Source organism: Rhizobium sp. 3T7, from assembly GCF_020166565.1.
In the GTDB taxonomy this organism is placed as follows: Bacteria; Pseudomonadota; Alphaproteobacteria; order Rhizobiales; family Rhizobiaceae; genus Rhizobium.
In genome coordinates, this window is record NZ_JAIQXS010000002.1 from 166981 (window position 1) to 281015 (window position 114035).

The following is a 114035-nucleotide window of genomic DNA, read 5'->3' on the forward strand; positions in this document are numbered from 1 at the left end:
AATTCGTGGCACGTGACGCTTGATGATTAAGCTCGTTCTGACAGGCGTCTGGGTTTGCGCGATCACGCTGGCATCGGTTTATTTCTCCGTGCACATGGCAACGGCTCCTGCGCCGGCTCCCGATGATTCCAAGCAAAGCCAGCTCGAGCTTGTAAAGGGCGAGACGATCACCGTGCCGATCATTGCCGACGGCGCCGTCACCGGCTACTTCCTCGGCAAGGTGTCTTTCATGATGAACAAGGATACGGTGAAGAACCTCACCTTGCCTCTGACGGAAATGACGACCGACGAGCTCTTCACGCTGCTCGTCGGCAACAAGATGGTCGACATCTCCAACATGAAGTCCTTCGATCCGAATGCCTTTCGCGAGATGATCAAGAAGGATATCAACCAGCATCTCGGCGGAGAGTATATCGATCAGGTGATGCTGGAGCAGCTCGACTACCTCTCGAAGGAAGAAGTCAAGGCGAATGCCTCCGGGCAGCAGAAGAAAACGGTCAAGCCCGTCAATGTCGTAGCCCCGGCACCCGTGTCGGACCCGGCTGCCACGGAGTAAGACGGCTATCGCCCTGAAGCGGCACCACTGGCGCCGTTTTGCGTTTATCTCAGGGCTGCCGATAGTTAACAATTCCTTCGTTTGAGGCTAGGAATTCAAGCGATTTTCCTAAGGGATAGTTGAAATCGTGCTGCTACAAGTCGCGGCGATGGGCTGACTGTGCACAGCATTCCGGTTTTCGGAATTTTTCATGCGCTCCCAGGCGAACGCTGTCGGTCGATGCTGAATCGTCTGGTGCGGCGATGTGATCTGTTCCGGGATACATGCAGCATGAAACACTATCGTCAGGAAGCCGGCATGAGCCTGATCGCGAATTTCGCGGTCCTGTCGTCGCGTCGCGCGATCTTCGATCTGCCGGTCTCCGATCTCGGCTGGGATGACGCGCTGGTGTTCATCAATGAACTCCTGTCGATGCCGGTCGGGCAGACATTTATCTCATTCGTCAATGCGCGTAATTTGCTGATGACGTTGCGCGATAGCGACTACCGCGCCATTCTCGCACAGAATCTGTTGCTCCCTGTTGGCCCCGGTCTCGATATTGCATCGAAAGTGGCGCACGGGTCGCCGTTCCCCGCCAGCCTGAAGGCCGCCGATTTCGTGCCGGCGCTGCTGACATTCATGGAGGTGCCGCGGCGTATCGGCCTGATCGGCAGCACGCCCGAGGCGGTCAGGACGACAGCTGCGACGTTCCGGCGGCACGCGCCGTGGCACGAGTTCATCATCATTTCCGACCGTTTTTCCGAGACGGCAGACAAATCGGCGATCGTCAAAGACATCGATCGGCAATGGCTCGATTTGTTGATCGTCGCAGCGGGCACGGCATCTAAGGAGAAATGGATCCATAAGAACATCCGGGCGGATCATGCTCGGCTTGTGCTTGCTGTTGGCGACCTGTTCGATGTCGTGGCGGGCACGGTTCACCACGTGCCAAAATTTCCGCGGATGATCGGGCTCGACCGCGGCCATTGCGGGATACAAGAGTCGACACGCCGGGGTTTGCGGTACGCCCTCGATTCCGCAGCCTTCCTCTACTACGTGCTCCAATACGGCGTAACGCGCCGCCGGCGGCTACTGCGTCGATCAACGTAATTGCGTCAGTTAACCATTTCTTTGCTATGAACATTTAGGGTTGCTTAACCATCCGCAGTCGCGGTCGGCTCGACCGTTCCGTTCATACGCATGAGATGTGGCGATGTACGACAGCAATCCGAGAAGCCAAGCCATCCTCCGGCCCCCGACGGCACGGCGCAACAATATCGCGATGCCATCCGAAGCCGCGTTGATGCCGGCGGCGGAAGCAAAACTGCTCGGCGTGATCGAACGCGCGCTTGAGCAGCAGCGAGCCAGCCGCGCTACTGGACCTGAAGCGCCGCCGCTTGTCAGTCGCATCGAGACAATCCTGGGCAAGAGGCTTGAGGCTGCAAACGATATCGAGGCCGCCATTGTCGAGACGCCGCCGATTACGCCTGCACCCGTCGCACGGCCCACAGAAGCGGCCGCAAACCTGAATCAGGTTGCATCTGCTACCCCCCAAAGAGCGCCGAAAACAGGGCGCTTTAATCGTCTCGCAACGATTGGTCTCATCTGTGCGCTGGGTGGAGCGAGCGGTAGTCTGATCCCTGCAGAGCCGGTGCGCTATAGCGCGGAAGGAACGCTCGCCATCCAAGGCGTCGGCCAAGGTCGCGCTGTAGCCACGAAAGCGGCCGAAAAGACGCTTTCGGCGTCTCACACGATCGCCGCAACCGTTGCGGCATTGAAACTCGACCGCGATCCGGAGTTTTCCGGTGGTTCCTCCGATGCATTTGCCGTCGCTGCTGACCTGCTATCGACCGATGGCACAGCGGCCGACCCTGTTTCGCGCGCAGAGGCATCGCTCGTTTCCGCGATCCGCACCGCGACCGATCCCCACGCCGGCACGATCGATTTCAAGGTAACCACGGGCAGCGCGGAGAAATCCGCGCGCATTGCGGGCTACCTCGCGTCCGTCCTGACGAGTCCAGAAGCCGCAACTGGGGTTGCCGAAGACGGATCGTTGAAAAAGGCGGACGATGCGGCGCAGCTCGAGCTTGCCTCCTTCACGCAGAAGAGCGGCGAAGGCAACGTCAAGGTTGCCACTGATCTGCAGGAGCAGATCGAAAGCATTGATGGAGAACTGAAGGCAGTCGAGCAGCGCATCGTTGCTGCCCAGGAGCAGGCCCGCCGGCTGAAGACGGCGAAGGTCGGCGATGTCCTTGCCGGCACACTTGATACTGACCTCATGTTGCCGACACTCATCGACCACCGTGACCGATATGTGGCCGCACACCTGTCGCTTTCGCAGCTGTCGGCCAATTTCGGCCCACGCCATCCGCGGCTGCAGGCGCAGCAGGCCGAGGTCGACGGTTTGAAGGATGCGATTGGCGACGACCTCGGTCGGCTGGTGCGCGAAGCCAATGACAAGATGAAGTCAGCCACCGTCGACAAACGGCAGCTGCGCGATCACCGCAACGCGCTGATCGCGCAGAGCAAGGACACGGGTGTCGATTTCGCGAAGCTGACCGAGTTGCGTGACAAGGCAAGTGCGGCGCGCTTGCGCCTGGAGGACGCGATCACCACAGGAGCCGTTGCGCCGGGTACTGGCAGTGTGCAGTTGCAGAAGCCAGTACAGACAGTCGCCATGCCGGCTGGTCAGCGTTGGCTGTCGCCACTGCTCGGCGCTCTTGCTGGGCTCGCATTCGGCCTGGCTGTTGTCTCTGCCAAAGCGCGCTCCACGCTTGCTGCGTCCGCAAGGAAGGAGCCATCGCTACGCACCCCCGCGCCGGAGCCAAATGTCGGCACGCCATCGACGGCCACCCCCGCCAAAGGGCCGCAGGAGGTGGACATCGTCCGTGCCGAGCTCGCCGCAATGCGCGACAGGCTGCGTACCCGGTCGGCAGCATCCTGACCTTGCTGCGACACGATTGTTCTTGCATTTGCCATTTTAGGCAGGATAGGGCGTGGACAGGCAAATCGCGCTGAGCGCCACCGGCTACAATGGGCTAAAAGCAAGGGCAGGAGACAGTCTTGACGACAGTGATTGATGGCAAACAGGTCGCCGCTTCGGTAATCGAAACGGTGAAGGCAGCGACATCGGCGCTGGACAAGCAGAGTGGCGTCAAGACGGGCCTTGCCGTCGTGATTGTCGGGGATGACCCGGCCAGCCATGCCTATGTCAACTCCAAGAGCAAGATGGCGAAGGAATGCGGATTCAAATCCGTCCAGCACACGTTGCCGGTTGAGACCACGCAGTCGGAGTTGGCAGCGCTCGTCGCTACGCTGAACCACGACCCCTCGATCCACGGGATCCTTGTGCAACTGCCGTTGCCGAAGCATCTGAAATCCGAACCGATCATCCAATCGATCCTGCCGGAAAAGGATGTCGATGGTCTGCACGTCGTCAACGCCGGCAAGCTTGCGACTGGCGATCTCGAAACCGGCCTCGTGTCCTGCACGCCCGCCGGTGCGATGGTTTTCGTCCGCCGCACGCATGGCGAAGATCTCTCCGGCCTGAATGCTGTGGTGATCGGCCGCTCCAATCTGTTCGGCAAGCCGATGGCGCAACTGCTGCTGAATGCCAATGCCACGGTGACGATCGCTCACTCACGTACCAAGGACCTGCCGTCGGTCTGCCGTAACGCCGATATTCTGGTCGCCGCTGTCGGTCGCCCGGAGATGGTCAAGAGCGATTGGGTGAAGCCCGGCGCCACCGTGATTGACGTCGGCATCAACCGCGTTCCGGCCCCCGAAAAGGGTGAAGGCAAGACCCGCCTTGTCGGCGATGTCGCCTTTGACGAGGCGTCGAGGGTCGCCGATGTCATCACGCCGGTTCCGGGTGGGGTGGGTCCGATGACCATTGCGATGCTGATGGCCAATACTGTGATCGCCGCCCATCGCGCCGCCGGTCAGACGCCGCCCAAATTCTGATCCTGCCTCGGGGCGGGGCCTGTCGAAGCGCGGACGATCAGTTCGGTTTTCCAGAGCTCCTGTTCCGGGAAGGGGCCGTCCTGCTTGACCGTCCCGATGAGCCGCTGGGCGATGCGTACACCCGCGGCGCGCAGCGACGACCGCGTCGTCGTCAGCGGCACGGAAAAGTTCTCGGGCTTCAGATGCGGCAAAACGTCGTCATGCGCGATCAGTGAAATGTCCTCCCCGAGCTTCAGCCCGGCCTGATTGACGGCGCGGATGGCGCCGAGCGCCAGCACCGTACTGGAACAGAGGATCGCCGTCGGTCGCTCCGGCATCTGTAGAAATCGTTCCATGGCGGACTGGCCAAGCTCGTCCGTCATCGACGTATGGCTCATGCAGTCTTCCGGAAGCGACAGCCCTCGCTCGGCAAGGGCCGCGACCAGCCCGTTCTTGCGGCGGATTGCAAAGTCGAGATGTCCAGGCCCGTTGAGGAGGGCAAAGCGCGTATGGCCGAGCTGAAGCAGCAATCTTGCGGCATCATAGAAAGCCGCCTCGTTGTCGATGTCGAGGTAGGGATAGTCGGGCTCGGAGCCGATGGAGCGGCCGTGCACGAGGAATGGCATGGAGAGCGACTTCAGCATTGGCAGCCGCGGATCGTGGCCGCGCATATAGGCCACGAACAGCGCATCGACATTGCCGCTGATCGCCAGCCGCCGCAGTGCCCCGACCTCGTCGTTTGGATCGGCCGGCATGATCACGAAATGAAAGTCGTGGCGCACGGCCTCCTCGCCGAGCCCGGTTAGGAACTCGCCGAAATGCACATCGGAATAGTGATCGGGAGCCGTCGGCATCACCAGCCCGATCGAGCCTGCCTTGCCGGTCGCCAGCCGTTGCGCCGCCTTGTTCGGGCGGTAGCCTGTCTCCTTCACGGCTTGCAGGACCCGCTCGCGCGTCGCCTCATTGACTTCGGGATAGCCGTTCAATGCACGGCTCACCGTCGTCTGCGACAGGCCAAGCAATTCCGATAGCTGTTTCAGATTCACGTGCTATTCTTCCTCCGCTTGCACTGGTCGCCACCTCCCTATGGCATCCAAAGCGCTTTTAATTATGTAGCAGTTGTGCTGCTTGACTCAAGAAAAATCGCTCCATATTCCCAAGGTATGGCGTCGAAACCCTGATGTAAAAGGCCGCATCTTTTGCGCTTTTTGCGAAATTGCTTGACTCTTTTCCGGCGAAAGTGACATGAGTGCTTTTGTCAAAGCGCTTTGGAACGGCGTCAAAATGGTTTCAAAAGTGCGGTTGGGATTGTGATGGGAGGTTGATCACATGAGAAAGACGTTTCTGATGGGCGTCGCCGCGGCGGCGCTGCTTGCTGCCGGTGCTGCGTCTGCTGCCGATCTGAAGTTTGCTCCAGGGCAGGATTCGAAATTCAACTGGAAGAGTTACGACGATTTCAAGGCTGCTCACGCCGATCTCAAGGGCGAGCAGATGACGATCTTCGGGCCCTGGCGCGGCGAAGACGAAGCCTTCTTCCGCAGCATTCTGGCCTACTTCACCGAAGCAACCGGCGTAGACGCCAAGTACTCGTCTTCGGAAAATTACGAACAGCAGATCGTCATCGACACACAGGCCGGTTCGCCGCCGAATATCGCGGTCCTGCCGCAGCCGGGCCTTCTGGCCGATCTCGCCAGCAAGGGCTACTTGACGCCGCTCGGCGATGAGAATTCCCAGTGGATCAAGGACAACTACGGCGCCGGCGATAGCTGGGTCGGCTACGGCACCTACAAGGGCAAGGACGGCAAGGAAGCCTTCTATGCGTTCCCTTACAAGGCCGACGTGAAGTCGCTCGTCTGGTACGTGCCTGAGAATTTCAAGGAAGCGGGCTACAAGGTCCCGACGACTATGGAAGAACTGCACGCCCTGACGGATCAGATCGTCAAGGATGGCGGCGTTCCGTGGTGCATCGGTCTTGGTTCCGGTGGCGCAACTGGCTGGCCGGCAACGGACTGGATCGAAGACATCATGCTGCGTCAGCAGAAGCCTGACGTCTACGACAAGTGGACCACCAACGAAGTCAAGTTCACCGATCCTGCCGTCGTTGCTGCGATCGAGGAGTTCGGCTCGTTCGCCAAGAACGAGAAGTATGTAAGCGGTGGCGTTGCAGCAGTCGCCGCGACCGACTTCCGGGATAGCCCGAAGGGTCTCTTCGGCGTGCCGCCGAAGTGCTATCTGCACCATCAGGCGTCGTTCATCCCGTCGTTCTTCCCGGAGGGCACGAAACTCGGTCAGGATGCCGACTTCTTCTATATGCCGACTTACGCGGCGCATGCCGACCTCGGCAAGCCAGTTCTGGGCGCTGGCACGCTTGTTACCGTCACCAAGGACTCCAAGGCGGCTCGTGCCTTCATCGAGTTCCTGAAGACTCCGATCGCGCACGAAGTCTGGATGGCACAGTCCAGCTTCCTGACGCCGTACAAGGGCGTCAACACGGCAGCCTATGCCAACGACCAGATGAAGAGGGAAGGCGAGATCCTGACGACCGCGACGACCTTCCGCTTCGACGGCTCCGACCTGATGCCTGGCAAGATCGGCGCGGGCGCGTTCTGGACCGGCATGGTCGATTTCGTCGGTGGCAAGTCCGCGGAAGACACCGGCAAGGAAATCCAGAGCGCCTGGGATGGCATCAAGTAACATCGCCTGAGCCCCATGCCGTCGGCAACGGCGGCATGGCTGAAATGCATGGCCGGATACTGGGAGTGTCCGGCCACCGTCACCTGTCGCGCTGAAAGCGACGGGGACGTGACGACGATCGACGCGCAAACCCGTCAGGATAGACAGGGTAGCAGGGGGAGGGACGAATGCTGTCGCAGATAGTTTCCGCTTTGGGGGTCGTGGTCGCGGCGGTCTTCGCCTGCTCGGCCTATTTCTATTTCTCGAACAAGATTCTGGATTGGTCGCTACCGGTGAAGGATGGCGACATCCACTCGGCAGCGCGCAACCTGAACCGGCGGGCAATGATCCGGCCGTGGCTGTTCATCGGGCCAGCCCTTTTCCTTCTTATCGTCTACCTCGTTTATCCCGTGGTCGCCACGCTGATCCTTTCCTTCTATGATCGCTCCGGCGAGCAGTTCGTCGGCTTCGCGAACTATCGGTGGGCTTTCACGGACCGCGAATTCCGCCAATCGATCTTCAACAACATCCTGTGGCTGGCCGTCGTGCCGGCGGCCTGCACCTTCTTCGGCCTCGTCATCGCCGTGATGACCGACCGCATCTGGTGGGGCAACATCGCCAAGAGCATCGTCTTCATGCCGATGGCTATCTCCTTCGTCGGCGCCTCGGTAATCTGGAAATTCATCTACGAGTACCGCGGCGGCAACGATGTTCAGATCGGGCTCCTCAACGCCATCGTCCAATTGTTCGGCGGCACGCCACAGGTGTGGATCTCGGTGCCCTTCTGGAACAACTTCTTCCTGATGGTCATCCTCATCTGGATTCAGACGGGCTTTGCCATGGTGATCCTGTCTGCGGCGCTGCGCGGTATCCCTGAAGAAACCATCGAGGCTGCCGTCATCGATGGCGCCAATGGCTGGCAGATCTTCTGGCGCATCATGGTGCCGCAGGTCTGGGGCACGATCGCCGTCGTCTGGACCACGATCACCATCCTCGTCCTTAAGGTGTTCGACATCGTGCTGACCATGACCAACGGCCAGTGGAATTCGATGGTGCTCGCCAACCTGATGTTCAACTGGCTCTTCCGGGGAGGCGGCGATTCCGGCCGAAGCGCGGTCATCGCGCTGATCATCATGCTGGCCGTGACGCCGATCATGGTCTGGAACGTCCGCCGTGCCAATCGCGAGCTGGGAGGCCACTGAGATGACGCTATCAGGAAGTTTCTTCAAGATCGGCCCGGCCCGCCTCTTTGTTCACTTCGCGGTGCTCGTCATCGTCATTATCTGGCTGATACCGACGCTCGGCATTTTCGTCAGTGCCCTGCGAGACAAGGATCAACTCGTTTCTTCCGGCTGGTGGACGGCCTTCGCCGGCTCGTCCCGAACCGTGGCGGCCCGCCTTGGGCAGCCGGACCAGCAGAAGCAGGACGGCGCGGTTTACGTCATTTCAGGCAATGTTCTCGAGGGACTGCCGGGCCGCTCCATCAGGGCGTTCGGCACGCGTGTCCAGCAACCGGCCGCCTACAAGGCCGGCGAGACGGCCGACTTGGGTGACGGCCTTTCGCTCACCGTCAACGACGACGGAAGCTATCGTTACACGAAGCCCGCCGCCTTTGGCCCGGATGACGGCGGCCGGCGCGTCTACATTTCAGTCGCCACGCCGCCTGAATTCACGTTGCAGAACTATCGGAACGTTCTCACCAGTGAGGGGATCGGCCAGTCCTTCATCAACTCGCTGACGGTTACCATCCCGGCGACGATCATCCCGATCCTCATTGCGGCTTTTGCAGCCTATGCGCTGAGCTGGATGGAATTCCCGGGCCGTGCGTTGCTGATCGCGCTTGTCGTCGGCCTCATCGTCGTGCCGCTGCAGATGTCGCTCATTCCGCTTCTGCGGCTTTATAACGGCATTGGTTCGCTGCTCGACGCTCCGTCGAAGACCTATCCCGGTATCTGGTTTGCGCACACCGCCTTTGGCATGCCGCTCGCCATTTATCTGCTGCGGGCCTATATCGCCGGTCTCCCGAAGGAGATCATCGAATCCGCCCGCGTCGATGGCGCGAGCGATTTTGAAATCTTTACCCGCATCGTACTGCCTCTATCCTTTCCCGCGCTCGCGTCCTTCGCGATCTTCCAGTTCCTGTGGGTGTGGAACGACCTGCTCGTCGCCATGGTCTTCCTCGGCACCGACAGGGACCACCTCGTGCTGACCGGCGCCTTGAACGCGCTGCTCGGCTCGCGGGGGGGCAACTGGGAGATCCTGACGGCCTCGGCCTTCGTCACCATTGTCGTACCGCTGCTCGTGTTCTTTGGCTTGCAGCGCTATCTGGTGCGTGGCCTGCTCGCGGGCTCGGTCAAGGGCGGTTAGGCAACCCAAGACTATCCAACAGGAAACATGAGCATGGCATCCCAATCCATTTTGACGGTCGACAAGGACTGGTGGCGTGGCGCGGTGATCTATCAGATCTATCCGCGCTCCTACCAGGACTCCAATGGCGACGGCATCGGCGACCTGAAGGGCATCACCGCCCGCCTGCCGCATGTCGCCGCCCTCGGCGCTGACGCGATCTGGATCTCGCCCTTCTTCACCTCGCCGATGCGCGATTTCGGCTATGACGTTTCCGACTACGAGAACGTCGATCCGATCTTCGGCACGCTGGTGGATTTCGACACGCTGATATCCGAGGCTCATCGCCTCGGCATTCGCGTGATGATCGATCTCGTCATCTCGCACAGCTCCGACCAGCATCCGTGGTTCGTCGAGAGCCGCACCAGCAAGACCAACGCCAAGGCGGATTGGTATGTTTGGGCCGATGCCAAGCCGGATGGCACGCCACCGAACAACTGGCTGTCGATCTTCGGCGGGTCCGCATGGGCGTGGGATCCGACGCGCATGCAGTATTACATGCACAACTTCCTTACCTCGCAGCCGGATATGAACCTGCACAATCCCGAGGTTCAGGACCGGCTGCTGGATGTCGTCCGTTTCTGGTTGAAGCGCGGTGTCGATGGCTTCCGTCTCGATACGATCAACTTCTACTTCCACGACAAGGAACTGCGTGACAATCCGGCGCTGCCTCCCGAGCGCCGCAACGCTTCAACCGCTCCGGCGGTCAATCCCTATAACTTCCAGGAACACGTCTACGACAAGAACCGTCCCGAGAACCTGGAGTTCCTGAAGCGGTTCCGCGCCGTGCTCGAGGAGTTTCCGGCGATTGCCGCGGTCGGCGAAGTCGGCGACAGCCAGCGCGGTCTTGAGATTGTCGGAGAATACACTTCCGGCAACGACAAGATGCACATGTGCTATGCCTTCGAGTTCCTGGCACCCGATACGCTCTCGCCGGAACGTGTCGAGGAAGTGATGGAGGATTTCGCGGCGGCTGCGCCGGATGGCTGGGCCTGCTGGGCATTCTCCAACCACGATGTCATGCGCCATGTCAGCCGCTGGGGATCGCTCGTTGCCGATCACGATGCCTTTGCCAAGCAGTACGCATCGCTCTTGATGACGTTGCGCGGCTCCGTTTGCCTCTATCAGGGAGAAGAGCTTGGATTGACAGAGGCAGATCTCGCCTACCAGGACCTGCAGGACCCGTATGGCATCCAGTTCTGGCCGGAATTCAAGGGCCGTGACGGTTGCCGCACGCCGATGGTCTGGGATAGCCAGGTCGCCCAGGGCGGCTTCTCGACCGTCAAGCCGTGGCTGCCGGTTCCGGTCGAGCACATCCTGCGGGCCGTCAGCGTCCAGCAGGGCGACGAGACCTCCGTGCTCGAGCACTATCGCCGCTTCCTTGCCTTCCGCAAGCAGCACCCGGCGTTCGCCAAGGGCGAGATCGAGTTCATCGAGCCGCAGGACGACGTGCTGATCTTCGTGCGCGAGTATGGCAACGAAAAACTGCTCTGCGTCTTCAACATGAGCGCTGCCGAAAGCGCCGTCGTTTTGCCTGCCGGAAACTGGCAGGCGTTGACGGGCCACGGCTTCGTCAGCAATAACTACGGTGAGAAGATCGATATTCCGGCGTGGGGAGCGTACTTCGCTCGTCTCGCCTGACGATTTGAGGAGGAGGAATTAATGACTGGACTGACGCTCAAGGATATTCGCAAATCCTACGGTTCCGTGGACGTTCTCCACGGCATCGATCTGGAGATCAAGGAGGGCGAGTTCGTTGTGTTCGTCGGTCCTTCGGGCTGCGGAAAATCCACCCTGTTGCGCATGATTGCCGGCCTGGAGAACATCACCGGCGGTGACATGTATATCGACGGCCAACTGGTCAACGACGTTCCGCCCTCCAAGCGCGGTATCGCCATGGTGTTCCAGTCCTATGCGCTTTATCCGCATATGACGGTCTACGACAACATGGCGTTCGGCATGAAGATCGCCGGCGAAAGCAAGCAGGAGATCGATCGCCGCGTTCGTGCCGCCGCCGAAAGCCTGCAGCTCACCCTGTACCTCGATCGCCTGCCGAAGGCGCTCTCCGGTGGTCAGCGTCAGCGTGTCGCCATCGGCCGCGCCATCTGCCGCAACCCCAAGGTCTTCCTCTTCGATGAGCCGCTGTCGAACCTCGACGCAGCGCTTCGTGTCGCAACCCGCATCGAGATCGCCCGGCTGAGCGAGCAGATGGCCGGCACGACGATGATCTACGTCACCCACGACCAGGTGGAAGCGATGACGCTTGCCGACCGCATCGTCGTCCTCTCCGCCGGCAATATCGAGCAGGTAGGGGCGCCGCTGGAACTCTACGAGCGTCCGGCAAACCTCTTCGTTGCCAAGTTCATCGGTTCTCCGGCCATGAACGTCATCCCGTCGACCATCACCCAGGCTGGCAATACGACCACGGTGACGCTGACAGGCGGCAAGTCCGTGACACTAGACATTCCCACAGCGGCCGCCGAGAAGGGCAAGACCGCAAGCTTCGGCGTTCGTCCCGAAGATTTGCGTATCGCCGGTGCCGGCGATGACTACCTCTTCGAGGGCGAAGTTTCGATTGTCGAGGCGCTCGGCGAAGTGACGCTTCTCTACATCGAGGGCCTCGTTCCCGGCGAACCGATCATCGTCAAGCTGCCCGGCATCTATGACGTCAGGAAGGGTCAGAAGATGCATTTTTCCGCCGATCGGACGAAGCTGCATCTGTTCGATGCCGATGGCCGGACCTACCGTAAATAGCATCCGATCCATTTTTGGGCCGTTCCGAAAAACGGCCCAAATCGGAACTCTTCTCACCTTCTGTTAAACATTCGATTGGTAAGATTTCCCCGTTGCATATCGAGGGGAATACGGCGGTGGCTGCATCCAATCCAATGCCTTCCGGGCACTTTCTGAACAAAGAAGAATCCTTCATGTACGACCGTGAGGTGCGTTTCAAGATGGAGGATACGATGAACGCCGCACGCATCGAATATACCGAGAAGGGCGTCATGCACATGGCGTCCCGGCGATGCGATATCATTCGTATTTCGAAGAGCACCGCGGTCCTCGCGCTCCTCACCCAATACGCCCTTCCGAAGCAGTTCTATCTCGATATCCCGGATGCCCGCATCACCAAGGTCGGCTGCATGCTGATGCGGGTGAACGCCAACAACACGATCGAAGTCCGGTTCCTTCGGATGTTGAATGACAAGGAGCTCAACAAGATCTTTGTCTACAGCACACACCCGGCGCACCGAGATCGCGTGCTCGACATTCGCGCCTGATTTCTCGAAGCATTGAAAGACATAGCCCAGCAACCGTCCAACTTTGTGGGGTCAGTTCAGAAACGCGGGCTTTGCTGCTTTTCAGCGCAATGCCGCTCAGTGGAACAGCACGCTTGCACCGCGATCCGAAGGGCCAACGGCGCGGCGGAAGGGTGCAAACAGGTCCCTGCCCATGCCGAATTCGTTCTCGGACAGATCGGCGACAACAGACTCACGTTCAGCCAGATCGGCAGCGTCGACCAGCACCTCCAGGGTGCCCGCGATCGCATCGAGGCGGATAATATCGCCGTCCTTGATCCGCGCGATCGGACCGCCGTCGACAGCTTCCGGCGTGACGTGGATTGCTGCCGGCACCTTGCCTGAGGCGCCCGACATGCGGCCGTCCGTCAGAAGCGCGACGCGGAAGCCGCGGTCCTGCAGCACGCCGAGCGGCGGCGTCAGCTTGTGCAGTTCCGGCATACCGTTCGCCTTCGGTCCCTGGAAACGGACAACGGCGATGAAGTCCTTGTTGAGTTTCCCGTCCTTGAACGCGTCCTGAAGTTCCTGCTGGCTGTGGAAGACGACGGCCGGCGCTTCGATGACGTGCCTGTCCTGCTTGACCGCAGAGATCTTGATAACGGCCTTGCCGAGATTGCCGCGCAGCATCTTCAGGCCGCCATTGGCCTGGAAAGGCGTCTCGATATTGGCAAGCACCTTCGGGTCGACGCTTTTTTCCGGCGCCGGTTCGCGCACGATCGTGCCGTCGTCGCCGAGGCGGGGATCGATGGTGTAGGCCTGCAGGCCCCGGCCGAAGACGGTGCGCACGTCGTCATGCAGCATGCCGTGCTTAAGCAGTTCCTTGATGAGGAAGCCCATGCCGCCGGCCGCGTGGAAGTGGTTCACGTCAGCAAGCCCATTCGGATAGACGCGCGCCAGCAGCGGCACCACTTCGGAAAGCTCGGCGATATCCTGCCAGGTCAACTGGATGCCTGCTGCTCGCGCCATGGCGACAAGGTGCAGGGTATGGTTCGTCGAGCCGCCGGTCGCATGCAGACCGACGACGCCGTTGACGACGGAGCGTTCATCGATCATCTCGCCGGCGGGCGTGAACTCGTTGCCCTGTGCGGTGATCGCCAGCGCCCGCTTGGCCGCCTCACGCGTGAAGGCTTCGCGCAGCGGCGTGCCCGGATTGATGAAGGAGGACCCGGGCATGTGGAAGCCCATGATCTCCATCAGCATCTGGTTTGAGTTCGCCGTGCCGTAGAATGTGCAGGTGCCCGGACCGTGGTAGGACTTCGATTCCGCTTCCAGGAGTTCGGCGCGGCCGACCTTACCTTCTGCATAGAGCTGTCGCACGCGGGACTTTTCGTCGTTCGGAAGACCCGTCGTCATCGGCCCGGCCGGCACGAAGATTGCCGGTAGGTGACCGAAGGAGAGGGCGGCAATGACGAGGCCCGGCACGATCTTGTCGCAGACACCGAGGAAAAGCGCGGCATCGAACATGTTGTGTGAGAGGCCAACACCGGCCGCCATGGCGATCAGGTCACGGGAAAACAGCGAGAGCTCCATGCCCGGCTGGCCCTGCGTGACGCCATCGCACATGGCTGGGACGCCACCCGCCACCTGGGCGATGCCACCGGCCTCCGCTGCTGCCTCGCGAATGATCGCCGGATAGTGCTCAAAGGGCTGATGCGCGGAGAGCATATCATTGTAGGAGGTGATGATGCCGAGATTGGGCACGCGGTCGCCCGCAAGTGCCTCCTTCTCCGCGGGGGAACAGACCGCGAAGCCGTGCGCGAGGTTGGCGCAACCGAGAACCGAGCGGCTTACACCTTTGGAAGCGGCGTTTCGCAGGCGCTCCAGGTAGAGTCCGCGCGTCGGCTTCGATCGTTCGACGATGCGGGCGGTGATCGCAGATATGCGTGCATTAGCGGACATGGGAGGTATCCTGCCTTGGTTGCTCTTCAATTTTCGTTCGCGGCTTGCCCGAAGGCCTATGGAGCCCAGTAGACTTCGACCGGGCTCGTTGCCCGCCGCAGAATGGCGCGGATCGGCATCTCTGCCTCGTCGCCGGCGCTCTCGGCCTTCGTCAGGACGTCCTTCTTGCTCTCGCCTTCGATGTGAAGCACGAGCAGCTTTGCATCCTGAAGGCTGGAGAAGGTGAAGGTGAGCCGCGGCTCGCCCGCGCCGTCCGCCTCCATGGTAATGATACCACGCGGCGTCTTGGCGTCGAGCGCGACCTTCAGATTGCTGCCATCTGGGAAGAACGAGGCCGTGTGGCCGTCGCCGCCCATTCCGAGGATCGCCACGTCGAAGGGATTGCTGATCGAAGCGGTCGCCGTCGTTGCGAGCTTCGCCGCGTCCTCGACCGACGCCGCCACCTGATAAAGCGGCAGGAAGCGCGCGGCCTTCGCCTTGTTCTGCAGGAGGTTCTCGGCCACCAGCAGATGGTTCGAGCGCGGATTGTCCGCAGGCACGAAACGTTCGTCGACCAACGTGATGATCACTTTGGTCCAGTCGAGATCACGCGCCGAAAGCTCTTGGAAAAAGAGCTTCGGTGTCGAGCCGCCGGAAACGGCGAACGTCGCCGCTCCGCGTGCGCCGATTGCGGCGGAAAGCGACGCAGCGACTTTGTCCGCTAGGTTGCGAGCCAGTTCTGCGCCGTTGGCGAAAGCATGCATCGTCGCTGCCATCGTCTTTGATCCTACAGGTTGTCGTGCCAGGTGCGGCCGTCACGCTCGATGAGCGCGATCGATTGGCTTGGACCCCAGGTGCCGGCGGTATAGCCCTGAACCTTCTGTCCGGTCGTCTCCCAACCCTTGAGGATCGGATCCACCCACTGCCATGCGGCTTCCACTTCGTCGCGGCGCATGAACAGCGTCTGGTTGGAACGGATGACGTCCATCAGCAGGCGCTCGTAGGCATCCGGGTTACGCACCGAGAAGGACTCGGCGAAGCTCATGTCGAGCGAGACGTTGCGCAGACGCATGCCGCCTGGACCTGGATCCTTGATCATCAGAGACTGCTTGACACCTTCGTCAGGCTGCAGGCGAATGATGAGCTGGTTCTGGTTTATACGGCCGGCGGACTGGTCGAAGACCGAGTGCGGGATCGGCTTGAAGGTGATGACGATCTCTGACATGCGACCGGCAAGACGCTTGCCGGTGCGGATATAGAAGGGAACGCCGGCCCAGCGCCAATTGCCGATCTCGGCCTTGATGGCAACGAAGGTTTCGGTGTTCGAAACTCCGCCTTCGAGCTCTTCCAGGTAGCCCTTGACTGGACCACTGCCGGAAGCGCCCGCGCGATACTGGCCGCGAACGGTGCTGGTCTCGACGTTCGATGCGTTGATCGGCTTCAATGCCCGCAGCACCTTCAGCTTTTCGTCGCGGACGGCTTCGGAGTCCATCGAAGAAGGAACTTCCATCGCGACCAGGCAGACGAGCTGCATGATGTGGTTCTGCACCATGTCGCGCAGAGCGCCGGCGGTATCGTAGTAGCCCGCGCGACCTTCGAGGCCGACCGACTCGGCAACCGTGATCTGTACGTGGTCGATGTGATTGGCATTCCACAGCGGCTCATAGAGCGCGTTGGCAAAGCGCAGCGCCATCAGGTTCTGCACCGTTTCCTTACCGAGATAGTGGTCGATACGGAAGATCTGTTCTTCCTTGAAGACCTTGCCGATCGTGTCGTTCAGCTGCAGGGCGGAAGCGAGATCGCGGCCGATCGGCTTCTCGACAACGATGCGCGTCGACTTGGTGATCAGCTTGTGGTCGTGGATCTTCTGCGAGATGTCGCCGAAAATACCAGGCGCAACGGCGAGGTAGAAGGCGCGTACGCGATCCTTGCCCTCGTCCAGAAGCTTCTTCAGTTGATCCCAGCCGGCGTCCGAACGCGCATCGACAGGCACGTAGCACAGGCGCTGCAGGAATTTCGCGACCTCGGTCTCGTCGTACTCACCCTTCTTGAGATGCTCCTTCAGGGCGTCCTGGGCAAACTTGCGATATTCCTCGTTCGTAAGCGGGCTGCGCGAGGCGCCAATGATACGGGTCGGCTCAGTGAATTGGCCTTCGATCTGACGATGGTAAAGGGCCGGAAGCAACTTGCGTTCTGCAAGGTCGCCGCTGCCGCCGAAAACGACATAATCAAAGGGTTCAACGGGGATGATTTGGCTGCTCATGAGGATGTCTCTCAATCAGACGAGTTATTGGCTCTTTAATCTAATCGATTTAAAAAAGCCAGTGTGCGATGCAATGAATCTCTCGGAAAGAGGTTTTAGTTCGAATTGCCGCGCGATGAAATCCGCAATCTGACTAAAACTTGTCGCGCAACGCAAACCAGGAAAGCGCCAGAAAGAGCAGCGGCGCCCGCATGGTGGCGCCCCCTGGAAAGGCCGGAACATCGAGCGACCTGAAAAGATCGAGATCCGCCGATTTTCCCAGAACCGTTTCCGCGTAGAGCCTTCCACAATAGTTTGCGAGCATGACGCCATGTCCGGAATAGCCGCCAATCGAGGTCACGCCAGGCATGACCTCGCGCACGAAGGGCTGCCGCGGCATGGTGATGCCGACCGAACCGCCCCAGGCATGGGTGATCTCGATATCCCGAAGCGTCGGGTAGATCTCCGCGATCTGCCGGCGGATGTGCTGCGTAATGTCGCGCGGATTGTCGGCCGTATAGGCTTCTCGACCGCCGAAGAGCAGCCGTCCGTCCTTGGACTTGCGGAAGTAGCGCACGACGAAGCGTGAGTCGGCCACGGCTTCGCCGCCAGAAAGTACCTCCGGGTAGCGGTCGAGCGGAGCGGTGGCGCCGATGAAGGAGCGAATGGGCATCACGTGGCTTGCCGTCACCGGCTCGAGATTGCCGATGTAGCCGTCGCAGGCAATCAACGCCTTGTCGGCGGTGATCGTACCTCTCGGCGTCTCTATCGTCACCTTGCGGCTACCCTGACGAATCGCCGTCGCCTTCGTCATCTCGAAAACTTGCGCGCCGGTATTGGCCGCAACACGGGCCAGACCGATCAGCAGCTTCAGTGGGTGGATATGACCCGTGCCGGTATCGCGAACGCCGCAATAGTAGCGCGTCGAGCCAAGCCGCTGCTGGGTCTCGGCTTTGTCCATGAAGCGCACATGCGGATAGTTGTAGCGTATAGCCGCGATCTCGGCATTTTCGTAGTAGGCCGGCCTGTAGCTCTCCTTGTGCGCTACGTTCATCTGCCCCGGCATGTAGTCCATGTCGATCTGATGGTCGGTGGCAAAATCCATGAGATGCCGCTTGGCGGCCTCGGCGAGATCGAACAGGGCGCGCGAGCGCTCGTAACCGATTTTTTCCTCAAGCTCTTCCGGCCACCAGCGCTGTCCGGTGCCGAGCTGGCCGCCATTGCGCCCGGAGGCGCCGTCGCCAAACCGGCACGCCTCGATGAGAACCACCGAGACGCCTGACTTGGCAAGATTGTAGGCAGCCTGCAGCCCTGTGTAACCGCCGCCGACGATCGCGACGTCACAAGTCGTCGAGCCGTCGAGTGCGGGATAGGTCGGCCGTTCGCCGACCGCTGCCTGATACCACGAAATGCCGGGCGCAATGGGGCTTTGCCATCTCTCCTGCGATGTCATGACCAAGCCCTCCCTACACGTTCAGCAGAAGGAATTCGCGTTCCCAGGGGCTGATCACCTGCATGAAGGTTTCGAATTCTCCGCGCTTCACACCGGCGTAGATACCGAGGAACTCCTTGCCGAATACTTCCTCGAAGGCTTCCTCGTCTTCCATCAGTGCGACGGCCTCCAGAAGACCGCGCGGCAGATCGATCGAACCCTCGTTTGCCGTGTCCTCTGTCGGCGCGGTCGGCTCGATGCCCTTCATGATGCCGAGCAGGCCGGAGGCCAGTGAGGCGGCGAGCGCGAGGTAGGGATTGGCGTCCGAACTCGGCAGGCGGTTTTCCACGCGCCTTGCCTGCGGATCGGACACCGGCACACGGAACGCCGTCGTGCGGTTGTCGTAACCCCAGGCATTGTTGACGGGCGCCGACATGTCGGGCGTCAGCCGGCGGTAGGAGTTCACATAGGGCGCCAGCATCACCATGGAACTCGGCACGTATTTCTGCAGGCCGCCGATGAAATGGAAGAATTCAGGTGAGGCGGAACCGTCCGGGTTCGAGAAGATATTCTTGCCTGTCTCCTCGTTGACCACGGACTGGTGGATGTGCATGGCCGAACCCGGTTGGCCCTGCATCGGCTTGGCCATGAAGGTCGCGTAGATGCCGTGCTTCATCGCCGCTTCGCGGATCGTGCGCTTGAACAGGAACACCTGGTCGGCAAGCTCGATTGGATTGCCGTGGCGCAGGTTGATCTCCAGCTGCGCCGGGCCCTCCTCGTGGATCAGCGTGTCGATCTCGAGGCCCTGCTTTTCCGAGAAATGATAGATGTCGTCGATCAGTTCGTCGAACTCGTTGATACCGGCGATCGAATAGCCCTGACCGCCGAGGATCGAGCGACCGGAGCGGCCCTTCGGCGGATGCAGCGGATAGTCGGGGTCGTCGTTCTTGGCAACCAGGTAGAATTCGATCTCCGGCGCGACGATCGGCTTCCAGCCCCGGTCGCCATAAAGCTTCAGTACGCGTTTCAGGACGTTGCGCGGCGTATAGGGAACCTCTTCGCCGTCTACGCTGACGATGTCGCAGATCACTTGCGCCGTCGGGTCGGTTTCCCAAGGGACCACGGAGAGCGTGGAAAGGTCGGGAACCAGCTTCAGGTCGCTGTCCCGGGGCTCATAGCGGAAGCTCTCGGTCTCATCCGGATATTCACCGGAGATGGTGTGACGGTAGATCGCCGAGGGCAGGGCAAGCGAGGTGTTTGACGTGAATTTGGAGCTCGGCATCATCTTGCCGCGCGGCACGCCGGCAAGGTCCGGCGTGATGCATTCGATGTCTTCGATACCACGCGCCCGCAAGAACTGCGCTGCTTCCTTCCAGTTTGCCACGCCGCGCTGGTGTCCGGGGTCCGGGGGTGTTTTCTTCGAGGCGGGTACGTTTCTGGCAGGCTTCAGCGTCGTCTTTTTTGGGGACATGACACACCGGTTTGCGTTGATCGTGACGGCATCATAGCTGGAGTTTGGCGATTGGCGAGGGGGAGGCACGTTGACTTTCGCCTCTTGATGGAAAAAGAAGACGCCTTTCGACAAGGGAAGTGGTTTTGCAGCGAAACAGCGATGTGATCGTCATCGGCGCGGGCGCCGCCGGCATGATGTGCGCCATTCGCGCCGCCCAGCGCGGTCGCTCGGTCATCGTCCTGGACCATGCGAAGACGCCGGGCGAAAAGATCCGCATCTCCGGCGGCGGCCGCTGCAATTTCACCAATATAAATACTGGCCCGAAAAGCTTCCTCTCTGCCAATCCGCATTTTTGCAAGTCGGCCCTCGCGCGGTTCACGCCTTCCGATTTCATCGCCATGGTCGATCGCCACCGGATCGCCTGGCACGAGAAGACGCTTGGCCAGTTGTTCTGCGACGACAGCGCCAAGGACATTATCCGCATGCTGCTCGACGAGATGCAGACCGCCGGCGCGGCGTTGCATCTGCGTACCGAGATCGGGGATGTCGAAAAGAGCGGCGAAGGCTTCCGCATCTCGACGTCGCAGGGCGCATACGAATGCCGCTCGCTGGTCCTCGCGACCGGCGGCAAGTCGATTCCGAAGATGGGGGCGACCGGCTTTGCCTATCGCGTCGCCGAGCAGTTCGGCCTTCCCCTGGTCGAGACGCGGCCCGGCCTTGTGCCGTTGACCCTGGATCAGGCCACGCTCGAAAGCCTTTCCGAACTCTCGGGCATATCAGCCTCGGTCGAAATCCGCCACGGCAAGACCGCCTTCCGCGAAGCCCTGCTCTTCACGCATCGCGGCCTCAGCGGTCCGGCGATCCTGCAGATCTCCTCCTATTGGCGCGAGGGCGACGACATCACCGTCGACATCGAACCGAATGTCGATCTGCACGAGCATCTGAAGACTGCGAAAAGGGCAAATGGCCGGCAGTCGGCGCAGACGGCGCTGGCCGAGATTTTGCCGAGGCGGCTGGCGCAATACCTGACCGAGCGGGAAGGCATCGCGGGTCACATAGCCGATCTCTCCGACAAGGTTTTGCTGCGTCTGGTCGACGCCGTGCAGAACTGGAAGATCAAGCCGTCGGGCTCGGAGGGCTATCGGACCGCCGAAGTGACGCTCGGCGGCATCGATACGGCCGCGCTTGATTCCCGCACCATGGCGGCGAAAAGCGTCCCAGGCCTCTTCTTCATCGGCGAATGCGTCGACATGACCGGCTGGCTCGGTGGCTATAATTTCCAGTGGGCATGGGCTTCCGGCTTCGTTGCCGGTGAATCTTTGTAGGCACGAAACAACCCGCTCGATTCAAGAGTTCTTAAGGAGGGTGCGCCATCCTGCCTCAATGACAGTTGGGAAAGCGCTTCCTAAATAGAGCTTTACCAGCAAGTCGTTTTGTTGGATTGTTATGCCAGAGATGAAGTGAGGTTCTGCAGATGAACAAGAACACTCGACGCGCACGCGCCATTGCAATCGCTCAAGCCAAGCCCGACAACAAGCTCGTCGCCGTACGCTATTTCGTCATCTCTGCCAGTGCACTGGCCGCCGTGGCCGCTCTCCTCCTCGCACGTTGGCTCTGACATCCGCGATCTTTAGACACCTGGCATGGGGCGCATTTGCGCGCCGGCCGTCTCGCGGATGAATTGATTTGAACGCGGCTATGCCGAGTTTTCGCTTATCCGAAAATTAAGACATCCTCTGCAACACTCGCTCAATATTTTTTGGGCGCTTTCCGTTTCGACGTGAAGCGAGCTGGCAATGACTGCCGCCCAGGCCTCGTGTCCGGGATTCCAATTGTTCCAATAGAGCAGCTCGATGCACTCGGTCGGCGCCCCGCCAGGCGGCCGGCGGGAGGAGTGGTGTATGGAAGGCCGGAACCGCCATGTTGATTGACAAGATTCTTTCCCGTTTCAGGATCAAGACCAAGGTCCTGATCTTTGTATTACCTTTTGTTGTAAGCATTTCTGCCGTCGGCCTGACCGGTCTTTATGCCTCTGGTTTGCTGCAGGGGCGTATGGAAATCTCCAACAGCGTCCTGCAGTCACTAAGCGGGTTCAAGGATCTTTATGGTTCCATGGACGACTTCCTGCAGATCACCAGCCAGGAAGCACGCGACAAGCTTTATGGGGACATCAAGACACAGCAAGGTACTTTGAACACCACGCTGAAGCAGATCGGCGAAAATGGCGGACGCGACAACCTGCGGGCTGCGATCGACGGCACTTCCGGGATTTCCGACACCGTGGGCAAGCTCTGGACTCTTCATGAACAGGAACTCGCTCTCCGCAAGTCGATCGACGACGCGCAGAAGGTGATGATCACAAGCCGGTTCAACGTGAACTACGATGCGCAGCAGCTTGAGGAAAATATTCGCAAGGACGAAGGCAACGCGACGGCAACGCTCCGCGCCGCCGATCGCCTGCTGAAGGGCGGGGACACGCTTGCCACAGTCATGGGCGATTTCAACAAGGCCCAGTTGCCCGCCGACAAGCTGAAGGTCGTTACCGACGCCATTCCTGCCATCACCAAGGCTCAGCGCCTGATCGAGATTTCGGTACCCGCGAACCAGAAGAGCATGACGCAGTCGCTGTCGCAGACGATCAGTGACGTGAAGGCGCAGGCAACTGCTGGTGACGCCGGCACCGATGAGGCGATAGCCAATCTCGGGCGGCTTGTCTCGCGCTTCCGTCAGATGTCGACCTATACGCAGCTGACGGCGACGCAGATGATGCGCGCGGCGACGACCACCTTCGTCGAGCTCGACAGCCGTATCGCCCAGACGAATTCCGTGCTCGAGGACACGCGCCGCCTGGAGAGCGCGATCTACTCGCTTCAGCTCGTCCTTGGTGAATTCGCCGCCAAGCCGGGCAAGGAGAACCGCGTCCGCCTGCATCAGGAGATCGCGACGCTCGGCACCAATCTCAACACGCTGCTCGCCAGCGCGAAGGGTATGAACTTCGCGGAAGACATCGTCGCGGCCATGTCTCCAGCCCTTGCCTCGATGGACAAGGACGCCCAGAGCCTCGTTGATACGATCAACCAGCGTGTTGCTGATTACGCATCCGCCCGTCAGCAACTTGATACCGTCTGGGGTCAGCTGACGACCTTTGCCGAATTGCAAAAGCAGAGCGCCGGTGCCGAGCGCACGCAGGCGAACGGCATTTCGGTGCTGACGACCGGCCTTGGCATTCTGGTCTCGATCATCGGCGGTATCGCCCTGGTTCTGACGCTGCAGCGTCCGATCGGTCAGATCACCGCCGCCATGCGCCGCATTGCCGATGGCGCGCTCGATACGAACATCTCGGGCGATCAGCGGCATGACGAAATCGGCGACATGGCCCGCGCACTCGGCATCTTCAAGGAGAATGCGATCTCCAAGATCCGCATTGAGGAGCAGAGCGATGAAGAGCGTGCTGCAGCCGAGCACGAGCGCCAACGCAACGATGCCGAGAAACGGGAGATGGACCGCCAGATCGAGTTTGCGGTCAACGCGCTTGCCTCCGGTCTCGAGCGCATGTCGCAGGGCGACATTTCGACCACGATCGATACGCCGTTCATCGGGCGTCTCGAGCAGCTTCGCCAGGACTTCAACGGTTCGATGATGCGCCTGCAGGCAACCATGAGCCAGATCCGCGACAACGTCGAGATGATCCAGGGCAACGGCAACCAGATGGCTCAGTCCGCCGAAGATCTTGCCAAGCGCACCGAGCAGCAGGCAGCTTCGCTTGAAGAGACCGCCGCCGCGGTTGAACAGATCACGGTGACGGTCCGCTCCTCCGCGGAGCGCGCCAAGGACGCGGATCAGATCGTCCGCCAGGCCAAGCGCAGCGCTGACGACTCGGCAGTCGTCGTCAGCAACGCCATCGACGCGATGGGCCGTATCGAAGATGCATCCCGCAAGATCGAGCAGATCATCGGCGTCATCGACGAGATCGCATTCCAAACCAATCTGCTGGCATTGAACGCCGGCATCGAAGCGGCGCGCGCCGGTGAAGCCGGCAAGGGCTTTGCTGTCGTCGCCATGGAGGTGCGTGAGCTTGCGCAGCGCTCCGCTGCTGCTGCGCAGGAGATCAAGGGCCTCATCAACAAATCGACGACAGAGGTCAGCTCCGGCTCGCAGTTCGTGCAAGAGACCGGCACGGTGCTTGCGAAGATCAGCGCTCAGATCGTCACGATCAGCCAGCATGTCGAGACGATCGCCCGTGCGAGCCATGACCAGTCGAGCGCGCTACAGGAAGTCAATGCGACGGTGAACCAAATGGATCAGATGACGCAGCAGAACGCGGCAATGGTCGAAGAGACCACCGCCGCGAGCCGCGAGCTTGCAACGGAAGCGGATCTGCTCTTGCAACTGATCCGGCAGTTCAAGATCGACGGCGACATGCAGGGCACGATCTATCGCGCCGCATAAGACGATCGAAAGCAATCGCTAAGAAGGCTCCGGATTTTCCGGGGCTTTTTGTTTTCTGCCTCCTGTCACGGCCCTGGAGACGGCTCAGCGCTTGGGCTCGATTTCAAGTTTTTGACGATTGCCAATTTTTTGAAGATTTTCTTTAAATTTTTCGAATTAACCTGCGAGGCTCATGTCTCAGGGGATATCCATGCTGCGCCTGTTCTCGGCTTCCATCGTACGTCAGATTGTTGCCATCACGCTCGTACTGCTCGTTTGCAGCACCGCGGCGATCGTCTGCGTGACCTACTACAATCTGAGCGCCTACGTGATGACAAGCGCCGTGTCCGACGCCAAGGATGCGAGCCGGACCATGGCCGTCCTCTATGGCGCCAGCGACGCGGCGGTGAAGGTCGAGGTCAGCAACAACGAGCTCGCCGGCGTAACGGAAGAGAAGCTTCCCTCGCTCGGCGATCATGTTCTGGTCGATCGCACCGCGCAGTCGATTGCAGGCGTTGCAACCGTATTTGAACGTCAGGGCAGCGACTACGTCCGCGTCTCGACGAACGTGAAGAAGGAAAACGGCGATCGCGCTGTCGGCACGAAGCTCGCGGCGGATCACCCCGCGCAGGTGCTATTGGCCAGGGGGCAGGCCTACTACGGCCCGGCAGAGCTGTTCGGTCGGAAGTTCATGACTGGTTATTTCCCGGTCAAGAACGCGACCGGCTCAAATGTCGGCATCCTGTTCATCGGCATCCCGATGGAGGTTTACTACAATAGTCTGCAGCAGTTGCTGATACTGGTGGCTGGCGCTGGCGTCGCGGTATTGCTGCTGGTCGGCGTAGTCGCCTACTTCGCCATCCGGGCGTCCGTCAGGCCGCTGGAAGCGCTGACCGCTACCATCCATACGATCTCTGCCGGAAATCTCGATGGTCCGATCCCCTGTGTGGAGAAGCAGAACGAGTTCGGCGCCATCGGACGCGCCCTCGCGCTCTTCCGGGATAACGCCCGCGCTCGCCAGACATTGGAAACGCAGGCGGCCGAACAGCGCCAGCTCAGCGACGACGAGCGTGCTCGCAACGATGCCGAGAAGCGCGCGCTCGACGGTCAGATCGACTTCGCCGTCAATCAGCTCGCGGCCGGTTTGGGGCGTCTGGCGCAGGGCGATGTCTCCCAGACGATCCAGACGCCGTTCGTCGGTCGCCTGGAGCAGCTTCGTGTCGATTTCAACGCATCGCTCGTCCGCCTGCAGGAAACGCTGGCCCGCATTCGTGACAACACCGCTTCGATCCAGAGCAATTCCGGCGCCATGCTGGCTTCCGCCGACGAGCTTTCGAAGCGCACGGAAGCACAGGCTGCCAATCTCGAGGAAACGGCAGCCGCCGTCGAGGAAATCACGCTAACAGTCAAATCGTCTGCGGTGCGTGCGCGGGAGGCGAACGACGCCGTATCCGTGACGAAGAAGAACGCCGATAGCTCGGGCGCCGTGGTCAGCGACACGGTCGCGGCGATGGACCGCATCGAGGCGGCCTCGAAGCAGATCGAACAGATCATTGAAGTCATCGACGACATCGCATTTCAAACGAACCTTCTGGCGTTGAACGCCGGTATCGAGGCGGCGCGCGCCGGTCAGGCAGGCAAGGGTTTCGCCGTCGTTGCGCAGGAAGTGCGCGAGCTTGCGCAGCGCTCTGCAGACGCCGCGCGCGAAATCAAGGGCCTGATCGAGAAGTCGACGCGGGAGGTCACGACCGGGTCCGGCCTCGTGCAGAAGACCGGCTCGGTGCTCGCTGCGATCAGCCAGGAGATCATTGCGATCAGCAGTCACGTTGAAACGATCGCGACGGCAAGCCAGGACCAATCGGCCGCTCTGCAGGAGGTCAACGGCGCCGTCAATGCGATGGACCAGATGACGCAGCAGAACGCCGCAATGGTCGAGGAGACAACCGAGGCAAGCCGCCGGCTTGCCAATGAGGCCGATGCGTTGATGGCGCTGGTTCAGCAGTTCCGCTTTGAAGCCGCTCCCGATTACGGCCGGGCGAGGCAGGCGGCCTGATCGCTGCGCTCGGATCGGCAACGACCGTGTGCTCTGGCGCGAAACGCTTTGACCGATATTCTGAAAGATGTGAGGAAGGCCGCGAAGCGGACTAGGCGGGAGCTGCCGACGCTTTTGTAGAACTCGCTTTCGGCTCGCGCCGAATATTTGTCACGGCTGTCGTTGAGCAGGTCTGCAATTTGGGCAATGGCGATGAGAGCGATCATGACGATGTCCTTCCGTCTGGGCATCGCCTTAACTATCCCTCAAAATCTGCTTTATAAAGGCGAATTATCCCACTATGTTTTTCGTCAATGAAAAACATGCAGTGGGACTCTTTTCAGCTTTTTCTTCAGGTCTCCCGATTTGGTGGACTGACCGGTGCCAGCGCATCGAGCGGGCTGAGCCCCGCCACGATCGGCCGTCGCATGCTCGATCTGGAGCACGAGATCGGCAAGACTCTCTTCGTCCGCAGCCAGACGGGCTACAGTCTGACCGTCGACGGCCAGGTGCTTCTGGATCATCTGCAGGACATGGAGGCGGCGGCGCGCAAGGTCGATGCCTGGCGGCAGGCGGGCAGCGTCGGCGCAACGGTGAGGATCGCCGCCGGCACTTGGATCGCATGGCTTCTGACGGAGAATTTCGCTGCGGTCCGCAAGCCCGGCGATGCCTTTGCCGTCTTGTTGACCATCGGCGAAGCGCGCGCCAACCTCAACTACAGGGAAAGCGATATCGGCATCCGCGCCTTCGAGCCGGAAGAAGGTAATCTTGCCGCTCGCCTGCTCGGTGAAGTGGCCTACGCGGTCTATATCAGACGCAATGCGGACGCGGCCGACGATCGATGGGCGGCGGTGACCGAAGAAGATGCAATCTCGAACTATCTCCGCTGGCCGCATCGCAACGCGGCCGGCTCGATCGTTGCGACTGTCAATCGGCCGCGCTCGCTCCTGGAGCTGGTGAGGGCAGGCGCTGGCAAGGCGGTGTTGCCGTGCTTCGTCGGCGACCTCGATCCCGAATTGCAGCGTCTCGGCGGCGAACTACCGGAGCTGCGGCATCGGCAGTGGATCGTCATGAACAATGAAGATCGGCACCGGCCGGAAATCCGGACCGTTGCCGATCGCATGACGAAATTGGCGAAGAGCTATGCTGATCTCTTTGCCGGCAAGCGCCCCAGCCGAAGCTGAGGCGCCGACTGATCCGGTTCAGTTGCGTCCCGCGACGATGACGGGGATCAAAAGGTCTCCCCAGTTCCCGTCGCCGCCGTGGTGCCTCGCCGAGCGGACGAGTTCGACCGAGACCCCCGCATCGACAGCCTTCATGACCGATTGGTTCAGTCGGTGCAGGTCGTTGGCCAGCATGCGGATCATCGTCTGCTGATCCGGTGTCATGCAGGTGGACTGTTCTTCAGCGCGTTCCTTGACGCGTGCAAGCGTAGGCATGGTCTTCTCCTCCTTGGTGCGAGTCATTCTGCTGCTGGTTTGAACTGTGCGTGTTCGGTGGATTCCTTCATCGCCGTGGTCGACGAACGTCCGCCGGTGATGGCCATCGAGACGGCATCGAAATAGCCGGTGCCGACTTCGCGCTGATGCTTGGTCGCGGTGTAGCCGTTGATCTCCGCCGCAAACTCCGCCTGCTGCAGTTCGGAATAGGCGGCCATTTGTCGGTCCTTGTAGCCTCTGGCAAGCTCATACATGCCAAAGTTCAGCTGATGAAATCCGGCCAGCGTGATGAACTGGAACTTGTAGCCCATCGCGCCGAGTTCGCGCTGGAACTTTGCGATCGTCGCGTCGTCCAGGTTCTTCTTCCAGTTGAACGACGGCGAGCAGTTGTAGGCGAGCAGCTTGCCGGGATGCACCTTGTGCACCCCTTCGGCAAAGCGCCTTGCCTGATCGAGATCCGGCTTCGAGGTTTCGCACCAGATGAGATCGCAGTGCGGCGCATAGGCGATGGCGCGGGCGATGCACGGCTCGAGCCCGTTGCGAACCTGATAGAAGCCTTCGACGGTGCGGCCGGCATCGTAATCGACGAAGGGCTGGTCGCGCTCGTCGATATCAGATGTGAGCAGCTTGGCAGCCTCTGCGTCAGTCCGTGCGATAACGAGCGTGGGCACGCCCATGACATCGGCGGCGAGGCGAGCCGCATTGAGGTTGCGGATGTGTGCCGCGGTCGGGATCAGAACCTTGCCGCCAAGGTGCCCGCACTTCTTCTCCGACGCCAGTTGGTCCTCGAAGTGGACGCCTGCGGCGCCCGCCTCGATATAGGCCTTCATGATCTCGAAGGCGTTCAACGGGCCGCCGAAGCCTGCTTCCGCATCGGCGACGATCGGCGCAAACCAGGTCTCGACGGACAGGCCGTTCTGCTCGGACGTTTCGATCTGATCGGCGCGCTGCAGGGTCCGGTTGATCCGCTTGGCAAGCTCTGGCCCGGCGTTTGCCGGATAGAGCGATTGATCCGGATACATGGCCGAGGCGGTATTGCTGTCCGCGGCGACCTGCCAGCCGGAGAGGTAGATTGCCTTCAATCCGGCGCGGACCATCTGCATCGCCTGATTGCCCGAAAGCGCGCCGAGCGCGTTGACGAAATCATCCTGATGCAGGAGCTGCCACAGCCGCTTGGCGCCCATTTCCGCGAGCGTGTAGCGCAATTCCACGGAGCCGCGCAGCCGCTTGACGTCGTCGATCGAGTAGGGACGCTCGACCCCGTTGAAGCGTCCTGCTGGAAGGTCTTGGTGCAGCTTGTCAAATTCTGTCATTTCATGCTCCTTACAGATTATGCGGTCGGTTTGGATGATTGACAGAATTTACAATTTCCTGAGAAAAGCCAGAGTTATCTATGGAGTAGCGGTCAGAAACGAGTTAGGATGCAAAGCCTTTGACAGGGGCGTTCTGTAAATTTGTAAAGTATTGTAAATTCCGGTTCGTCGGAGTCTTGTAAAGGATTGTCACATGGCGGAACGCAAGATTTTTGCGGGGCCAAAAGTCCGGCGCATTCGCAACGGCCTCGGTCTGACTCAGTCTGCGATGGCCGAGGAGCTTGGCATCTCCCCCTCCTATCTCAACCTCATCGAGCGCAACCAGCGGCCGCTGACGGTACAGCTGCTCCTGAAGCTGTCGTCGGTCTACAAGGTTGATTTGGAGGAGTTGAGGGACGAAAGCGGCGGTAGCCTCAATCAGCTGCGTGAGATTTTCGCGGATCCACTGCTCGCCGGCGAACTTCCCGGCGATCAGGAACTCGTGGAGGTCGCAGAGGCGGCGCCCAACGCCGCAAGTGGCATCATCAAACTTTACCGCGCCTATAGCGAGCAGGCCAGCCGCCTGTCGGACCTGACGTCGTTAACGGCGGGTGCGGGGCAGGTGCCACTCGCCGGTGCGCGGCTGCCGGCCGACGAGGTCCGCGATCTCCTTGAGCGGCGCTCGGTATATTTTCCCCAGCTTGAGAATGCCGCCGAGGCCTTTTTAGCGCGCTTTGCCGAGGTGTCCGATCTCCCGGTCGCGTTCAAGGAGTGGCTGCGGGCGGAGCGTGGCATAAGCGTGCGCGTCCTTCCGGTTCACGTCATGTCGGATCTGCGGCGTCGTTTCGATCGGCACTCGATGCGACTGTTCGTTTCCGAACGTCTGTCGCCAGCTGATCAGGCGCATGAAGTCGCCATCGAGGTTGCCACGCTTGCATTGCGTGATGCGATCCTGGCGGAACTCGAGGGTCTGGCGCTGTCGACGCCGGAGGCGAAGCGGATAGCGCGCTTCGAACTCTGTCGTTACGGAGCTCTGGCGCTCGCGATGCCCTATACGCCATTTCTGGCTGCGGCCCAGGGCAGCCGATATGATGTCGATATCCTTCGTTCCCGCTTCGGCGTTTCCTATGCGCAGGCGGCAGCCCGGCTGGTCATGCTGCAGCGACCGGGTGCCTCCGGCATTACGTTCTTCATGATGGAGATCGATGCCGCCGGTCACCGGTTGCGGCGTGCGGGAGCGCAGGGTTTCCCGCATTCGCGTTTTGGCGGCGGCTGTCCCAAGCTGAACATTCATGCCGCCTTCCTGCAGCCGGGCCAGATTCTTGCCGAAACGGTCGAAATGCCAGATGGCGCCAGCTATCTCACGGTCTCCCGGACGCTTGAGGGGCCGAACGCCGCGTTCGGCGAGCGCGTCAGGCGCACCGCCTTGCTGATTGGTTGTGAAACTGCCGCTGGTGAAGCGTCGGTCTACGGCCAGGTTGCAGCCATCCAGCAGCCGGTCGCGATCGGACCTGCCTGCCGCCTTTGCGAACGGCGCGGATGCCTTGCGCGCGCCGAGCCGCCTGTCACACGGCCGTTGGGCCTCGATGAGATGGTTGCAGGCCTCAGCAGCTTCGATTTCCAATGACTGTGAAATGATTGAGGCTGCAGGTTTTTGCGCTTGTGGGCTCTCAAAAACCTTTCTAGTCTGCCTTAAAACCAGAGGGTGGGCGTCCGCAAGCGGCGCCGCAAAGCAAGAAGAAAACAGGAGATATCATGAGGTCAACTATCGCAAGACTTGCAGCAAGCGCCGTTGTGCTCGCGTTCGCCGCTGCGCCGTCCTTTGCGCAGGAGCGGGTGGTCAACGTCTACAACTGGTCGGACTATATCGACAGCTCCATCCTTGAAGACTTCACCAAGGAAACCGGCATCAAGGTCGTCTACGACACCTTCGATTCCAACGAGACGGTTGAAACCAAGCTGCTCGCCGGCGGCACGGGCTACGACGTGGTCGTGCCGAGCGGCGACTTCCTGCAGCGCCAGATCCAGGCCGGCGTCTTCCAGAAACTCGACAAATCCAAGCTGCCGAACCTCTCCAATATGTGGGATATGATCCAGCAGCGCACCGCCATGTACGACCCCGGTAACGAATACGCGGTGGACTACATGTGGGGCACCAACGGGATTGGCTACAACAAGAAGAAGCTCGCCGAAATCCTCGGGCCAGACGCAAAGGAACCGGGCCTTGAAGCAATCTTCGATCCGAAGGTTGCTGAAAAGTTCAAGGATTGCGGCATCTATGTCCTCGATGCACCGAAGGATGTCATGCCTTCGGCCTTGACCTATATCGGACTTGACCCCAATTCGAGCAAGCCAGCCGATCTGCAAAAGGCCGGCGAACTGCTGGAAAAGGTACGGCCCTTCGTTCGCAAGTTCCATTCCTCGGAATATATCAATGCCTTGGCCAACGGCGACATCTGCATCGCGTTCGGTTACTCCGGCGACATCTTCCAGGCTGCCAACCGTGCGACCGAAGCCAAGAACGGCGTGGAGATCGGCTATTCCATTCCGTCACAGGGCGCGCAAATGTGGTTCGACATGATGGCGATCCCGGCGGATGCCAAGCATGTTGCTGAGGCGCATGAGTTCCTCAACTACATGATGAAGCCGGAAGTCATCGCCAAGGCCAGCAACTACGTGTTCTATGCCAACGGCAACAAGGCGTCGCAGCAGTTCATCGACAAGGCAGTCCTCGAAGACCCGTCGGTCTATCCGAGCGAGGACGTGATGAAGAAGCTCTATAGCGTCACCCCATGGGATCCGAAAACGCAACGCGCCGCGACCCGGATCTGGACGAAAGTCGTCACCGGCCAGTAGTTGAAATCAGGCCCGGTCGGCAACGTCCGGGCCTTTTCTTACGCCGATCGCAGGGGAACGTCGGCTTCCAAAAAATCATATTCGGGGCACAATATGAAGTCACTCGGCAATATCCGCCGCTCCTTTGCACCGTGGGCAGATCCTGCGTCAAAGCCCTTCATCTCGTTCAACAACGTCACGAAGCGGTTCGGCGATTTCACGGCGGTCGACGACCTGTCACTGAACATCTATCATCGCGAATTCTTTGCCCTGCTGGGAGCTTCCGGCTGCGGAAAATCCACGCTGCTGCGCATGCTCGCAGGCTTCGAACAGCCGACCTCGGGCGAAATCGTCCTCGACGGTACCGACCTCGCCGGAACGCCGCCATACAAGCGTCCGGTCAACATGATGTTCCAGTCCTATGCGCTCTTCCCGCATATGACGGTTGAGAAGAACGTCGCCTTTGGTCTGCGCCAGGATGGCATGCCAAAGGAGGAGATCGCCGAACGCGTTCTGCAGATGCTGAAGATGGTGAAGCTCGAGAAGTTCGCCACGCGCAAGCCGAACCAACTCTCCGGCGGCCAGCGCCAGCGCGTGGCTCTGGCGCGTTCCCTTGCCAAGCGGCCGAAGGTGCTGCTGCTAGACGAGCCGCTCGGTGCGCTCGACAAGAAGCTGCGCGAGGAAACACAATTCGAGCTCATGGACCTGCAGCAAAACCTCGGCCTGACCTTTGTCGTTGTCACCCACGACCAGGAAGAGGCGATGACCATGGCCGACCGCATTGCGGTCATGAGCCACGGAAAGGTAATCCAGGTCGCGACACCCGCCGAGATCTATGAGGCGCCGAATTCCCGCTTCGTCGCGGACTTTATCGGCGACGTCAACATCTTCGACGGCAAAGTCGCCAGCGCGAATGATAGCACCGTCGAGATCGCGGTCGATGAAGATTTCTCAATTAGCGTCATCACCCCCGAAAAGCCGGCCATGGGCTCGTCCGTCGGTTTTGCGATCCGCCCGGAAAAGCTGAAAGTCTCGCGCAAGCCGCCAGTCAATCCAAAGGTGAACGCGGCGTCCGGGGAGCTATGGGACATCGCCTATCTCGGCGACATGACGGTCTTCCACGTGAAGCTGAAGAACGGCAAAGTGGTCAAGGCCTCGCTCCTCAATGCCCAGCGCGCGGTCGACGATCCGTTCACCTACGACCAGGAAGTCTGGATCACCTTCGCCGAGGATGCCGGCGTCCTCCTCAAGGATTGAACCATGGGCAAGCTCGGTTCCGCCTTCTACAATCGCCTGGTCATAATCATTCCATATGTCTGGCTGCTGCTGTTCTTCTTGGCGCCGTTCTTCATCGTCTTCCGTATCTCGCTGTCGACCACGGCAATCGCCATGCCGCCCTACGAGCCGGTCTTTTCCCTCGGCGACGGCTGGGCCGGATTCTGGGAGAAGGTGAGCACCTTCTCCTTCGACAACTACAGCTATCTGATCGATGATCCACTCTATATGAAGTCCTACATATCGAGCCTGGTGATCGCTGGGATATCGACGTTCCTTACGCTTTTGATCGCCTACCCGATCGCCTATGGCATGGCTCAGGCTCCGCGCAGCATCCGTCCGACGCTGCTGATGCTGGTCGTCCTGCCGTTCTGGACGAGCTTCCTGATCCGCGTCTACTCCTGGATCGCGATCCTGAAGCCGGAGGGACTGTTCAACCAGCTGCTGCTGTCGCTGCATGTCATCGACAGCCCATTGATTATCCTGAACACCAACGTCGCAGTCTATATTGGCATCGTCTATTCCTATCTGCCGTTCATGGTGCTGCCGCTCTACTCGTCGCTTGAGAAGATGGATGGCACTCTGATCGAGGCTGCGCAGGATCTTGGCTGCACTCCGATCAGCGCATTCTGGCGGGTGACCTTCCCGCTGTCGCTGCCGGGCGTCCTCGCCGGCTGCATGCTGGTCTTCATCCCCGCGGTCGGCGAGTTTGTTATCCCCGATCTGCTTGGTGGATCGCAGACGCTGATGATCGGCAAGACGTTGTGGAACGAGTTCAACGCCAACCGTGATTGGCCGGTCTCTTCGGCGGTGGCGACGATCCTGCTGTTGATCCTGGTGATCCCGATTGTGTTCTTCCAGAACGCCCAGGCCAAGGCCGACGAGCAGGGGAGATAGACATGCTGAGATGGACCCGTTTCAACGTCGCTTCCGTCGCGCTCGGCTTTGCGTTTCTTTATCTGCCGATCGTTCTGCTGGTCGTGTTTTCCTTCAACGAGTCAAAGCTCGTGACCGTCTGGGGCGGCTTTTCGACCAAGTGGTATGTCTCGCTCTTGCACAATCAGGCTTTGCTTGATGCCGCGTGGGTGACGATCCGTGTTGGCCTCCTCTCGGCCACCGCTGCGACGATCCTTGGAACGCTCGCAGCGATCGCTCTCGTACGCTACACGCGATTCCGTGGACGCATGCTTTTTTCCGGTATGGTCTATGCGCCGCTGGTGATGCCTGAAGTGATCACCGGCCTGTCGCTTCTATTGCTGTTCGTGGCGATCGGCCTCGACCGCGGTTTTTGGACAATCACGCTCGCTCATACGACGTTTACGATGTGCTTCGTTGCTGTCGTCGTGCAATCACGTCTCGTGAGCTTCGACAGCTCGATTGAGGAGGCGGCGCAGGATCTCGGCGCTCCACCGGTAAGGACCTTCTTCGAAGTGACGCTGCCCATCATTGCGCCCGCCGTCTTGTCCGGTTGGATTCTCGCTTTCACATTGTCGCTGGACGATCTCGTGATCACGAGCTTCACCTCGGGCCCTGGGGCCACGACGTTGCCGATGAAGATCTACAGCCAAGTCCGCCTCGGGGTAACGCCTGAGATCAACGCGGTCTGCACCATTCTGATCGGGATTGTAGCGATCGGCGTCATCTGCGCCTCCATGATCACGAAACGCCGCGAACTGCAGCGCGAACGCGACGAGCGTGTAGCGGCAAACGCGCCGTGATTATTTGGTCGACCCCTGCTGTGTAATGGGAGCAGGGGAGATAACCGGCTCCGGCCAAGCGCCGCCAACGAAGAACGGCAGAGGCGGCAAACTGGTTGACGCCGTCGGATCGGTTGCTTCGATCGTGCCCGACAACGCCAATCCGTTCGATCGGTACGGGATGACGCCGGAAAGGACGAGCGTCTCGAGCGGCCCTTCGATCCGTCCACCATGGATCGTCGCCGCGCCGTCCGCGAGATCGGCGGCGATGTCGAAATTGTCGAAGGCGAAGGCTTGGTGGGAGACCGCATTCAAGGGGAAGAAGTCGGCCCGTGCGGCCTTTTCGCGCACGGCTTCGGCATCGAAGCTCGGCAGAGAGCCCGAGCGCGCGCGGAAAGCGATCCTGCCGGTCACGTCGCCAGCGCCCGCCTTCCAGAGCGGCATCGAGGTCTTGAGCGACATGTCGAGAGAGCCGGTGGCAAGGGGAAGTGGTCCCCGGAGCTGAAGCCGCTCGATCAGGCCGGCAAAGTCAGCCCCCCGGATCGACAGCTGCAGCTTGCCGCCGCCGTCAAAATCCCCGCGCATCGCCTCCAGATGAGCAGACAGCGTGCCACCTTCAAACTGGCTGTCGCCGATGTCGAACTTCGCCTCGTTGCTAGAAACGATGATGCTCGCGCCGACATCCGAAAGCATGAAAGGCTCGATCAGGGCCTGCTTCGCGGAAAGCCTGAGGTCGAGATCCAGCTTCTGCAGTGCACCGCCATCCGGTGGCCCATTCGCTTCACCGGCCGCCAAGCGAAGTGTGAATGCATCGAAGAGCGATCTGAAATTCATCTGGTCGAAAGCCAGCGTGCCGCCGAGCCTGGCGCGTTTGCCTGGTGGAAAGGCAACGTCCATCACGCCCTTCGCATTCGATCCATTCATGCTCATGCTGACATTGTCGAAGCGAAACCCGTTTGGAACCGAAGCGACATCGGTCTCGATCGAGAAGGTTTTAAGGGTCGCAAGACCGGGCAGCGAGCGGTCGGCCCATGCCAGAAGAGCGGGAAGATCGCCGATGCTGACGGCCATGTTCCCGGAAAGATCGAAGAGGTGCGAAATGTTTGCCAGTCCCTGGAACCGCGCCGTGAGCAAGCTCGAGGTCAGCGATCCGCCCATTTCGGCCTTCCTGCCACCAAAGATAAGCAACGGGCTGGGAGAGGAGAAATCGAGCTTGAGGTCCTGTCCGCCCGTCCTCGCGATAAGCACCGCTGTGATCGGGCTCGACAATTTGCGCCAGCTGACATCAGCGGTGACGCCGTCGAAACGATAAGTTCGGCCGCTTGATACGTCGGTGACATTCACCGTGCCGTCTTCGACGGTAATGGCTCCGACTTTGGCATCCAGCTTTTGGTCGAGAACCTCTCTCCCATCTTCCTCGCGCGCCCCTGCGATCGCCCTCGCCAGAAGCCCCTCATTGGTCCAGTCGATCACACCGCTGCTTTCGCGGGTAAGCTGCAAGTTGGGACGAAGAAGGTGGAACTCGTGGAAGCTTGCACGCCCCCTGATCGCATCAATTAGGCTGAACTCGGCGGATAGGCTTTCGATCGTTCCGAGGAGCCTGTTGCCCGCGCCCTGCTGGTGAACCGAGATCTTGCTGAGGGTGATGCGAGGCGTCGGCCAGAATTCGATCACCGGCTTGCCGGCAATCTCTGCGCGATAGCCAGCCCACTTGGAGAGCGCATCCTCAATGCCGGAGCGAACGAGGCCGGTGGAAATCAGATAGGGGGCAGCAACACGAAGTGCCACGAAGATCGACAGGAACACAAGCAGGGTAATCGTGGCAAGCCGTGCGAAGCCCGGCAGCCAACGGGTCACGGGCCTCAGTCTTCTCCGCCATCGCGGTTGTCGTGACGTCCCCATACAATCCGCCAGTCTCTTCGGCCACTGCCCTTAATGCTCTGAAATGCCGGATATATCAAATGCCGCTTGCTTGCAAATGCACGCCGCTGGCCGTGCTCGTCACTGCCTTTATAAGCTGATATTGCATGGTATATAGGCGAGCAAATAGGAGAAGTGTCGAATGCGCGACGATAAGCCACTCTGGATGCCTTCGCGAGCATCGGTCGAAGCGAGCCCGATGTACGCCTTCATGCAGCAGTGCAACCGCGACTTCGATCTGTCCCTGGTAAAATACCGCGATCTGCACGCCTTTTCGGTCGCCGACAGGGAGCGGTTCTGGACGTCGGTCTGGGAATTCTGCGGCGTCAAGGGAGAGCGTGGACCTCGGGCGCTCGTCAATGGCGATGCCATGCTCGAGGCACGCTTCTTCCCCGATGCGACCCTGAATTTTGCCGAGAACCTGCTTTCCCGGGAAGGCGCCGGTGACGCACTGATCTTTCGGGGGGAAGACAAGGTTGCCGATCGCTGGAGCTGGGACCGGCTCCGTAGCCTGGTTTCCAAGCTGCAGCAGGCATTCAAGGCAATGGGTATCGGTTCTGGGGATCGCATTGCGGCGATGATGCCCAACATGCCGGAAACGGTGGCCTGCATGCTGGCGGCCGCTTCGATCGGCGCGATCTGGTCGTCCTGTTCGCCCGATTTCGGCGAGCAGGGCGTACTCGATCGTTTTGGCCAGATCGAGCCGAAGCTTTTCATCGCCTGCGACGCCTATTGGTATGGCGGCAAGCTGCAGGACGTGAAGGGCAAGGTCGCGACCGTCACAAAGCGGCTCGGCGTGCCATGTCTGGTCATTCACTATGCCGGGGATGCGTCTGCGGTCGTCAACGAGACGCCCGGCGCCAAGACACTGGAACACTTCATCGCGCCATTCGAACCGCGTTCTGTCGAGTTTGTACGCCTGCCATTCTCGCACCCTCTCTATATTCTCTTCTCGTCGGGAACGACCGGCGTTCCGAAGTGTATCGTTCATTCCGCCGGCGGCACATTGTTACAGCATCTTAAGGAACACCGGCTGCACTGCGGAATTCAGCCGGGGGAGAAGCTTTTCTATTTCACCACCTGTGGCTGGATGATGTGGAACTGGCTGGTGAGCGGACTGGCGGTCGGCGCCACGCTTTGCCTGTTCGACGGTTCGCCTTTTGCACCCGATGGTAACGTCCTCTTCGACTTTGCGGCAGCCGCGAAGTTTGCCGTCTTCGGCACGTCGGCGAAATATATCGACGCCGTCCGCAAGAGCGGGCTGACCCCGCGCACGAGCCACGACCTTTCCAGCCTGCGGCTGATGACGTCGACCGGGTCGCCACTCTCGCCCGAGGGCTTCACCTTCGTCTACGAAGGCATCAAGGAAGACGTGCAGCTCGCATCCATTTCGGGTGGTACCGATATCGTCTCCTGCTTCGTCCTCGGCAACCCTTTGCAGCCGGTCTGGCGCGGCGAAATCCAGGGGCCGGGCCTCGGCCTTGCCATGGATGTCTGGGATGATGAGGGCCAGCCGGTTCGCCAAGAAAAGGGTGAGCTCGTCTGTACAAAGGCCTTTCCGTCGATGCCTGTGATGTTCTGGAACGATCCCGGTGGTGCCAAGTACAGGGCAGCCTACTTCGAGCGTTTCGACAATGTGTGGTGCCACGGCGATTTCGCAGAATGGACCGAGCACGACGGCATCATCATTCATGGGCGGTCGGACGCTACGCTCAATCCCGGTGGCGTCCGCATCGGTACCGCCGAGATCTACAACCAAGTCGAACAGATGGACGAAGTCGCGGAGGCGCTCTGCATCGGCCAGGAATGGGATGACGATGTCCGCGTGGTCCTCTTCGTGCGCCTGGCTCCCGGCGCATCCCTGACCGACGAGTTGGTGAAGGCAATCAAGAACCGCATTCGCACGGGCGCCTCGCCACGCCACGTACCCGCAAAGATCATCGCCGTTAGCGATATTCCCCGTACCAAGTCCGGGAAGATTGTCGAGCTAGCGGTTCGCGAGGTGGTCCACGGTCGGCCAGTCAAGAACAAGGAAGCGCTTGCCAACCCGGAGGCACTGGATCTGTTTGCGGGACTTGAGGAGTTGCGTGTCTGATCAAGGACGGTAACGGGCGGATTACAAGCTTTCACCTTTGAGAGATTGAAGGTCGCGGCAACCTTTCGTTAAGAAACGTTGGTCAAAAGTGAATTTAACTTGGGGTTGCACATGAACGAAGCAGCCGGAGCTTTTGGCTCCCAAACATGATGTTGGACTGACTAAGCCCTTGTTGAACAGCACCCGAACTCTCAGGCAGCCTTTTGGCTGCCTTTTTTCTTTCAGCCTGCCAGGACCCGCTGCGACGGGAAGGCGATCTCGACCAGCGTGCCTTCGTTGGGTGCCGAGCTGATCGCGAAAATCGCCCGGTTCGCGTCGACCATCGCTTTGGTCAGCGGCAGGCCGAGCCCCGTGCCGTCGCCACGGTGGCGCGACTGCGCGGAAACCTGGCGGAACGGCTTCATGGCCTGGTCGAGCTCGCTCCGGGTCATGCCGACGCCGGTATCGCGCACCCGTAAGACGACGCTGCCGTTTGCCTCGTAGGACGTGGAAACGACAATCTGGCCGCCCGCGGGCGTGAACCGTATCGAGTTGGAGAGGATGTTGAGCGCGATCTGCTTGATCGAACGAAGGTCGGCCACGACATCAGGCACGGCTTGGGAGAGGGCAGTGCGGATGATCACGCGCTGGCTGTTGGCCTGCGGCTGGAGCAGCGCAACTGCCTCGGAAACAGCCTCGTTGAGATCAATGGCACTGAAATCCAGGTCCATTTCGCCGGCCTCGATCTTCGAGATGTCGAGCAGATCGTTGACGATATCAAGGACATGGCGGCCGGACCTGCCGATGTCGTTGGCATATTCGACATAGCGCGGATGACCGATTGGTCCGAAGCGCTCGGTCGCCATCATGTCGGAGAAACCAATGATCGCGTTGAGCGGCGTGCGGATCTCGTGGCTGACCCGTGCGAGGAAATCGGTCTTGTGTTCGTTGGCGGTTTCCGCTGCACTCTTGGCGCTGCGCAGTTCGTCCTCCGTGCGTTTCCACTGCGTGATGTCGCGAATGACCGCGCAATAGCCGCTGGAGGAGGTGAGACGCCCCATCGTCATGAAGAGCGGCACGAAGCCGCCGCCGGCCTCGCGGCCGATGACTTCCCGGCCATCGTTGAGCACGCTTGCGACACCGTGATCCGACAAGCCGCCGAGGTAGTCGAGCACAGCCTTCTGGCTTTCATGCGCAAAGAGCATGACGAAGGGTTTCCCGCGGATCTCGTCTTCGTCGTAGTTGAACAGTGCACTCGCCGAGCGGTTCATCGAGCGGATGTCGCCTTCGGCGCCGATTACGACGACGCCGTCGGTTGCCGTTTCCAGAATCGACCGCAGCTCTTCTACTTCCACCTGCAGCTTGGCGACCTTCTCCAGCATCCTGTCGAAGGAGCGGGGCTCCGTCGGCGGTGCAGGGCGGGCGGGAACCGCCGCGTCACTTGCTGCCGGCATCAGGGCCAGCATCAAGGCGCTGGCTTCTTCCCAGCGGATGGACTGCAGCCGTGCCGTGACTGGAACGAGACTATCATCGACCGTTACAAGCATCATCGAGCCGGCGCGGCCGGCGCCCTCTTCGAGCTCCGAGCGCTGCAGCAGCGCATCAATGCCACCAACCGCGCTTAGCGCTTCCAGCGTCTTGTAGCCGGTCAGTCGCATGAATTCCGGGTTGGCATGGATTAATTGGTCGCCAGCATGCACGAGGACAGCGACAGGCAACTGGTCGATAGCAGCGGTAGATAGCCCGGCACCCATCTTTGCACGCGGCGGAATGAAGCTCGCCAGCATGTCCATTTGGCTGACGGTTTCCTCCAGCCCTTCGGTCACGTCGTCGTCGATCTCGTCGGCCGTCTCGGGTCCGTCGGCGGCAGCCGGAACGTCGTCAGCCTTTTTCACTTCAGGCGAGGTGCCGCCGACACTATCGTCCTCGAATGTGGACGATTCATCAGCGTGCATGCCGATCGTCGGCGTTTCTGCTGCCGGGTTGTCGCGTTCTTCGGTTTCATTCACCGCAGGCTCGTCGTCGCGCGGTTCCGGCTCGCGGACGCCGAAGGCTTCGAGACGCTTGGCGATCTCGCGGAAATTTGCTTGCTCGGCTGAGGTCAGCTGCGGGCCGGCGCCGTGCAATTGCACGATCTTGTCCGTCAGGCGGCGGCTCGGATTTTCGACGATCCGTAAAGCCGGAGGTTCCGTAGTTGGCTGCGGCTTTGTCGGCTCGGCCGTCGTCTCAATGTCGGCGTCGTTGGTGGTTGCAGCGTCTTTAGCAGTCCGCTCGCAAGCGGCCACCGTTTCCGCCGCCGCCGGCTCGCTAGTCGCCACTTCATCGGCCAGCGCCGACAACGCCGCCTCTTCAGAGGCTTCGATCGGTTGGTCGAGTGCAGCCGCGTCATTGATGATGCCATTCGGGCCAAGCGTCAGGCCGAGCGCCAAAGGATCTTCGGCGGCATCGGACAGGCGCACGACACCGAAGCCGCGAAAACCGTCGAACTCCCGGCTTCGGGTGTAAGTGGGCAGGGCCGCCAGATCGACCGGTACGGCGAGGCTCGTCCCTTCGATCGGCCAGTTGATCGTCTTGCCCGACCAGGTATCGCGCCGCGCCAGGGCTTCGCTGATCTTGCCTTCCGGATCGAGGTTGAAGAGTGCCGAAATATCGCTGAACGGCGTGCCGATGATATCAGCCGCATGCGGCCCGACCGCTTCTGCAAATTCGCTCGACACTTCGCTGAACCGTCCTGCCGCGTCGATCTTCCAGACGAAACGGGTCGCGCGACTATTCGGATTGAAAACGAAGGCGCCTGCCTTGGCGGCCGTCTCCGGCTCCGACTGCTCGGTCTCATTGACAACGTCGGCATACTGACCGGCTGCATCTACGTTTTCACGCGCTGGTGCTTCCGCCGGTGTCTCTTCGACTGCCACGGCTTCATCGTCCAGGGCGGCGGGTGCATCCGTCAGGCCTTCCGTCATCTCGATTGCCGTTGGTTCTTCAATAGGCAAGGACTGCTCAACGGCCTCTTCCATTGCAGCCGGCAGCGGTTCGCCTTCCTGGCCGATCTCTGCAACGGCCGGCTCGGCCTCCAACGCCTCTTCGGCGATTGCTGCAACTTCCGCGGTCACCGCTTCGGCTGTATCTCTCTCATGGATGCCCTCTTCGGGCGGCTCTTCAATGTCTTCGATGCCGGCAATGGCATCGATAGCATCGACGAAGGTCGCCGCTTGTGCAAGCTCGTTATGGTTAACGGCGGCTGTGGATAAGTGTTCTGCCGCCGCCGGCGTGTCGATTGGGTCGAGGTGGCCGATCACGGTTTCAACGGCGAAAAGGAGGTTGAGCACCGGCTCATCACTCAGTCGCCCGACGGCCGCCGGAAGGTAGCCTTTGCCCGTGGCAACAGGGCGCTTCACGAGGCGGTCGGAATGATCACCGGCAAGTGTGATCATTGCCTTGGAGGTCTGCTGCGTGACACCTAGCGAGGCAAAGCCGGGAGAGGAGGCAATGATCTCGCCGTCGGCTCCGATAACGGCCATATGCGTGTCGGGATCATCGAGGCCCCTGAGCATCTGTTCCGCGGACGCCTTTATCGACAAGGCATTGGTCGAAACCGGAAGCGACAGAAGAACGGCGCGCTCCCCGGATGCGAGGTGGATCAGTTCCACTGTTGCCTGAACGGGTACACGTTGGAAGCCCCTGGCAATGCGGATCACGAAGTTGCGGCTGTCGCCGGCGTTCACGAGCTGTCGCGCCGTCGCCTCCAACTGGCGAAAGGTGATATCAGCTCCGTCTATGCCTTGGTCCAGAAGGTCGTAAACCGCCGATTGCCCGAAGAGTTCGGCGCCGGCGCCATTTGCCCAGAGCGCGCGGCTGAGATCCGCCGACAGCAGGACCATCGCTTCGCCACGCGAAAAGCGGTCCCGCACCCGGGGATGCACGGCGATGTCGATGAACGGATACTGCACTGCGGGCATGATCGAACCTTTGGCTTCGGTCACCGTGAAATTAATAGTCTATTAATAACGATAGGCCGGAACGGGGTCTAGAACAGAGCCCGGCTTTCGGCTGGAAAGGTTAACGCGTTGTGCGCCGCACAAACATGTTGCAATGCACAAAAATCTGCGCTATATAATGGACATCTAACCTACGAGGCCATCACGCATGCCGAGGCAAAAGGAGCGCAAACCAATGGCTAACATAAAGATGGACGACGTTTTTTCAATGTCGTCGTTTGATCCTTCCAAGTTCACCGAATCCTTCCGCGACTTCGCTGAGAAGGGCGCGCAGCAGTCGCGCGAAGCCTACGCGAAAATGAAGAGCGCCGGCGAAGAAGCGAGCAAGACGCTTGAAGCAACGGTTCAGACGGCCCAGGCCGGCGCCGTTGAGATTGGCCACAAGGCGATCGACGCCCTGCGCACGAACGCTGAAAACTCGCTGACGCACATGGAAGCGCTGCTTGCCGTCAAGTCGGTCGCCGAACTCGTCGAACTCCAGACCACCTTCCTGCGCAAGCAGGTCGAGCTGACGATCGAGCAGGCCAAGACCATGCAGGAAACCTCGAAGCAGGTTGCCGAAAAGCTTGCCAAGCCTTCGAAAGAAGCAGCTGAAAAGGTCATGGCCTCCTTCAAGGCGGCCTGAATCTTCGACAGGACACACGAAGGGGCTGGACCACTTGTCCGGCCTTTTTGTATATTGGGGAGAGATAGGGCTTGAATTAATTTCCAAGTCCTCGTATGTGACCCCCGTCGCGTCGGACGCGATTTGTGCGGTTGTAGCTCAGTTGGTTAGAGCGCAGGTTTGTGGCACCTGAGGTCGGAGGTTCGAGACCCCCCAACCGTACCATTCTCTCCTTTTAGCAGAATCCCTTTCACTGTGGTCAACGGTCCGTGCCAAGCTTTGGGTGTGGTCTCTGCTCAATCCAAGCAAATGCTGGTTGGGCTCAATTTGCGTAGTAGAAGCGAGCACAGCGGCCTCCACCGTGCCCGCGGACTGGTCTCCCAAATCAATACTTCGATGGAACGTAAAGCTCCGGCGGCAGCACCTTGCGCTCGTAATCCGGATTGAAGACGCGATCAGGCAGCGTGATCTCCTCGTGCGGAACGTCGCCATAGGGGATCTGACGCAGCAGGTGGTCGATGCAGTTCAGCCGTGCCCGCTTCTTGTCGTTGCCTTCGACGATATGCCAGGGCGCTTCGGGAATGTTGGTGCGCGCGAAGGTCTCTTCTTTCGCCTTGGTATAGCCTTCCCAGCGGACGCGCGACTGCAGATCCATCGGCGAGAGCTTCCACTGCTTCAACGGGTCGTGGATGCGCACGAGGAAGCGCATCTGCTGCTCTTCGTCGGTGATGGAGAACCAGTATTTAACGAGCCGGATGCCCGAGCGGACGAGCATGCGTTCGAATTCCGGCACGTCGTTGAAGAATTGGTCGACCTGATCCTCGGTCGCAAATCCCATGACCCGCTCAACACCCGAGCGGTTATACCAGGAGCGGTCGAAGAGAACGATTTCGCCGCCGGCAGGCAGATGCGGAACATAGCGCTGGAAGTACCACTGCGTCTTCTCGCGGTCGGAAGGGGCAGGCAAAGCGACGGCACGGACGACGCGCGGATTGAGGCGCTGCGTGATGCGTTTGATCACGCCGCCCTTTCCTGCGGAATCGCGACCCTCGAAGATCACGACGACCTTCTCCTTGTTATAGACCACCCAATCCTGAAGCTTGATCAGCTCTGCCTGCAGCGACAGCAGCGCACGAAAATAGTCGAGCCGCGGAATCGATGCCGGATGCGCGTTGCGATAGATCTTCCGGATTGCGTCGGAAAGCGCCGGCTCGGAGAGTTCCAACTCGTAATCCTCGTCCAGCGTGTCGGCCAGTTCGGCCTCAAGCCAGTCGGAATAGCTGTTGTCGGATGCATTGTTCATGGACGTTCACCCTCAAAATGTTCGTGGCACGATTGGAAGTGCGGCTTTCGGTCAGCCTCGAGCCGGTAGATGCAAAACGGCGACTGCGCTCTTCAGGTCCCGCCTGAGCGCAAGGGCGCTGCAGCCGAGCCTTGCGAGCAGTGGATCAGAATACAGGCAGGAACCACTTTCCTGATCTTGTTCCCTCAAGTGGAGAGCTGGCGCGATCATGACGATGTTCTTCAACCTCAACTATTGTCATCTCCGGCTCCTCTTGGGGCTAATCCTTAGTCGGATCTATTCCCTTAGAATGAACCTCCTGTGACATTGGACGCACGCCTTGTGCATTGAGTTTGAAGAATTGCTCGCTTTATACGTGCGCCATCAAAGAATAAGACATATATAGATTACGATATCGCGATATCGACGCGGTTTGGCCACGTTCTTGCCGCCCTTTGTTCATTCTTTACTAATAATTCGATCCGCGGGGAACGGGGCACCAAAAAGGGATCACAGACTGTCGGAACGTTTAATTCGCTCACTTGAAGAGGCCGATTGAATTCGGCGCTTGGTGCGATTTCCCGTGTCCTGACACTCAGACCTACCTGCGTTCCAACGCTGTGATCCAATGAAATGAAAGGTGCAAAAGTATGGGATTTACTCTCCTTATTCAGACTCTCGCCCAGGATCCGGCAGTATCAATCAAGTCGGCCTTGAGAATAGTGCATTTCATTGGTTTGGCACTTGGCCTAGGTGCCGCAACCGTGCTTGATCTTCTTGTGTTGCGGTTTTTGATCAGAGGTAAGATTACGCAAGATCATTGGAATGTCTTCAAGTTCGGCTCGAAAGTCGTCAACTGGGGCCTGATCCTGCTCTGGGCCACCGGGCTTGGTTTTCTCACTTATTACGGCGTCTTCGATCCGGTGAAGCTCGGCAATGAGAAGGTCTGGGCCAAGATGATCATCGTGCTCATCCTGACCGTTAACGGTGGCTTCATCCACTCCATCATCCTTCCGCGGGTGAAGAAGCAGATCGGTCGCTCGATCATGGAAGGCTTGCCTTCGTCGCATCGCAGTGTGTTCATCGTTACGGGTGCGATTTCGGCCGTCTCCTGGTACGTGCCTATGATGCTCGGCGCCCTGCCGCAGCTGAACTTCGCAGTGCCGATGGGTACAATCCTGCTCGCCTATGCCGCCCTGCTGGGCTCAGCGATCCTGGCTGCCCACGCGTTGCTGTTCGTCATGACGGCTGGGCACATAGAGGAAGCGTCCGAAGACGTCGCTCTGTCCGCTGAGTTTGCGTGATGCCGACATTTCGACCTGTGCCCGTCGGGCCCGTCGAATGATCCTCTGACCTAGCGGTGTCGTTGGATCCTACCTATATCCGCTACTGGACTTGCTTCGGAATGGCATGCCCCTTTCGAAGCAAGTCCGACCAAACTTTTCAGCCCCGCTGAAACGTGTTTTTACCCGAGGCTGTGTTGTTCGCATAGTGGTCTCATTCGCCCGATTTCGGTCACAGTGATTCGTTTCGAAACCGACGCGAGGGCCTAAAATTAGGTGACAAATCGCCGCGTGCGTGACGTTTTTTGGCGTGTGGACGCCTCTATCGGCGCCAGCGGGTAGGCCGGCAAAACTGCTTTGCTTACAAAGGGCAATCAGATTTTGCCAACTTGTTCGAGCTCCCGTCGTCGGGCTCTTGCCGATCACGGATTAACCATACTGCATTGCAAATCGTGATCGAGAGTGCCATTTTCTCGCCGGGGGCTAATTCAGAGTGATTTCAGAAGGAGACGTAAATGTCCATTTCGCTCAGCAATCTGGATGCATCCAAGGCTACCGCCGTTTCGGCCATGAATGTAGCCGCTGCTGTACGTGCCGCTCGAGAGGCCGTCGGCTATAGCGTCGATGACCTCGCAGTAACCTGCGGCCTGGTTGTCAATGAGATTGAGGAAATCGAGAGTGGTGAGGATGCTGATCCCGCCAAGCTCAAGCGGATTGCCTCTGCATTGCAGGTGCCGGTCTCATCGTTTGTTCCGATGTGATGTTAATCTCAGGGCCGGGCAGGCAAATTGTCCGCCTGGCCTTGCCTCCTTCATCTCTTCTTAACCTTCCCCTCCGAACCGACTGAACGCTTTTGCCCGCAAAGGGTAGTTTTACCGTGGCAGATTGTGCGGTGCGTTAGCAACTTCATAGCAAATGTCCCCTCGAATGAGCCGAGCGCCTGTGCACTGCGGCGGATTCCTATATCGGGGAGGCAAAATGAGCCGGGCTCGTCGCATTGGCGCCACGCGGATTGATTTGAGCGAACTTATCAAGCGCGGCGCGCTTGCCGTCCTTTCTGTTCTCGCGGTCTTGCTGCCGATCCTGAGGGTCGGTTTCGTAAGCGAGTCGGACGACGTCGTCCTGGGGGATTTCCAGCTGCTGGGCGGGGCCGCCTATCTTTTGCCTGCTGCATTTCTATGTGGTCTCGCGACCGTTATCATTGATGGCATGCGCGGCCACGCCCGCTTCGTCGACATGGCCGGATTGATCGTCGCTTTAGCGGCCGTCTCGCGTGCCGCTTATAGTCTCGGCTCAAGCCTTATGCATGACGCTGCGGCGGTTGATGCACCTTCGCAGAGGCTGGATCAATTGGCGCAAGTCTCCTTGTCCTACGGCGGCATTCCCTTGCTGCTGGTGCTGTTCGGCGCCTTTTGGCAATTGCGAAAATCCTGGCGCAGCTAGCCACATGCCCGCGGATGGAACCGCCGCCGCTCCCTAGACGTTCCGTCAACAGGAGAAATGTGCATGTCGAAAATGCTTCTATATGGTGCGACCAAGGTGGACGAAGGCAACAGCGCCTATTCCGCCATCGCAAGCCTTGAACAGTTCCAGTGGCGCAACCGCGTCCTGGTCGTCTTTCCCGACAAGGGAAACGCGCGTGCCGCTCGTCAGGAAAACCAGTTACTTGCCAATCGCGATGCCCTGCAGGACCGCGATATGGTCATGCTCAAGATTGCCGGCGGCAGTGTGAGAGTCCTCTTCGGGGCCGGCGAAAATCTCGATGCTGCGGCGATTGCCGGCGAGTTGGGGGATCCGCCGACCGGAGAGTTCGCGGCCTTTCTCGTCGGCAAGGATGGAACGGTTAAGTTGAAAGTCAGCGAACCGATCTCGAGCGGTGAACTGTTTGCGATTATTGACAGCATGCCTGTGCGGGCAGCCGAGATTGCCTCGGACAAGCAGCAGACGAGCGAAGACTCCGAGAAGCGCGACTGACCTGACGTTGGGCCAAAATCACAGAAATATGTGACGTTCGGCGGCCACGAGTTCCTGAAGAAAGTCGGAAACCGTGCGCACCCGCACAAGTTCACGCGCGCTTTCGTGAAACGTTGTCCAGTAGGCTCGCCGGATCGAAATCTCGGGCAGGATGCGCACCAGTTCGTCATGCTGCCGGGCAATATAGTCGTGCAGGATGCCGATCCCCGCGCCCGAAAGTACCGCCTCTGTCTGGCCGGTCGCCGAGGAAATCTCGAAGGCGGCGTTCCAGTTGCGCATCACCTCGCCGGTGAAGTTCAGCGATTGGGAGAAGATCAGATCCTCGACATAGCCGATCCGCCGGTGCTGCTTCAGCCCCTCTGTGTCACCGGGCAGGCCGTTAAGCTCGGCATAGCTTCGAGAGGCGTAGAGACCGAGCGTGTAGTCCGTGAGCTTGGCCGAGACGAGGCGGCCCTGTTCTGGCCGCTCCAGAGTGATGGCGATATCGGCCTCACGCTGCGAGAGCGAGAACGACCGTGGCACCGGCACGAGCTGGATCTTCAGTTCCGGATGGCGCTCGATCAGCCAGCCCATGCGGGGCGCGAGAAAGGACACACCGAAACCGTCAGGCGCTCCCACACGCACCGTTCCGGCGATCGCCGTATCGGTGCGGCCGAGATTGGCCTGCGCGGACAGCATTTCGGTTTCCATCCGCTCCGCGGACGCGAGGAAAACTTCGCCCTCAGCCGTCAGCTCGCAGCCGTTTGTGCGGCGGACGAAGAGGCGGCTCTTCAACGACGCTTCCAGCGAGGTGAGCCGCCGCGAGAGCGTGGCGTGGTTGAGCCCCAGCCGTTTCGACGCGGCAAGGATTTGCCCGGTACGGGCAACTGCGAGGAAGATGCGGACGTCGTCCCAGTTCATGGCTTTGTTCGCATGATGACGGGTTCGACATCGACCAATGTCAGCGACGTCACCATCCCAGCGGTCGCGTTCTTGTATTTGCGGAAATGCGGCGTCTGGAGATGCGCTTCGTAGGCCGCCTGGTTCGCATAGACCTCTAGGATGCGTATCTTGTGGGGACTGTCCGTGATGGAGACCGCGTTCAGCGACAGAACGCCGGCCTCCAGTGCGACGGACGCTTCGATTTCTTCGGTCAACATTACGCGATAGGTTTCGAGCTTGTCGGGATCGATCTCGAGCTCCGCAATTCTGACAACGAGTTTCCCGCTCATTGAAGCACTATCTCCTCTTCAGTTTGGATCGACCGTGGTAGTCTAACCATGTCCTGTGTAGACCTTTGAGGAAGTCAGCTCGACTGCTGAGCTTCAATTCATGCACAACGGTTGCTTATCTCAGCTCATTGATTTGTGCAAATTGAAGTGCGATTGTTTGCCATCCAAAAAACAGGAGGAGTACCCCATGCGTGAGATTGGTCATTTCATCGGCGGCAAGCACGTCGCCGGCACCAGCGGCCGCGCCAGCAACGTCTACAATCCGGCAACCGGCGAAGTTCAGGCGACTGTCGCGCTGGCAAGCGTCGAGGACCTGCGTGCCGCTGTCGAGAACGCCAAGGCCGCGCAGCCGAAGTGGGCAGCGACGAACCCGCAGCGCCGGGCCCGCGTCTTCTTCAAGTTCGTCGAGCTGCTGAACAAGCACATGGACGAACTCGCGACCCTCCTCTCCAGCGAGCATGGCAAGACGGTCGAGGATGCCAGAGGCGATATCGTCCGTGGTCTTGAAGTCTGCGAATTCGTCTGCGGTATTCCGCATCTGCAGAAGGGCGAATTCACTGAGGGTGCCGGCCCGGCAATCGACATGTACTCGATGCGCCAGGCGGTCGGCATCGGCGCGGGCATCACCCCGTTCAACTTTCCGGCCATGATCCCGATGTGGATGTTTGCCCCGGCGATTGCCTGCGGCAACGCGTTCATCCTGAAGCCGTCCGAGCGCGACCCGTCCGTGCCGCTGCGTCTCGCGGAACTCATGATTGAGGCTGGCCTCCCGGCAGGCATCCTGAACGTCGTCAATGGCGACAAGGCTGCGGTCGACGCCATCCTGACGGATCCGGATATCGGCGCGGTCTCCTTCGTCGGCTCCACCCCGATTGCCCGCTACGTCTATGGAACGGCCGCCATGAACGGCAAGCGCGCACAGTGCTTCGGCGGCGCGAAGAACCACATGATCATCATGCCCGACGCCGACATGGACCAGGCCGTCAACGCCCTGATGGGCGCAGGTTACGGTTCTGCCGGCGAGCGCTGCATGGCGATCTCCGTTGCCGTCCCGGTCGGTGAGGAAACCGCCAATCGCCTGGTTGAGAAGCTGACACCGAAGATCGAGTCGCTCCGCATCGGTCCCTACACCGATGAGAAGGCCGACATGGGCCCGCTCGTTACCAAGGAAGCCTATACCCGCGTCAGTGGCCTGATCGATCGTGGCGTCGAAGAGGGTGCCAAGCTCGTCGTCGATGGCCGCGGGTTCAAGCTTCAGGGTTATGAGAACGGCTATTTCGTCGGTGGTACGCTGTTCGACCATGTCACGCCCGAGATGGACATCTACAAGACCGAAATCTTCGGGCCTGTCCTCTCCGTCGTTCGCGCCAAGAACTACGAGGAAGCCCTCGACCTGCCGATGAAGCACGAATATGGCAACGGTGTCGCGATCTACACCCGTGACGGCGATGCCGCGCGTGACTTTGCTTCGCGCATCAACATCGGCATGATCGGCATCAACGTGCCGATCCCGGTTCCGCTTGCCTATCATTCTTTCGGCGGTTGGAAGGCATCGAGCTTCGGCGACCTCAATCAGCACGGCACGGACTCGATCAAGTTCTGGACCAAGACCAAGACGATCACCGCCCGCTGGCCTTCGGGCATAAAGGACGGCGCCGAATTCGTCATGCCGACGATGAAGTAGACTGAACGAGCGACGTTTTAATTGGGGGCTTCGGCCCCCAATTTGCGTTGATGTGTCGAAGTATGTGCTGTTGGGCGCCTTCCTGCTGATTGCCGATAATCGCGCGTGACGTCTTCTCGGGCGCGGCGAGTTCCGACTGAAAAATTGTTGCGGCAATCCGTATCACATAAGGTGAATATGAATTTCATATTTTGGAATTGTTCAAAACTAGCAAAGCCCCTATATAAGGACTTGTAACAGACGATTCTGGAGATCGGCATGCGTTTGACCAAGCAGACCAACTATGCGGTTCGCATGTTGATGTATTGTGCTGCCAATGAAGGGCAGCTGAGCCGGATTCCGGAGATTGCCAAGGCGTATGGCGTTTCCGAGCTCTTTCTGTTCAAGATTCTGCAGCCTCTGAACAAGGCCGGCCTGGTCGAGACGGTTCGTGGCCGTAACGGCGGTGTGCGGCTCGGCAAGCCGGCGAAGGACATTAGCCTCTTCGACGTGGTTCGCGTCACGGAAGATAGCTTTGCGATGGCAGAGTGCTTCGAGGATGACGGCATGGTCGAATGCCCGCTTGTCGACAGCTGCGGCTTGAACTCCGCCTTGCGCAAGGCGCTCAACGCCTTCTTTGACGTGCTGACACAATATTCGATCGACGATCTCGTCAAGGCGCGGCCGCAGATCAACTTCCTGCTGGGCCTGACGGGCGATCAGGAATCTCGTCGCAAGCCGACGATTGCCGTTCCGGCAGCCTAAACCGCGCTGACGAAATTTTGATGCGACCGTGGCCGCGTTTCGCGCCGCGGTCGTTTTGTTTTAGGGATTTTGGGGCCAGAAATTCGCGTATGGCGTGTGCGGCAATGCTCTAGCCGACGCGAAATTATACCAAATGCGACAGGAATCGGGTTTATCCAGTCCGTTTATTTCTAAATGCGGCCCATTTTTGGCGGAAAATTACTAAAGTTGTCCATCTGGAAAAATTTTCCACTTCGGTCGTTGATTTCAGCAAATAAATGTCGTTCCATCTGCCGTCATTCCGGAGGGTTTCCGGGATTTCAAATAAAAGAACAAACCTGGGAAAACGATATCATGAAAAAGATGTCTGTCTTGTTGGCCGCGACGGTCCTGGCTTCGGCCATGGCATCCGCAGCCTGGTCCAAAACGCTCGTTTACTGCTCCGAGGGCTCGCCGGAAGGCTTCGATCCTGGCATTTACACTGCAGGCACCACCTTCGACGCTTCCTCGCGCACGGTCTACAGCCGTCTCGTCGAGTTCCAACACGGCAAGACCGAAATCGAGCCGGGCCTGGCCGAAAGCTGGACGGTTTCCGACGACGGTACGGTCTACACCTTCAAGCTCCGTCCGGGCGTCAAGTTCCAGGCGACAGAGTTCTTCACGCCGAGCCGCGATCTGAACGCTGATGACGTCGTCTTCTCGTTCGAGCGCCAGCTGAAGGCCGACAGCCCGTGGGCCAAGTATGTCGCCGGCGTTTCCTACGAATATGCTGCAGGCATGGGCTTCCCAGATCTCATCAAGTCGGTCGAGAAGGTCGACGACCTGACCGTCAAGTTCACGCTGAACCATCCGGAAGCACCGTTCCTCGCCGACCTGGCAATGGACTTCGCCTCTGTGCTGTCGAAGGAGTATGCCGACAAGCTGCAGGCTGACGGCAAGATGGAACAGATGAACCAGATGCCGCTCGGCACCGGTCCGTACACCTTCGTTGCCTACCAGCCGGATGCCGTCATCCGCTACAAGGCCAACGAAACCTACTTCAAGGGCAAGGAAAAGATCGACGACCTCGTGTTCGCGATCACGCCGGACGCTTCCGTCCGTGCTCAGAAGCTGAAGGCCGGCGAATGCCACATCATGCCATACCCGAACGCGGCTGACATCAAGGACCTGCAGACGGACTCGAACCTGAAGGTTCTGGAACAGCCGGGCCTCAACGTTTCCTATCTCGCCTACAACACGCTCCAGGCTCCGTTCGACAAGGCGGAAGTCCGCAAGGCACTGAACATGGCGATCAACAAGCAGGCGATCGTCGAGGCCGTCTTCCAGGGCGCCGGCCAGGTTGCCAAGAACCCGATCCCGCCGACGATGTGGTCGTACAACGATGCCATCAAGGATGATGCGTACAACCCGACCGAAGCCAAGGCCATGCTCGAAAAGGCTGGCGTCAAGGATCTCAGCATGAAGATCTGGGCGATGCCGGTTTCGCGTCCGTATATGCTGAACGCACGTCGCGCCGCTGAACTGATGCAGGCCGATCTTGCCAAGGTTGGCGTCAAGGTCGACATCGTTACCCACGAATGGGCTGAATACCTGAAGCTCTCCAAGGACAAGGCTCGCGACGGTGCTGCAATCCTCGGCTGGACGGGTGACAACGGCGACCCGGATAACTTCCTCGACACCCTGCTCGGCTGCGAAGCCGTCGGCGGCAACAACCGCGCGCAGTGGTGCAACAAGGAGTTCGACGATCTCGTGAAGAAGGCCAAGAAGACCGCTGACGTCGCAGAGCGCACCAAGCTCTACGAACAGGCGCAGGTCGTCTTCAAGAAGGAAGCTCCCTGGGCGACGATCGATCACTCCACGGAATTCGTACCGATGAGCGCCAAGGTTTCCGGTTTCGTGCAGGACCCGGTCGGCGTTCACCGCTTCGACGGCGTTGATATCGCCGAGTAATCAAAATTATGCAAAGATGCCCGGCAACCCCGGGCTTGGCCGGCGGTCAGGTTTGATACCTGACCGCCGGAACACTATGGACACTTGCCAATGTTGCGATATCTCATCGGACGCCTCGCGATCCTGATCCCAACCTTCATCGGCGTTTCGCTCATCGCCTTTTCGTTCATCCGTCTGCTGCCCGGCGATCCGGTCATGCTGATGTCGGGCGAACGCGTGATGGCGCCGGAACGCCATGCCCAGGTCATGCATGATCTCGGCCTCGATCGTCCGGTCTACGTACAGTACCTCGATTACCTCGGCAATGTGGTGCAGGGCGATCTAGGGGCGTCGATCGTCACAAAGCGCCCGGTTCTGCAGGAGTTCGGCACGCTTTTCCCGGCGACGCTGGAGCTTTCGCTCTGCGCCATCCTTTTTGCGATAGTGCTCGGCATCCCCGCCGGCATCTTCGCGGCCGTCAAACGGGGAACATGGTTCGACCAGAGCGTTATGGGAGTGGCTCTTGTTGGCTATTCGATGCCGATCTTCTGGTGGGGCCTGCTGCTTATCGTTCTCTTCTCGAACACGCTGCATTGGACGCCCGTCTCCGGCCGCATCGGGCTGATGTATTTCTTCAAGCCGGTTACAGGTTTTATGTTGATCGATAGCCTGCTGTCCGGTCAGGCCGGTGCCTTCAAGTCTGCCGTCTCATCGCTGATCCTTCCGACAATTGTTCTGGGCACCATTCCGCTTGCGGTCATCGCCCGCCAGACGCGCTCGGCCATGCTCGAGGTGCTGGGCGAAGATTATGTTCGCACAGCACGTTCGAAGGGCCTCGCGCCGTTGCGCGTCGTCGGCCTGCATGCGTTGCGCAACGCCATGATCCCGGTCGTAACCTCGATCGGTCTGCAGGTCGGCGTGCTGCTCGGCGGCGCAATCCTGACGGAAACGATCTTCTCCTGGCCGGGTATCGGCAAATGGATGGTCGATGCCGTCTTCAAGCGCGATTACACCGTCGTTCAAGGCGGGCTGCTGTTGATCGCCGGCATCATCATGCTCGTCAATCTAATCGTCGACCTCATGTACGGTCTCATCAATCCACGTATTCGTTACTAGGAGCGGCTTATGAGTGTGATAACCACCAAGTCGACCCAGCCGTCAGGACTCTCTGAGTTCTGGTACTATTTCTCTCGCAACAAGGGCGCTGTCGTCGGTTTCGGCGTCTTCCTGCTGGTCCTGCTGATGGCGATCTTCGCGCCGTTAATTGCCCCGCATAATCCGATCTTGCCCTATGAGGGCATGCAGCGCCTGCCGCCGGCGTGGTCGGAAAAGGGCAATCCGATGTTCCTGCTTGGCACCGATGCCGTCGGTCGCGATATGCTGTCGCGTCTGATTTATGGCACGCGCTTTTCGCTGTTCATCGGCCTCGTCGTCGCATCGCTATCGGCTGTCGCCGGCGTGCTGCTCGGCGTTGTCGCGGGTTATTTCCGGGGCAGGGTCGATACCTTCATCATGCGCGTCATGGACATCATCCTGGCCTTCCCGTCATTGCTTCTGGCTCTCGTGCTGGTCGCCGTCCTAGGGCCGGGCCTCGTGAACGCCATGATCGCGATCTCGATCGTGAACCAGCCGCACTTCGTTCGTCTGACACGTGCCGCTGTGATCAGCGAGCGCGAGAAGGAGTATGTCGTAGCTTCCCGCGTGGCCGGCGCCGGCACGTTCCGCCTCATGTTCAAGACGATTTTGCCGAATTGTCTGGCACCCCTGATCGTCCAGGCGACGCTCGCATTCTCCGCCGCGATCCTCGACGCCGCAGCCCTTGGCTTCCTCGGCCAAGGTGCCCAGCCGCCGACGCCAGAATGGGGCACGATGCTCGCGGATTCGCGTGAGTTCCTGCAGAGCAACCCTTGGCTCGTGACGTTCCCGGGTCTCTGCATCCTGATCACTGTTCTCGCTATCAACCTGATGGGTGATGGTCTGCGCGATGCGCTTGATCCCAAACTGAAGAGGTCCTGAGATGGCACTTCTTGAAATTGAAAACCTCGTCGTCGAATTCCAGACGTCGACGGGTCCGTTTCGCGCCGTCGATGGCGTGTCGCTCAACGTAGATGCGGGGGAAGTCCTCGCAATCGTCGGAGAGTCGGGATCCGGTAAGTCGGTGTCCATGCTCGCGGCGATGGGGCTTCTGCCGTGGACGGCAAAGGTGATGGCCGACAAGATGGTCTTTGACGGCCGCAATCTGCTTGGCATGTCGGCAAGCGAACGACGCAAGATCATTGGCAAGGATATGTCGATGATCTTCCAGGAGCCGATCGCCAGCCTTAATCCCTGCTTCACGGTCGGCTTTCAGATCGAAGAGGTTTTGCGAATACACCTGGGCCTAGACAAGGCTGCGCGGCGCAAGCGTGCGATTGAGCTGTTCGAGGCCGTCGGCATTCCCAACCCCGCCGAGCGGCTCGGCCATTTCCCGCACCAGATGTCGGGTGGCCAGTGCCAGCGCGTCATGATCGCCATTGCGATCGCCTGCAATCCGAAGCTTCTAATCGCCGACGAACCGACCACGGCGCTCGACGTGACCATTCAGAAGCAGATCCTCGATCTCCTGATGCGGCTGCAGACGGAGCATCGCATGGGCCTCATCATGATTACGCACAACATGGGCGTCGTCGCCGAGACTGCCGATCGGGTCATCGTTCAATACAAGGGCCGCAAGATGGAAGAGGCCGATGTCCTGTCGCTCTTCGAATCCCCGAAGAGCGATTATACAAGGGCACTACTTGCCGCCCTGCCGGAAAATGCCACCGGTGACCGGCTGCCGACCATCGGCGAAATTTTCAAGGGAGCGGCCCAATGACGCCAGTCCTCGAAGCAAAGAACATTGTCCGCAATTATTACCTGCCGGGCGGCCTCTTCAAGAAGGAGAGGACCGTGCATGCCGTCAAGGGTGTGAGCTTCACGGTCGAGCAGGGCAAGACGCTGGCGATTGTCGGCGAAAGCGGTTGTGGCAAGTCGACGCTTGCCCGCATTGTCACAATGATCGATCCGGCGAGCGGCGGCGATCTGTTTATCGACGGCAAGAAGGTCGATATCGCTGCAGGCGATATGACGCCGGAAATTCGCCGCAAGGTACAGATCGTCTTCCAGAACCCCTACGGTTCGCTGAACCCGCGCAAGAAGATCGGTGACATCCTGATGGAGCCCCTGATCATCAACACCGATACGCCCGCTGCCGAGCGACGCGAATTGGCAGCGGCGATGCTCAAGAAGGTCGGTCTCCAGGAGGTCCATTTCAACCGCTACCCGCATATGTTCTCCGGCGGCCAGCGACAACGCATCGCGATCGCTCGCGCTCTGATGTTGAACCCAAGGCTCCTGGTTCTCGACGAGCCGGTGTCCGCGCTTGATCTCTCGGTCCAGGCCCAGGTGCTCAATCTGCTCGCTGACCTGCAGGACGAGTTGAACCTCACCTATGTCTTCATAAGCCACGACCTGTCGGTCGTCCGCTATATGGCCGACGATGTCATGGTGATGTATTTCGGAGAGGCTGTGGAGTACGGCACGCGGGATCAGGTTTTCAATGATCCGCAGCACAGCTACACGAAGACGTTGTTTGCGGCGACGCCGCGCGCCGATGTCGAAACCATCAGGGCGCGTATTGCGCGCAAGAATGCCACCCTGGCTGCTTCGTAGGAAGGGTTCGCCAGCGTTAGCGACACCGGTGCCGGAGTGATAAACGATGCCAGAGACTAATCGGGACCCTTACGCCATTATCGTCATGGGGGTCAGTGGTTGTGGCAAATCCTCCGTCGGCCTGAAGATTTCGGACGCCCTCGGCATGCAATTTGTCGAGGGCGACCAGCTTCATCCGGCATCGAATGTCGAGAAGATGTCGAAAGGCATTCCGCTGACGGATGACGACCGCATGCCTTGGCTCGATCTCATCGGTGAAACGATGAAGGCATCGCTTGATCGCGAGCAAGGCGTCATCGTCTCCTGCTCGGCGCTGAAGCGCACCTATCGCGACCGACTGCGCAAGGCGGTCAATGGAAAGCTCTTTTTCGTCTATCTGTCAGGCTCGAAGGAACTGTTGACGAAACGAATGGGCGAGCGCAAGGGCCACTTCATGCCCATGTCGCTGCTGGAGAGCCAACTGGCGACACTGGAAGTGCCGACTGGAGAGCCTGGCGTTGTGACCGTCGATATCGACGATACGATCGAAGGGATCGCGCAGGCGGCGCTCCGCGATCTCACGTCGTTGGGCGTAGCTTAGCCGTCGGTCCGCAACAGGACCTTCTTCTTGAAGAGGAAGTATGACCGCAGGCAAACGCGATGACGTTGCTCAGGTGAAACGCTGCGGCGAATAGGCGGAAATATCGATGAATGGCCGTTCGCCTGCAATGGCCTCCGCCAGCGCGCGCCCAGTGACCGGCCCCAACGTCAGTCCGTGATGGGCGTGGCCGAACGCGAACCATAGACCGTCGTGTCGCGGCGCCCTTCCAATGATGGGCATCATATCAGGCGTGCAGGGGCGGGCGCCCATCCAGGGCTCCGGATCGAGCCTCTCGCCGAGCGGAAAGACTGCGCGCGCTACCTTCTCGGCGCGGTCGAGCTGCACCGGCGTCTTCGGCGCGTCCAGCGCGGCGAATTCAGCGCCTGTCGTCAACCGGATGCCGCGGCTCATCGGTGCAAGGAAGTAACCTCGTTCAGCATCCAGCGTCCAGTTGTGGAGGGTTGCATTGCCTGTCGTGGCATAATGCATGTGATAGCCGCGTTTGACGCCGAGCGGAAAGGCATAGCCGAGCCGACGTGTGGCGACCGCGGCCCAGGGGCCGAGCGCCAGAACCACATCCTCAGCGTCCAGCGAGCCTTCGCTGGTCACCACCCTCCAGCTCGCACCGGAACGACCGAGGGAGTTGGCGTCACCAGTGACACACTTTCCGCCTAGACTCTCGAAATAGGAGCGGTAGGCCATCGTCAATCCGTGTGGGTCGAGCACCGACCACGGATCGCGCCACCGCAGGCCGCCGATGAAATCTCCCTTGATATGGGGTTCGAGCCGCGCCACGCCGGCGGCATCCAACTGCTCGTGCATGACGCCGAACTCGGCCCGTAGCCGCTCAGCCTCGGCGAATTCGGCATCGCGCCGACCGGCTGTGCGGAAGATCTCCATCCAGCCATCCTTCCGGATCAGATGCTGCGCATTCGACGCTTCGATCAGATCATTGTGCTCCGAAATCGAGTGCTCGATCAGCGGGGCATAGGCACGAGAAATCATCTCGTGACGCCTGGCGTTCGAATTCCACCAGTAGCGGCCAAGGAACGCCAATTGTCCGGGCAACGCCTTAAGGTGATAGTGGGCGTCGATCCGGTTGTTGAAGGCATAGCGTATTAGAAGGCCGAGCTGCTGTGGAAAGCCGTATGGTACGACGCCTTCGCGTTGAATGAGACCGGCATTGCCGAACGAGGTTTCATTGCCTGGCGCCTTGCGGTCGATCAACGTCACCTGCAGCCCCCGGCGCTGCAGGTGAATGGCCGTCGATACGCCGACGATACCGGCGCCAAGTACAATTGCGTTCTTTGTCATTGCCATGCATTCCACTTATTGCAAGCAATGAAAATGCCGCTCCGACAAGCTACAGGCAAACGAAAAATTTCGTTTCATTTCAAAAACATTGTCGTTTTCAGTGCCTCGTTTTCAGCTTTGATGCGGACATAAAGCACTGCGGCGTTGAGCACCGAAAATATCGCTGCGTAGACGGGCATGCCGAAGGCCAGAGGAAGGATGGCGATCTCGCCTACCACGACGACATAGTTGGGGTGGGCCAGGAACCGGTAGGGTCCGCTGCTGACGAGCGGAGCGCCCGGCAGCACGATGATGCGTGTCGTCCATCGTCCCTTGAGCGTGCCTATGACCCAGAGCCGGCCCGCCTGCAGGACCATGAAAACGGCAAACCATAGCGGGTCGACCGGGCGGCCGATCGCCAGCAGCCACAATCCGGCGATCCAGCAGCTATGCAGGGCCACCATGTAAGGATAGTGCAGCGGTGCGACCTCCTTCGCGCCACTGCTCAGAAGCACCTGTGTATTGTGGCGGGCAAGGGCAAGTTCCGCGAGGCGCTGTGCCGTCACGAAGACGAGGAGTGCAATTGAGGGCCACATCATGCGACCCTCTTTAAGGTCACGCAGCTTGCCGTAAAGCCCGGCCCCATCGCGACCATCGCGCTGCGCTCCGGCAGCCCCGCCTTCAAGGCGCGCTCGAGCACGAAGAGCACCGTGGGCGAAGACATGTTGCCGTATTCGGCAAGCACCGCGCGTTCGTGGTCCAGGGTTCCTGCTTCAAGCGACAGCGCGCTTTCAAGGGCAGTCAGCACCCTCGTCCCGCCGGGATGGCAGATGAAGCGATCGATGTCGGCCCGAGAAAGACCGTTGCGCGCCAATATTCCGTCGACAGCCGGGCCGAGTTCCGTTTCGGCAAAGGGCGGCAACGATTGAGCGAGAACCACACCGAAGCCAGTGTCGTCAATCTTCCACCCCATGATGCCGAGCGTATCGGGGAAAAGATGCTCACCCGTCGACTCGACCTCCACCTTTCCCTCCCGTCCTGCCCGGAGAATGCAGGCTGCCGCGCCATCGCCGAAAAGCGCCGTGGCGATGATGTTCGCGCGCGTCAGTTCGTCCAGCCGGAACGCCAGCGTGCAAAGTTCGATTGCCACGAAAAGCACCGTTGCGCCTGGCCGATCCCGGGCGAACCGCGAGGCGATGGCGAAGCCGGAAACACCGGCCGCGCAGCCGAGCCCGAAGACCGGAACACGTTCGATATCCGAGCGAAAGCCCATTTTCTGTGCGAGCTGTGCATCAAGGCTCGGTGTGGCAATGCCGGTGGACGAGATCGTGACGATACAGTCGACGTCGGAGCCTCGTAGGCCCGCCTTCTTCAGCGCATTGGTGGCTGTCTCGAAAAACAGGCTGCGCGCCACGTCGCCGTAGGCTTCCATCCGGTCCTGCCAGCCATGCGGCTCGATGAACCATTCCAGTGGACGAGCGGCATAGCGTTTCCTAATGCCGGCATTGTCGAAGACGCTGGCAAGGTGGGAGAAATCCTTGAAGCGTGATGAAAACAAACGGGCGGAAGTCGCCGCCGCTTCCTTTTGTGTGATGACATGTTCCGGCGTTGCAACGGCAAGACTCAGTAATTTTACGGTATCACTCACGGAATGCTCCTTGTGGCCGGCGCGTGAGCGGCTAACACCTCAGACCTGCATTTATTCGCTGGCGCCGGAGCTGCGACGCCAGAAAAAAGAAGAACACGCAATCGAATAAAGTGCCAGCCAACAGTGTTCACTCGCCGCTAACGTCATTTTCCTAGGAGATATCCCATGACGATCGCGACTGTTCGTATTGCTTCCATCCTGGTCGGCGGCTGCATTGCCGCTTTCGCGCTTTCTGCCCCTGCCTTCGCGATAGGCGGCGGCGGCAGCGGCAGCGGAAGTGGCTCCAGCGGCGCCGGTAGTTCTGGCGGCAGCAGCGGCACCATGCCGACCTGCAAGAAGGGCCAGCTGTATGACAAGAAAACGAAGCGGTGCGTCAAGCAGAGTAGCGCCAACGTGACGGAAGAAAACCGCACGGACTATGCCTATTCACTGGCAAAGGTCGGCCGCTACGAGGAAGCGCTTGCCATGCTCGATACGTTGAGGAACCCGAATACCGCTGAGGCCCTGAACTATCGCGGCTACGCCACCCGCAAGCTTGGCCGCACGGACGAGGGAATTTCCTACTACCTGAAATCCGTCGAGCTTGATCCCAACTATGCGCAAGTTCGCGAATATCTCGGCGAAGCCTACGTTATCAAGGGACGTCTTGATCTCGCCAAGGAGCAGCTCGAAACGATCAAGACAATCTGCGGCACCGAATGCGAGGCGTATCGCGATCTCAACGAAGCGATCCTCAAGCCGTAGGAGCTATGACGCTGACGCAAAGCGGGAATGTGCAATTTCGGTTGAACGGGAACTACCAAATGCCGGTCGCGTACACCACATTTCCTGCCTATAGTCGCGCAAAACCGAGGCCGTCGGTGCAACCGGCGGCTTTGGAAGGAAAACTCGTGGCGGAGGCTCTCATCGCAAGCGAAGCCGACATTAGGAGCGGCCTGGCGGAAAATCTTGTGCGGCTGTGGCGCTACGGCCTCGTGCTCTCGCATCGCCGCGATATTGCCGACGATCTCGTGCAACAGACCTGCCTGCGTGCCCTTGAACGCGTTGAACAGTTCCAGGCCGGAACGCGGCTGGACCGCTGGTTGTTCTCTATCCTGCATTCCATCTGGTTGAATGAAATCCGGTCGCAGCGGGTGCGCCTCGGTCAGGGCTTTGTCGATGCTGACGAGGCCTTGGTCGTCGATGGAGCCCATGACACGGAAACGCATGTCATGGCGAACCAGGTTCTACGATTGGTCAATGCGCTGCCGGATGCGCAACGGGCCGCCGTCTTCCTCGCCTATGTGGAAGGCCTTTCCTACAGGGAGGTAGCAAGCATATTGGATATCCCGATCGGAACCGTGATGAGTCGCCTTGCTGCGGCGCGCGCCAAGATCGCAGCCAATGTCTCGGGAGAGGGGGCGAAATGAACGACAAGAACCCGATCCTTTCCGATGAGGAGTTAACGGCCTATATCGACGGCGAACTGTCGGATGCGGAAGTGTCGCGCATCGAGGCGCTTCTCCATTCGAACGAGCGTGTGGGCGCAAGGCTGAAGTTCCTGTCGCGTAGCAGCCTCGAGTTCAAGCAAGCCTTCGAGCCGCTGCTTACCGCGGCGCCGAAGACCGAACTCGATGCCATGCTCGGCGTTGTGCCGGGCGATGCAAAGCCGGCTCCCTCGCGCCCCAGTCGCCGAGGCTTCCTTAGCGCGATTGCCGCCTGCCTCGTCGCGGGTGTTGTCGCCGACCAGGCCTTCATCGGCGTTCGCAATCGCTTGCATGCGCCTGATGAAAACAGCGAATGGCGCACTGTCGTTGCCGAATACATTTCCCTCTATACCGCAGATACCCTGGCCGGCCCGTCGCCGTCCGATGACGCGCAGGCCGCGCAACTGGCTCTCCTCGACGACAAGCTTGGCCTTTCCCTTTCACCTCAGACGGTGTCGCTGCCAGGTATCGAGTTCAAGCGTGCTCAGCTGTTGCAGTATGACGACAAACCGCTGGCGCAGATTGCCTATCTAGACCCCGAGACGGGGCCGCTGGCGCTGTGCATTGTCCGCTCGGATGTCGGCACGAAGGAGCCTGACGTCGAAGGCCGACACGGCATGAACGTTGTCTACTGGTCAAATCCAACGCACGCCTTCATGCTGATCGGCCGCATTCCGATCGACCGCATGCAGGAGCTGGCGGAGGGTGTGAGGAAAAAGACCTTAGCGTGATGCTCAGGGGGAATTTGGCCGAGGAACCCGGATTTCCGTATTTCAAACGTCTAACAAAATTTCCTCTGAATTCCCTATGTTTTTCCGATCGTGAGCGATGATCGCCTCTGGCGCAAAGCGGAAGCAGCGTCGCTTAAATCAGCCGGGACGCTTGCCAACTCTCGTCAGTCGACGCCTCCAACAATCGCCTCCATCTTTAGTGCATGCACGGCTCCGACCGCCACTGCCGGGGTTGACGCCGGGCCGTTCTAACGGGCCAGCCAGATGGTAGCTTCGGGAGCTGGTAGTCAGGGAAAGGTGCGGACGCACAGATGTTGTAGTTGGAGCTCATTGAGGAGTATTATCTAAATCTAAAATAGAAGATTATGAGCGGGATATGAGCGGAAAACCGCAGAGCCCTTTTCCGCATCTCGTCCATAAGCGAGGAAGCCCATGCTTCGGGAGGATGAGATGAAACCTACAAGAATCAGGGGCAGACCGTCGCGTCGCAGATTTCTAAGTGGAGCGGTCGTGGCCGGTGCGGTGATAATCGCGGCGCCAAGCGTCGCCAAGGCGCAGGGGCCGGTCAACATGCGTTGGCAGAGCACCTGGCCATCCAAGGACATCTTTCACGAATTCGCGCTTGATTTCGCAAAAAAGGTCACCGACATGACCGGTGGCGATCTCAAAATTGAAGTGCTGCCGGCAGGTGCGGTGGTGCCCGCCTTCGGCTTGCTCGACGCGGTCTCCCAGGGGACGCTCGACGGAGGGCACGGCGTGGTTGCGTATCACTACGGCAAACAGACGGCGCTGGCTCTGTGGGGCTCGGGGCCGGGATTTGCCATGGATGCCAACATGTTGCTCGCCTGGCACAAATACGGCGGCGGCAGGGACCTCCTCGTAAAGCTCTATGAATCGATTGGAGCCAATGTGGTTTCGTTCCTCTACGGGCCGATGCCGACACAGCCGCTCGGCTGGTTCAAGAAGCCGGTCGCCAAGGTGGCGGATATTCAGGGGCTGAAATTCCGCACCGTCGGCATTTCCATTGATGTGTTCACCGGCCTCGGTGCCGCGGTCAATGCGCTGCCTGGCGGCGAGATCGTTGCGGCATTGGACCGCGGCCTGCTCGACGCGGCCGAGTTCAACAACGCGTCGTCCGACCGGGCTTTGGGTTTCCCTGATGTCTCCAAGATTTGCATGCTGCAAAGCTTTCACCAGAATGCCGAGCAGTTCGAGGTACTGTTCAACAAGGCGAAATACGATGCATTGCCTGACCAGATGAAGGCGATCATCTCCAATGCCGCGGAGGCCGCCTCTCAGGACATGCACTGGAAGGCGATCGACCGCTATTCGACCGACTACGCGGAGATGCAAACAACCGACAAGGTCAAATTCTACAAGACGCCGGAAGCGATCCTCAAACGGCAACTGGAAGTCTACGACGAGGTCGTGAAGAAGAAGGCAGCGGAAAACCCGCTGTTCAAGGAGGTTATCCAGTCGCAAATAGCTTTTGCGGCGCGGGCTACGCGGTGGGAACAGGATACCGTCGTCAACCGCCGGCTAGCCTTCGATCACTACTTCGGCCCGAACGGAGTTGCGAAGGAACTATAACGTTATCACCGGACAACGGTGCTTCTGACGAAGGTATGGGCTATCTCGGGGGGCACCCGTGGACGTTCAGCAGTTTCTCATCAGGATCGATGCGATCAGCGTGTGGGTCGGCAAGGCTGCGGCGTGGCTGATCATCGGCCTGATGACGCTCGTCTGCATCGAAGTCTTCAAACGCTACATCATGAACATGCCGACAGCGTGGATTTTCGATGTCAGCAATATGTTCTACGGCACCCTGTTCATGCTCGCCGGAGCCTATGCGCTGGCGCAGAATGCCCATGTACGCGGTGACTTTCTCTACAGCTCGCTCAGGCCTCGCATACAGGCGACGCTCGATCTCCTTCTTTATATCCTATTCTTCCTGCCGGGCGTCGCCGCGCTCATCTATGCCGGTTACCACTATGCGGGGTTATCCTGGCGGATCGGCGAGCATTCGACCGTCACGGCGGAAGGCCCACCGATCTACTACTTCAAGACTGTCATTCCGGTAGCGGGCGTGCTCGTCCTGATTCAGGGGCTCGCCGAGATAGCGCGCTGCATCCTCTGCCTGAGGACCGGAGAATGGCCGCGCCGGCTCAAGGATGTGGAGGAAATCGACGTTGTCGCCGAACAGCTTGCGCATAGCGAGCACATAGACGCGCAAACGCGCGAGGCGGCGATCCAGCGCGCCCAGGATATCGAGAGGGCGGCGCGGCAACGGGGCCGGGGAGGAGACATCGAGACGTGAGCGATCCGTTCCTCGGACTGACGATGCTAATTCTCATCGTGGTCGTCATCGTCATGGGGTTCCCGACAGCCTTCACGCTGATGGGGCTCGGCATGATTTTCGGCTTCTACGCATTCTACAATCCGGCCGAGCACTGGATCGACAACCGCGTCTTCGACCTGATGGTTCAGCGCACCTATGGGGCGATGACCAACGATGTCCTGATCTCCATCCCGCTCTTCGTGCTGATGGGTTACGTGATGGAGCGTGGTGCGCTGGTGGACAAGATGTTCTACAGCATCCAGCTTTCCTTCCGGCGGATTCCCGCCTCGCTTGCCGTTGCCACCCTCATTGTCTGCACCTTCTGGGGCATTGCCAGCGGCCTCGTCGGCGCCGTGGTGGTGCTGATGGGCGTCATTGCAATGAACCCGATGCTGCGTGCCGGCTATGACGTCAGGCTTGCCTCGGGAGTGATCACCGCCGGCGGCACGCTGGGCATTCTGATCCCACCATCCGTGATGATCATCGTCTATGCGGCGGTTGCGGGACAATCGGTCGTCAAACTCTATGCCGCCGCGATGTTTCCCGGCTTCTTCCTTGCGCTTCTTTATCTTGCCTACATCCTCGGCTGGGCGACGATCAGTCCGAAGATCGCGCCCGCCCTGCCCGAGCAACAGACGAGAGTCCCCGTGCCCGCTTGGATGAAGAGCTTTCAGGCGCTCTATTCCCACAACATGCTGGTCGGGCTTCTCCGCGCATTGGTCTCGCCATCAAAGGCGATGGCGCTCGAGACGGACGAGGGGCGGTTCAGCTACTGGAAGCTGGTCAAGAATGCCTGTGCCGCGCTCGTGCCTTTCTCGCTGACGGCATTCACTCTGGCGCTCGTGTGGTGGTATGTCGTCATCTATCCTCAGGCATCGGCAGTGGCGGAAGCACCGGAAGGGCTGGAACAACTCGGCACACCTGCACCTGACGCCGCACCGGTGGTAGTGAACGGGCCAGCAACCACTTTCTACGTGGCCTTCGGGATTGTCGCCGCAATCGCGGCGGCGGTGCTCCTGCGCTACTACAGGAATATGAGTGCGGAGCGGCTGCAGGTTGTGAAACTGCTGGTTTCGTCGGTGATGCCGCTCGGGATCCTGACCGTCGTCGTGCTCGCCGTCATTCTGTTCGGCATCACGACGGCGACCGAGTCCGCCGCGGTTGGGGCCGCCGGCGCCTTTCTGCTGGCGTTCCAGGCCCGGACGCTCAACTGGAAACGCACGAAGGAGGCGGTCTTCCTGACAGCGAAGACCACGGCCATGGTTTGCTGGCTCTTCGTCGGTTCGGCGCTCTTTTCCGCTGTCTTCGCTATCCTCGGCGGCCAGACACTGGTTGAAGAGTGGGTGCTGGCGCTCGACCTCACGCCCGTGCAGTTCATGATTCTGTCGCAGGCGATCATCTTCATTCTCGGCTGGCCGCTCGAATGGACCGAGATCATCATCATTTTCGTGCCGATCTTCCTTCCGATGCTGAGGCACTTCGATATAGATCCAATCCTCTGGGGCGTGCTCGTCTTCGTCAATCTGCAGGCAGCGTTCCTGTCGCCGCCGGTGGCGATGTCAGCCTATTATCTCAAAGGCGTCTCGCCACCGCACGTCACCCTCAACCAGATCTTCGCCGGCATGATGCCCTACATGCTGATCGTCATCCTCTGCATGATTATCATGTATGCGTGGCCGGGCATGACACTCTGGCTTCCGAACTATCTTTACGGCTAAGAGACATTGCCGTTTGCGGCGGCCCGTGCCGCAAAACCTCCATGCCAATGCCTGTTGCCATCGATTTCTTTTGCTCTGACATCTCAAAGTCCCGTTGATGTGGTGGAAGCCGCGGCGAGAGCGGCGAAAAAGGGACTGCCCAAACCCGGCATTATTTGAGACAATTGCGTGGGGAGGATTGCCTCTACGGCTCGCTCAGCCGGTTTCGAATCGATATCTCGTCGAAACGTCCTTGGATCCTGCCCCGTCCGCAGCGGTGAGTCGGCTGTCGGCAAGCATCTAGCGAACATTTTTTGTTGTTCAGCAAACGCGAGCCAGGAGCACTTCACATGGTAACGTGGAAACCCGATCCAAGCTTTTATCCGTCACCGCGAATGGCCATGAAAGCCGCGCCGGAGACGCTTGCCTACGTCGTCGCCTTCGATCCGGCGCGAGCGGTTCCCGACGAGCTGGCGGTCGTCGATGTAGATCCGAAATCGGCTTCTTACGGGCAGATTGTAAATAACCTCGCGATGCCCAATGTCGGCGACGAATTGCATCATTTCGGCTGGAACGCCTGCTCGTCCTGTCTATGTCCGAACGCACCGCACCCGCATGCCGAGCGCCGCTATCTGGTCGTGCCGGGACTAAAATCCTCCCGCATCCATATCATCGACACCAAACCGGATGGCAGGAGTCCGTCCATCGCCAAGGTAATCGAGCCCGGCGAAGTGGCCGAACGGGCTGGTTATTCCCGGCCGCACACAATTCATTGCGGCCCGGAGGGCATCTATGTTGCCGCACTTGGTAATGCCGAAGGCAAGGCCCCAGGCGGCATTTTTCTAATGGATCACGAGACCTTCGAGGTCCGCGGCCAGTGGGAAATGGATCGGGGGCCGCAACAGCTTTCCTATGACGTCTGGTGGCACCTTGGCCACGATACGCTCGTGACCAGCGAGTGGGGCACGCCGGATATGTTCGAAAACGGCTTGATCCCGGAAATTCTGCTCGGCGCGAAATACGGCCGCCGTCTGCATTTTTGGGATCTGCACAAGCGCAAGCACCTGCAGACCATCGATTTTGGCGACAAATATCAGCTTGTATTCGAACTCAGGCCTGCGCACGACCCGACCAAGGCCTATGGATTTGTCAACTGCGTGCTCAGCCTCGAGGACCTCTCCTCCTCGATCTGGGTCTGGCACCGTGACGGCGCGAAGTGGGGGGTGACAAAGGTGATAGATATTCCGGCCGAGCCCGCCGATCCGGACCTGTTGCCGCCGGTGCTGAAGGGTTTCAATGCGGTGCCGCCGCTCGTCACCGACATCGATCTTTCGATGGATGACAGATTTCTCTACGTGTCCTGCTGGGGAACCGGCGACCTGCGTCAGTACGATGTCTCCGATCCGTTCAAGCCGAAGCTGACTGGCAAGGTCCGGATCGGCGGTATCGTTTCGCGTGCTTCGCATCCAGGGGCGAATAACGACGCGCTGAATGGTGGCCCGCAAATGGTCGAGATCAGCCGAGACGGTCGCCGCGTCTATTTCACGAACTCACTCTATGGGGCGATCGACGAGCAGTTCTATCCCGACGGCGTCTCTGGCTGGATGGTGAAGCTTGACGCGGAACCGGACGGCGGCATTGCCTTCGACGAGAAATTCTTCGTCGAATGGCCGAAGTCACATCGCCCGCACCAGGTCCGTCTGCAGGGTGGAGATTGCTCGTCAGATTCCTACTGTTACCCGTAGGGAAAATGACGTCAGCCGGATGAGGCGCCCATGAACGAGCTCTGGCCCTGGATGCTGCTGGCGGGACTGGGCGCCTTCCATGGTCTCAATCCGGCGATGGGATGGCTGTTTGCCGTCGCACTTGGCGTTCACCGGCAGAGTTCTGCCGCGGTGGTTCAGGCGGTACCCGCCATCGCCCTCGGGCATGCTGTCTCCATCGCATTGGTCGCCGGAACTGTTGTCGCCGCCGGCCTGCTCGTGAACCAGGATGCTGTACGCACGGCCACCGGTGGGGCGCTTGTTGTATGGGCTATCTGGCATCAGGTCTTCGGGCACACCCGCCGCGTTCGCATCGGCTTGCGCACGGGGCTTGCCGGCCTTGCCTTCTGGTCGTTCCTGATGGCGACGGCCCATGGTGCGGGGCTCATGGTCCTGCCGGCCTTGATGCCCCTCTGCCTCACGGAGTCGCCATTGCGCGAAATCGGCGTTGGGTCCGCAGCGATGACGATCGCAGCGGTCGGTGTCCACAGCCTTGCGATGTTGGCGGTCACAGGTCTCGTTGCCCTGGCGGTCTATCGCTGGGTCGGGCTCGAGATATTGCGCCGTGCCTGGATCAACATGGATCTCGTATGGACGCTGGTGCTGCTTGGCACCGGTGTCGCGCTGCTGATCGTCGGGTGAGGGTGACACCTACGTCATCGATATAATGATCGCTTTATCGCGCGCATCCTTTGATGCCACCTGGGACACTGCCCTTGCTCGCCGCTATCGACGCCTAAACAGGATCTGTCCCGTCGGAGAGCAAGCATCGAAGGGAAATTATAGAGAATTGGCTAGGAGCCTTGGTTCTCACATCATTTCAAAGATTTAGAGAAATAACCTTGAAATTCCCTCTGTTTTTCCGCCGCGAGCGACCGTGGATGCCAGCTTTGTGCCCCGGCTTTGGGCCTCAGTCAACACAGGGGACGAGCGGGCAATTATTCCCGCTACACTGCAATATCGCGAAACTCTCCACCCTGACGGACCCGCGGTGTGAGTTCAATTGGCCGGAAGTCGTCGACGCGCGATTCCTACGTGGAAGCGCATGCCGTGGACGAGGCCCTCGTCGTTGAAGTCGTAGCTCGGGTTATGAAGTGGAGCCGACTCCTTCCCATTACCGAGGAAGACGAAGCATCCAGGGACACGGCTGAGGAACTGCGCGAAGTCTTCCGATGCGGTCATGGGCTTCGAGGCGGTCCGCACCTGTGGTGCCCCGAAAAGCTCTGTTGCAACGGCCATGGCCTCATCGGTCAAGGCGGCGTCGTTCAGCAGGGGAACGAATTCCCGGGTATAGTGGACATCCGCTTCGATATTGAAGGCGAGTGCAGTCCCTTCCGTGATCACCCGCATTTGTTTTTCGATACGCTCGCTGACCTCGCTTTTGAAGCTGCGGCAGTCGCCCAGGATTTGCGCCGTACCGGGCAGGGCATTTCTGGTGCCGTTGGTGATCAGCTCGGTCACGGAGACGACGCCGATGTCGGCGGGGTCGATGCGCCTTGCGACGATCGTCTGGAGGTTCGTCACCAGAGCGCATGCTGCCACCAGCACCTCATTGCCCCAATGCGGACGTGCGGCATGGCCACCCACGCCCCTCAAAGTGATCTCGAAATTGTCTTCGGCCGACATGAAGGCTCCGGCCTTGGTCTCAAAGTTGCCGACCGGAAGTCCCGGCATGTTGTGGATGCCATAAATTTCATCGAAGGGATGTTTTTCGAACAGGCCGTCCGACATCATCGACAGTGCGCCTTTGCCCCATTCCTCGGCAGGTTGGAAAACGAACCGGACGATGCCGTTGAAACCACCTTCCTCGGCGAGCAGCTTTGCGGCGCCCAATAGCATCGCGGCATGACCGTCGTGACCGCAGGCGTGCATGACACCGTCGTTCCGGGATTTGTAGTCCGGCGCGCCCTCTTCGGTGATCCGCAGTGCGTCGATGTCGGCGCGCAGGGCGATTGCGCGATTACCGGTACCGCGCCTGAGAGTTCCCACCACGCCTGTGCCGCCGACGCCCTCGGTGACGTCATCGAGGCCGAACTCCCTCAGTTTGTTGGCGACGAAAGCGGATGTCGCCCTCTCCTCGAAGCCGAATTCGGGATTGGCATGCAGGTGCCTGCGCCATCGGGTCATTTCCGCGTGAAGTGTCTTGATGTCGGTCATCGCGTCAATCCTCCGACGCGGTGAGCTTGCGGACCACGTCAAGCAAGATGTTGGCACCCGCAATCAGATCGGCGTCGGGCGTGTGTTCTTTCGGATTGTGGCTGATGCCTGCGATGCTTGGCACGAAGATCATCGCCGACGGCGCGATCCGCGCGATCATCTGGGCGTCGTGTCCTGCTCCGGATGTCATCCGCCTGGATTTCAATCCGCGCGCGGCCGCGGCCACCTCAACAGCAGCCACGATGTTGCTGTTGAATGCCACGGGTTTGAACCTCGCCAGACGTTCCGTGGAGATCGTGACCTGCTCTTCCGCTGCCAACTTGTTGAGATACTCGGCAAGGGCGGATTCCTCGGCCAAGAGACGATCCTCGTCCGGATCGCGGAGGTCGACGGTAAACGTCGCCTTCGATGGAATCACGTTGATCGCGTTTGGTTCGAACTCCATGCGGCCGACCGTCGCCACTGTCGGCGTGATCGACGCCTTCGCCCGTTCGCGCAGGAAGGTAATGACACGCGCCGCAGCCAGTCCTGCATCCCGGCGCATCGAGATCGGAGTCGTGCCCGCGTGGTTGGCGTCACCTTCGATCGTCACCTTCTGCCAGGAAATACCTTGGAGGTTCTCGACGGCTCCGACCGCAACACCTTCGCGCTCGAGCAGCGGTCCTTGTTCGATGTGCAGTTCTACATAGGCGTGAGGCTGCATGAAGCCCGGCTCATGCGTTCCCGCATAACCGATCCTGGCGAGCTCGTCCCCAAGGACTGAACCGTCTGTGCCAACAGTGGCAAGTGCTTCATCGACATCAAGTCCCCCCGAATAGACGAGAGAACCCATCATGTCGGGTGCGTAGCGAACGCCTTCCTCATTGGTGAATGCGCCGACCACGATCGGGCGGACGGGATCGAACCCGCCTGTCTTTAAGGTCTCGATTACTTCAAGTCCGGAAAGGACGCCATAGCATCCGTCGAAAATGCCGGCATTGATGACCGTGTCGATATGCGACCCCATCATCAAGGGCTTCGTAGAGCCGGCCGCCCCCGACGGCGTCCAGATGCCGAAGACGTTGCCGATGCGGTCCACTGCGACCTCAAGTCCGGCCTCCCGCATCCAAGAGGTTAAGCAATCCCGACCGAGCTTGTCGGTGTCGGACGCGGCAAGCCTGATCAGACGCCCATTATCGTCTCTTCCGATTGAACCCAGTTCGAGGAGACGTCCGAGCAGACGCTTTGCATTCACCGATGATCCAGTCATGCCACTGCCTCCGCATTCCTCGACAAAACGGTGCCGGGAGCTTCCCCTACAATTTCCTCATATTTGACAGGGTCGGTCGCGCCCTCTGTGTTGATCACGAGAACCCGCGAATGCGGACCAAGCTGCAAGGCGGCCTTGCTCGCCGGATCGCCGATTGCCTTGATCAACCCTGCCAGGCCTACGCCTCCGCTTTCACCTGCCACCACCGCCGGATCGCCCGCGGTTGGATACGCCAGTTTCCTCATCACGGTGATGGCGTCATCCTCGTCTACAGTCATGAAGGCGTCGGCCACGCGCGAGAGGATACGCCAGGCCACCAATGAGGGTTCGTAACACTCCAGCATCGCCATGACCGTCGGCTCGCCATGGGGGATGATCACAGGATGCCCCGCCTTGGCGGTTTCGACGATGCAAGCGGCTCGGCTCGGATCAACGACGGTGAACACCGGTCGTTCGTCACCCAGGACGATGGCGAGATGGCCGGCGGCGGCCGCGGCAATACCGCCGACGCCAGACTGAACGAACACGTGTGTCGGAGGCTCCGGCATCTTCCTGAGCGCCTCCTGGATGATCGCGGTGTAGCCCTGCATCACAAGGCCGGGAATACGCTCATAGCCGGGCCATGACGTGTCTGACACGATCGTCCATCCGCGTTCGCCAGCGACCTTGGATGCTTCTCTCACGGAGTCGTCGTAAGTGCCCTCCACCCGGATCATGTCCGCGCCGAACTGGGCTATCGCCGCGACCCGTTCGTCGCTGACACCGGAGTGCACAATGATGGCTGCCTTCGCGCCGACAAGCTGAGCGCCCTGTGCGACGGAACGTCCATGGTTGCCGTCTGTGGCGCAGGCGACCGTCATGGTTTGCGTGATTGCGGCGACGTCAGGCGTGTGAAGTTCCGACACGTCGACCTGCCGGGACAATCGCCTGCTGGCCTCTTCGAGGACGAGCCGGATCACGGCGTATGATCCGCCGAGCGCCTTGAAGCTGCCGAGACCGAGCCGGAATCCTTCGTCCTTCAGGTGGATGCTGGAGACGCCGAGCTCGTGAGCGAGCGCGGACAGGGACACGAGAGGCGTCTCCGCGTTGTTTTCCCGGTAGGAGAGGAACCGCTGAACCTCTGTCACGGCTTCTACGCCAAGCGTTTCCGAGTCACGCGGATCGAGCGGAGTCTTGTATGCAGCATTCAAATTTTTGAGAAACATGATGGAGCTCGCTAAGTTCGAGGGGAAATATATTGCATCTCACACGCAGAGTGCGCTGTATCTTAGGGATAAGTTTGCAAGTTTGTTTCGTTTGGAGGTCCAAATGGGTGAGACTGCGCGCCGGGTGGCATTGGATGATTTCGACCGGCAGATCCTCGCCATCCTGCAAAAGGACAACATGACGCCGCAACGGACGATCGGGGAGGCGGTGAACCTGTCCGCTCCCGCGGTCCAGCGCCGGATGAAGAGGATGGCGGAGGCCGGCGTGATCCAAGCGAACGTCGCGATCGTTGATCCCGCCGCGCTCGGCCATCCGATCACCATCTTCGTCGAGGTCGAAGTCATCAGTGAAACGGCGGAGCAGATCGAAAATGCGAAGCGCGAGTTCGCCGCCACTCCCGAGATCCAACAATGCTACTACGTGACGGGCGAGGCGGATTTCGTTCTGGTCATTGTCGTACCTTCAATGACTGCGTACGAGGCCCTGACCAAGCAGCTCTTCTTTGGAAACAACAACGTCAAACGGTTCCGCACTTTTGTAGCGATGGACCGTATCAAGGCTGGCCTCGAAGTCCCTGTGCTGTAAACCCAGCTTGGACCGGCTGGAAAAAGATGGCTTAACTGTCGCGCTATATCGTTGAGCGCTTGAGGCGGTGTGGCGGAGAAGTTGGAATGTCCTCTTTTGTGCAAAGTTAAAATTTCACGTCCGGCTGCTTCAGCCAGTTAGATATGCGACATTCGGGATCTCCAACCGCTCCATGGAATCGTTTGAGCCCCTCTGGCAGCGCAGCTCGGGATAGAAGAGCAAAACGGGACCGCTGACACTGAACCGATGGCCGCAGCCATCGCGACGCCGGATGAAGCCTCGGGGCATCGTCGGCGCCATACCCGAAATCAAAATCCCGCAATCTTGTCCCTAAGCGTCACGAACTATGGCTCCGACAACCTGCACAAGAAGATTAGCGCCTTTACAATAGATCGCTTATCCGCAATCTTTGCCCGGTGGATTAACAAACAAGCAATCAGTACGAAAGAAGACGCGCACGCCAACGGTCACCCAGAGCCAGTAGGAGATCGAAGCATGAGACAGAAGAACGTTCGGATCTATCGAAATCCAGACCGGGGCGAGTCCGTCAAGGTTACCTGGGGGGAGGGCAGTGAGAACGACTATTCTGACGTTGACGCGGCCGCGACCGCCCTTGGCTGTTCGACAGAATGGTTGGAGCAAAACCTGAAGGCTAGCTTTCTCACGAGCGTTGGCATATCGGAACTCGACCTATATTGGGACGACTCGATGTGGCGTTCCGACACAGCAGGCAGGAATTTCAGTATAAAAGACCGCGTCAGTTTGTTTGGTGAGATTACTGCCGTGGATGACGAAAAGGGGGAGGTTACCATTCGGATCAATGGCGTTCCTGTGGCTGTCACCTTGTCGAACGAGAACGTTGTTCTTCTCGCAAGGAATGAGGCGTGATGAGCGGGAGCGCTAATTCGTCTCCTTTTCAACGTTGGTCACACATTTGATCTCCATTCAGATCCGGAGGCACGACCGAGCTCGCCGGATCGTAGTTGAAAAGTTCAAGTGCATTCTTCGAGAAGTCCGCCAAGGATTGCCGCAGAAACTGCAAATCGGTTGAAATTTCATGATTCCTCGACTTTTGAGGGAGATAGCCAGAGCATTCCCGATTCTGTCAATTGGGAACGGTGACCATTATCCGGTCCGGAAGGCTCCTAGGGGTTAATCACGCGAGTGGCTCGCTCGGAGCCTTCCAGTGTCCGATGGGTTTGGGACAGCACAAATTATGCAAGACATGGCCGGCTTGAACAGTCGGACAAAGGTCGTGAAGGCGCCCGAGCCGAAGTCCGATCAATCTCGGACTTAGGTCCGATGTTCAGAAACAACGCTAATGACGTATTAAGCATCCGAGGCGTGAGACACAGCCTTGCCAATGACTATGCGTAAACCGGAATGGGAATGAAACATGAAAAAGCTCGCTATCGCAGCGCTAGCCTTCGCGACTGCGTTGTCAGCGTCGCCGGCATTCTCTCAGATCTACTTTGAGTATGGCGCAGGACCTCGCTACTACGATGATCCACCAGCGCCACGGTACTATCGCTACTCGCCACGCTACGCATACGATGACGACGATGACGACTATCGCTATGGCCAACGGTGCTGGACACAGAAATACTACAGATACCGCTATGGCCATCGGGTGGTGCGATATAGGAACGTTTGCGACTAGCGCGCGCTGGCCCGCCTCCGATCAGTTCATCGGCGGTTCGGGGTCAGGATCGATCTCCACGATATTGTCCGGCGTGTCGTTCTTTGGCGAACCGACCTTGCGGTCAATGGGCGATGCCAACGTTTCCTTGACGTCGCCATTCGCTATGCAAACGGTCCATTTATTCTCGAAAGGATTACAGTCAGTCCACTCGCCTCTGAGTCCATCAGAGAAGCGTGTGGTGGCGGGCGGCAGTAGATAAATCTCGTGTTGGAACTCGTCTGATGTTCGCGAGAACAGTGCCATGTCTTTTGGAGCGCCGGCCGCGACAAAAGCCCCTCGAAGTGCTCAAATATCCGCTCTGCATTTCCCGGGAATTTGGTTATCAGCTGCTCCGTCCTGTCGCTTTCCAACCCCCTCATATTTGCGGCCCGACGCGCCTGGAGCGGCGCCGGATCCAATAGGACCAAACTGCCTCATTTCAAGCATCGCTTCGCAGGATGCCCCAGCGAGCAATACCGGTTGCTCCGTGTCATGTACGCCTTGCCGGTGGATCTCGATGATGATCGACGCCAGATGAGCTGTGGTGTTGTGATCGTTGATCGCGTGCTTTTCCGTGATTGATGCGCTGCAACACCTCATCGCAGACGGTCAAATCCTCCGATGTGAGGGGTTCATCACGTTGTCGCATTTTACCTTCCTCGTCATTCGTCCGGCAGGCGCTGTCGGCCGAATCCCATCAAGATGTTCGATCACCGCGCTTCGCAAGGCAATCTGCCAGTCATCTTGCATGTTGCATTCCATGTTGCATGGAGTAGCCGCTACCTCTTTGAAATGCCTGAAAACCAAGGGCAATAGGTTGCAACATGATGCGACATGACAATGAGACAAGTCTGCCTGATCGCAATTAGTATCTACCGGGAATCATTGATGAAATTGATTGGCTGGGGAACCTGGATTCGAACCAAGATCGACGGAGTCAGAGTCCGCTGTTCTACCATTGAACTATTCCCCAGCAGGTGCGGCGCTCGAAGCGGCTTCGCTGGTGTGCGGCGCTTATAAACAAAAGATCGAGGATTGCAAATACCTGTTTCGAAAAAAAATCCACCGTGACGTTCGGATGGTTTTTGGTGCCATCTGCGAGGTCTAATATCCCGCCTGCCAAAAAGAATTTGGCGATTTCGCCGTGCGCTGGTATCTTCGCGCCAACGCAAAATCGAATGAGCGCCTGCTGCATACCTTTGGACTTGCGCGGCGCGGTGGAAAAAGAACGTGGAAGACCCCGAAGGCGGCTCAAGGCCGCAAGGTAACGGGGCGTCGGCGGCAGGGCGCAGGGATGGCAAGAAATCCAGGCGCCGCAAGGGCAAGCGTGGCGGGCAATCCCGCAATGCGAACCAGTCCGCTCAGCATGTCCTCTCCGGCGATACCGGAGAGGCGGCGCGCCCAATTGAAGCCGGCAACGCGGCGCGCAAGCGAAAGCGTCGCCGTCGTGGCGCGGGCGCTTCAGGCGAAGCGGTGCAGCAGCCGCAACGGGCAAGCAACGAAATCTCCGCAACCGCAGGACGCGCCGTTCCCGGCGACAGCGAATCGGTGCCGAGCCGACGCAATCGCCGCAAGCATCGCGGCAAGCGCGGCCTTCAGGGGCGTCCGCTGGCTCACGAAAAGCCGCCGGTCGGACACACGGTCCAGCCGCAGCAACCAGTGCCGGCCGGACGGAACGGACCTGCGGAATCGCGAACCGGCCAGAACGACAATCGTACGGCACGCCAATCCGACGGCGGGCAGCGCAGCCCGGGCGAACACCCGTGGCCGGACGAGCTCTACGCCGCTCTCGATCTCGGCACCAACAATTGCCGTCTGCTGATCGCCCAGCCGACGCGACCGGGCCAGTTTCGCGTCGTTGACGCCTTCTCCCGGATCGTGCGTCTTGGCGAGGGGCTGGCGGCAAGCGGTCGCCTCTCCGACGATGCGATGGATCGAGCCGTCGATGCGCTGCGCGTCTGCGCTTCAAAGCTGAAGAACCGTGATATCCGTCGTATGCGGCTGATTGCGACCGAGGCCTGCCGGCAGGCGAGCAATGGGGCGCAGTTTCTCGAGCGCGTCGTTGCCGAGACCGGCCTCGATCTCGAGATCATCGACCGGGAAACCGAAGCACGGCTTGCAGTCTCCGGCTGCTCGTCGCTCGTCGGGCGCGAGACGCGCTCGGTGGTTCTCTTCGATATCGGCGGCGGCTCCTCGGAAATCGCGGTCATCCGCATCGGTGATAACCGCTTCAATCGCCTCGCCAACCACATCACGCACTGGACCTCCCTTCCGGTCGGCGTCGTCACGCTTTCGGAGCGCCATGGCGGACGTGATGTCACGCCGGATGTCTTCGAGGGCATGGTGGGGGAGGTGGAAGGCATGCTTGACCGCTTCGATTGCCCTGCGATCGACATCGGTCATGCGGATGATTTCCACCTCATCGGCACCTCTGGAACAGTGACGACGCTCGCCGGCGTTCATCTCGACCTGCCGCGATATGACAGGCGCAAGGTCGATGGCATCTGGCTTTCGGATGACGAGGTCTCGGCGATGCAGGCAAAGCTGCTGTCGTGGGATTTCGCAAGCCGCGCCGCCAATCCCTGCATTGGGCCGGATCGCGCCGATCTGGTGCTCGCAGGCTGCGCCATTCTCGAAGCGATCCGCCGTCGCTGGCCGAGCCCGCGCATGCGCGTTGCCGATCGCGGCTTGAGGGAAGGCCTGCTCACGGACATGATGGCCGACGACGGCGTGTGGCGGCGCCACCGCAACCGCCGCGGCCAGCGCGGCAAATAGGGGACAAGCATGGCGAAGCCAACCATTGCGGGTAACCGCACCGGCCGCAAACTCGGCCAGCGCGTTAAGAACAAGAAGATGAAGGCGTCGTCGCGGCAATGGCTGCAGCGTCACATCAACGATCCCTACGTGCAGCGCGCCCAGCTGGAAGGTTATCGCGCGCGCGCCGCCTTCAAGCTGCTCGAGATCGATGAGAAGCACAACATCCTGAAGGGTGCTCGTCGCATCATCGATCTTGGCGCTGCACCTGGAAGCTGGTCGCAGATCGCTGCCAAGGTCACCGGCTCGACCGATGAGGATATCCGTGTCGCGGCGATCGACTTTTTGGAGATGACTCAACTGCCGGGCGTGAAGATCCTGCAGCTGGACTTCCTCGATCCGTCAGCACCGGCTCAGTTGATCGAGGCCGTCGGCGGCACGCCGGATTTGGTAATCTCGGATATGGCGGCGCCCACCACCGGCCATCATCGCACCGACCATCTGCGCACCATGCACCTGTGCGAAGTAGCGGCCCACTTTGCTGTCGAAGTGTTAGGTGAGGGCGGTCACTTCCTGGCAAAGACGTTCCAGGGCGGCACGGAACGCGAGCTTCTCAACATGCTGAAGCGGCATTTCAAGCAGGTCGTTCACGTCAAGCCGGCGTCCTCGCGTGCGGAGTCGGTCGAAATGTTCCTGCTGGCGAAAGGCTTCAAGGGTCGCCAAGCGGAGCCCGACATTCCCGAAGCTTGATCTTTGGGTCGGTCTTGAGTGATGATCGGCCTCCCAAGACTTGGAATGCCCGGCTACCATGCTCCTCTACGTCACCCTCGGAACCAACGACATCGATCAGGCGAGGCGGTTCTACGACATCGTCCTGCCGCTGCTCGGTTACCGCCGCCAGCGCTACTCCGAAGAAGAAATTGGCTATGCCGCAGATGGGGATACCCGCTGCCGGCTGTGGATCGTAACCCCATTCAACCGCAGGCGAGCGTCGAGCGGAAATGGTTCGATGGTCGCGCTTCATGCCGAGCGCCGTGCTGACGTGGACGCATTCCACGCCGCAGCACTTGCCGCTGGCGGTGTCGATGAAGGCGCGCCAGGATTGCGACCGTTCCATGCCAATTTCTATGCTGCTTACGTCCGCGATCCGGATGGCAACAAGTTGAGCGCCGTCTGTGAGAACCCGGAATAGCCTTACTTCACGGCCTGTTGTTCCGCCTCGATCGTCGCTGGGGCGAGACGCTTTGCCCGGTGGCCGGAAACGAGCGCGCCGGCGCTCTTGTCCATCCGGATGAAGGGGATGGTTGCCACGACGGTCAGGATCGCGATGATATAGAAGGCAATGTGGAAGTCGGCCACCTGCAGCGCCTCGCCGCGGAAATAGATCGACGTCTCCAGGATCGCGGCGGCAACAGCAACTCCCAGTGCCAAGCTGATCTGCTGCATCACCGAACTCATCGACGTTGCCTGGCTCGCCTGCGCATCGTCGATGTCGGCGTATGCCAGGGCGTTGACGCCGGTAAAGAAGAACGACCGCGAAAAGCCGCCGATCAGAAGAATGGCGATGATGACGAGGTGCGGCGTCTGCGGCGTGAAGAAGCCGGTCGTGACCGTCACGATCGTCGTCACGCCTGCCGCCGAAAGCAGTGTGGTGCGGAAGCCGGCCGCCGCGAAGACGCGGCGAGCCATGAACTTGGTGGTGATGGCGCCGATCGCGCCGGCAAAGGTGATGAGACCCGACTGGAAGGGCGTCAGGCCGAAGCCGAGCTGCAGCATCAAAGGCGTCAGGAAGGGCATGGCGCCGATACAGATGCGAAACAGCGTGCCGCCGGTTGTCGATGCGCGGAAGGTCGGGTTTCGGAAGAGGTTCAGGTTTAGGATCGGCGCCGGATGTCGTTTGGCATGGCGCACGTAGAGAAAACCGCAGACGAGACCGATTGCCGTCGCCGTGATGCCGATAATGGGAGGCAACGCCGGCAGGCTGACGACGGAAAGGCCGAAGACGACGCCGGCGGCCGAAAACGACGTCAGCAGGAAGCCGATAAAATCCAGCTTCGGCGGCGCCGTCGCCTCCACCTCGGGCAGGAAGATCGTTGCGAGCCAGACGCCAATGATGCCAACCGGCACGTTGATTAGGAAGATCCAGTGCCAGGTGAAATAGGTGGTGATGAAGCCGCCGAGCGGCGGGCCGGCCAACGGTCCGACGAGCGCCGGAATGGTCAGTAGCGCCATTGCCGAGACAAGCTCGCTTCGTTTCGTCGTTCTCAGAAGCACGAGGCGACCGACCGGCGTCATCATCGCACCGCCCATGCCCTGCAGGAAGCGGGCGAAGACGAACTCGATCAGGCCCGACGAGATTGCGCAGAAGATCGAGCCAACGACGAAGACGCAGATGGCCAGGCGGAAAATGCGTTTGGCGCCGAACCGGTCCGCCATCCAGCCGCTGATCGGAATGAAGACCGCGAGCGACACCATGTAGGAGGTCAGCGCCAGCTTCAAGGTGATCGGCCCGACGTGAAGATCGTTGGCGATTGCTGGCAGGGCGGTCGATATGACGGTGGAGTCCATCTGCTCCATGAAGAGAGCGACGGCGAGGATCAGCGGGACGATGCGGTTCATACGCGAATGCCTTGAAGGTCTTGCGAAGGCGGCTCGGGAAGCCAGTGCTCTGTAGTCCTCGGAAAAGGCTCTGCCAACTTCTCTTTCTGCTTCTCAAGCACGTTTGCATCACGTCTGCGTGAGACGGCTTGCTCAGCAATTTCAACGGTCAGGATTGACATATGTTTGTTTCGACCAGCTGCAAGAAACGCGGCGGTCGGTTCGTCGTTGGGGGTGTGCGGTAAAGAGGTCGCACGTTATTGGAAGGATTGGATATGCCAGTACCGTCGGGGATGAAACGGCGCACTTTGTTTGCTGCGGGCATCGGCCTGCTGGCGGCGCCGATGATTTTGAGAGAGACAGCCGCAATGGCCGCAAGTGGAGAAAAGACCAAGATGGATGCGACGACGCAGCCCCGATTCAATCAATTCAAGCTCGGCTCTTATAAGTTTACTGTCTTCAAGGACGGGGCCACGATTGCCGAAAAGCCTTATGACACCTTCGGGACCAACCAGAAGCCAGAAACGGTCCAGGAGCTGCTCGCGAAGAATTTCCTGCCGACCGATAAATTCGTTAATACCTATGCCCCGACGCTGATCGATACCGGATCGGATGTCATCCTCGTCGACACCGGCTTTGGTGAAGGCGGCCGCGCCCGCGGTAGCGGCCAGCTTCGCGAGGGGCTCGAGGCTGCCGGCTATACGCCCGACGACATCACGCTGGTCGCGCTGACCCACTTGCATGGCGATCATATCGGCGGGCTGATGGAAGGTGGCGCTCCGGCTTTCAAGAATGCGCGTTATGTCATCGGCCAGATCGAATTTGATTTCTGGACCGATAAGGCCCGCGAGGGCACGCCTGCCGAAGGTGGCCACAAGGCGGTTCTCGCCAATGTGGTGCCCCTTGCAGAGAAAGCGACTTTCATCGGCGATGGCGGCAAAGTCGCAGGCGGTATCACCGCGATGCTGGCGCCGGGTCACACGCAGGGCCACATGGTTTTCCATGTCGAATCCGAGGGCAAGCGCCTCCTGGCGACGGGTGACACTGCCAATCACTATATTCTGTCGCTGCAGAAACCGGACTGGGAGGTTCGCTTCGATATGGACAAGGCGCAGGCAGCAGCCACGCGCCGCAAGGTGTTCGGCATGATCGCCGCCGACAAGGTTGCCTTCGTCGGCTACCACATGCCGTTCCCGGCCGTCGGCTTTGTCGAGACATACGAGGACGGCTATCGCTTCGTTCCAAAGACCTATCAGCTCGACCTGTGAGGTCGCTGCATGGCAGCCATACCAAGCCCGGCGGACACGTCGGACTTTTTGCTATTCCCTTCCTGTGATAGACGTGTTACCAGCCCTCGCCAACTTCCAACGCAACCCTTGCACACCGCCGGTGCGGACGATTCGTTCCGGGAGGCGTTGCATTTTCTTAATTGAAGGAAATTGGCCATGGCTCGCATCATAGAAACGCCCACCGGTTTGGACGCACTCACCTTCGATGACGTGCTCCTGCAGCCCGGTCATTCCGCCGTTTTGCCCGGTCAGACGAGCGTTGCAACACGCATCGCCACTGATTTCGAGCTGAACATCCCGATCATCTCTTCGGCCATGGATACCGTCACGGAAAGCCGCCTTGCCATCGCCATGGCGCAGGCCGGCGGTCTTGGCGTCATCCACAAGAACCTGACGCCGTCCGAACAGGCCGAGCAGGTCCGCCAGGTCAAGAAGTTCGAAAGCGGCATGGTCGTCAACCCTGTGACGATCGGCCCTGATGCGACGCTCGCCGATGCGCTGGGCCTGATGAAGACCTACAGCATCTCGGGCATTCCGGTCGTAGAAAAGTCCGGCCGTCTCGTCGGCATTCTGACCAACCGCGACGTCCGCTTCGCGTCGGATCCGAAGCAGAAGATCTACGAGTTGATGACGCGCGAGAACCTCGTCACCGTCAAGGAAAGCGTCGACCAGCAGGAAGCCAAGCGTCTGCTTCACGCGCATCGCATCGAGAAGCTGCTGGTGGTCGACGGCGAAGGTCGCTGCGTCGGTCTTATCACCGTCAAGGATATTGAAAAGTCGCAGCTGAACCCGAACGCATCTAAGGATGCGCAGGGCCGGCTTCGCGCCGCTGCTGCCGTTGGCGTCGGTGACGATGGTTTCGAGCGTGCCGAACGCTTGATCGAGGCAGGCGTCGATCTTCTGGTCGTCGATACTGCCCATGGCCATTCGCAAGGTGTTCTCGATGCCGTGACACGCGTAAAGAAGCTTTCCAACTCCGTGCGCGTCATGGCCGGCAACGTGGCGACATCGGAAGGCACCAAGGCATTGATCGATGCTGGTGCGGATGCCGTCAAGGTCGGTATCGGCCCGGGCTCGATCTGCACGACACGCATCGTCGCCGGTGTCGGCGTTCCCCAACTCGCCGCCATCATGTCGGCCGTCGAGGCAGCCCAGGCCCAGGACGTTCCCGTCATCGCGGACGGTGGCATCAAGTTCTCCGGCGATGTCGCCAAGGCGATCGCATCCGGCGCTTCCGCCGTCATGATCGGCTCGCTGCTCGCCGGTACCGATGAAAGCCCGGGCGAAGTCTATCTTTACCAGGGCCGTTCCTTCAAAGCCTACCGTGGCATGGGCTCGGTTGGCGCCATGGCGCGCGGCTCGGCAGACCGCTATTTCCAGGCGGAAGTGCGTGACACGCTGAAGCTCGTGCCTGAGGGCATCGAAGGCCAGGTTCCCTACAAGGGTCCGGTCTCCGGCGTACTGCACCAGCTCGCGGGTGGTCTCAAGGCGGCCATGGGTTATGTCGGCGGGAAGGATATCAAGGAGTTCCAGGAGCGCGCGACCTTCGTCCGCATCTCCGGCGCGGGCCTCCGCGAAAGCCATCCGCACGACGTCACGATCACCCGCGAAAGCCCCAACTATCCGAGCGCCGGCGGCTGAAAATGAATGCGGGCAGCCGTATTCCGCTCTGGATCATCGCGCTGCTCGCGGCCATCTGCCTCGGCGTGCTTGCGTGGACGACATTCGGCTTTGTCGTCCCCTTCAAGCATGAGACCGGGCAGGCGGTTCTCGATGTCTATTTTGCCGGTTACGACGAATTGACCGTCGGCCGCATGCAGCGGCTCCTCGGCGAAAACGAGATCGCCAACAATTTGCTGCGGGCGATGTATGCCGGTCCCGAGCTGATCTTCCCGGCGCTTCTGACTGCACTTCTACTGCTGGTGTTGATGAGGTTGAGGCCCAGCGGCTCTTACTTCAATCGCCCGATCCGTCCTTCCCTGGTCAAGCTCGTCTATGCGCTTCCCTTCATCTATGGCCTTGCCGACTACGGCGAGAACATCTCCAGCCTGGTTGCTTTCGGAGACAGCGCCTGGACGGATCAGGCCGCTGACCTATTGCCGTGGATGACGCCACTGAAGTTTGCGAGTCTAGCCATCTGTCTGATCGTCATTGCCCGTTTCGCCCTCGTGCGCGCGATGCATCGCGAACAGAGTGAGCGATAGTCTCACTGCGGCCGACGGCGGCATCGCTCAAGTCTGACGTAGCCGCGCCCGCCGCAGAACTGTGGCGGGCATTTGCGGCCTTGCTGTTTTTCCTCTACAGCACGGAAATCAAACGGAAAGCCGCAAGGAAGAGACAGCATGACCGGCTACGAAATGTTCTGGCCCGCAATCGCCCACGTAGCCCTCGTTTATTTCCTCTACATGCTTCTCGGTTATCGCCGCCGGATGTTGGTTCAGGCCGGAAAGGTGCACCGCTCGAACTACCGCGAAAATCGCGACGAGCCGCCGGAAGGCCTCGTCGTCAAGAATTGTCTCGCCAATCAGTTCGAGTTGCCGGTGCTCTTCTACGCGTCCTGCGTCCTCCTCTATATCACGGAGGCCGACAACCTCGTTGCCGTCGTCCTTGCCTGGGTCTTCGTGGCGCTGCGCTACCTGCACGCCTTCGTCCATGTCACCAGCAACAACCTCCGTTACCGTAGCCCGCTCTTTGCAGCCGGCTATGTGGTGCTCGGCGCCATGTGGCTGTGGCTTGCCGTCTGGATGGCCTTCCCGAACGGCTGAGCGACTTGAAGTAACGTAGTTTTGTACCTGCGTTACCGGCGGCTGACCTATCTTCCCCGGCAGGCGAAAGCCAACAAGTAGGGAGCAGGAGGACTCAAATGAGCAAGCCGGAAATCACGCAGGCGATGATTTGCGCTTACGACGAATACACGCATCTGACACTCGACCGCCGCAGCTTCATGGATAAGCTGACGAAACTGGCTGGCTCGGCTAGCGCCGCCGCGGTCATCGCGCCGATGCTTGCCGCCAATAAGGCGAGCGCGGAAATGATCGCCGCCGACGACAAACGGCTGGTCGCAAAAGATGTGACCTATCCCGGCGGTGCCGGCGAGATGAAGGGTTACCTGGTCGAGCCAAAGGATGCTTCAGGCAAACTCGGCGCGGTGATCGTGATCCACGAGAACCGCGGCCTCAACCCGCATATCCGTGATGTTGCGCGCCGCATGGCATTGGAAGGCTTCATCGCGCTAGCGCCGGATTTCCTTTCGCCCAATGGCGGCACCCCCGAGAACGAAGACAAGGCCCGCGAGATGTTCAGCGCGCTGGACCGGCCCGCCACGGTGGCGAACGCCGAGGCAACGCTCGCCTATCTGACCAAGCTCGACAATTCCAACGGCAAGGTCGGCGTGATCGGATTTTGCTGGGGTGGTGGGCTGGTAAACGACTTCGCCACTAAATCGCCGGAGCTGAAGGCCGGCGTCGCCTATTACGGGGCGCAGCCGCAGGCGGCCGACGTGCCGAACATCAAGGCTGCCTTGATGCTGCACTATGCCGGTCTCGACGACCGCATCAATGCCGGCATCGATGCCTACAAGAAGGCGCTGCAGGAGAACGGCAAGGACTTCCAGATCTTCGTTTATGACGGCGTCAACCACGCCTTCAACAACGATACGTCGTCGGCTCGCTATGACAAGAAGGCTGCAGATCTTGCCTGGAGCAGGACGGTTGAATTCCTGAAGAAGAACTTGGCCTGATCAGGCGGCCAATTCGTGCGGGGCGGGGGCGACAGCGATGATCGCCTCTGCGAGCGCCTCCATCTCCTTGCCACGATGATTGCTACGCCGCCAGGCGAGGCCGATCTCGCGCGACGGCTGCGGGTCGGCAAACGGGACGATGCGGATCGAATTGCGACTGGTCTCCGTCGGAATGGCCATTTCAGGAATGAGCGTCATGCCCATGTCGTGTGACACCATCTGCAGCAGCGTCGCCATCGACGTCGCGCCGAAGTTCACAAGGCTGCGCTTGCCGGCGCTGCAGACGGCGAGCGCCTGATCGCGTAGGCAATGTCCCTCCTCGAGCAGCAGGAGGCGGTCCACATTAACCTCATGCTCGGTCAGCGGTGACATCAGCACCGCCTCGCCGTTGTCGGCCACGGCCATGAAGAAGCGGTCGGTGAAGAGCGGCCGCGTCTGGATGCCTTCGATGTCGAGCGGCAACGCCGCGATCACGGCATCCAGTTTCCCTGTCAGAAGATCTGCCATCAGTCGATCGGTTACCGCCTCCCGTAGCTCCACCTCGACGCTGGGGTATGTCTTGCGCAGATGTGGAACGAACTGCGGGACGAGGTAAGGCGCGACGGTGGGAATAATTCCGATGCGGATCAGACCTTCAAGTGTTCCGCCGCCTTTTCGGGCCGTCTGCTCGAGCAGGTCGACTTGATGCAGGATGGCGCGGGCGTAGTGCAGCACCTCTTCGCCTTTCGGCGTCAGAATAGTATTCTGACGGGTGCGCTCGACGAGTTTGGCGCCGAGATACTCTTCCATCTCCATGATCTGGGTCGACAGCGCGGGCTGGCTGATGTGGACCATTTCGGCGGCGCGGCCAAAATGGCGCGTCGTTGCCAGCGCATCGAAGTAGCGCATCTGTCGAAGTGTCAGCATGATAATTTCTTCCAATCGAATCCCTTAATGAATACGACTGGAGATTATCGAAGGTCAATGGACAACCATTCCGGTGGTGCGGGGCGACAATCATCGATAGGCACACTTCAAGCGCGCCCACGCGGATGCTAATCGCGCGTGCGTCCAGGACGGCTATAAGATCGGCGCGATCAGTGCTGAGCCGGAGGCAGCTGAGTAAGTTCGCAGTCGGAAGCTGGCCAAATCGGGGCGTATCACCCCGATTTTTTTATACTTTCCCGATCCGGACAATCCGATCTATCTCGTTTACGAGTCGTGAAGACCTGCATGTCATATCGGCCAATGGCGCCGGCATGAACCACTCCGTCGCTTCAAATAGAACAAATGGGAACGACATGAAGGTCGGAAGTTTGGATCGTATTGGCCTCCGCCGGAAGCCGAAACAGGAACGCAGTATTCAGAGGCTCGACCTCATCTTGTCGGCTGCTGCAGCAATCATTGCCGAGAAGGGTGTGAGCGCCATGCGGATGACGGAACTGGCCGTCGCCGCCAAGGTGCCGATCGGCTCCGTCTATCAATATTTTCCCGAGAAGGCCGCGATTGTCAAAGCTCTCTTTGACCGCCAGGCATTGACGATCCAGACGCGGATAGCCGATGCCTTTGCGTCCGTGCACTCCGTCGACCATGCGCTCGAGGTACTCGCCGCCACGATTGACTGGCACTATGACGACTACCGCAACGATGCCGCCTATCTCGGTATCTGGATGGGCACTGAAACCGATCACGATCTGCTGCGCCTCAACATCGAGCACAGCAAGCGGATTGCGGACATTTTCCAGGATACCGTCCGCCGCGTCGCACCGGAACTCTCGGCAGCCGACATGCAGGCCCGTAGCTATCTGTTCAGCCACCTCCTAGGGGCCTCGATCCGCCTTGCCGTCGTCAGCGAGGACTCGCTTGCCAGACGCATTCTCGACGAGTGGAAGCGCGTGATCCGCAAGGCCTTCCTCTCGCCGGCTGCTGCGTGACGTCTACCAGCTCGGTACGATGTTGGCGATCTTGAGGCGGGGCTGCACCCGCCCGTAGGCATTCTTCACCTCAGGTTCGAGATTGTCGTCGACGACGGCGGGCGTGATGTTGTCGAGGCAGGCGGTGATATGCGCGGTAATAGCGTTCATCAGTGAGATCGACACACCCGGCCGCTTCATGATGCCGATCTGAACAGGGGGCAGGGCAGGGAAACCGTCTGCCTGGCTCAGCACCTTCATCCCCGTACGCAGCGCCGATTCTGGCATGACCGAAACGGCCATGCCGGCAAGCACTGCGGCCGCGACGACGGTGCACGACCAACTGGTGAACAGGATCTGGTGCTCGCGCCCGACCGCATCGAGCGCAGAGCAGGCGAGCTGGCGCCACTGGCAGTCGCGACGACCGACAGCGAGCGGCACCGGCGCGTCGTCACGGATGGGATGGTTGGCCGAGCCGACCCAGCAGAGCGGTTCCGTTCGCACGACATCTGACATGCGCTCGCGCGGATTGTGTGTCACCAGCGCGATGTCGAGCTCGCCGCGATTCATGCGCTCGGCGAGACCCACGGAGGGCTCGCAGACGATGTAGAGCTCGACGTTCGGGTGTGTCTTGGCGAAGCGGCCGATGATCTCCGGCATGTAGCGGTCGGCGTAGTCATCGGGTGTGCCGATGCGCAGCGTGCCCTCGAGACGATTGTCGTCGAAGGCCGCGATCGCCTCATTGTTGAGGCGAATGATGCGCCGCGCATAGTTCAAGAGCTTCTCGCCTTCGACGGTCAGGCGGTTGCCGCGGCCGTCCTTGATGAAAAGCTGCTTGCCAATGCGCTCTTCCAGCCGCCGCATCTGCATGGAAACGGCCGATTGCGTCTTGTAGACTCTGTCGGCGGCCTTGGTGAAGCTGCCGGAATCGACAATCGCGATGAAGGTCTGCAACTGATCAATATCAAGAGGCGCGGACATGAGTCACCCATAAAGTTCTCTGATGATAATCATTAGAAACATTCGTTGGACTGATCAATAGGTGTTTGGCATCTTCGGGCTGCAAATCAAGCAAAGTGAAGGACAGACACCCTGTCTGTCCGCTCCGATTTCAACCCGATGCCTTCCCGCTCGACCTCGCGGGGAGGGGTGGGTTGTTGCGCGCCAATGAAAGGATCAACCATGCGCACGACAGACCGGATACTCGAACTCGACTGCAGCCAGACCACCCCGACGTTCTCGCAGCGTCTCGCAAATGGCTTTGCAACGTTGTCATCCGTACTGCGCGTGTTCCGCAACCGTATGGAGATCAACCGGCTGCACGAGCTCGATGACAATCAATTGAAGGATATCGGCCTTTCGAGGACCGATCTCACTTCGGCGTTCCTGGCGTCGACCTTCTTTGAAGATCCGTCGGAACACTTGACGCGTTCTGCGCACAATCGCGGACGAAAGTCGCTCTTCCGGTCCCGAAAGGATTAAGGCCGGCTTAGTTTTTCCCCGCAGGGTGATAGCCAATAGCCCTGCCTCTTGCCCGGTGACCGGCCTCCCAGCCGTCTCCGGGTTTTTTTTACGCCTTCGGGGGAGTGGGGGGCGTCTTCGGCATATAGGTCTCGAAGATCGCTTCCATGCTTTTCTGGTAGTTCTTCTGCACCTCGAGCCCGCTGTCAAACATGTTGTTGAGCATGTCCATGTAGCTTTCCGTCTCCGCTTTCGCCTGCTCCTTCTGAGCTTCGGCTGCTTTCGCCTCGACCGGTTTTCCAAGCGAGCCCATCATGTCCTGAAAGGCCTTTGCGAACGGGTTGTCGAAAAACGGGTTGGTGACCGTCTTCTCGGCCTCCGGCTTCTGCATGCCGAACATCAGCTGCATGGCCTGCGTAAAGGGGTTGTCGAAGATGCTGGGCTCCGGAGCCGGCGTCCGCTTCGGCGCGAAGCCGGTGCTTTCGAGCCATTTCTGGATGGTTTCGCCCATTGCCGTGTTGACGAAGGGATTGACAAGCGCGCTCATCTGCCCCATCGATTGCTTGAACAGGCCGCCCATAAGTGTGTCGGCCATGACAGGCAGCATCTGTTTGTAGATTTCCTGTCCGATTCCCGTCATCTGCGCCGCCTGCGCAGCCACCGCGCGCGAGACCTCTTTGGAGCCGAACAGCTGCGCAAGGATGTTGTTGCCGTCCGATATCCCCTGCGGCGTGAAAGCCTTGCTCATGTCCTCGAAATACTTGGCATAGTTGCCGGAGGCGACCGCCTGCATCAGCCCCATAAAGTCGTAAGGGTTGCTGGTGCTCCGCTTCAGGCCGGCGGAAAATGCCGGCATCAGCGCCGCCATCGCCTTGGCGGTCTGCTCCTGGGCAAGATTGAACTGCTTGGAGACTGCATCCATCGCCGCGCCGTTCTGGGCCTGCATCATCATGTCGAAGAGTGGCAGCATGGAAATCCCCTTCCCGGTTCGCAACGCGTAATTGCGTCACTATAGCCGGAAAACGGAATGCGCAAACCGCTTTTTGCAGAAGGGCTTAGGACCTACTAAATTCATCCATTCCGCGGGACTGATTTTGTTTTTGACAGGAAGGAAAGGCGCCAGAAGTGCCCTACCACTTTCAAGTCTTTCCGACGCAGTCAGGGGCAAAATCCGTCTCGCTCTTCGGGTTAGGCGGCATCGGCCGCCTGATCGTAAGCAATGCTCGCCAAGGCTAGCCTTGCCTTGCGCTTGCTTGCCTCCATCCAATCCCATGCCGTCAAACAGACGGATGAATTTAGTAGGTTCTGGCTCTAATATTGATACTCTTCGAAGACGGGCTCTACCGAACCGGCCCAGCGGCCATGGTAGAGCGCCAGCAGATCCTCGGCCAAGGTCGCCTTCTTCGCCATGACTTCATCGAGCGGCGAAAGGAAGATGGTTTCGTCCTGCCCTTCCTTGTTGAGCTTGTTGCGCGCCCTCAGACCCGCCTTCGAAACGGCGATGATTTCACGTGCGGTCTCGTAGAGCTCATGCCCGCGGAACTTTGCCCTCAAGCCCTGAGCCGGCACGGCATCGCGCAAGGCGTTGACCTCGTCGAACGTCCAGTCCTTGGTCAGCATATCGGCATCTTCGAGCGCCGCGTCGTCATAGAGCAGCCCGACCCAGAAGGCTGGCAACCCGCAGATGCGCCGCCAGGGCCCACCATCCGCGCCGCGCATCTCGAGGAAGCGCTTCATGCGCACATCCGGGAAGAGCGTCGAGAGATGGTTGGTCCAGTCTCCCATCGTCGGCTCCCAGGCGGCGATTTCGCCCTTCAGTGCGCCGTTCATGAACTGCCGGAAGGTAACATGGGTACAGTCGTGATAATGCCCGTCGCGCACGACGAAATACATCGGCACGTCGAGGGCCCATTCGGCATAGTCATGAAAACCGAAGTCGTCGCGGAACGTGAAGTCCAGCAGACCGGAGCGGTTGTTATCGGTGTCACGCCAGATATCGCCTCTCCAGGAGAGCAGGCCGTTGAGCCTGCTTTCGGTAAATGGCGAGGAGGCAAAGAGGGCGGTTGCCAGAGACTGAAGCTTCATCGAGACGCGCATCTTCTTGCGCATGTCGGCTTCCGAGGAGAAGTCGAGGTTCACCTGGATCGTGCAGGTGCGATACATCATGTCGAGACCCTTGCTGCCGACCTTCGGCATGTAGCGGGTCATGATCTCGTAGCGGGATTTCGGCATCACCGGTGTTTCGGCCAGCGTCCATTTGGGGCTGCCGCCGATGCCGAGGAAGCGGATGCCCATGGGCTCGGCGATCTCGCGCAATGTCGCCAGGTGCGCGTTCGATTCCTTGCAGGTCTCGTGGATCGTTTCCAACGGGGCGCCTGATAATTCGAACTGGCCGCCGGGCTCGATCGATATGGCGCCCATCCCCTTCGGCTCGCCAAGGCCGATAATGTTGTCGCCATCCATGATCGGATCCCAGCCGGATTTTTGCTGCAGACCTTTGAGCAGCGCCGAAATACTGGCCTCACCGAAGTACGGCACCGGGCTATTGTCGGCCCGGAAGAAGGCGAACTTCTCGTGCTCGGTGCCGATGCGGAATTTTTCTTTCGGCTTGCTTCCCACAGCAAGATAATCGGTCAGCTCCTGAACCGAAGAGAGTGGCGTCTGGTCGGTGGTATCGCGAGCCATTCAAGTCTACCTGCAATGGGAGAGCGCCCGGAAAAAACCGGGCAATTGGAAGGGTGATTAGGACCGCTCCCACGTATGTTGCAAGTGAAATTGTTTCAACGGCCCATCAAAAAAATAGCTGCCTATTTCGGCCGCGACCGATCCTAAGGTTAATTCCAGTCGCCGATCGACGCCTGAATGACAGCCATGGCAGCAACCGCAGCTGTATCCGCTCGCAGGATCCGCGGCCCGAGCGGGATTGCGGTGATGAAATCGAGGCTGCGCAGGCGCGCGCGCTCCTCCTCGGAAAAACCGCCCTCGGGGCCGACGAGGAGGGCCAGCTTTCGCTCGCTGATTTTGGACAGCAATGGCAGCGGGTTCTGCCCTGCGTCGCCCTCGTCGCAATAGATGATGCGGCGGTCGCTCGGCCAGGTGTCCAGGAGATCGAACAGCTTCACAGGCTCGGCAACATCAGGGATATCAAGTATGCCGCATTGCTCCGCCGCCTCGATGACATTTGCCTTCAGCTTGTCGAGATTAGTAATCTTGCCCTGCACGTGCTGTGTCATCACCGGGCGGAGAACACCTGCTCCCATCTCCACTGCCTTCTGTACTAGGTAGTCCAGGCGCCCGACCTTCAGGGGAGCAAAGAGATAGTGCAGGTCGGAGGGAACAGGCTGCGGCCGCGTCTGCTCCTCGGCAATCAGCACAATGCGCTTTCGCGTCGGAAAGGTGAGACGCGCCTTCCACTCGCCGTCGCGACCGTTGAAGACAAGCAACTCGGTGCCCTCGGCCATACGCAGCACGTTAGCGAGATAGTTGAAGTGATCTGCCGTCGTCTCCACGGTTGTTGCGGCAGCGAGGGGGGCGTCCACAAACAGCCTTTGCATCCGAAAATTGGCGCGCATTGAAAAGTCCTGCTCAAACAAAGAGCGCGAACATAACCCAATAGAGGATGGCTGCAAGCGCTGCGGATGCCGGCACGGTGATGACCCAGGCGGCGACAATCGTCATGAAATGCGAACGGCGGACGAGATAGCGACGGCGAACCTCGTGCGTGTTCGGATCTTCCGGTTCGTCGAGCGCCCAGCTCTCTGCCCTGCGGCGCATGTATTCGATACGGCGTTTCGAATGCCGCGTATACCACTCACGGTAGAAGCCGACGCCGAACACGGAACCGACGGCGATATGCGTCGTACTAACCGGCATGCCGAGCCATGAGGCTACGATGACGGTGAAGGCCGTTGACAGCGCCACGCAATAGGCCCGCATCGGGTTGAGCTTGGTGATCTGCTCACCGACCAGCCGGATCAGGCGTGGCCCAAAGAGCAACAGTCCAACGGAGATACCGAAGGCGCCGATCAGCAACACCCAGATCGGAGGCTGGTCCAGTGCACCCTCTGCGGATCCGCCGACCGCGCGCACGATTGCCGAAAGCGGCCCAACGGCATTGGACACGTCATTGGCGCCATGCGCAAAGGAGAGCAACGCAGCTGAGCCAATCAACGGGATTTGAAACAGCACACGCAGCGAGCTGTTACGGTTTTCGAGCCCTAGGGCCTGCCGTAAAACGAATGAACGCGCCGCGGCCCATCCGATGAAGCCCGCCGCGACCCCGAACAGGAGGATGGTCAGCGTCGAGAATTCGCTGGGCGCTTGAAGCTGCAGCATCATGTAGGACGAAAAGCCGCCGACCATCATCGCGATCAGGATGGGCACCCAACGTCGCGCCGCGGCAACCTTGTCTTCGCGGTAGATGACCAGGGTTTTCACCATGAAAAGGAGGCCGGCGGCGATCACGCCGCCCAACAGGGGGGAAGTCACCCAAGCCGATGTTATCTCGATCATCACCCGCCAGTTCACCGGCTCGGGACCGACCGCGCCGATACCCGCGCCGATCACCGCGCCGACAATCGCATGCGTGGTCGATACCGGCGCGTTCATCCAAGTCGCGAGGTTGATCCATAAAGCGGCGGCCATCAATGCCGCCATCATGATCCAGCTGAGCGTCCCCGGCGGCACCTGCACGGTATCCACGATGCTTGAGGAGATCGTCTTGACCACCTCGCCGCCGGCAACCGTCGCCCCGAGAATTTCAAAGATGGCGGCGATGACAAGCGCTTGTCCCATGGTCATCGCGCGCGCGCCGACCGCGGCGCCCACGTTGTTGGTGACGTCGTTCGCGCCGATGTTCATGGCCATGTAGGCGGCGAGTGCCGCCGCGGCGATTACCAGAACGGCGCTTGGACGGTCAAAGACGTAGATGCCTGCAAAGAGCATTGCCAGGCCAAGGAAGATCAGCCCGAGACCGGGGGCCACCAGCTTGCGCGAGACGAACTTCGTCGCATCCTCGACATGCGTAAGCTTGTCGAGATCCTTGTCGAGCGTTCGTTTCGTGAGGACGGCTGGTCGGTCGGGCATGCTATTCCTTCGTTGAATCCTGCTTTAGCGCCGCAAAGTTTAGCAGCGCAAGATGGCAGTATTCATTCCGCTGGAATTTGCCTTGGCGACCTTGCGGCAAGCTGTTCCGTCATGCGGCGCTTAAATTGCAGAAAGAGATTGCGAAGTTCGGGCTCGTGAACGCGCTTCACAGCCTCGTCGCAGGAGACCCAATCCGTCTTGCGCTCGCCTTTCTCCTTGAAGTTCCTGGCGATCTCCGAAACCTCGAGCGCATAGACCTGCACCTTGCAGGTGACTTTCAGGCCGTTCTTCAGCACCTTGGGATAGGAATAGGAGCCCAGTGTCTGGTTTTCGACGGTTCCACGAACGCCGGCCTCTTCGAACGCCTCGCGGGCCGCGACCTCATAGGAGCGCCGTCCGTCCATCGGCCATCCCTTAGGGATGACCCAGCGACCGGTGTCGCGGCTGGTCAGCAAAAGCACTTCAACATCGCTGGTCTTCTTTTTGACCCGATAGCAGAGCGCAGCATATTGTTGGCGCGGGGGGCGCCGAAACATGAGCTGGACGTCTGAAGCGAGGCGGGCGAGAAGAGTCAATGGTCGGGTCACCTTTGCATTTTGTTTGAGCGAGTCGTCTATATTAGTATCCGCTGGAAAGCTTGCGCGATCCATACGCGTTTCATGCTTTTTTCTCGGATTTGATAACTATCAATAGGAACTTTTTGTTTCGCCGGGTAACAAAAAATCCGCCAGATACTATCCTGTTTCCGTCAATGCACAGGTGTTCAATATGCGCCTGTCTTGTATTTCAATCAACAAGTGCATCATGTAGTGCACTGTTATGTCCGCAGTGTGGTAATCATGCGTCTTCCTCCCCTAAAAGCGGTCCGCGCCTTCGAAGCCGTCTGCCGCCACGGCAGCATTCTCGGCGCCGCCAAAGAACTCGGTGTCGTGCGCGGTGCCGTTCGCCAGCAGCTTGCAATCCTGGAGAGCTATTTCGGCGAGAAACTGTTCGAACGCGAAGGACGGAAGCTGGCTGCGACACCCAAGGCAGTCAGGTTTGCGGAGGTTTCGAACACCGCCCTTACCATGCTTGAACGCGCCGCCGCCGAGTTTGCGGGTGGCGAGCATCGTCGCATCCGCCTCGGTGTTCCGTCGGCCTTTGCTATATGGTGGCTGATGCCACGGCTTGCAACTATGCAGTCAGCACTTGGCGTCGTCGACGTCGATATCGTGCCGATGTCGGTTGTAGAACCTCTGTCGCTGCATCCGGAGCTCGACACCGTCATTATGGGTGGTGAATACCGACCGGCGACGGGCGTGACGGCGGTCAAATTTATGGAGGATGAGTTCGGGCCTGTTGCGACCCCGGATATTGCTCAAAGGATCGCCGGCGATCCCGCACTTATGGTGGAGATGACCGCTCTCGTCAGTCGTAGCGCGCCAACTCTCTGGCAGGAATGGTTTGCCGAGAGTGCAACTGAGCCTGTGGTGTTCCGGCGCAAGCAGGAGTTCGAAGACCTGCTCCTTGCGCTCGGTGCAGCGCGATCGGGTGTGGGGGTGGTGCTTGCACCCCGCGCCGCCATTGAGGACGATCTGCAGCGCAATGTGCTTGCGGCACCCTATGGCTTCGTTCGCCGACCGGCCGGTTATAGCCTGTCCTGCCGCAATGCTGACGCAAAGACGCCCGTGTTCACTGCTCTTCGCGACTGGTTGGTCCAATCCGGTATCTCGACGCAATAGGGCAGATTTTCTGCCCTATTGCGAAGAATTATCTCCATGGTCGAAAGCGGTTGCCGGGTCTAACACTGCATTGAGAGCAGAAGGACACGGACATGCCGAGAGACGCAACCCGCATCGAATGGATCGGCAACAGCTGCCGACTGCTGAAGGCAACGACGGCAGAGTTCGAGAAGACACAACCGTTCGGCGGTTTGACCATCGGCACGGGTATCCATCTGGAGCCGAAGACAGTGGCGCTGCTGATGACGCTGAGGGCCGGCGGTGCTCGACTCGTCTGTACCGGCAATCTGAACAGCACACAGCCTTCGACTGTCGAGTTCCTCCGTTCGCAAGGGATCACCGTGTTCGCGACCCAGACCACGGACCCAGTTGCGCATCGCAAGAGCCTGGAGGCGGTTGTCGCCGAAAGGCCGGATCTGCTGCTCGACAACGGTGGCGACCTCTTCGCGATCGCGGCCGAGGCCCCTTACGCCAGCCTCCTTGGCGGCACCGAGGAGACGACCTCGGGCCGCACGCGCCTGTTGCCGATGCGGGCGAAGTTGAACATGCCGATCCTCGTCATCAACGATAGCCCGATCAAGCAGTTTGCAGAAAACAGACATGCCGTCGGCCAGAGCCTTTTCGAAAGCTACATGCGCTTCACCAACCGCTCCACCAACGGCAAGCGCGTGACGGTCTTCGGTTACGGCGCCTGCGGGAAGGGAACCGCAGCCTGCTTCCGCAACGCGTTCTCAAGCGTCAGCGTCGTCGATACCGATCCGGTGACAGCGCTGGAGGCTCATCTCGACGGGTTTTCTACGCCGCTGCGCAACGAGGCGATTGCCTCCGCCGACGTGCTCATCACCGTCACCGGCCTCCCGGGTATCGTCACCGCAGCGGATCTTCCATTGATCAAGGATGGTGCCATCCTGATGAATGGTGGACATTTCCCGCATGAGATCGACGTCGCCGCGTTCCGGCGCTACCCCGACGTAATGCGGATCGATCGTTACGAGGCTGACCATATCGAGACCTTGCACCTGAAGGATGGTCGCTGCTTCCATATTCTGGGCGGCGGGCACATGGCGAACCTCGCCGGTCCCCGTGCGCTCGGCAATTCCGTGGAGTCGATGGACCTGGGCTTCACGCTGCAGGCGCGCTGCCTCGAACGTGTTGCCAGGCGCGAGGTCGGCGCCGAGAGCTGCATTGTTCCGGTGCCGAAAGATATCGATGCCATGGTGGCAAACGCCTATCTCGATCTGGCGCGGTAGAACGGGTGCGGCGAGCATACGCCGCGCCTTGTGAATTCAAGCGATCTCCACCACCAGCTTGCCGTTTGCCTGACGGTTTTCGATCAACGCATGCGCTTTCGCGACATCGGAAAGCCCGAATCGGCGCGCGTCCAGCCTCGGCATCAGCCTTCCGGCCTCGACGAGCTTGCCGACCACACGCAGGATCTCCCCGTGGTTGCTTCGCCCTTCGCCGGTCAGAAGCGGCAGCAGCGTGAATACGCCCGAATAGGTCGCCGCTTTCAACGATAGCGGGGCAAGCGCATGTGTACCCCATCCGAGCGCGCTGACGACGTGACCGAACCGGCCGACCGCCTGGAAGGCAGTATCGAGGCCGGGGCCGCCGACGGTATCGTAGACGATGTCGAAGCCCTTGCCGCCCGTGTGATTGCCGACATAGTCCGTCACGGTCTCTACCCTGTAGTCGATCGGCATTGCTCCGAGGCTTGCGAGGTAGTCAGCCTTGGCGGCACCATCGACCGCAAACACCTCGGCGCCTGCGGCTTTCGCGATCTGTGCGGCAATGTGCCCCACGCCGCCGGCGGCGCCGAGGACAAGGACGCGCTGGCCATTCCGGACATTGGCGCGATCGACCAACCCTTCCCAGGCGGTAATTGCGATCAGCGGCAGGGCTGCTGCCTCCCGCATCGAGAGATTATGGGGCTTCGGCGCAATCAGCCGGGCGTCGACCGCCGCGAATTCGGCCAGCGAGCCCTGGATGCCGCCGACACCGCCGGTCATGCCATAGACCTCGTCGCCACGATGGAACGCGGTGACACCTGGGCCGACCTGCTCGACGACGCCAGCCAGATCTATGCCGAGAACCGCCGGAAAGGGATGGCGCGCATGGGCGGCATTGCCAGCCCGGATCTTTGTGTCCAGCGGATTGACGCCGCTTGCATTGATCCGGACCAGCACCTCGCCTTCGTGCGGTGTCGGCCTGGCGACGTCGGCCAAGCGAAAATCGGTTTTCGGCGCATCAATCAGAAGCGCTTTCATCATTGTGGTCGCAGACATGCAACGCTCCTTTCGTGTGTATGGGAAGAAGAATGCGCCGTTGATATACGAATGGAAATGAAAGAGATTGCATGAAGTTCATGCATTTCTGTTTTGGTGTCGGAACGTGGAATGGAGCGATCTCAAACTGTTTCTGGCCATCGCACGCCAGGGAACTCTTGGCGCTGCCGCCCGCAGCCTCGGCCTGACGCAGCCGACGATGGGGCGTCGTCTGCGTGCCTTGGAAGTCTCGCTCGGCCAGACGCTGTTTCAGCGGACGGCCGACGGCTTTGTGCTGACGGATGAGGGCACGGCCGTCTTCGCGCACGCCGAGCGCATGGAAGAGGAAGCACTCGGTCTCGAACGCGAACTCGCCGGGCAGAGCCGGCAACTGAGCGGCTTCCTGCGCTTGTCCTCTTCGGAGTGGTTCGGTGCACACGTGCTTGCGCCGGTGCTTGCGGAATTCTCGCTGCGCTATCCGAAGATCGTTGTCGAACTGCTGACCGATAGCCGCCTGCTCAGCCTCTCCCGCCGGGAGGCGGATGTTGTCGTTCGGATCGCGCCCTTCACCGAGCCGGACGTGATATCGCGCAAGCTGCGCCACATCGACTACCGGCTCTATGTCGGCCGAGGCAGGGAGCATCCAAAAGCAGGAGACGGCACAGGCGCGCGTCTGGTAACGATGGACGAGGCCTTTGGCGGCATGCCGGATGTCGCATGGCTGACGCGCCTTCTGCCGAAGGCGGAGATCGCCATGCGCAGCAACAATCGCGATGTGCAGGCGACTCTTTGCAGAAACGGCGCCGGCCTGGCGGTTCTGCCGCGCCCTCTTGGCGATTCAATCCCTGACATCGAGCCGGTCGACCTCGGGGAAGCTCCGCCCGGACGCGACACCTGGGTCGGCTATCACCGGGACATGAAAAGACAGGCGCGCCTGCGGGCACTTCTCGATCTCGTAATCGAGAGATTGGCAAATTGAGCCTGAAAGTCTCTAGCGTTCCCAATAGGGAACCGGTCCGTAAACTTCGGCGAGATAGTCGATGAAAAGTCGCACCTTGGCTGGTAGGAACTGGCGGCTCGGGTAGACCGCGGAGAGCGTCACGTTGCGCGATCCCTCGTAAGTCGGAAGGATGCGCACCAACCGGCCATCCTTGAGCTCACGGCTGATGTCCCAAGTGGAGCGCAGCGCGATGCCAAGCCCCGATATGACAGCCTCTCGCACCACCTCGCTGGAATTCGTCTCAAGCATCCCCTCTGGCCGCAGAGAAAGCGGCCCTTCCGGTCCTTCGAGCCGCCAGGCATCGTTGTTGTGCGCGGGCAGGCAGCGATGTTGCTTGAGGTCTTCGAGCGTCTGCGGTGTGCCGTTGGCGGCAAGGTAATCCGGCGATGCGCAAAGCAGGCGCCGCACGGGCGCAAGTCGCCGCGCGACTAGGCTTGAGTCCGTCAGTTCCGCGATGCGGATCGCAAGGTCGAAACCTTCGCCGACGATATCGGTGAATTCGTCACTGAGCACGAGATGGATCGCAAGCTCCGGATGCATGTCCATGAAGGACTTCAGGTGCGGGGCGACATGGGTGCGTCCGAAAGAGGTCGGTGCCGTCACCTTCAGCGTTCCCTGCATCTGCGCCGAGCGTCCGGAGATGTAGTATTCGGCCTCCTCGATGCCAGCGAGAATGCCGAGCACACGGTCGTAGAAACCCTGGCCGGCCTCGGTCAGCGAAATCTGCCGCGTCGTGCGCTGTAGGAGCCGCGTGCCTAGCCGGTCCTCCAGGCGTTTGATGCGTTTGGAGACCACGGCCGGCGAAAAACCGAGCGCCCTGCCGGCGAGCGACATGCTCCCCGTCGAAACGACTTTTGCGAAAATTTCGAGGTCACCCAGGTTGGTCATGTGCTTTGATTGTTTGTCCTTTTGGAATAAGTGCTTAGCATTTGCGCCATAATGGGGAAAGTGCTAAGCCCGATTGAGCCGGCAGCGCGGAGGAGGCGTCCGGTTTTCGCTGCCGCCGGCGAAGGGAGAGAGCCATGTCCGACACCATTTCGTTTCTCGCCCCGCGTGCCGATGTGCTTGCCCGCCGCCGGCAGATCGTCGCCGATCTCATCGACCTGCTGCCGCCGGAATGCCTGGTGCATGAGGCGCGCGAGCTGATGCCGTTCGAGACCGATGCCTTCGTTTCCTATCGCCGGATGCCATTGGCGGTTGCCTTGCCGCGGACGACCGCGGAAGTGGCCGCAGTCATGAAATACTGTCATCGCTATGGTGTCCCGGTGGTGCCGCGCGGCGCCGGAACGTCGCTCTCGGGCGGAGCGATTCCGCAGGAGGATGCGGTGGTGGTTTGCGTATCCAAGATGAACCGCATTCTCGAATTTGATCTGCCCAACCGCGTGGCGGTGGTCGAGGCAGGCGTCACCAATCTGAATATCTCTGAATCCGTCTCGGAGGATGGTTTCTTTTACGCTCCCGATCCGAGCTCCCAGCTGGCCTGTACGATTGGGGGCAATATCGCGATGAATTCTGGCGGCGCGCACTGTCTGAAATACGGGGTGACGACGAACAATCTGCTCGGCGTAAGGATGGTGCTGATGGATGGCACCGTCATCGACCTTGGAGGCAAGGCGCTCGATGCGGCGGGCTACGACCTTTTGGGCCTCGTCTGTGGACATGAAGGCCAGCTCGGCATCGTCACGGAAGCGACCGTTCGGTTGATCGCCAAGCCCGAGGGCGCGCGCCCGGTTCTCTTCGGCTTCGATACCTCCGAAGAGGCGGGGTCCTGCGTCGCCGACATCATCGCGGCAGGGATCATTCCCGTCGCCATCGAATTCATGGACAAGCCGGCAATCGAAATCTGCGAAGCCTTTGCCAAGGCCGGCTATCCCCTTGATGTCGGCGCGCTGTTGATCGTGGAGGTCGAAGGATCGGAAGCGGAAATGGACGACATGCTGAAGAGCATTGTCGAAATCGCGCGCAGGCACAACGTGAAAACCGTCCGTGAGTGCCAGTCGGCAACCGAGGCGGCGCTGATCTGGAAGGGCCGCAAGTCGGCCTTCGGCGCAACCGGCCGTATTGCCGACTATATCTGCATGGACGGAACCGTTCCGCTCAGCCAGCTTTCTTATGTGCTGAAGAAAACCTCCGAAATCATCGATCGCTATGGGCTTCGCGTCGCCAACGTGTTCCATGCCGGCGATGGCAACATGCATCCGTTGATCCTCTTCAATGCCAACGATCCGGAAGATGCCGCCCGCGCGGAAGCTGCGGGCATGGAAATCCTGAAGCTGTGCGTCGATGCCGGCGGTTGCCTGACCGGCGAGCATGGCGTCGGCATCGAAAAACGCGACCTGATGCGCCATCAGTATTCCGAGGCGGATCTCGCACAGCAGATGGCAGCACGTGCCGCCTTCGATCCGGCCTGGCTCCTGAATCCGTCCAAAGTCTTCCCGCTCGAGGGGCGCCCAGCCGCATGATCGACCTATTGCCTATGACGGACGAAGAGGCTGTGGCAATCGTCCGCAGCCATGCGCGGGAAGGCAAGCCGCTCGCGATCTGCGGCGGCAACACCCGGTCCGGTTTCGGAAACGCCGTGGTTGCGGAAAGCCGCCTGCGGTCGTCCAATCTCGGCGGCATCACGGCCTATAATCCGGGCGAGATGGTTTTGACCGCCCGCTCGGGAACACCGTTGTCCGAGATCGAAGCCGCACTGGCGGAGAACGGTCAGATGATGGCTTTCGAGCCGATGGACCATCGGCCGATCATGGGAACGGCAGGCGAACCGACGATCGGTGGCGTTTTTGCTGCCAATGTCTCGGGTCCGCGTCGTTTCGTGGCCGGGGCGGCGCGCGACAGCCTGCTTGGCGTCAGCTTCATCAACGGCAAGGGCGAGGCGATCAAGGCTGGCGGCCGCGTGATGAAGAATGTCACCGGGCTGGACCTCGTCAAGCTGATGGCCGGCTCACACGGCACGCTGGGGTTCCTGACGGAAGTGACGTTCCGCGTGCCACCGCGACCGCGAACCGAAGCGACGATCGTCGTCTCGGGGTTGAACGACGCCGAAGCCGCCAACGCCATGGCGGCGGCGATGGCCTTGCCGGTCGAAGTTTCCGGCGCCGCGCACCTGCCGATGACCGTCTCCTGGAAATTTCTCGACAGCACACTCTCCGAAGGCGAGGCGACCTGTCTGCGGATCGAGGGCCTGCCCGGCTCTGTCGATGCCAGGGCAACTAAGCTCGCCGCGGCCATGGCAAGGTTCGGATCCGTCGCGCGGCTGGAACAAAGCGAGAGTGTCCGCCTCTGGAAAGACATCCGCGACGTTGCTCCTTATGCCGACGGCACGCCGCGACCGGTCTGGCGCGTCTCGGTAGCCCCAAGCGTCGGTCACCAGCTAGTGGCGGCACTTCGGCTCGAAGCGGGAGTCGATGCATTCTATGACTGGCAGGGCGGGCTGATCTGGATGCGGATGGAGGCCGACGCGGATGCCGACCTCCTGCGTCGTTTCATCAAGGCGCTGGGCGGCGGCCACGCGACGCTGATCCGTGCCCCGGAACAACTGCGATCGATGATTGCTGCCTTTCAGCCACAGCCGGAGGCGGTAGCCTTGCTCTCGCAACGGCTGAAACTGAAATTCGATCCCGCCGGCATCTTCAACCTGGGGAAGATGGCAGGAGCCTAAGGCCATGCAGACCAATTTCACGCCGGCCCAGCTTGCCGATCCGCACGTCGCTGAATCCGAGCAGATTCTGCGCAAATGCGTCCATTGCGGCTTCTGCACCGCGACCTGTCCGACCTATGTGACGCTCGGCAATGAGCTCGACAGCCCGCGCGGGCGCATCTACCTGATCAAGGACATGCTGGAAAACGGGCGTCCGGCGGACGCCGAGGTCGTCACACACATCGACCGCTGCCTCTCCTGTCTGGCCTGTGCAACGACCTGTCCTTCCGGCGTCGACTATATGCACCTCGTCGACCTTGCCCGGACGCATATCGAGAAGACATACAAGCGGCCTTTCATGAACCGGGTCGCGCGCGCCATTCTCGCCGCTGTTCTGCCTTATCCTGATCGGTTTCGCCTCGCGATCAAGCTGTCGTCGGCTGGGCGGCCGTTCGCAGGTCTTCTGCAAAGCGCGCCTGCGTTGAAGCCATTTGCCGCGATGCTGGCGCTGGCGCCGCGCCACATTCCTCCGGCTTCCGCCTATGGCGTGCCGTCGAGCCACCCGGCGGTCGGGGAGAAGCGTGGCCGCGTGGCGATCCTAACCGGTTGCGCGCAGCCGGTGTTGGATCCCGGCATCAACGAAGCGACGATCAGCCTCCTCACGCGGTTCGGAGTCGAAGTCGTCGTTCCGGAGGGAGAGAGCTGCTGCGGCTCGCTCGTCCATCACATGGGACGCGAGGAGCAGGCATTGGCGAGCGCCCGTGCCAACATCGATGTGTGGACGCGGGAAATCGAGAGGGGCGGGCTCGACGCAATCATCATCACCGCCTCCGGCTGCGGCACAACGATCAAGGACTATGGCCATATGCTGCGGCTTGATGCTGCATATGCCGAAAAGGCGGCGCGCGTCTCGTCCCTGGCCAAGGACATTACAGAATTTCTCGTATCCCTCGAGCTCCCCGCGCAGGTGCCGAAGGGCATCACCGTCGCCTACCATTCGGCCTGTTCGATGCAGCACGGCCAGAAAATCACAATGGCGCCGAAGCAGCTGTTGAAGGCTGCGGGCTTCAATGTCCGGGATCCTGCCGAAGGTCACCTCTGTTGTGGCTCCGCTGGCACCTACAACATCCTGCAGTCTGATATTTCCGATACGCTCAAGGCCCGCAAGGTCAAGAATCTCGAGGCAACCAAATCGCATGTAATCGCCACTGGCAACATTGGCTGCATGATGCAGATTGCGACCGGGACCGCCGTTCCGATCGTCCACACGATCCAGCTGCTGGATTGGGCCTATGGCGGGGACATACCGGAAAAATTAAAGGGTTTGCCCTTAGCTTAGCGGCGCCGGATCGTCCGGCGATCTCAGGAGCCCGCCATGTATCGCACAATCCTCGCGCTTACGGTTTTCTGTGGTGCGGCAAGTGCCGCCCATGCAGACACTCGCTTTTTCTGCTCGGCGGATGACAAGGACGTGCGCTTCACGGTGGAAAGCGGCTTCGAGGCCGGAGGCGGCCACAAGCTCAATCATTTTCGCGGCGCAGTGGTGATTAAGAGCGGCGACATCACGCAAGCGCTCCAGAAGATTGCCGTCACTTCAGAAAACCTGACGCACCATTGGTCGTATGACGGCGAATTGCGGCTGGAGGTGTTCTATGAAGGTGGCGACGATGCGAATGGTCAGGGAATCAGCCTGATCGTGATTGCCGGCCAGCGCGGCAAATCCATGAACGCATTCTCGGGGACCTATGAACTCGCTCTCGAAGGTGGCGCGAAACCATTCACAGTCACCGGCAAGGTCAGCTGCGGATCAAAATAGGCGACCGGTTGTCCGGTCGCCTGATTACTTGTCTCAGCCGCCGAACAGCGTCCGCAACACGTCGATGCCACGATCCTCGAAGCTGATCTCGCCCTGCTTGTTGCCGGGACCGATGACGATGACTTTGGTGCCGACCGGCGCGCGATCGTAGAGTTCGATCACATCCTTGTTCATCATGCGGATGCAGCCGGACGACATGTTCAGGCCGATCGTCCATGGCTGGTTGGTGCCATGGATGCGGAAGATCGTGTCGCGGCCGCCCTTGTAGAGATACATCGCGCGGGCGCCGAGCGGATTGTCCTCGCCGCCTTCCTGGAAGGCCGGGATGATATGACCCTTCGCCGCCTCGCGAACGCGCATCTCAGCGGGCGGCGTCCAGGTCGGCCACTCTGCCTTGCGGCCGATCTTGACCACACCTGACCAGCCGAAGCCCTCGCGGCCGACGCCGATGCCGTAGCGCGTTGCGCGGTTCTTGGTTTCGACGAGATACAGGAACTTGTTGTTGGTATCGATGATGATCGTGCCGGGCGCTTCGTTCGTGACGAGGCGCACGCGCTGGCGCTTGAACTGCGGCTTGACCGATTTCGGCGGCGAGGCGACCCGAACGACAGGTGCGCCATCGTGAGCAGGCGTAACCGGCCGCGCCGAAACCGATATGGACATGGAAGAGACCAGAAGGCCGGCGGCCGCAAGAGCCGTCGCGAATTTCAGCATGGTTGATTCCCTCAAAGCAAAACCGGACCGAAGCTACCCGAACCTCGGTCCAGTTCAAGATGTTGGGCGCGGAATGAAGCAGCTGCGATGTCTAAATTCAACTATTCTCGGCTCCGCGCCGGTATTGATAGGCCTTTACATGACGATGACGCGGGTTCCAACCTTTACGCGTTCGTAAAGGTCAACAACGTCTTCATTGCGCAGCCTGATGCAGCCGGAGGACACGGCGTTGCCGATCGTCCACGGCGCATTGGTTCCATGAATGCGGTAGAGCGTCGAACCGAGATACATGGCACGCGCGCCGAGCGGGTTCCCCGGACCGCCGTCCATGCGCGCGGGAAGATAGTGGCCCTTCGCAGCTTCGCGACCGATCATTTCCGAAGGCGGCGTCCAGTCCGGCCATTCCGACTTGCGGGTGATCTTGTGCACGCCGGCCCATTCGAAGCCCGGCTTGCCTACGCCGACGCCGTAACGCCGCGCCTTGCCGCCGTCCACGACCAGATAAAGGAAGCGGCTGTTGGTATCGATGACGATCGTGCCAGGCTGTTCCTTGGTGTCGTAGGTGACGATCTGCGGCAGGTATTGCGGCTCAAGCTGACGACGGATGACGGGAACACCAGGATTGATGGCGGATACCGGCTGCGCCTTGGCGGCAGGAGCGCGGCCGAAGGCGCCGGACGTGAACAGACCGCGCTGCGCAACGACCGGTCGCTGGTAGACGACGGGACGAACCTTGCCACCGAGCTGCATGATCCACGGGGCTGCAAGGTCTGGGCTCAGCACGACCGGCGGGCGTGTCGCGTAGCGGTCATCGCCAAGCGCGGCCGTGGAAAAGACGCCGAGCATCGCTGCGGCGAGCATAAGGGATTTGATCATCGGACGGACTCTCTACAAATGGCCGAAAATGTGCTGACGGCAGCGGCCGCCTGCCTTCAAGCTGCCATCGTTCCCGCCAGCGAATAGTAAATTTGAGTTCATTCAAGTCTGAAGCGCGGGATAAACTTTTCGTCAGGGTTATCGTTCGGTTTGGAAACAGAGTTTGCAAATGGTAAAGCCGGATTCGCAGCACGAAAGCGAAGCGGGACCATGAGCGATACGGGCATTATTATCGGCGAAGACGGCAAGAGCCGCTGTCACTGGCATGCCAACCTCCCGGATTATCTCAAATATCACGATGAGGAATGGGGACGCCCGGTAACGGATGATATCCGCCTCTTCGAGAAGATCTGCCTGGAAGGGTTCCAGTCCGGCTTGTCCTGGCTCACCATCCTGCGCAAGCGTGAGAATTTCCGCGCTGCCTTCGCCGGCTTCGATTTCGAGAAGGTTGCGCTTTTCGACGACAGCGATATCGAGCGCTGCCTTGCCGATCCCGGCATCGTGCGCCATCGCGGCAAGATCGTTTCGACGATCAATAATGCCCGCCGTGCGATTGAATTGCGGCAGGAGTTCGGCTCGCTTGGCCGCTATTTCTGGAGCTTCGAACCCGGTCACAACGAGCGGCCGAAGGTGGTCGACCGTGCCGCTGTCATGGCCAACCCGACAACGCCGACATCGGTCGTCATTTCCAAGAATCTGAAGAAACGCGGGTGGACGTTTGTCGGCCCGACCACAGTTTATGCCTTCATGCAGGCAATGGGTCTCGTCAACGATCATGTTGAAGGTTGTTTCTGCCGCCTCGAGGTAGAGGCGATGCGCGATGCGCTGGTGCGCCCATGAAGGCGCTCGCGGCAACCGTCGCCTTCTGCCTGGTAGCGTCCATGGCATTCGCCCAGTCACCGGAGCTGCAGCCTGGCGAGCGACTGGAAAAGCTACAGTTTCCGGCAGCAACCATGGAGCTCAAGGGCTGGACGAAGTTCGGCAATGGGCGCGTCTACACGCTTCCCGTCAAGGCAGGCCAGCATGTGAAGGTCAGCTTCTCGACCAAGAGCAAGTTTGCCTTCCTCTCGATATTCGATCTTGCAACGCCCGATGAGGAGGCAATCTTCGGTACCGACGAGGATGGCAGCAGCTACAACATCACTGTGAAGGAAAACACCACCTGGCTGCTGCGGCCTTACTATTCCAAGGTATCGCCGCGCCGCGGCCTGGGCGCACCCTACAGCATTCTCGTCGAGCCTCAAGCGACTGCGCCGCAACCAACCGCTCCGGCTGAGAAGCAATCGCCGTCGCCACTCTTTCCCTCAAGGCAGTGACAACGGATTAGCCAAGACCTTCAATCAGGCCGCGCAGTTCGCCGAGATGTTCGATCTTGCGAAAGCGCGGTGCGTCCTTCGGTTCCTCGACATGCTCGACGACCCAGGTGAGCTCATGCGGCACGAAGACCCCGTAGCTGCCGGCGGCGATTGCCGGGACAATGTCTGATTTCAGCGAATTGCCGACCATCATTGCCCGTTCCGGACCGCCGCCGACCTTGGAGAAGACCCGCCGATACGTCACCGCGGTCTTGTCGGAAACAATCTCAACGGCGTGAAAGAAGTCGCCGAGCCCGGATTGTGCCAGCTTGCGCTCCTGATCGAACAGGTCACCCTTGGTGATCATCACCAGCAGATAGTTCTCCGAGAGCGCCGCGAGCGTCTCCTGTACGTGTGGCAGGGTTTCGACCGGGTGGGAAAGCAGGTCGCGGCCGGTGTCGAGGATGCCGGCAATGACGCTGGCGGGCACCTTGCCTTCGGTGACTTCGATCGCCGTCTCGACCATCGACAGGGTAAATCCCTTGATGCCGAAGCCGTAGTGGCGGAGATTGCGCTTCTCTGCCTCCAGCAAGCGCTCCGAGATCCTCGGGCCGTCTGCGTAATCGGCCAGCAACTCGGTGAAGTGCGCCTCGGTCAGCCGGTAGTATCGTTCATTCTGCCAGAGCGTGTCGTCGGCATCGAAGCCGATGGTTGTCAGCGTGCGAGTCGTCATCGCCATCTCCGAGTGATCTGATTGGAATCTATTGAAAGACGGACGCGAAACAAGGGGATCGCAAAGCTGTGAGGCGAGTACGCGGCATGTTGAAATGCCGCTGTCTCGCCTTACATCGATAGTGCCTCCCGCGCAGCCGCATTCCGGCTGTTCCTGTCATGCGCAGGCCAATAACCAAAAATGAATTCATCTGTCCGTGGGCAGTGCCCGCGGTCGTCACAAGGAAATCTTCGACCATGCGTTACAATCAACTTGGAAACACGGGACTATTCGTCTCCGAAATCTGTCTCGGCACCATGACCTTTGGAGCCGCCGGCGAGGGCAATATCTGGGGTTCCATTGCTGATCTCGATCAGAAGGCAGCTGACCAGATCGTCGAAAGGTCGCTTGCCGCTGGCGTGAATTTCATTGACACGGCCGACGTCTATTCCTTCGGCGAATCCGAAAAGCTGCTCGGCCAGGCCCTGAAGAACCTGGGCGTTCCTCGCAAGGACGTCGTCATCGCCACGAAGGTCTATGGCGTCATGGGCGACAAGCCGAACGATCGCGGCGCCTCGCGCGGGCATATCATGGATTCGGTCGAAGCAAGCCTGAAGCGGCTGCAGACCGATCATATCGATCTCTATCAGATCCATGCAACCGATCCGGTGACGCCGATCGACGAGACGCTGCGCGCCTTGGACGATCTCGTGTCTCGCGGTCTGGTGCGCTACGTCGGCGTCTCCAACTGGCAGGCATGGCGCATCGCCAAGGCGCTCGGCATCTCGGAGCGTCGCGGCTTCGCCCGCTTCGAGACGGTGCAGGCCTATTATTCGATCGCCGGCCGCGATCTGGAACGCGACATCGTGCCGATGATGCAGGAGGAAAGGCTCGGCCTGATGGTCTGGTCGCCGCTGGCGGGTGGCCTCCTCTCCGGCAAGTATGGGCCGGGAGCCCCAGGCAATGGGGAAGGGCGCCGCGCCTCGTTCGACTTCCCGCCGGTAGACAAGGATCGCGCCTGGGCCTGCGTTGCTGTCATGCGCGAGATCGCCGAGAAGCACGGCACGAGCGTCGCGACCGTGGCGCTTGCCTATATCCTCGCCAAGCCTTTCGTGACGACGGTCATCATCGGGGCCAAGCGCGTCGAGCAGCTCGACCAGAACCTGGCGGCCGTCAACTTGAAACTCGATGCCGGCGACCTGCGGAAACTGGACGACGTCAGCGAACTCGCGCCTGAGTATCCGGGCTGGATGCTTGCGCGACAGGGAGCCGGTCGCCGACCGGAGCCATTCGAACCAAGGGCCTGATCGAAGTCTAGTGAAGCGGACGCCGGAGCTTTATACCCCGGCGTCCGTTGCGATTACTTGCCGTGTGCCTTGAGCCAGGCCTGCATGTCGGCGATCTCCGCCTCCTGGGCCTTGATCACCGCTTCGGCGAGCTTGCGAATTTCTGGATCCTTGCCGTACTGCAGCTCGATCTTCGCCATGTTGATCGCGCCCTGATGATGCGGAATCATGCCGCGGACAAAATCGACATCGGCATCACCGCTATAGGTGATCGCCATATCCTTGTGCATCTTGGCGTTGGCTTCAGCAAAAGCATGGCTTGCTGCGCTGTGGTCGCCCATCGGCTTGCTCATGTCCATTTGCATGTCTTCGGCGGCGGCGAACGTGGCGGAGAGTGCAAGAGCCGTGGCTATGGCGATAACTTTCAGAGACATGGGATTTCCTTCCTCTGTCCGATACTGGAATTCAATGCGCGGTCGAAACCGCAGCGGTCCATGAAAGCCTGTCAGATGAGCCGGGGAGGGGGTGCCAGCGGCGCAGGTCGCGCATCCCGCATGGCATCAGCCGGTCCGGGAGCAGGATAGGAAAATACTTGCTTGCCGGTTGCAGGGGAAGTCATCGACGGCGGCACGACAAGACAGGCCGAGCAGAAAGGCATGTGCACCATGCCGCTGGCTGAGCAGGGATCCTGTTGTGGGGACGGCGATTTGGCTTTCTCGCCCATATCAATCCCGCTCATGTGCTGGTGCACGACGCTGGCATTCGAAGCGACGGTCTGCATGGTCAGGCATGTCGGACAGCCAGCCCAGGCGGACATGGTGCCGTAAGCAAGCCAGGCGAACACCATCGCTATGATTGCAAAAAAGCGCATGCCGTCAAAATAGGAACACGACACGAAGAAGCCAAGGTGCTCTTTGCGGATTTGGCAGACGCTACCAGCGCGGTTGCAGCATTAAACCCGTAGCGGATGCATATCGCGAGATTACGGTGTAGGCCGCCCAGCGACTTTGACTTAATCTGATCAATATCAATAGGGCACATGCTCCATGATGATTTGCGTGTGCAGCATCGGCGCCTCCGCTCCGAAATAGGTTTCCAGCAGCGGCAGAAAATCGTCCGACAGATAGAAATACGTCAATGCACGATCGGCCAGCAGGCGGAAGTTGGCGTCGTCGCGGGGAAGCGCTATCGCATAGGGTTCATGCGTAAACAGGCGATCGCCGATCTCGAGCGAGGACGGATCGCGGGCCCGCTTGGCTAGGCTGATGAGCAGCACCTGATCGGCTATATAGGCATCGATCTTGTGATCCTCCAACGCCGCAAGCCCGTCCTCGTGCGTCTCGAAATCGGCAAGCCTCGTCTTCGACACCTGGGTTGCCAGCGCCTCGCGCAGCGTCGTTCCGGTTGTCGTGCTTGCACGCACGCCGATTACGCGCGTGGACGCGACACTCTCGCTAACGGAGCGAACAGCGGGCTTGTCGAGAAAAAGAGTCTGCAGGTAGTTGGGCGAATCCTTGCGGAGCAGCGCGGTTGCCCCGGTCAGGAAGATTGGCTGTGAGAAGTCGACGATTTCCCGCCTCTTCAAATTGACGGTGATCGCACCGCAAAGCAGATCGACCTCTCCATTCTTCACCGCATCGAAGCCGCTGGCGAGGGTCATCTCTATGTATTCGCGCTTCAGCTGCGGAACTTGACGTTCTAGTTCATCGGCGATCTTGCCACAGAGGTCGATAGCATATCCCGTCGGCTCAATGCCCGGCTTGCTGGAGGAGAAGGGCGCCTCGTCGGCGATGTAGCCGATACGCACGCTGTTGCGCTCAGTGATCGTGTCGAGCGTCGCAGCGGCTGCCGCGAAAGCCGAAAGGCAAAGGGCAAGATTCGCTACTAGAAACCGTCTCATGCACTTTGCCATAGGCATGATCCTCATCTTCGAGCGGTTGCGATTTCAAAGCGTACACGCAGACTATGGGCTGCCCGCCATTTGTCAACCGAGGACACCTCGGCGCGGCTCGAACTGGCTGCCTCATCCAGAACGAGATTCGGGCTCGGAAGAGACGAGCCTCAATAGGCGGCAACGACCTTATGCACGATCTGATAGTCGGCGCTCTCCTCGCCGAGTGGCGCGACCGGCCATGTCCAGTTGGCTTGAACCGATGACAGCGACACGCCGTGTAGCAGGTCGGCCTCCTCATGAACCTTCCCGCTGCGGTCGATGACGGCATAGGAAACATCGGTAATCAGGCAAGTCTTGCAGGGCGCTGTCTCCAGCCCAGAGCGGTGTGCCTCGATCAGCTGCGCGACGGTATCGGCGGGCATGGCGCCTTTCTCTTCCGCCTCGTAGTGGCGTTTTGCGCCACGACCGATCTGGGAGAGGAGATTGGCCGAGATGACGAAGTCGAGATACGGAACCGTTCTCAGGAAGGCGAGCGGCTCGGGCTGTTTACCCCCGGCAAGCTCGTCATAACCCGAAAGGTCACGCCCGATCAGGCGAACATTGCGGTATCGCTTGAGCCGGAGCCAGAGGCGCACCGAGGCGAGGTGCACGAGGTCGACGAGCACGACGGTGTCAAAGGTCTCGGCCAGCTCCTTTATCGGCACATCACGCAGCAGGCCGGACCCCAAGACGACGGCGGTCCGCCTCTGCCGCAGGTCTGCCATGGCGCTCCTTACGGCGCTCCAGCTCCGCTCCTCATGCTCCGCCCATTGCCGGCCGCAGCGGCCGGCGCGGGACCATAGATTGACGGAGTATCGGATGAACCGGCGATGCGCCTTCTGCGTCATCGGAACGGTCGCGGCGTAGAGAAGCGCCTCCGCGATCATGATGTAGCTCCCGCCATTCGATCCATTCTCCCTCGTTCAATTGATTCTGTGTTCCGGATCAAGGGCCTTCGCCCTTGCCGCATCCGGCCCTTTCCGCTAGGAAACCGCCACTGTCACAGCGAGCGGAATACCTTGGAAATGAACGACAAGCAGAAGAAACCACAAAAGCTCAAAGCCAGACTTCCACGCGGCTTCGTCGATCGTTCGGCAGCCGACATTCGTGCCGTCAACGAAATGACTGGGAAGATCCGGGAAGTCTATGAGCATTATGGTTTTGATCCTGTCGAAACGCCGCTCTTCGAATATACCGATGCGCTCGGCAAGTTCCTGCCCGATGCCGACCGACCGAACGAAGGCGTCTTCTCGCTGCAGGACGATGACGAGCAGTGGATGTCCTTGCGCTACGACCTGACGGCGCCGCTCGCTCGTCATGTCGCCGAGAATTTCAACGAGATTCAGCTGCCATACCGCACCTATCGCGCCGGCTATGTCTTCCGCAACGAGAAGCCGGGTCCGGGCCGTTTCCGCCAGTTCATGCAGTTCGACGCCGATACCGTCGGCGCACCAGATGTGTCGGCGGATGCCGAGATGTGCATGATGATGGCGGACACGATGGATGCGCTTGGTTTAGCCGGGCAGTACGTGGTCCGTGTCAACAACCGCAAAGTTATCGATGGCGTCATGGAGGAAGCGGGCCTTGGTGGCGAAGAGAATGCTGGTCGGCGTTTGGGCGTGCTGCGCGCAATCGATAAGCTCGATAAGTTCGGCTTCGACGGCGTGCGACTGCTACTGGGTGGTGGCCGCAAGGATGAGTCAGGTGACTTTACCAAGGGCGCTGGCCTGACCGCAGATCAGATTGAGTTTATCCTGGGCTATCTCAAAGGGGATGATTTCCACCCGGCGAGCGATCTTTATGCTGCGGGCCACGCCGAACTGCAAAAGATAGAGGCCCTCGTAAGAGCGGCCGGCTATGATGAGGATCGTATCAGGATAGATCCATCTGTCATCCGCGGTCTCGAATATTACACCGGCCCGGTCTACGAGGCCGAACTGAGCTTCGACGTGACCAACGAGAAGGGCGAAAAGGTCGTCTTCGGTTCCGTCGGCGGCGGCGGTCGCTACGACGGCCTTGTGTCCCGCTTCATGGGCCAGTCGGTGCCGGCCACCGGCTTTTCCATCGGCGTCTCGCGCCTGATGACGGCGCTTAAAAACCTCGGCAAGCTCGGCCAGGCTGACGTCATCGAGCCTGTTCTGGTCACTGTCATGGACGGTGATGTCGAGGCCATGGGCCGCTACCAGCGGATCACGCAGGAACTGCGCAAGGCCGGCATCCGTGCCGAAATGTACCAGGGCAACTGGAAGAAGTTCGGCAACCAGCTGAAATATGCCGATCGCCGCGGCTGCCCCGTTGCCATCATCCAGGGCGGCGACGAGCGTGCTGAGGGC

Annotated in this window: 104 protein-coding genes and 2 tRNA genes (2 of these 106 only partly in view); 69 read left to right on the forward strand and 37 right to left on the reverse strand. The window is 60.0% G+C overall.

From position 1 onward, the window contains the following. From K9B32_RS03635 to folD, 5 genes are all read left to right on the forward strand, one after another. Window positions 1–23, forward strand: the 3' portion of a protein-coding gene (locus K9B32_RS03635; RefSeq protein WP_007796675.1) for a hypothetical protein. It extends 343 nt beyond the left edge of the window; the window shows 23 of its 366 coding nt (coding positions 344–366); the start codon falls outside the window, past its left edge; the stop codon is at window positions 21–23. After that, window positions 23–556 carry a hypothetical protein gene (locus tag K9B32_RS03640; protein WP_224560517.1) on the forward strand — a complete coding sequence of 178 codons (534 nt, stop codon included), beginning with the start codon at window positions 23–25 and terminating at the stop codon, window positions 554–556. The genes K9B32_RS03635 and K9B32_RS03640 overlap by 1 nt, the downstream gene beginning before the upstream one ends. A gap of 297 nt (window positions 557–853) precedes the next feature. Next, window positions 854–1645, forward strand: a complete 792-nt coding sequence (locus K9B32_RS03645; protein ID WP_224560838.1) for a WecB/TagA/CpsF family glycosyltransferase — start codon at window positions 854–856, stop codon at window positions 1643–1645. Between the two features lie 103 nt (window positions 1646–1748). Continuing rightward, complete coding sequence (locus K9B32_RS03650; RefSeq protein ID WP_224560518.1) at window positions 1749–3479, forward strand: succinoglycan biosynthesis protein; 1731 nt, start codon at window positions 1749–1751, stop codon at window positions 3477–3479. A 119-nt stretch (window positions 3480–3598) separates the two neighbouring features. After that, window positions 3599–4498: a bifunctional methylenetetrahydrofolate dehydrogenase/methenyltetrahydrofolate cyclohydrolase FolD gene (gene folD, locus K9B32_RS03655; protein WP_224560530.1), complete on the forward strand. Its 900-nt coding sequence runs from the start codon at window positions 3599–3601 to the stop codon at window positions 4496–4498. Here the strand turns inward: folD and K9B32_RS03660 are convergent. Further along, window positions 4477–5523 (reverse strand): LacI family DNA-binding transcriptional regulator, encoded by a 1047-nt coding sequence (locus K9B32_RS03660; RefSeq protein ID WP_224560532.1) that lies wholly within the window; start codon window positions 5521–5523, stop codon window positions 4477–4479. The genes folD and K9B32_RS03660 overlap by 22 nt on opposite strands. Before the next feature lie 283 nt (window positions 5524–5806). Here K9B32_RS03660 and K9B32_RS03665 point away from each other — a divergent pair, with 283 nt between their 5' ends. The 6 genes from K9B32_RS03665 to K9B32_RS03690 all read left to right on the forward strand — a co-directional run bounded on the left by K9B32_RS03665 (window position 5807) and on the right by K9B32_RS03690 (window position 12837). Continuing rightward, window positions 5807–7171 (forward strand): ABC transporter substrate-binding protein, encoded by a 1365-nt coding sequence (locus tag K9B32_RS03665; protein ID WP_007796696.1) that lies wholly within the window; start codon window positions 5807–5809, stop codon window positions 7169–7171. A gap of 167 nt (window positions 7172–7338) precedes the next feature. Further along, window positions 7339–8352: a carbohydrate ABC transporter permease gene (locus K9B32_RS03670; RefSeq protein ID WP_224560533.1), complete on the forward strand. Its 1014-nt coding sequence runs from the start codon at window positions 7339–7341 to the stop codon at window positions 8350–8352. Between the two features lies 1 nt (window position 8353). After that, complete coding sequence (locus tag K9B32_RS03675) at window positions 8354–9517, forward strand: carbohydrate ABC transporter permease (protein WP_224560535.1); 1164 nt, start codon at window positions 8354–8356, stop codon at window positions 9515–9517. A 27-nt stretch (window positions 9518–9544) separates the two neighbouring features. Beyond that, entirely contained in the window at window positions 9545–11197 is a 1653-nt protein-coding gene (locus K9B32_RS03680) for an alpha-glucosidase family protein (protein ID WP_224560536.1), read from the forward strand. 21 nt (window positions 11198–11218) lie between these two features. After that, a complete protein-coding gene (locus tag K9B32_RS03685) occupies window positions 11219–12310 on the forward strand; it encodes an ABC transporter ATP-binding protein (RefSeq protein ID WP_224560537.1) in 1092 nt (363 codons plus the stop codon). Window positions 12311–12483: 173 nt separating this feature from the next. Beyond that, on the forward strand, window positions 12484–12837 hold the full coding sequence (locus tag K9B32_RS03690; protein WP_007796711.1) for a hypothetical protein: 354 nt from the start codon (window positions 12484–12486) through the stop codon (window positions 12835–12837). Between the two features lie 96 nt (window positions 12838–12933). On the opposite strand, the gene edd is transcribed toward K9B32_RS03690, so the two are convergent. The 5 genes from edd to K9B32_RS03715 form a co-directional block, all read right to left on the reverse strand. Next, a complete protein-coding gene (gene edd / locus K9B32_RS03695) occupies window positions 12934–14754 on the reverse strand; it encodes a phosphogluconate dehydratase (RefSeq protein ID WP_224560539.1) in 1821 nt (606 codons plus the stop codon). Window positions 14755–14810: 56 nt separating this feature from the next. After that, on the reverse strand, window positions 14811–15509 hold the full coding sequence (gene pgl, locus K9B32_RS03700; protein WP_224560540.1) for a 6-phosphogluconolactonase: 699 nt from the start codon (window positions 15507–15509) through the stop codon (window positions 14811–14813). Window positions 15510–15520: 11 nt separating this feature from the next. Continuing rightward, window positions 15521–16996, reverse strand: a complete 1476-nt coding sequence (gene zwf, locus K9B32_RS03705; protein ID WP_224560541.1) for a glucose-6-phosphate dehydrogenase — start codon at window positions 16994–16996, stop codon at window positions 15521–15523. A gap of 133 nt (window positions 16997–17129) precedes the next feature. Continuing rightward, window positions 17130–18428: an NAD(P)/FAD-dependent oxidoreductase gene (locus K9B32_RS03710; RefSeq protein ID WP_224560542.1), complete on the reverse strand. Its 1299-nt coding sequence runs from the start codon at window positions 18426–18428 to the stop codon at window positions 17130–17132. 13 nt (window positions 18429–18441) lie between these two features. Continuing rightward, the gene (locus tag K9B32_RS03715; protein WP_224560543.1) at window positions 18442–19878 is read right to left on the reverse strand and encodes a glutamine synthetase family protein; all 1437 of its coding nucleotides are present in this window, start codon (window positions 19876–19878) and stop codon (window positions 18442–18444) included. Between the two features lie 125 nt (window positions 19879–20003). On the opposite strand from K9B32_RS03715, the gene K9B32_RS03720 reads away from it, so the two are divergent. From K9B32_RS03720 to K9B32_RS03740, 5 genes are all read left to right on the forward strand, one after another. Next, complete coding sequence (locus tag K9B32_RS03720) at window positions 20004–21185, forward strand: NAD(P)/FAD-dependent oxidoreductase (RefSeq protein ID WP_224560544.1); 1182 nt, start codon at window positions 20004–20006, stop codon at window positions 21183–21185. A gap of 149 nt (window positions 21186–21334) precedes the next feature. Continuing rightward, window positions 21335–21478: a hypothetical protein gene (locus K9B32_RS03725; RefSeq protein ID WP_224560545.1), complete on the forward strand. Its 144-nt coding sequence runs from the start codon at window positions 21335–21337 to the stop codon at window positions 21476–21478. 302 nt (window positions 21479–21780) lie between these two features. Continuing rightward, entirely contained in the window at window positions 21781–24309 is a 2529-nt protein-coding gene (locus K9B32_RS03730) for a methyl-accepting chemotaxis protein (RefSeq protein WP_224560546.1), read from the forward strand. 190 nt (window positions 24310–24499) lie between these two features. Further along, window positions 24500–26341, forward strand: coding sequence for a methyl-accepting chemotaxis protein (locus K9B32_RS03735; protein ID WP_224560547.1), 1842 nt, complete (start codon window positions 24500–24502; stop codon window positions 26339–26341). A gap of 293 nt (window positions 26342–26634) precedes the next feature. After that, window positions 26635–27504, forward strand: a complete 870-nt coding sequence (locus K9B32_RS03740) for a LysR family transcriptional regulator (RefSeq protein WP_224560549.1) — start codon at window positions 26635–26637, stop codon at window positions 27502–27504. 18 nt (window positions 27505–27522) lie between these two features. Here K9B32_RS03740 and K9B32_RS03745 read toward each other — a convergent pair whose 3' ends face one another. After that, a complete protein-coding gene (locus K9B32_RS03745; protein ID WP_088694697.1) occupies window positions 27523–27759 on the reverse strand; it encodes a hypothetical protein in 237 nt (78 codons plus the stop codon). Window positions 27760–27782: 23 nt separating this feature from the next. Further along, complete coding sequence (gene aceA, locus K9B32_RS03750; RefSeq protein ID WP_224560550.1) at window positions 27783–29072, reverse strand: isocitrate lyase; 1290 nt, start codon at window positions 29070–29072, stop codon at window positions 27783–27785. 193 nt (window positions 29073–29265) lie between these two features. Here aceA and K9B32_RS03755 point away from each other — a divergent pair, with 193 nt between their 5' ends. From K9B32_RS03755 to K9B32_RS03775, 5 genes are all read left to right on the forward strand, one after another. Then, window positions 29266–30678 carry a short-chain fatty acyl-CoA regulator family protein gene (locus tag K9B32_RS03755; protein WP_224560552.1) on the forward strand — a complete coding sequence of 471 codons (1413 nt, stop codon included), beginning with the start codon at window positions 29266–29268 and terminating at the stop codon, window positions 30676–30678. A 128-nt stretch (window positions 30679–30806) separates the two neighbouring features. Further along, complete coding sequence (locus K9B32_RS03760) at window positions 30807–31907, forward strand: polyamine ABC transporter substrate-binding protein (protein ID WP_224560553.1); 1101 nt, start codon at window positions 30807–30809, stop codon at window positions 31905–31907. Between the two features lie 93 nt (window positions 31908–32000). Continuing rightward, window positions 32001–33143 carry an ABC transporter ATP-binding protein gene (locus K9B32_RS03765; RefSeq protein WP_224560554.1) on the forward strand — a complete coding sequence of 381 codons (1143 nt, stop codon included), beginning with the start codon at window positions 32001–32003 and terminating at the stop codon, window positions 33141–33143. Window positions 33144–33146: 3 nt separating this feature from the next. Continuing rightward, window positions 33147–34058, forward strand: a complete 912-nt coding sequence (locus K9B32_RS03770) for an ABC transporter permease subunit (RefSeq protein ID WP_224560556.1) — start codon at window positions 33147–33149, stop codon at window positions 34056–34058. Window positions 34059–34060: 2 nt separating this feature from the next. Next, window positions 34061–34879, forward strand: coding sequence for an ABC transporter permease (locus tag K9B32_RS03775; RefSeq protein WP_224560559.1), 819 nt, complete (start codon window positions 34061–34063; stop codon window positions 34877–34879). Here K9B32_RS03775 and K9B32_RS03780 read toward each other — a convergent pair whose 3' ends face one another. Then, window positions 34880–36760 (reverse strand): AsmA-like C-terminal region-containing protein, encoded by a 1881-nt coding sequence (locus tag K9B32_RS03780; RefSeq protein ID WP_224560562.1) that lies wholly within the window; start codon window positions 36758–36760, stop codon window positions 34880–34882. Between the two features lie 160 nt (window positions 36761–36920). On the opposite strand from K9B32_RS03780, the gene K9B32_RS03785 reads away from it, so the two are divergent. Next, window positions 36921–38873, forward strand: coding sequence for an acetoacetate--CoA ligase (locus K9B32_RS03785; protein ID WP_224560564.1), 1953 nt, complete (start codon window positions 36921–36923; stop codon window positions 38871–38873). Between the two features lie 221 nt (window positions 38874–39094). On the opposite strand, the gene K9B32_RS03790 is transcribed toward K9B32_RS03785, so the two are convergent. Beyond that, the gene (locus K9B32_RS03790) at window positions 39095–42811 is read right to left on the reverse strand and encodes a PAS domain S-box protein (protein ID WP_224560565.1); all 3717 of its coding nucleotides are present in this window, start codon (window positions 42809–42811) and stop codon (window positions 39095–39097) included. A 214-nt stretch (window positions 42812–43025) separates the two neighbouring features. Here K9B32_RS03790 and K9B32_RS03795 point away from each other — a divergent pair, with 214 nt between their 5' ends. Then, window positions 43026–43475 carry a phasin gene (locus K9B32_RS03795; protein WP_224560566.1) on the forward strand — a complete coding sequence of 150 codons (450 nt, stop codon included), beginning with the start codon at window positions 43026–43028 and terminating at the stop codon, window positions 43473–43475. A gap of 127 nt (window positions 43476–43602) precedes the next feature. After that, window positions 43603–43679, forward strand: a tRNA-His gene (locus K9B32_RS03800). 160 nt (window positions 43680–43839) lie between these two features. Here K9B32_RS03800 and ppk2 read toward each other — a convergent pair. Further along, window positions 43840–44757: a polyphosphate kinase 2 gene (gene ppk2 / locus K9B32_RS03805; protein ID WP_007796780.1), complete on the reverse strand. Its 918-nt coding sequence runs from the start codon at window positions 44755–44757 to the stop codon at window positions 43840–43842. 629 nt (window positions 44758–45386) lie between these two features. Between ppk2 and K9B32_RS03810 the strand changes: the two genes are divergently transcribed. The 4 genes from K9B32_RS03810 to K9B32_RS03825 all read left to right on the forward strand — a co-directional run bounded on the left by K9B32_RS03810 (window position 45387) and on the right by K9B32_RS03825 (window position 47993). Continuing rightward, complete coding sequence (locus K9B32_RS03810) at window positions 45387–46040, forward strand: hypothetical protein (RefSeq protein ID WP_224560567.1); 654 nt, start codon at window positions 45387–45389, stop codon at window positions 46038–46040. Window positions 46041–46534: 494 nt separating this feature from the next. After that, a complete protein-coding gene (locus K9B32_RS03815) occupies window positions 46535–46780 on the forward strand; it encodes a helix-turn-helix domain-containing protein (protein ID WP_007796787.1) in 246 nt (81 codons plus the stop codon). A 217-nt stretch (window positions 46781–46997) separates the two neighbouring features. Then, complete coding sequence (locus tag K9B32_RS03820; protein WP_224560568.1) at window positions 46998–47462, forward strand: hypothetical protein; 465 nt, start codon at window positions 46998–47000, stop codon at window positions 47460–47462. A gap of 63 nt (window positions 47463–47525) precedes the next feature. Next, a complete protein-coding gene (locus tag K9B32_RS03825; RefSeq protein ID WP_224560570.1) occupies window positions 47526–47993 on the forward strand; it encodes a DUF4174 domain-containing protein in 468 nt (155 codons plus the stop codon). A gap of 18 nt (window positions 47994–48011) precedes the next feature. On the opposite strand, the gene K9B32_RS03830 is transcribed toward K9B32_RS03825, so the two are convergent. Beyond that, entirely contained in the window at window positions 48012–48893 is an 882-nt protein-coding gene (locus tag K9B32_RS03830) for a LysR family transcriptional regulator (protein WP_224560572.1), read from the reverse strand. Next, window positions 48890–49204, reverse strand: coding sequence for a putative quinol monooxygenase (locus K9B32_RS03835; protein WP_224560573.1), 315 nt, complete (start codon window positions 49202–49204; stop codon window positions 48890–48892). Before K9B32_RS03835 ends, K9B32_RS03830 begins: the two co-directional genes overlap by 4 nt. Window positions 49205–49391: 187 nt before the next feature. On the opposite strand from K9B32_RS03835, the gene K9B32_RS03840 reads away from it, so the two are divergent. From K9B32_RS03840 to K9B32_RS03875, 8 genes are all read left to right on the forward strand, one after another. After that, window positions 49392–50888 carry a CoA-acylating methylmalonate-semialdehyde dehydrogenase gene (locus K9B32_RS03840; RefSeq protein ID WP_224560576.1) on the forward strand — a complete coding sequence of 499 codons (1497 nt, stop codon included), beginning with the start codon at window positions 49392–49394 and terminating at the stop codon, window positions 50886–50888. A gap of 258 nt (window positions 50889–51146) precedes the next feature. Next, window positions 51147–51632 carry an iron-responsive transcriptional regulator RirA gene (rirA, locus tag K9B32_RS03845; RefSeq protein ID WP_224560583.1) on the forward strand — a complete coding sequence of 162 codons (486 nt, stop codon included), beginning with the start codon at window positions 51147–51149 and terminating at the stop codon, window positions 51630–51632. Window positions 51633–51965: 333 nt separating this feature from the next. Further along, window positions 51966–53561, forward strand: coding sequence for an ABC transporter substrate-binding protein (locus K9B32_RS03850; RefSeq protein WP_007796805.1), 1596 nt, complete (start codon window positions 51966–51968; stop codon window positions 53559–53561). Window positions 53562–53651: 90 nt separating this feature from the next. Then, window positions 53652–54656 (forward strand): ABC transporter permease subunit, encoded by a 1005-nt coding sequence (locus K9B32_RS03855; protein WP_224560584.1) that lies wholly within the window; start codon window positions 53652–53654, stop codon window positions 54654–54656. 9 nt (window positions 54657–54665) lie between these two features. After that, window positions 54666–55556: an ABC transporter permease subunit gene (locus tag K9B32_RS03860; protein WP_007796811.1), complete on the forward strand. Its 891-nt coding sequence runs from the start codon at window positions 54666–54668 to the stop codon at window positions 55554–55556. A gap of 1 nt (window position 55557) precedes the next feature. Further along, the gene (locus K9B32_RS03865) at window positions 55558–56394 is read left to right on the forward strand and encodes an ABC transporter ATP-binding protein (protein ID WP_224560585.1); all 837 of its coding nucleotides are present in this window, start codon (window positions 55558–55560) and stop codon (window positions 56392–56394) included. Continuing rightward, window positions 56391–57230, forward strand: coding sequence for a dipeptide ABC transporter ATP-binding protein (locus K9B32_RS03870; RefSeq protein ID WP_224560590.1), 840 nt, complete (start codon window positions 56391–56393; stop codon window positions 57228–57230). The genes K9B32_RS03865 and K9B32_RS03870 overlap by 4 nt, the downstream gene beginning before the upstream one ends. A gap of 46 nt (window positions 57231–57276) precedes the next feature. After that, window positions 57277–57810 (forward strand): gluconokinase, encoded by a 534-nt coding sequence (locus K9B32_RS03875; RefSeq protein WP_224560592.1) that lies wholly within the window; start codon window positions 57277–57279, stop codon window positions 57808–57810. A gap of 69 nt (window positions 57811–57879) precedes the next feature. Here the strand turns inward: K9B32_RS03875 and K9B32_RS03880 are convergent, their stop codons facing one another. From K9B32_RS03880 to K9B32_RS03890, 3 genes are all read right to left on the reverse strand, one after another. Continuing rightward, window positions 57880–59124 (reverse strand): NAD(P)/FAD-dependent oxidoreductase, encoded by a 1245-nt coding sequence (locus K9B32_RS03880; RefSeq protein WP_224560594.1) that lies wholly within the window; start codon window positions 59122–59124, stop codon window positions 57880–57882. 74 nt (window positions 59125–59198) lie between these two features. Continuing rightward, a complete protein-coding gene (locus K9B32_RS03885) occupies window positions 59199–59702 on the reverse strand; it encodes an isoprenylcysteine carboxyl methyltransferase family protein (protein WP_224560595.1) in 504 nt (167 codons plus the stop codon). Beyond that, complete coding sequence (locus K9B32_RS03890) at window positions 59699–60751, reverse strand: type III polyketide synthase (protein ID WP_224560597.1); 1053 nt, start codon at window positions 60749–60751, stop codon at window positions 59699–59701. The genes K9B32_RS03885 and K9B32_RS03890 overlap by 4 nt, the downstream gene beginning before the upstream one ends. A 165-nt stretch (window positions 60752–60916) precedes the next feature. Here K9B32_RS03890 and K9B32_RS03895 point away from each other — a divergent pair, with 165 nt between their 5' ends. From K9B32_RS03895 to K9B32_RS03930, 8 genes are all read left to right on the forward strand, one after another. Continuing rightward, window positions 60917–61495: a tetratricopeptide repeat protein gene (locus K9B32_RS03895; RefSeq protein ID WP_224560598.1), complete on the forward strand. Its 579-nt coding sequence runs from the start codon at window positions 60917–60919 to the stop codon at window positions 61493–61495. 59 nt (window positions 61496–61554) lie between these two features. Next, window positions 61555–62160 carry an RNA polymerase sigma factor gene (locus tag K9B32_RS03900; RefSeq protein ID WP_224560599.1) on the forward strand — a complete coding sequence of 202 codons (606 nt, stop codon included), beginning with the start codon at window positions 61555–61557 and terminating at the stop codon, window positions 62158–62160. Beyond that, window positions 62157–62948 carry an anti-sigma factor family protein gene (locus K9B32_RS03905; protein WP_224560600.1) on the forward strand — a complete coding sequence of 264 codons (792 nt, stop codon included), beginning with the start codon at window positions 62157–62159 and terminating at the stop codon, window positions 62946–62948. Before K9B32_RS03900 ends, K9B32_RS03905 begins: the two co-directional genes overlap by 4 nt. Window positions 62949–63398: 450 nt before the next feature. After that, window positions 63399–64538 carry a TRAP transporter substrate-binding protein gene (locus K9B32_RS03910; protein WP_224560602.1) on the forward strand — a complete coding sequence of 380 codons (1140 nt, stop codon included), beginning with the start codon at window positions 63399–63401 and terminating at the stop codon, window positions 64536–64538. 58 nt (window positions 64539–64596) lie between these two features. Next, on the forward strand, window positions 64597–65265 hold the full coding sequence (locus K9B32_RS03915) for a TRAP transporter small permease subunit (RefSeq protein WP_224560603.1): 669 nt from the start codon (window positions 64597–64599) through the stop codon (window positions 65263–65265). Beyond that, window positions 65262–67004, forward strand: a complete 1743-nt coding sequence (locus K9B32_RS03920) for a TRAP transporter large permease subunit (protein WP_224560604.1) — start codon at window positions 65262–65264, stop codon at window positions 67002–67004. The genes K9B32_RS03915 and K9B32_RS03920 overlap by 4 nt, the downstream gene beginning before the upstream one ends. Window positions 67005–67333: 329 nt before the next feature. After that, entirely contained in the window at window positions 67334–68728 is a 1395-nt protein-coding gene (locus K9B32_RS03925) for a selenium-binding family protein (RefSeq protein WP_224560606.1), read from the forward strand. Between the two features lie 30 nt (window positions 68729–68758). Then, window positions 68759–69388: a hypothetical protein gene (locus K9B32_RS03930; RefSeq protein ID WP_224560608.1), complete on the forward strand. Its 630-nt coding sequence runs from the start codon at window positions 68759–68761 to the stop codon at window positions 69386–69388. 357 nt (window positions 69389–69745) lie between these two features. On the opposite strand, the gene K9B32_RS03935 is transcribed toward K9B32_RS03930, so the two are convergent. The 3 genes from K9B32_RS03935 to K9B32_RS03945 are packed head-to-tail and all read right to left on the reverse strand — an operon-like array spanning window position 69746 to window position 73357. Next, window positions 69746–70903, reverse strand: coding sequence for a M20 aminoacylase family protein (locus K9B32_RS03935; protein WP_224560610.1), 1158 nt, complete (start codon window positions 70901–70903; stop codon window positions 69746–69748). Window positions 70904–70907: 4 nt separating this feature from the next. Continuing rightward, window positions 70908–72152, reverse strand: coding sequence for a Zn-dependent hydrolase (locus tag K9B32_RS03940; protein ID WP_224560611.1), 1245 nt, complete (start codon window positions 72150–72152; stop codon window positions 70908–70910). Further along, a complete protein-coding gene (locus K9B32_RS03945) occupies window positions 72149–73357 on the reverse strand; it encodes a diaminopropionate ammonia-lyase (RefSeq protein WP_224560612.1) in 1209 nt (402 codons plus the stop codon). The genes K9B32_RS03940 and K9B32_RS03945 overlap by 4 nt, the downstream gene beginning before the upstream one ends. A 103-nt stretch (window positions 73358–73460) precedes the next feature. Here K9B32_RS03945 and K9B32_RS03950 point away from each other — a divergent pair, with 103 nt between their 5' ends. The 3 genes from K9B32_RS03950 to K9B32_RS03960 all read left to right on the forward strand — a co-directional run bounded on the left by K9B32_RS03950 (window position 73461) and on the right by K9B32_RS03960 (window position 75603). After that, entirely contained in the window at window positions 73461–73943 is a 483-nt protein-coding gene (locus K9B32_RS03950) for an Lrp/AsnC family transcriptional regulator (RefSeq protein WP_224560839.1), read from the forward strand. Window positions 73944–74438: 495 nt separating this feature from the next. Beyond that, entirely contained in the window at window positions 74439–74831 is a 393-nt protein-coding gene (locus K9B32_RS03955; RefSeq protein WP_224560613.1) for a hypothetical protein, read from the forward strand. A 508-nt stretch (window positions 74832–75339) separates the two neighbouring features. Then, window positions 75340–75603: a hypothetical protein gene (locus K9B32_RS03960; protein WP_007799367.1), complete on the forward strand. Its 264-nt coding sequence runs from the start codon at window positions 75340–75342 to the stop codon at window positions 75601–75603. Between the two features lie 920 nt (window positions 75604–76523). Here K9B32_RS03960 and K9B32_RS03965 read toward each other — a convergent pair. Both K9B32_RS03965 and K9B32_RS03970 read right to left on the reverse strand, forming a co-directional pair. Next, window positions 76524–76597 (reverse strand) — tRNA-Gln (locus K9B32_RS03965). Then, window positions 76577–76819 carry a hypothetical protein gene (locus K9B32_RS03970; protein WP_224560615.1) on the reverse strand — a complete coding sequence of 81 codons (243 nt, stop codon included), beginning with the start codon at window positions 76817–76819 and terminating at the stop codon, window positions 76577–76579. The genes K9B32_RS03965 and K9B32_RS03970 overlap by 21 nt, the downstream gene beginning before the upstream one ends. Window positions 76820–76854: 35 nt before the next feature. Here K9B32_RS03970 and K9B32_RS03975 point away from each other — a divergent pair, with 35 nt between their 5' ends. Genes K9B32_RS03975 through K9B32_RS03985 form a run of 3 tightly spaced genes read left to right on the forward strand, consistent with a single transcriptional unit; the run spans window position 76855 to window position 79570 of the window. Beyond that, entirely contained in the window at window positions 76855–78399 is a 1545-nt protein-coding gene (locus tag K9B32_RS03975) for a Ppx/GppA phosphatase family protein (protein WP_224560616.1), read from the forward strand. Between the two features lie 9 nt (window positions 78400–78408). Beyond that, on the forward strand, window positions 78409–79128 hold the full coding sequence (locus tag K9B32_RS03980; RefSeq protein ID WP_007799307.1) for an RlmE family RNA methyltransferase: 720 nt from the start codon (window positions 78409–78411) through the stop codon (window positions 79126–79128). A 58-nt stretch (window positions 79129–79186) separates the two neighbouring features. Further along, a complete protein-coding gene (locus K9B32_RS03985; protein ID WP_224560617.1) occupies window positions 79187–79570 on the forward strand; it encodes a VOC family protein in 384 nt (127 codons plus the stop codon). A gap of 2 nt (window positions 79571–79572) precedes the next feature. Here the strand turns inward: K9B32_RS03985 and K9B32_RS03990 are convergent, their stop codons facing one another. Beyond that, on the reverse strand, window positions 79573–80997 hold the full coding sequence (locus K9B32_RS03990; RefSeq protein ID WP_224560618.1) for a DHA2 family efflux MFS transporter permease subunit: 1425 nt from the start codon (window positions 80995–80997) through the stop codon (window positions 79573–79575). Between the two features lie 254 nt (window positions 80998–81251). Between K9B32_RS03990 and K9B32_RS03995 the strand changes: the two genes are divergently transcribed. From K9B32_RS03995 to K9B32_RS04015, 5 genes are all read left to right on the forward strand, one after another. Then, complete coding sequence (locus tag K9B32_RS03995; protein WP_224560619.1) at window positions 81252–82244, forward strand: MBL fold metallo-hydrolase; 993 nt, start codon at window positions 81252–81254, stop codon at window positions 82242–82244. Between the two features lie 177 nt (window positions 82245–82421). After that, complete coding sequence (gene guaB, locus K9B32_RS04000; RefSeq protein WP_224560625.1) at window positions 82422–83906, forward strand: IMP dehydrogenase; 1485 nt, start codon at window positions 82422–82424, stop codon at window positions 83904–83906. A 2-nt stretch (window positions 83907–83908) separates the two neighbouring features. Continuing rightward, window positions 83909–84469, forward strand: coding sequence for a hypothetical protein (locus K9B32_RS04005; RefSeq protein WP_224560626.1), 561 nt, complete (start codon window positions 83909–83911; stop codon window positions 84467–84469). A 138-nt stretch (window positions 84470–84607) separates the two neighbouring features. Further along, the gene (locus tag K9B32_RS04010) at window positions 84608–85030 is read left to right on the forward strand and encodes an MAPEG family protein (protein ID WP_224560627.1); all 423 of its coding nucleotides are present in this window, start codon (window positions 84608–84610) and stop codon (window positions 85028–85030) included. Window positions 85031–85128: 98 nt separating this feature from the next. Next, window positions 85129–86004 (forward strand): dienelactone hydrolase family protein, encoded by an 876-nt coding sequence (locus tag K9B32_RS04015; protein WP_224560628.1) that lies wholly within the window; start codon window positions 85129–85131, stop codon window positions 86002–86004. Here K9B32_RS04015 and K9B32_RS04020 read toward each other — a convergent pair whose 3' ends face one another. Then, complete coding sequence (locus K9B32_RS04020) at window positions 86005–86910, reverse strand: hydrogen peroxide-inducible genes activator (RefSeq protein ID WP_007799291.1); 906 nt, start codon at window positions 86908–86910, stop codon at window positions 86005–86007. It abuts the gene before it with no gap. 374 nt (window positions 86911–87284) lie between these two features. Here K9B32_RS04020 and K9B32_RS04025 point away from each other — a divergent pair, with 374 nt between their 5' ends. Then, the gene (locus K9B32_RS04025; RefSeq protein ID WP_224560629.1) at window positions 87285–87917 is read left to right on the forward strand and encodes a TetR family transcriptional regulator; all 633 of its coding nucleotides are present in this window, start codon (window positions 87285–87287) and stop codon (window positions 87915–87917) included. A 3-nt stretch (window positions 87918–87920) separates the two neighbouring features. Here the strand turns inward: K9B32_RS04025 and K9B32_RS04030 are convergent, their stop codons facing one another. Further along, window positions 87921–88877 carry a LysR substrate-binding domain-containing protein gene (locus K9B32_RS04030; RefSeq protein ID WP_224560631.1) on the reverse strand — a complete coding sequence of 319 codons (957 nt, stop codon included), beginning with the start codon at window positions 88875–88877 and terminating at the stop codon, window positions 87921–87923. Window positions 88878–89078: 201 nt separating this feature from the next. On the opposite strand from K9B32_RS04030, the gene K9B32_RS04035 reads away from it, so the two are divergent. After that, entirely contained in the window at window positions 89079–89378 is a 300-nt protein-coding gene (locus K9B32_RS04035; protein ID WP_224560632.1) for a DUF1127 domain-containing protein, read from the forward strand. 88 nt (window positions 89379–89466) lie between these two features. On the opposite strand, the gene K9B32_RS04040 is transcribed toward K9B32_RS04035, so the two are convergent. From K9B32_RS04040 to K9B32_RS04060, 5 genes are all read right to left on the reverse strand, one after another. Next, window positions 89467–90327, reverse strand: coding sequence for a DUF937 domain-containing protein (locus K9B32_RS04040; RefSeq protein ID WP_224560633.1), 861 nt, complete (start codon window positions 90325–90327; stop codon window positions 89467–89469). A gap of 341 nt (window positions 90328–90668) precedes the next feature. Then, the gene (locus tag K9B32_RS04045) at window positions 90669–92042 is read right to left on the reverse strand and encodes a glutamate--cysteine ligase (RefSeq protein ID WP_224560635.1); all 1374 of its coding nucleotides are present in this window, start codon (window positions 92040–92042) and stop codon (window positions 90669–90671) included. A 149-nt stretch (window positions 92043–92191) separates the two neighbouring features. Continuing rightward, window positions 92192–92929, reverse strand: coding sequence for a 16S rRNA (uracil(1498)-N(3))-methyltransferase (locus K9B32_RS04050; protein WP_224560637.1), 738 nt, complete (start codon window positions 92927–92929; stop codon window positions 92192–92194). Between the two features lie 13 nt (window positions 92930–92942). Next, window positions 92943–94442: an inorganic phosphate transporter gene (locus K9B32_RS04055; protein WP_224560638.1), complete on the reverse strand. Its 1500-nt coding sequence runs from the start codon at window positions 94440–94442 to the stop codon at window positions 92943–92945. A 62-nt stretch (window positions 94443–94504) separates the two neighbouring features. Then, the gene (locus tag K9B32_RS04060; RefSeq protein ID WP_224560639.1) at window positions 94505–95017 is read right to left on the reverse strand and encodes an NUDIX hydrolase; all 513 of its coding nucleotides are present in this window, start codon (window positions 95015–95017) and stop codon (window positions 94505–94507) included. A 264-nt stretch (window positions 95018–95281) separates the two neighbouring features. On the opposite strand from K9B32_RS04060, the gene K9B32_RS04065 reads away from it, so the two are divergent. Further along, on the forward strand, window positions 95282–96163 hold the full coding sequence (locus K9B32_RS04065; RefSeq protein WP_224560640.1) for a LysR substrate-binding domain-containing protein: 882 nt from the start codon (window positions 95282–95284) through the stop codon (window positions 96161–96163). 92 nt (window positions 96164–96255) lie between these two features. Further along, on the forward strand, window positions 96256–97413 hold the full coding sequence (locus K9B32_RS04070) for an adenosylhomocysteinase (RefSeq protein WP_224560644.1): 1158 nt from the start codon (window positions 96256–96258) through the stop codon (window positions 97411–97413). A gap of 36 nt (window positions 97414–97449) precedes the next feature. Here K9B32_RS04070 and K9B32_RS04075 read toward each other — a convergent pair whose 3' ends face one another. Continuing rightward, window positions 97450–98448 carry a zinc-dependent alcohol dehydrogenase family protein gene (locus K9B32_RS04075; protein ID WP_224560648.1) on the reverse strand — a complete coding sequence of 333 codons (999 nt, stop codon included), beginning with the start codon at window positions 98446–98448 and terminating at the stop codon, window positions 97450–97452. Between the two features lie 106 nt (window positions 98449–98554). Between K9B32_RS04075 and K9B32_RS04080 the strand changes: the two genes are divergently transcribed. Beyond that, window positions 98555–99406 (forward strand): LysR family transcriptional regulator, encoded by an 852-nt coding sequence (locus tag K9B32_RS04080; protein ID WP_224560649.1) that lies wholly within the window; start codon window positions 98555–98557, stop codon window positions 99404–99406. A gap of 12 nt (window positions 99407–99418) precedes the next feature. Here K9B32_RS04080 and K9B32_RS04085 read toward each other — a convergent pair whose 3' ends face one another. Next, window positions 99419–100315 carry a LysR family transcriptional regulator gene (locus K9B32_RS04085; RefSeq protein ID WP_224560651.1) on the reverse strand — a complete coding sequence of 299 codons (897 nt, stop codon included), beginning with the start codon at window positions 100313–100315 and terminating at the stop codon, window positions 99419–99421. Window positions 100316–100449: 134 nt separating this feature from the next. Here K9B32_RS04085 and K9B32_RS04090 point away from each other — a divergent pair, with 134 nt between their 5' ends. Genes K9B32_RS04090 through K9B32_RS04105 form a run of 4 tightly spaced genes read left to right on the forward strand, consistent with a single transcriptional unit; the run spans window position 100450 to window position 104886 of the window. Further along, window positions 100450–101889, forward strand: a complete 1440-nt coding sequence (locus tag K9B32_RS04090; protein WP_224560653.1) for an FAD-linked oxidase C-terminal domain-containing protein — start codon at window positions 100450–100452, stop codon at window positions 101887–101889. After that, the gene (locus tag K9B32_RS04095; RefSeq protein ID WP_224560655.1) at window positions 101886–103091 is read left to right on the forward strand and encodes an FAD-binding protein; all 1206 of its coding nucleotides are present in this window, start codon (window positions 101886–101888) and stop codon (window positions 103089–103091) included. Before K9B32_RS04090 ends, K9B32_RS04095 begins: the two co-directional genes overlap by 4 nt. Before the next feature lie 4 nt (window positions 103092–103095). Then, window positions 103096–104409, forward strand: a complete 1314-nt coding sequence (gene glcF / locus K9B32_RS04100; protein WP_224560656.1) for a glycolate oxidase subunit GlcF — start codon at window positions 103096–103098, stop codon at window positions 104407–104409. A 36-nt stretch (window positions 104410–104445) separates the two neighbouring features. Further along, window positions 104446–104886: a hypothetical protein gene (locus tag K9B32_RS04105; RefSeq protein ID WP_224560658.1), complete on the forward strand. Its 441-nt coding sequence runs from the start codon at window positions 104446–104448 to the stop codon at window positions 104884–104886. A 33-nt stretch (window positions 104887–104919) separates the two neighbouring features. On the opposite strand, the gene K9B32_RS04110 is transcribed toward K9B32_RS04105, so the two are convergent. Both K9B32_RS04110 and K9B32_RS04115 read right to left on the reverse strand, forming a co-directional pair. Further along, the gene (locus K9B32_RS04110) at window positions 104920–105600 is read right to left on the reverse strand and encodes a L,D-transpeptidase (RefSeq protein WP_224560660.1); all 681 of its coding nucleotides are present in this window, start codon (window positions 105598–105600) and stop codon (window positions 104920–104922) included. A gap of 135 nt (window positions 105601–105735) precedes the next feature. Further along, window positions 105736–106476 (reverse strand): L,D-transpeptidase, encoded by a 741-nt coding sequence (locus tag K9B32_RS04115; RefSeq protein WP_224560662.1) that lies wholly within the window; start codon window positions 106474–106476, stop codon window positions 105736–105738. A gap of 210 nt (window positions 106477–106686) precedes the next feature. On the opposite strand from K9B32_RS04115, the gene K9B32_RS04120 reads away from it, so the two are divergent. Together K9B32_RS04120 and K9B32_RS04125 are read left to right on the forward strand one after the other, a co-directional pair. Further along, complete coding sequence (locus tag K9B32_RS04120) at window positions 106687–107316, forward strand: DNA-3-methyladenine glycosylase I (RefSeq protein ID WP_224560664.1); 630 nt, start codon at window positions 106687–106689, stop codon at window positions 107314–107316. Then, window positions 107313–107792 carry a hypothetical protein gene (locus tag K9B32_RS04125; RefSeq protein WP_224560665.1) on the forward strand — a complete coding sequence of 160 codons (480 nt, stop codon included), beginning with the start codon at window positions 107313–107315 and terminating at the stop codon, window positions 107790–107792. The genes K9B32_RS04120 and K9B32_RS04125 overlap by 4 nt, the downstream gene beginning before the upstream one ends. A 7-nt stretch (window positions 107793–107799) precedes the next feature. Here the strand turns inward: K9B32_RS04125 and K9B32_RS04130 are convergent, their stop codons facing one another. Beyond that, window positions 107800–108504 carry an HAD family hydrolase gene (locus K9B32_RS04130; protein ID WP_224560666.1) on the reverse strand — a complete coding sequence of 235 codons (705 nt, stop codon included), beginning with the start codon at window positions 108502–108504 and terminating at the stop codon, window positions 107800–107802. A 236-nt stretch (window positions 108505–108740) separates the two neighbouring features. Between K9B32_RS04130 and K9B32_RS04135 the strand changes: the two genes are divergently transcribed. Continuing rightward, entirely contained in the window at window positions 108741–109790 is a 1050-nt protein-coding gene (locus K9B32_RS04135) for an aldo/keto reductase (RefSeq protein WP_224560668.1), read from the forward strand. Window positions 109791–109843: 53 nt separating this feature from the next. On the opposite strand, the gene K9B32_RS04140 is transcribed toward K9B32_RS04135, so the two are convergent. Beyond that, entirely contained in the window at window positions 109844–110203 is a 360-nt protein-coding gene (locus K9B32_RS04140; protein WP_224560669.1) for a DUF305 domain-containing protein, read from the reverse strand. A 162-nt stretch (window positions 110204–110365) separates the two neighbouring features. Here K9B32_RS04140 and K9B32_RS04145 point away from each other — a divergent pair, with 162 nt between their 5' ends. After that, window positions 110366–110596, forward strand: coding sequence for a hypothetical protein (locus tag K9B32_RS04145; protein WP_224560670.1), 231 nt, complete (start codon window positions 110366–110368; stop codon window positions 110594–110596). A 200-nt stretch (window positions 110597–110796) separates the two neighbouring features. On the opposite strand, the gene K9B32_RS04150 is transcribed toward K9B32_RS04145, so the two are convergent. Both K9B32_RS04150 and K9B32_RS04155 read right to left on the reverse strand, forming a co-directional pair. Continuing rightward, a complete protein-coding gene (locus K9B32_RS04150) occupies window positions 110797–111681 on the reverse strand; it encodes an amino acid ABC transporter substrate-binding protein (RefSeq protein WP_411969676.1) in 885 nt (294 codons plus the stop codon). A gap of 149 nt (window positions 111682–111830) precedes the next feature. Next, on the reverse strand, window positions 111831–112589 hold the full coding sequence (locus K9B32_RS04155) for a hypothetical protein (RefSeq protein ID WP_224560672.1): 759 nt from the start codon (window positions 112587–112589) through the stop codon (window positions 111831–111833). Window positions 112590–112727: 138 nt separating this feature from the next. Here K9B32_RS04155 and hisS point away from each other — a divergent pair, with 138 nt between their 5' ends. Beyond that, a protein-coding gene (hisS, locus tag K9B32_RS04160) for a histidine--tRNA ligase (protein WP_224560673.1) crosses the window boundary here: on the forward strand, window positions 112728–114035 show its 5' portion. 174 nt of this gene lie beyond the right edge of the window; the window shows 1308 of its 1482 coding nt (coding positions 1–1308); it begins with the start codon at window positions 112728–112730; its stop codon lies beyond the right edge, outside the window.

Excerpts from the sequence above, each read along its gene's own strand:
- K9B32_RS04130 (WP_224560666.1), bottom strand. The coding sequence starts at position 108,504 with ATGACGACTCGCACGCTGACAACCATCGGCTTCGATGCCGACGACACG.
- K9B32_RS03745 (WP_088694697.1), bottom strand. The coding sequence starts at position 27,759 with ATGCCTACGCTTGCACGCGTCAAGGAACGCGCTGAAGAACAGTCCACC.
- K9B32_RS03820 (WP_224560568.1), top strand. The coding sequence starts at position 46,998 with ATGAGCCGGGCTCGTCGCATTGGCGCCACGCGGATTGATTTGAGCGAA.
- K9B32_RS03785 (WP_224560564.1), top strand. The coding sequence starts at position 36,921 with ATGCGCGACGATAAGCCACTCTGGATGCCTTCGCGAGCATCGGTCGAA.
- K9B32_RS04090 (WP_224560653.1), top strand. The coding sequence starts at position 100,450 with ATGTCCGACACCATTTCGTTTCTCGCCCCGCGTGCCGATGTGCTTGCC.
- K9B32_RS04035 (WP_224560632.1), top strand. The coding sequence starts at position 89,079 with ATGCGCACGACAGACCGGATACTCGAACTCGACTGCAGCCAGACCACC.
- K9B32_RS04110 (WP_224560660.1), bottom strand. The coding sequence starts at position 105,600 with ATGCTGAAATTCGCGACGGCTCTTGCGGCCGCCGGCCTTCTGGTCTCT.
- K9B32_RS03790 (WP_224560565.1), bottom strand. The coding sequence starts at position 42,811 with ATGCCCGCAGTGCAGTATCCGTTCATCGACATCGCCGTGCATCCCCGG.
- K9B32_RS04150 (WP_411969676.1), bottom strand. The coding sequence starts at position 111,681 with ATGGCAAAGTGCATGAGACGGTTTCTAGTAGCGAATCTTGCCCTTTGC.
- K9B32_RS03995 (WP_224560619.1), top strand. The coding sequence starts at position 81,252 with ATGCCAGTACCGTCGGGGATGAAACGGCGCACTTTGTTTGCTGCGGGC.
- K9B32_RS03840 (WP_224560576.1), top strand. The coding sequence starts at position 49,392 with ATGCGTGAGATTGGTCATTTCATCGGCGGCAAGCACGTCGCCGGCACC.
- K9B32_RS03925 (WP_224560606.1), top strand. The coding sequence starts at position 67,334 with ATGGTAACGTGGAAACCCGATCCAAGCTTTTATCCGTCACCGCGAATG.
- K9B32_RS03900 (WP_224560599.1), top strand. The coding sequence starts at position 61,555 with ATGCCGGTCGCGTACACCACATTTCCTGCCTATAGTCGCGCAAAACCG.
- K9B32_RS04155 (WP_224560672.1), bottom strand. The coding sequence starts at position 112,589 with ATGATCGCGGAGGCGCTTCTCTACGCCGCGACCGTTCCGATGACGCAG.
- ppk2 (WP_007796780.1), bottom strand. The coding sequence starts at position 44,757 with ATGAACAATGCATCCGACAACAGCTATTCCGACTGGCTTGAGGCCGAA.
- K9B32_RS03765 (WP_224560554.1), top strand. The coding sequence starts at position 32,001 with ATGAAGTCACTCGGCAATATCCGCCGCTCCTTTGCACCGTGGGCAGAT.
- K9B32_RS03985 (WP_224560617.1), top strand. The coding sequence starts at position 79,187 with ATGCTCCTCTACGTCACCCTCGGAACCAACGACATCGATCAGGCGAGG.
- aceA (WP_224560550.1), bottom strand. The coding sequence starts at position 29,072 with ATGACAGAATTTGACAAGCTGCACCAAGACCTTCCAGCAGGACGCTTC.
- K9B32_RS04085 (WP_224560651.1), bottom strand. The coding sequence starts at position 100,315 with ATGACCAACCTGGGTGACCTCGAAATTTTCGCAAAAGTCGTTTCGACG.
- K9B32_RS04010 (WP_224560627.1), top strand. The coding sequence starts at position 84,608 with ATGACCGGCTACGAAATGTTCTGGCCCGCAATCGCCCACGTAGCCCTC.
- K9B32_RS03730 (WP_224560546.1), top strand. The coding sequence starts at position 21,781 with ATGTTGATTGACAAGATTCTTTCCCGTTTCAGGATCAAGACCAAGGTC.
- K9B32_RS03640 (WP_224560517.1), top strand. The coding sequence starts at position 23 with ATGATTAAGCTCGTTCTGACAGGCGTCTGGGTTTGCGCGATCACGCTG.
- K9B32_RS04120 (WP_224560664.1), top strand. The coding sequence starts at position 106,687 with ATGAGCGATACGGGCATTATTATCGGCGAAGACGGCAAGAGCCGCTGT.
- K9B32_RS03755 (WP_224560552.1), top strand. The coding sequence starts at position 29,266 with ATGGCGGAACGCAAGATTTTTGCGGGGCCAAAAGTCCGGCGCATTCGC.
- K9B32_RS03775 (WP_224560559.1), top strand. The coding sequence starts at position 34,061 with ATGCTGAGATGGACCCGTTTCAACGTCGCTTCCGTCGCGCTCGGCTTT.
- K9B32_RS03885 (WP_224560595.1), bottom strand. The coding sequence starts at position 59,702 with ATGATGTGGCCCTCAATTGCACTCCTCGTCTTCGTGACGGCACAGCGC.
- K9B32_RS04115 (WP_224560662.1), bottom strand. The coding sequence starts at position 106,476 with ATGATCAAATCCCTTATGCTCGCCGCAGCGATGCTCGGCGTCTTTTCC.
- K9B32_RS03710 (WP_224560542.1), bottom strand. The coding sequence starts at position 18,428 with ATGACATCGCAGGAGAGATGGCAAAGCCCCATTGCGCCCGGCATTTCG.
- K9B32_RS03665 (WP_007796696.1), top strand. The coding sequence starts at position 5,807 with ATGAGAAAGACGTTTCTGATGGGCGTCGCCGCGGCGGCGCTGCTTGCT.
- K9B32_RS03955 (WP_224560613.1), top strand. The coding sequence starts at position 74,439 with ATGAGACAGAAGAACGTTCGGATCTATCGAAATCCAGACCGGGGCGAG.
- K9B32_RS04055 (WP_224560638.1), bottom strand. The coding sequence starts at position 94,442 with ATGCCCGACCGACCAGCCGTCCTCACGAAACGAACGCTCGACAAGGAT.
- K9B32_RS03870 (WP_224560590.1), top strand. The coding sequence starts at position 56,391 with ATGACGCCAGTCCTCGAAGCAAAGAACATTGTCCGCAATTATTACCTG.
- K9B32_RS03825 (WP_224560570.1), top strand. The coding sequence starts at position 47,526 with ATGTCGAAAATGCTTCTATATGGTGCGACCAAGGTGGACGAAGGCAAC.
- K9B32_RS04065 (WP_224560640.1), top strand. The coding sequence starts at position 95,282 with ATGCGTCTTCCTCCCCTAAAAGCGGTCCGCGCCTTCGAAGCCGTCTGC.
- edd (WP_224560539.1), bottom strand. The coding sequence starts at position 14,754 with ATGTCCGCTAATGCACGCATATCTGCGATCACCGCCCGCATCGTCGAA.
- K9B32_RS03835 (WP_224560573.1), bottom strand. The coding sequence starts at position 49,204 with ATGAGCGGGAAACTCGTTGTCAGAATTGCGGAGCTCGAGATCGATCCC.
- K9B32_RS03685 (WP_224560537.1), top strand. The coding sequence starts at position 11,219 with ATGACTGGACTGACGCTCAAGGATATTCGCAAATCCTACGGTTCCGTG.
- K9B32_RS03670 (WP_224560533.1), top strand. The coding sequence starts at position 7,339 with ATGCTGTCGCAGATAGTTTCCGCTTTGGGGGTCGTGGTCGCGGCGGTC.
- K9B32_RS03675 (WP_224560535.1), top strand. The coding sequence starts at position 8,354 with ATGACGCTATCAGGAAGTTTCTTCAAGATCGGCCCGGCCCGCCTCTTT.
- K9B32_RS03980 (WP_007799307.1), top strand. The coding sequence starts at position 78,409 with ATGGCGAAGCCAACCATTGCGGGTAACCGCACCGGCCGCAAACTCGGC.
- K9B32_RS03910 (WP_224560602.1), top strand. The coding sequence starts at position 63,399 with ATGAAACCTACAAGAATCAGGGGCAGACCGTCGCGTCGCAGATTTCTA.
- K9B32_RS03940 (WP_224560611.1), bottom strand. The coding sequence starts at position 72,152 with ATGACTGGATCATCGGTGAATGCAAAGCGTCTGCTCGGACGTCTCCTC.
- K9B32_RS03875 (WP_224560592.1), top strand. The coding sequence starts at position 57,277 with ATGCCAGAGACTAATCGGGACCCTTACGCCATTATCGTCATGGGGGTC.
- K9B32_RS03950 (WP_224560839.1), top strand. The coding sequence starts at position 73,461 with ATGGGTGAGACTGCGCGCCGGGTGGCATTGGATGATTTCGACCGGCAG.
- K9B32_RS04030 (WP_224560631.1), bottom strand. The coding sequence starts at position 88,877 with ATGTCCGCGCCTCTTGATATTGATCAGTTGCAGACCTTCATCGCGATT.
- zwf (WP_224560541.1), bottom strand. The coding sequence starts at position 16,996 with ATGAGCAGCCAAATCATCCCCGTTGAACCCTTTGATTATGTCGTTTTC.
- K9B32_RS03780 (WP_224560562.1), bottom strand. The coding sequence starts at position 36,760 with ATGGGGACGTCACGACAACCGCGATGGCGGAGAAGACTGAGGCCCGTG.
- K9B32_RS03740 (WP_224560549.1), top strand. The coding sequence starts at position 26,635 with ATGAAAAACATGCAGTGGGACTCTTTTCAGCTTTTTCTTCAGGTCTCC.
- K9B32_RS04075 (WP_224560648.1), bottom strand. The coding sequence starts at position 98,448 with ATGTCTGCGACCACAATGATGAAAGCGCTTCTGATTGATGCGCCGAAA.
- K9B32_RS03945 (WP_224560612.1), bottom strand. The coding sequence starts at position 73,357 with ATGTTTCTCAAAAATTTGAATGCTGCATACAAGACTCCGCTCGATCCG.
- K9B32_RS03895 (WP_224560598.1), top strand. The coding sequence starts at position 60,917 with ATGACGATCGCGACTGTTCGTATTGCTTCCATCCTGGTCGGCGGCTGC.
- K9B32_RS03960 (WP_007799367.1), top strand. The coding sequence starts at position 75,340 with ATGAAAAAGCTCGCTATCGCAGCGCTAGCCTTCGCGACTGCGTTGTCA.
- K9B32_RS03935 (WP_224560610.1), bottom strand. The coding sequence starts at position 70,903 with ATGACCGACATCAAGACACTTCACGCGGAAATGACCCGATGGCGCAGG.
- K9B32_RS03865 (WP_224560585.1), top strand. The coding sequence starts at position 55,558 with ATGGCACTTCTTGAAATTGAAAACCTCGTCGTCGAATTCCAGACGTCG.
- K9B32_RS03970 (WP_224560615.1), bottom strand. The coding sequence starts at position 76,819 with ATGCAGCAGGCGCTCATTCGATTTTGCGTTGGCGCGAAGATACCAGCG.
- guaB (WP_224560625.1), top strand. The coding sequence starts at position 82,422 with ATGGCTCGCATCATAGAAACGCCCACCGGTTTGGACGCACTCACCTTC.
- K9B32_RS03810 (WP_224560567.1), top strand. The coding sequence starts at position 45,387 with ATGGGATTTACTCTCCTTATTCAGACTCTCGCCCAGGATCCGGCAGTA.
- K9B32_RS03815 (WP_007796787.1), top strand. The coding sequence starts at position 46,535 with ATGTCCATTTCGCTCAGCAATCTGGATGCATCCAAGGCTACCGCCGTT.
- K9B32_RS03680 (WP_224560536.1), top strand. The coding sequence starts at position 9,545 with ATGAGCATGGCATCCCAATCCATTTTGACGGTCGACAAGGACTGGTGG.
- K9B32_RS03760 (WP_224560553.1), top strand. The coding sequence starts at position 30,807 with ATGAGGTCAACTATCGCAAGACTTGCAGCAAGCGCCGTTGTGCTCGCG.
- K9B32_RS04140 (WP_224560669.1), bottom strand. The coding sequence starts at position 110,203 with ATGTCTCTGAAAGTTATCGCCATAGCCACGGCTCTTGCACTCTCCGCC.
- K9B32_RS04040 (WP_224560633.1), bottom strand. The coding sequence starts at position 90,327 with ATGCTGCCACTCTTCGACATGATGATGCAGGCCCAGAACGGCGCGGCG.
- K9B32_RS03770 (WP_224560556.1), top strand. The coding sequence starts at position 33,147 with ATGGGCAAGCTCGGTTCCGCCTTCTACAATCGCCTGGTCATAATCATT.
- K9B32_RS03990 (WP_224560618.1), bottom strand. The coding sequence starts at position 80,997 with ATGAACCGCATCGTCCCGCTGATCCTCGCCGTCGCTCTCTTCATGGAG.
- K9B32_RS04050 (WP_224560637.1), bottom strand. The coding sequence starts at position 92,929 with ATGCGCGCCAATTTTCGGATGCAAAGGCTGTTTGTGGACGCCCCCCTC.
- K9B32_RS04125 (WP_224560665.1), top strand. The coding sequence starts at position 107,313 with ATGAAGGCGCTCGCGGCAACCGTCGCCTTCTGCCTGGTAGCGTCCATG.
- K9B32_RS04045 (WP_224560635.1), bottom strand. The coding sequence starts at position 92,042 with ATGGCTCGCGATACCACCGACCAGACGCCACTCTCTTCGGTTCAGGAG.
- K9B32_RS04015 (WP_224560628.1), top strand. The coding sequence starts at position 85,129 with ATGAGCAAGCCGGAAATCACGCAGGCGATGATTTGCGCTTACGACGAA.
- K9B32_RS04105 (WP_224560658.1), top strand. The coding sequence starts at position 104,446 with ATGTATCGCACAATCCTCGCGCTTACGGTTTTCTGTGGTGCGGCAAGT.
- K9B32_RS03880 (WP_224560594.1), bottom strand. The coding sequence starts at position 59,124 with ATGACAAAGAACGCAATTGTACTTGGCGCCGGTATCGTCGGCGTATCG.
- K9B32_RS04135 (WP_224560668.1), top strand. The coding sequence starts at position 108,741 with ATGCGTTACAATCAACTTGGAAACACGGGACTATTCGTCTCCGAAATC.
- K9B32_RS04005 (WP_224560626.1), top strand. The coding sequence starts at position 83,909 with ATGAATGCGGGCAGCCGTATTCCGCTCTGGATCATCGCGCTGCTCGCG.
- K9B32_RS03930 (WP_224560608.1), top strand. The coding sequence starts at position 68,759 with ATGAACGAGCTCTGGCCCTGGATGCTGCTGGCGGGACTGGGCGCCTTC.
- glcF (WP_224560656.1), top strand. The coding sequence starts at position 103,096 with ATGCAGACCAATTTCACGCCGGCCCAGCTTGCCGATCCGCACGTCGCT.
- K9B32_RS04070 (WP_224560644.1), top strand. The coding sequence starts at position 96,256 with ATGCCGAGAGACGCAACCCGCATCGAATGGATCGGCAACAGCTGCCGA.
- K9B32_RS04095 (WP_224560655.1), top strand. The coding sequence starts at position 101,886 with ATGATCGACCTATTGCCTATGACGGACGAAGAGGCTGTGGCAATCGTC.
- K9B32_RS03645 (WP_224560838.1), top strand. The coding sequence starts at position 854 with ATGAGCCTGATCGCGAATTTCGCGGTCCTGTCGTCGCGTCGCGCGATC.
- K9B32_RS03855 (WP_224560584.1), top strand. The coding sequence starts at position 53,652 with ATGTTGCGATATCTCATCGGACGCCTCGCGATCCTGATCCCAACCTTC.
- K9B32_RS04025 (WP_224560629.1), top strand. The coding sequence starts at position 87,285 with ATGAAGGTCGGAAGTTTGGATCGTATTGGCCTCCGCCGGAAGCCGAAA.
- K9B32_RS03850 (WP_007796805.1), top strand. The coding sequence starts at position 51,966 with ATGAAAAAGATGTCTGTCTTGTTGGCCGCGACGGTCCTGGCTTCGGCC.
- K9B32_RS03830 (WP_224560572.1), bottom strand. The coding sequence starts at position 48,893 with ATGAACTGGGACGACGTCCGCATCTTCCTCGCAGTTGCCCGTACCGGG.
- K9B32_RS03860 (WP_007796811.1), top strand. The coding sequence starts at position 54,666 with ATGAGTGTGATAACCACCAAGTCGACCCAGCCGTCAGGACTCTCTGAG.
- K9B32_RS03725 (WP_224560545.1), top strand. The coding sequence starts at position 21,335 with ATGAACAAGAACACTCGACGCGCACGCGCCATTGCAATCGCTCAAGCC.
- pgl (WP_224560540.1), bottom strand. The coding sequence starts at position 15,509 with ATGGCAGCGACGATGCATGCTTTCGCCAACGGCGCAGAACTGGCTCGC.
- rirA (WP_224560583.1), top strand. The coding sequence starts at position 51,147 with ATGCGTTTGACCAAGCAGACCAACTATGCGGTTCGCATGTTGATGTAT.
- K9B32_RS03715 (WP_224560543.1), bottom strand. The coding sequence starts at position 19,878 with ATGTCCCCAAAAAAGACGACGCTGAAGCCTGCCAGAAACGTACCCGCC.
- K9B32_RS03795 (WP_224560566.1), top strand. The coding sequence starts at position 43,026 with ATGGCTAACATAAAGATGGACGACGTTTTTTCAATGTCGTCGTTTGAT.
- K9B32_RS03905 (WP_224560600.1), top strand. The coding sequence starts at position 62,157 with ATGAACGACAAGAACCCGATCCTTTCCGATGAGGAGTTAACGGCCTAT.
- K9B32_RS04020 (WP_007799291.1), bottom strand. The coding sequence starts at position 86,910 with ATGCTGACACTTCGACAGATGCGCTACTTCGATGCGCTGGCAACGACG.
- K9B32_RS03650 (WP_224560518.1), top strand. The coding sequence starts at position 1,749 with ATGTACGACAGCAATCCGAGAAGCCAAGCCATCCTCCGGCCCCCGACG.
- K9B32_RS03690 (WP_007796711.1), top strand. The coding sequence starts at position 12,484 with ATGTACGACCGTGAGGTGCGTTTCAAGATGGAGGATACGATGAACGCC.
- K9B32_RS03735 (WP_224560547.1), top strand. The coding sequence starts at position 24,500 with ATGCTGCGCCTGTTCTCGGCTTCCATCGTACGTCAGATTGTTGCCATC.